This is a genomic window from Janthinobacterium svalbardense, from assembly GCF_002327145.1.
Taxonomy (GTDB): Bacteria; Pseudomonadota; Gammaproteobacteria; order Burkholderiales; family Burkholderiaceae_D; genus Janthinobacterium; species Janthinobacterium tructae.
The window spans coordinates 344012-459354 of record NZ_CP023422.1; the positions used below are offsets into that span (position 1 = coordinate 344012).

Annotated in this window: 99 protein-coding genes, 1 tRNA gene and 1 pseudogene (2 of these 101 running past the window's edge); 62 read left to right on the forward strand and 39 right to left on the reverse strand. The window is 60.1% G+C overall.

Annotated features, from left to right (window positions below):
* Positions 1-650, forward strand: the 3' portion of a protein-coding gene (locus CNX70_RS01440; RefSeq protein ID WP_096232887.1) for a LysR family transcriptional regulator. 250 nt of this gene lie to the left of the window's left edge; only the last 650 of its 900 coding nucleotides appear in the window; its start codon lies off the left edge, out of view; its stop codon occupies positions 648-650.
* A 72-nt stretch (positions 651-722) separates the two neighbouring features.
* Here the strand turns inward: CNX70_RS01440 and CNX70_RS01445 are convergent, their stop codons facing one another.
* A complete protein-coding gene (locus CNX70_RS01445; protein WP_208624480.1) occupies positions 723-1865 on the reverse strand; it encodes a serine hydrolase domain-containing protein in 1143 nt (380 codons plus the stop codon).
* Between the two features lie 520 nt (positions 1866-2385).
* Positions 2386-3207, reverse strand: coding sequence for a hypothetical protein (locus CNX70_RS01450; protein ID WP_157750874.1), 822 nt, complete (start codon positions 3205-3207; stop codon positions 2386-2388).
* 187 nt (positions 3208-3394) lie between these two features.
* Between CNX70_RS01450 and CNX70_RS01455 the strand changes: the two genes are divergently transcribed.
* A protein-coding gene (locus tag CNX70_RS01455; RefSeq protein WP_244198854.1) for an IS3 family transposase occupies positions 3395-4647 on the forward strand; the annotation gives its coding sequence in 2 pieces (ribosomal slippage) (positions 3395-3674 and positions 3674-4647; 1254 coding nt in all).
* Between the two features lie 39 nt (positions 4648-4686).
* A pseudogene (locus CNX70_RS01460) lies at positions 4687-4926 on the forward strand (IS4 family transposase); the annotation flags it as partial.
* Here CNX70_RS01460 and CNX70_RS01465 read toward each other — a convergent pair.
* Positions 4891-5112 carry a helix-turn-helix domain-containing protein gene (locus CNX70_RS01465; RefSeq protein ID WP_279629340.1) on the reverse strand — a complete coding sequence of 74 codons (222 nt, stop codon included), beginning with the start codon at positions 5110-5112 and terminating at the stop codon, positions 4891-4893. The pseudogene CNX70_RS01460 and the gene CNX70_RS01465 overlap by 36 nt on opposite strands.
* 417 nt (positions 5113-5529) lie before the next feature.
* On the opposite strand from CNX70_RS01465, the gene CNX70_RS01470 reads away from it, so the two are divergent.
* The 3 genes from CNX70_RS01470 (at position 5530) to istB (ending at position 8562) form a co-directional block, all read left to right on the forward strand.
* Positions 5530-6021: a helix-turn-helix domain-containing protein gene (locus tag CNX70_RS01470; RefSeq protein WP_096232893.1), complete on the forward strand. Its 492-nt coding sequence runs from the start codon at positions 5530-5532 to the stop codon at positions 6019-6021.
* 215 nt (positions 6022-6236) lie between these two features.
* Positions 6237-7754 (forward strand): IS21 family transposase, encoded by a 1518-nt coding sequence (gene istA, locus CNX70_RS01475; RefSeq protein ID WP_096238225.1) that lies wholly within the window; start codon positions 6237-6239, stop codon positions 7752-7754.
* Positions 7747-8562, forward strand: coding sequence for an IS21-like element helper ATPase IstB (istB, locus tag CNX70_RS01480; protein ID WP_096232895.1), 816 nt, complete (start codon positions 7747-7749; stop codon positions 8560-8562). Before istA ends, istB begins: the two co-directional genes overlap by 8 nt.
* Before the next feature lie 277 nt (positions 8563-8839).
* Here istB and CNX70_RS01485 read toward each other — a convergent pair whose 3' ends face one another.
* Complete coding sequence (locus CNX70_RS01485) at positions 8840-10414, reverse strand: TnsD family Tn7-like transposition protein (RefSeq protein ID WP_157750876.1); 1575 nt, start codon at positions 10412-10414, stop codon at positions 8840-8842.
* Between the two features lie 101 nt (positions 10415-10515).
* On the opposite strand from CNX70_RS01485, the gene CNX70_RS01490 reads away from it, so the two are divergent.
* Positions 10516-11768, forward strand: a protein-coding gene (locus CNX70_RS01490) for an IS3 family transposase (protein ID WP_244198854.1) whose coding sequence is annotated in 2 segments (ribosomal slippage) — positions 10516-10795 and positions 10795-11768 — 1254 coding nt in all. Because the reading frame shifts where the segments join, the coding sequence is not laid out codon by codon here.
* 639 nt (positions 11769-12407) lie between these two features.
* Here the strand turns inward: CNX70_RS01490 and CNX70_RS01495 are convergent.
* The 5 genes from CNX70_RS01495 to CNX70_RS01515 form a co-directional block, all read right to left on the reverse strand.
* Positions 12408-13697, reverse strand: coding sequence for an McrC family protein (locus CNX70_RS01495; protein ID WP_096232899.1), 1290 nt, complete (start codon positions 13695-13697; stop codon positions 12408-12410).
* Entirely contained in the window at positions 13690-15612 is a 1923-nt protein-coding gene (locus CNX70_RS28670) for an McrB family protein (RefSeq protein ID WP_208624481.1), read from the reverse strand. Before CNX70_RS28670 ends, CNX70_RS01495 begins: the two co-directional genes overlap by 8 nt.
* An 883-nt stretch (positions 15613-16495) precedes the next feature.
* Positions 16496-19144 carry a DEAD/DEAH box helicase gene (locus tag CNX70_RS01505; RefSeq protein ID WP_096232901.1) on the reverse strand — a complete coding sequence of 883 codons (2649 nt, stop codon included), beginning with the start codon at positions 19142-19144 and terminating at the stop codon, positions 16496-16498.
* An 8-nt stretch (positions 19145-19152) separates the two neighbouring features.
* On the reverse strand, positions 19153-20883 hold the full coding sequence (locus CNX70_RS01510) for a site-specific DNA-methyltransferase (protein ID WP_096232903.1): 1731 nt from the start codon (positions 20881-20883) through the stop codon (positions 19153-19155).
* 42 nt (positions 20884-20925) lie between these two features.
* Positions 20926-21141, reverse strand: a complete 216-nt coding sequence (locus tag CNX70_RS01515) for a DUF6471 domain-containing protein (RefSeq protein WP_096232905.1) — start codon at positions 21139-21141, stop codon at positions 20926-20928.
* A gap of 618 nt (positions 21142-21759) precedes the next feature.
* Between CNX70_RS01515 and CNX70_RS01520 the strand changes: the two genes are divergently transcribed.
* Positions 21760-23640, forward strand: a complete 1881-nt coding sequence (locus CNX70_RS01520; protein WP_096238227.1) for an ATP-dependent nuclease — start codon at positions 21760-21762, stop codon at positions 23638-23640.
* A gap of 428 nt (positions 23641-24068) precedes the next feature.
* Here CNX70_RS01520 and glmS read toward each other — a convergent pair whose 3' ends face one another.
* A complete protein-coding gene (gene glmS, locus CNX70_RS01525) occupies positions 24069-25898 on the reverse strand; it encodes a glutamine--fructose-6-phosphate transaminase (isomerizing) (protein WP_096232907.1) in 1830 nt (609 codons plus the stop codon).
* 161 nt (positions 25899-26059) lie between these two features.
* Here glmS and CNX70_RS01530 point away from each other — a divergent pair, with 161 nt between their 5' ends.
* Complete coding sequence (locus tag CNX70_RS01530) at positions 26060-26533, forward strand: Lrp/AsnC family transcriptional regulator (RefSeq protein WP_071080034.1); 474 nt, start codon at positions 26060-26062, stop codon at positions 26531-26533.
* A gap of 650 nt (positions 26534-27183) precedes the next feature.
* Here CNX70_RS01530 and glmU read toward each other — a convergent pair.
* Positions 27184-28560 carry a bifunctional UDP-N-acetylglucosamine diphosphorylase/glucosamine-1-phosphate N-acetyltransferase GlmU gene (glmU, locus tag CNX70_RS01535; RefSeq protein WP_096232909.1) on the reverse strand — a complete coding sequence of 459 codons (1377 nt, stop codon included), beginning with the start codon at positions 28558-28560 and terminating at the stop codon, positions 27184-27186.
* A 25-nt stretch (positions 28561-28585) separates the two neighbouring features.
* On the opposite strand from glmU, the gene CNX70_RS01540 reads away from it, so the two are divergent.
* The 5 genes from CNX70_RS01540 (at position 28586) to CNX70_RS01560 (ending at position 31944) form a co-directional block, all read left to right on the forward strand.
* Positions 28586-29491 carry a DUF6279 family lipoprotein gene (locus tag CNX70_RS01540; protein ID WP_244199000.1) on the forward strand — a complete coding sequence of 302 codons (906 nt, stop codon included), beginning with the start codon at positions 28586-28588 and terminating at the stop codon, positions 29489-29491.
* A 197-nt stretch (positions 29492-29688) separates the two neighbouring features.
* Positions 29689-30348: a 16S rRNA (guanine(966)-N(2))-methyltransferase RsmD gene (gene rsmD, locus CNX70_RS01545; RefSeq protein ID WP_208624482.1), complete on the forward strand. Its 660-nt coding sequence runs from the start codon at positions 29689-29691 to the stop codon at positions 30346-30348.
* A gap of 112 nt (positions 30349-30460) precedes the next feature.
* Positions 30461-30958 carry a pantetheine-phosphate adenylyltransferase gene (gene coaD, locus CNX70_RS01550; RefSeq protein ID WP_034752633.1) on the forward strand — a complete coding sequence of 166 codons (498 nt, stop codon included), beginning with the start codon at positions 30461-30463 and terminating at the stop codon, positions 30956-30958.
* Positions 30959-30972: 14 nt separating this feature from the next.
* A complete protein-coding gene (locus CNX70_RS01555) occupies positions 30973-31236 on the forward strand; it encodes a YfhL family 4Fe-4S dicluster ferredoxin (protein WP_070303217.1) in 264 nt (87 codons plus the stop codon).
* Between the two features lie 111 nt (positions 31237-31347).
* The gene (locus CNX70_RS01560) at positions 31348-31944 is read left to right on the forward strand and encodes a chalcone isomerase family protein (protein WP_096232913.1); all 597 of its coding nucleotides are present in this window, start codon (positions 31348-31350) and stop codon (positions 31942-31944) included.
* Between the two features lie 74 nt (positions 31945-32018).
* On the opposite strand, the gene CNX70_RS01565 is transcribed toward CNX70_RS01560, so the two are convergent.
* Positions 32019-32324, reverse strand: coding sequence for a hypothetical protein (locus CNX70_RS01565; RefSeq protein ID WP_070218913.1), 306 nt, complete (start codon positions 32322-32324; stop codon positions 32019-32021).
* Between the two features lie 192 nt (positions 32325-32516).
* Between CNX70_RS01565 and CNX70_RS01570 the strand changes: the two genes are divergently transcribed.
* On the forward strand, positions 32517-33497 hold the full coding sequence (locus CNX70_RS01570; RefSeq protein WP_034752642.1) for a LysR family transcriptional regulator: 981 nt from the start codon (positions 32517-32519) through the stop codon (positions 33495-33497).
* Positions 33498-33648: 151 nt separating this feature from the next.
* On the opposite strand, the gene CNX70_RS01575 is transcribed toward CNX70_RS01570, so the two are convergent.
* Positions 33649-35208, reverse strand: coding sequence for a methyl-accepting chemotaxis protein (locus CNX70_RS01575; protein WP_096232915.1), 1560 nt, complete (start codon positions 35206-35208; stop codon positions 33649-33651).
* Between the two features lie 203 nt (positions 35209-35411).
* Positions 35412-35867, reverse strand: a complete 456-nt coding sequence (locus tag CNX70_RS01580; RefSeq protein ID WP_010393827.1) for an Lrp/AsnC ligand binding domain-containing protein — start codon at positions 35865-35867, stop codon at positions 35412-35414.
* 207 nt (positions 35868-36074) lie between these two features.
* Between CNX70_RS01580 and putA the strand changes: the two genes are divergently transcribed.
* Entirely contained in the window at positions 36075-39728 is a 3654-nt protein-coding gene (putA, locus tag CNX70_RS01585; protein ID WP_096232917.1) for a trifunctional transcriptional regulator/proline dehydrogenase/L-glutamate gamma-semialdehyde dehydrogenase, read from the forward strand.
* A 76-nt stretch (positions 39729-39804) separates the two neighbouring features.
* Here the strand turns inward: putA and CNX70_RS01590 are convergent, their stop codons facing one another.
* A complete protein-coding gene (locus CNX70_RS01590; RefSeq protein ID WP_167389596.1) occupies positions 39805-40563 on the reverse strand; it encodes a 5'-methylthioadenosine/adenosylhomocysteine nucleosidase in 759 nt (252 codons plus the stop codon).
* A 1459-nt stretch (positions 40564-42022) separates the two neighbouring features.
* On the opposite strand from CNX70_RS01590, the gene CNX70_RS01595 reads away from it, so the two are divergent.
* The 7 genes from CNX70_RS01595 (at position 42023) to CNX70_RS01625 (ending at position 50766) form a co-directional block, all read left to right on the forward strand.
* On the forward strand, positions 42023-43648 hold the full coding sequence (locus tag CNX70_RS01595; protein ID WP_096232921.1) for a GMC family oxidoreductase: 1626 nt from the start codon (positions 42023-42025) through the stop codon (positions 43646-43648).
* Positions 43649-43781: 133 nt separating this feature from the next.
* The gene (locus tag CNX70_RS01600) at positions 43782-44552 is read left to right on the forward strand and encodes an ABC transporter ATP-binding protein (protein WP_096232923.1); all 771 of its coding nucleotides are present in this window, start codon (positions 43782-43784) and stop codon (positions 44550-44552) included.
* Complete coding sequence (locus CNX70_RS01605; protein ID WP_071080021.1) at positions 44552-45274, forward strand: ABC transporter ATP-binding protein; 723 nt, start codon at positions 44552-44554, stop codon at positions 45272-45274. The genes CNX70_RS01600 and CNX70_RS01605 overlap by 1 nt, the downstream gene beginning before the upstream one ends.
* Before the next feature lie 70 nt (positions 45275-45344).
* A complete protein-coding gene (locus CNX70_RS01610) occupies positions 45345-46562 on the forward strand; it encodes an ABC transporter substrate-binding protein (protein ID WP_096232925.1) in 1218 nt (405 codons plus the stop codon).
* 161 nt (positions 46563-46723) lie between these two features.
* A complete protein-coding gene (locus CNX70_RS01615) occupies positions 46724-47608 on the forward strand; it encodes a branched-chain amino acid ABC transporter permease (protein ID WP_096232927.1) in 885 nt (294 codons plus the stop codon).
* A 31-nt stretch (positions 47609-47639) separates the two neighbouring features.
* A complete protein-coding gene (locus CNX70_RS01620) occupies positions 47640-48620 on the forward strand; it encodes a branched-chain amino acid ABC transporter permease (protein WP_096232930.1) in 981 nt (326 codons plus the stop codon).
* 82 nt (positions 48621-48702) lie between these two features.
* Positions 48703-50766, forward strand: coding sequence for a 3-hydroxybutyrate oligomer hydrolase family protein (locus CNX70_RS01625; RefSeq protein ID WP_425269245.1), 2064 nt, complete (start codon positions 48703-48705; stop codon positions 50764-50766).
* Between the two features lie 3 nt (positions 50767-50769).
* On the opposite strand, the gene CNX70_RS01630 is transcribed toward CNX70_RS01625, so the two are convergent.
* Together CNX70_RS01630 and CNX70_RS01635 are read right to left on the reverse strand one after the other, a co-directional pair.
* Positions 50770-51927, reverse strand: coding sequence for an iron-containing alcohol dehydrogenase (locus tag CNX70_RS01630; protein WP_096232935.1), 1158 nt, complete (start codon positions 51925-51927; stop codon positions 50770-50772).
* A 138-nt stretch (positions 51928-52065) separates the two neighbouring features.
* Positions 52066-52386, reverse strand: a complete 321-nt coding sequence (locus CNX70_RS01635) for a DMT family transporter (protein WP_096232937.1) — start codon at positions 52384-52386, stop codon at positions 52066-52068.
* Positions 52387-52704: 318 nt separating this feature from the next.
* On the opposite strand from CNX70_RS01635, the gene mnmG reads away from it, so the two are divergent.
* The 13 genes from mnmG to CNX70_RS01700 all read left to right on the forward strand — a co-directional run bounded on the left by mnmG (position 52705) and on the right by CNX70_RS01700 (position 64556).
* On the forward strand, positions 52705-54654 hold the full coding sequence (gene mnmG / locus CNX70_RS01640; protein ID WP_096232939.1) for a tRNA uridine-5-carboxymethylaminomethyl(34) synthesis enzyme MnmG: 1950 nt from the start codon (positions 52705-52707) through the stop codon (positions 54652-54654).
* Positions 54651-55295 carry a 16S rRNA (guanine(527)-N(7))-methyltransferase RsmG gene (gene rsmG, locus CNX70_RS01645; protein WP_096232941.1) on the forward strand — a complete coding sequence of 215 codons (645 nt, stop codon included), beginning with the start codon at positions 54651-54653 and terminating at the stop codon, positions 55293-55295. Before mnmG ends, rsmG begins: the two co-directional genes overlap by 4 nt.
* A gap of 168 nt (positions 55296-55463) precedes the next feature.
* Positions 55464-56234, forward strand: coding sequence for a ParA family protein (locus CNX70_RS01650; RefSeq protein ID WP_096232943.1), 771 nt, complete (start codon positions 55464-55466; stop codon positions 56232-56234).
* Between the two features lie 65 nt (positions 56235-56299).
* Positions 56300-57184 (forward strand): ParB/RepB/Spo0J family partition protein, encoded by an 885-nt coding sequence (locus tag CNX70_RS01655; RefSeq protein WP_096232946.1) that lies wholly within the window; start codon positions 56300-56302, stop codon positions 57182-57184.
* Positions 57185-57453: 269 nt separating this feature from the next.
* Positions 57454-57822 carry an ATP synthase subunit I gene (locus tag CNX70_RS01660; protein WP_096232948.1) on the forward strand — a complete coding sequence of 123 codons (369 nt, stop codon included), beginning with the start codon at positions 57454-57456 and terminating at the stop codon, positions 57820-57822.
* A 51-nt stretch (positions 57823-57873) separates the two neighbouring features.
* Positions 57874-58683 (forward strand): F0F1 ATP synthase subunit A, encoded by an 810-nt coding sequence (atpB, locus tag CNX70_RS01665; protein ID WP_096232950.1) that lies wholly within the window; start codon positions 57874-57876, stop codon positions 58681-58683.
* 59 nt (positions 58684-58742) lie between these two features.
* Positions 58743-59024, forward strand: coding sequence for a F0F1 ATP synthase subunit C (gene atpE, locus CNX70_RS01670; RefSeq protein WP_010393790.1), 282 nt, complete (start codon positions 58743-58745; stop codon positions 59022-59024).
* Positions 59025-59067: 43 nt separating this feature from the next.
* Positions 59068-59538, forward strand: a complete 471-nt coding sequence (locus tag CNX70_RS01675) for a F0F1 ATP synthase subunit B (protein WP_096232952.1) — start codon at positions 59068-59070, stop codon at positions 59536-59538.
* Between the two features lie 2 nt (positions 59539-59540).
* A complete protein-coding gene (locus tag CNX70_RS01680; protein WP_096232954.1) occupies positions 59541-60086 on the forward strand; it encodes a F0F1 ATP synthase subunit delta in 546 nt (181 codons plus the stop codon).
* A gap of 78 nt (positions 60087-60164) precedes the next feature.
* Positions 60165-61706: a F0F1 ATP synthase subunit alpha gene (gene atpA, locus CNX70_RS01685; protein WP_096232956.1), complete on the forward strand. Its 1542-nt coding sequence runs from the start codon at positions 60165-60167 to the stop codon at positions 61704-61706.
* 62 nt (positions 61707-61768) lie between these two features.
* Entirely contained in the window at positions 61769-62644 is an 876-nt protein-coding gene (gene atpG / locus CNX70_RS01690; protein WP_070218929.1) for a F0F1 ATP synthase subunit gamma, read from the forward strand.
* Between the two features lie 29 nt (positions 62645-62673).
* Positions 62674-64074 carry a F0F1 ATP synthase subunit beta gene (gene atpD, locus CNX70_RS01695; RefSeq protein WP_071080005.1) on the forward strand — a complete coding sequence of 467 codons (1401 nt, stop codon included), beginning with the start codon at positions 62674-62676 and terminating at the stop codon, positions 64072-64074.
* Positions 64075-64136: 62 nt separating this feature from the next.
* Positions 64137-64556 carry a F0F1 ATP synthase subunit epsilon gene (locus tag CNX70_RS01700; RefSeq protein ID WP_096232958.1) on the forward strand — a complete coding sequence of 140 codons (420 nt, stop codon included), beginning with the start codon at positions 64137-64139 and terminating at the stop codon, positions 64554-64556.
* A 60-nt stretch (positions 64557-64616) separates the two neighbouring features.
* On the opposite strand, the gene rsgA is transcribed toward CNX70_RS01700, so the two are convergent.
* The 7 genes from rsgA to CNX70_RS01730 form a co-directional block, all read right to left on the reverse strand.
* A complete protein-coding gene (rsgA, locus tag CNX70_RS01705) occupies positions 64617-65681 on the reverse strand; it encodes a ribosome small subunit-dependent GTPase A (protein ID WP_096232960.1) in 1065 nt (354 codons plus the stop codon).
* A gap of 265 nt (positions 65682-65946) precedes the next feature.
* The gene (locus CNX70_RS01710; protein WP_096232962.1) at positions 65947-66501 is read right to left on the reverse strand and encodes a hypothetical protein; all 555 of its coding nucleotides are present in this window, start codon (positions 66499-66501) and stop codon (positions 65947-65949) included.
* Positions 66502-66570: 69 nt separating this feature from the next.
* Complete coding sequence (gene speD / locus CNX70_RS01715; RefSeq protein WP_096232964.1) at positions 66571-66936, reverse strand: adenosylmethionine decarboxylase; 366 nt, start codon at positions 66934-66936, stop codon at positions 66571-66573.
* A gap of 2 nt (positions 66937-66938) precedes the next feature.
* Positions 66939-67109 carry a hypothetical protein gene (locus CNX70_RS28480; protein ID WP_157814714.1) on the reverse strand — a complete coding sequence of 57 codons (171 nt, stop codon included), beginning with the start codon at positions 67107-67109 and terminating at the stop codon, positions 66939-66941.
* A complete protein-coding gene (locus CNX70_RS01720; RefSeq protein WP_096232966.1) occupies positions 67106-68569 on the reverse strand; it encodes a DUF4178 domain-containing protein in 1464 nt (487 codons plus the stop codon). The genes CNX70_RS28480 and CNX70_RS01720 overlap by 4 nt, the downstream gene beginning before the upstream one ends.
* A 20-nt stretch (positions 68570-68589) precedes the next feature.
* Positions 68590-69627 (reverse strand): SPFH domain-containing protein, encoded by a 1038-nt coding sequence (locus CNX70_RS01725; RefSeq protein WP_096232968.1) that lies wholly within the window; start codon positions 69625-69627, stop codon positions 68590-68592.
* 31 nt (positions 69628-69658) lie between these two features.
* Positions 69659-70045: a DUF350 domain-containing protein gene (locus CNX70_RS01730; RefSeq protein WP_096232970.1), complete on the reverse strand. Its 387-nt coding sequence runs from the start codon at positions 70043-70045 to the stop codon at positions 69659-69661.
* 59 nt (positions 70046-70104) lie between these two features.
* Here CNX70_RS01730 and CNX70_RS01735 point away from each other — a divergent pair, with 59 nt between their 5' ends.
* On the forward strand, positions 70105-71616 hold the full coding sequence (locus tag CNX70_RS01735) for a polyamine aminopropyltransferase (protein WP_096232972.1): 1512 nt from the start codon (positions 70105-70107) through the stop codon (positions 71614-71616).
* On the forward strand, positions 71616-73235 hold the full coding sequence (locus tag CNX70_RS01740; RefSeq protein WP_096232974.1) for an FAD-dependent oxidoreductase: 1620 nt from the start codon (positions 71616-71618) through the stop codon (positions 73233-73235). Before CNX70_RS01735 ends, CNX70_RS01740 begins: the two co-directional genes overlap by 1 nt.
* Positions 73236-73303: 68 nt before the next feature.
* Here CNX70_RS01740 and mmsB read toward each other — a convergent pair whose 3' ends face one another.
* The 3 genes from mmsB to chvE form a co-directional block, all read right to left on the reverse strand.
* Positions 73304-74521: a multiple monosaccharide ABC transporter permease gene (mmsB, locus tag CNX70_RS01745; RefSeq protein WP_096232976.1), complete on the reverse strand. Its 1218-nt coding sequence runs from the start codon at positions 74519-74521 to the stop codon at positions 73304-73306.
* Positions 74511-76052 carry a multiple monosaccharide ABC transporter ATP-binding protein gene (gene mmsA / locus CNX70_RS01750; protein ID WP_096232978.1) on the reverse strand — a complete coding sequence of 514 codons (1542 nt, stop codon included), beginning with the start codon at positions 76050-76052 and terminating at the stop codon, positions 74511-74513. Before mmsA ends, mmsB begins: the two co-directional genes overlap by 11 nt.
* Before the next feature lie 87 nt (positions 76053-76139).
* A complete protein-coding gene (gene chvE, locus CNX70_RS01755; RefSeq protein WP_226939565.1) occupies positions 76140-77162 on the reverse strand; it encodes a multiple monosaccharide ABC transporter substrate-binding protein in 1023 nt (340 codons plus the stop codon).
* 431 nt (positions 77163-77593) lie between these two features.
* Here chvE and CNX70_RS01760 point away from each other — a divergent pair, with 431 nt between their 5' ends.
* The 15 genes from CNX70_RS01760 to gabD all read left to right on the forward strand — a co-directional run bounded on the left by CNX70_RS01760 (position 77594) and on the right by gabD (position 94497).
* Entirely contained in the window at positions 77594-78754 is a 1161-nt protein-coding gene (locus tag CNX70_RS01760; RefSeq protein WP_096232980.1) for a fumarylacetoacetate hydrolase family protein, read from the forward strand.
* A 27-nt stretch (positions 78755-78781) separates the two neighbouring features.
* The gene (gene xylB / locus CNX70_RS01765; RefSeq protein WP_096232982.1) at positions 78782-79549 is read left to right on the forward strand and encodes a D-xylose 1-dehydrogenase; all 768 of its coding nucleotides are present in this window, start codon (positions 78782-78784) and stop codon (positions 79547-79549) included.
* Positions 79546-81333: an IlvD/Edd family dehydratase gene (locus CNX70_RS01770; RefSeq protein ID WP_096232984.1), complete on the forward strand. Its 1788-nt coding sequence runs from the start codon at positions 79546-79548 to the stop codon at positions 81331-81333. Before xylB ends, CNX70_RS01770 begins: the two co-directional genes overlap by 4 nt.
* Before the next feature lie 89 nt (positions 81334-81422).
* A complete protein-coding gene (xylF, locus tag CNX70_RS01775) occupies positions 81423-82397 on the forward strand; it encodes a D-xylose ABC transporter substrate-binding protein (protein ID WP_096238229.1) in 975 nt (324 codons plus the stop codon).
* Positions 82398-82532: 135 nt separating this feature from the next.
* Positions 82533-84104: a D-xylose ABC transporter ATP-binding protein gene (gene xylG / locus CNX70_RS01780; RefSeq protein WP_096232986.1), complete on the forward strand. Its 1572-nt coding sequence runs from the start codon at positions 82533-82535 to the stop codon at positions 84102-84104.
* Positions 84101-85243 (forward strand): sugar ABC transporter permease, encoded by a 1143-nt coding sequence (locus CNX70_RS01785; RefSeq protein ID WP_096232988.1) that lies wholly within the window; start codon positions 84101-84103, stop codon positions 85241-85243. The genes xylG and CNX70_RS01785 overlap by 4 nt, the downstream gene beginning before the upstream one ends.
* 32 nt (positions 85244-85275) lie before the next feature.
* Complete coding sequence (locus tag CNX70_RS01790; protein ID WP_096232990.1) at positions 85276-86457, forward strand: XylR family transcriptional regulator; 1182 nt, start codon at positions 85276-85278, stop codon at positions 86455-86457.
* On the forward strand, positions 86454-87224 hold the full coding sequence (locus tag CNX70_RS01795; RefSeq protein ID WP_096232992.1) for an aldose epimerase family protein: 771 nt from the start codon (positions 86454-86456) through the stop codon (positions 87222-87224). The genes CNX70_RS01790 and CNX70_RS01795 overlap by 4 nt, the downstream gene beginning before the upstream one ends.
* Positions 87225-87308: 84 nt before the next feature.
* Positions 87309-88322 (forward strand): 2-dehydro-3-deoxygalactonokinase, encoded by a 1014-nt coding sequence (locus CNX70_RS01800; protein WP_096232994.1) that lies wholly within the window; start codon positions 87309-87311, stop codon positions 88320-88322.
* Positions 88319-90049 carry an L-arabinonate dehydratase gene (araD, locus tag CNX70_RS01805; protein ID WP_096232996.1) on the forward strand — a complete coding sequence of 577 codons (1731 nt, stop codon included), beginning with the start codon at positions 88319-88321 and terminating at the stop codon, positions 90047-90049. Before CNX70_RS01800 ends, araD begins: the two co-directional genes overlap by 4 nt.
* A 14-nt stretch (positions 90050-90063) precedes the next feature.
* Positions 90064-90957 carry an SMP-30/gluconolactonase/LRE family protein gene (locus CNX70_RS01810; RefSeq protein ID WP_096232998.1) on the forward strand — a complete coding sequence of 298 codons (894 nt, stop codon included), beginning with the start codon at positions 90064-90066 and terminating at the stop codon, positions 90955-90957.
* Between the two features lie 13 nt (positions 90958-90970).
* Positions 90971-91624: a bifunctional 2-keto-4-hydroxyglutarate aldolase/2-keto-3-deoxy-6-phosphogluconate aldolase gene (locus CNX70_RS01815; protein ID WP_096233000.1), complete on the forward strand. Its 654-nt coding sequence runs from the start codon at positions 90971-90973 to the stop codon at positions 91622-91624.
* Positions 91625-91688: 64 nt separating this feature from the next.
* Entirely contained in the window at positions 91689-92111 is a 423-nt protein-coding gene (locus CNX70_RS01820) for a CoA-binding protein (RefSeq protein ID WP_096233002.1), read from the forward strand.
* Positions 92108-92950, forward strand: coding sequence for a PPK2 family polyphosphate kinase (locus CNX70_RS01825; protein ID WP_096233004.1), 843 nt, complete (start codon positions 92108-92110; stop codon positions 92948-92950). The genes CNX70_RS01820 and CNX70_RS01825 overlap by 4 nt, the downstream gene beginning before the upstream one ends.
* 92 nt (positions 92951-93042) lie before the next feature.
* Complete coding sequence (gene gabD / locus CNX70_RS01830; protein WP_096233006.1) at positions 93043-94497, forward strand: NADP-dependent succinate-semialdehyde dehydrogenase; 1455 nt, start codon at positions 93043-93045, stop codon at positions 94495-94497.
* 163 nt (positions 94498-94660) lie between these two features.
* Here the strand turns inward: gabD and CNX70_RS01835 are convergent, their stop codons facing one another.
* Positions 94661-95800: an extracellular catalytic domain type 2 short-chain-length polyhydroxyalkanoate depolymerase gene (locus CNX70_RS01835; RefSeq protein ID WP_096233008.1), complete on the reverse strand. Its 1140-nt coding sequence runs from the start codon at positions 95798-95800 to the stop codon at positions 94661-94663.
* 175 nt (positions 95801-95975) lie between these two features.
* On the opposite strand from CNX70_RS01835, the gene CNX70_RS01840 reads away from it, so the two are divergent.
* A complete protein-coding gene (locus CNX70_RS01840; protein ID WP_035828486.1) occupies positions 95976-96569 on the forward strand; it encodes a glutathione peroxidase in 594 nt (197 codons plus the stop codon).
* A 114-nt stretch (positions 96570-96683) separates the two neighbouring features.
* Positions 96684-97043, forward strand: coding sequence for a DUF1428 domain-containing protein (locus CNX70_RS01845; protein WP_096233010.1), 360 nt, complete (start codon positions 96684-96686; stop codon positions 97041-97043).
* Here CNX70_RS01845 and pabB read toward each other — a convergent pair.
* From pabB to CNX70_RS01860, 3 genes are all read right to left on the reverse strand, one after another.
* On the reverse strand, positions 97040-98878 hold the full coding sequence (pabB, locus tag CNX70_RS01850; RefSeq protein ID WP_096233012.1) for an aminodeoxychorismate synthase component I: 1839 nt from the start codon (positions 98876-98878) through the stop codon (positions 97040-97042). The two genes, CNX70_RS01845 and pabB, sit on opposite strands and share 4 nt — an antisense overlap.
* A 21-nt stretch (positions 98879-98899) precedes the next feature.
* Positions 98900-99475 carry a nucleoid occlusion factor SlmA gene (slmA, locus tag CNX70_RS01855; RefSeq protein ID WP_096233014.1) on the reverse strand — a complete coding sequence of 192 codons (576 nt, stop codon included), beginning with the start codon at positions 99473-99475 and terminating at the stop codon, positions 98900-98902.
* A 102-nt stretch (positions 99476-99577) separates the two neighbouring features.
* On the reverse strand, positions 99578-100312 hold the full coding sequence (locus CNX70_RS01860; protein ID WP_096233016.1) for a pyrimidine 5'-nucleotidase: 735 nt from the start codon (positions 100310-100312) through the stop codon (positions 99578-99580).
* Between the two features lie 90 nt (positions 100313-100402).
* On the opposite strand from CNX70_RS01860, the gene CNX70_RS01865 reads away from it, so the two are divergent.
* Positions 100403-101272, forward strand: coding sequence for a TraB/GumN family protein (locus CNX70_RS01865; protein WP_244199001.1), 870 nt, complete (start codon positions 100403-100405; stop codon positions 101270-101272).
* A 144-nt stretch (positions 101273-101416) separates the two neighbouring features.
* On the opposite strand, the gene CNX70_RS01870 is transcribed toward CNX70_RS01865, so the two are convergent.
* Both CNX70_RS01870 and argB read right to left on the reverse strand, forming a co-directional pair.
* Positions 101417-101491, reverse strand: a tRNA-Thr gene (locus tag CNX70_RS01870).
* Between the two features lie 40 nt (positions 101492-101531).
* On the reverse strand, positions 101532-102425 hold the full coding sequence (gene argB / locus CNX70_RS01875; RefSeq protein WP_010393729.1) for an acetylglutamate kinase: 894 nt from the start codon (positions 102423-102425) through the stop codon (positions 101532-101534).
* A gap of 231 nt (positions 102426-102656) precedes the next feature.
* On the opposite strand from argB, the gene CNX70_RS01880 reads away from it, so the two are divergent.
* From CNX70_RS01880 to CNX70_RS01890, 3 genes are all read left to right on the forward strand, one after another.
* Positions 102657-102854, forward strand: coding sequence for a cysteine-rich CWC family protein (locus CNX70_RS01880; protein WP_071079972.1), 198 nt, complete (start codon positions 102657-102659; stop codon positions 102852-102854).
* Positions 102855-102949: 95 nt separating this feature from the next.
* Complete coding sequence (locus CNX70_RS01885) at positions 102950-105988, forward strand: response regulator (RefSeq protein ID WP_096233020.1); 3039 nt, start codon at positions 102950-102952, stop codon at positions 105986-105988.
* Between the two features lie 31 nt (positions 105989-106019).
* Complete coding sequence (locus CNX70_RS01890; RefSeq protein ID WP_096233022.1) at positions 106020-107171, forward strand: response regulator; 1152 nt, start codon at positions 106020-106022, stop codon at positions 107169-107171.
* On the opposite strand, the gene CNX70_RS01895 is transcribed toward CNX70_RS01890, so the two are convergent.
* Together CNX70_RS01895 and CNX70_RS01900 are read right to left on the reverse strand one after the other, a co-directional pair.
* The gene (locus CNX70_RS01895) at positions 107164-108441 is read right to left on the reverse strand and encodes an extracellular catalytic domain type 1 short-chain-length polyhydroxyalkanoate depolymerase (protein WP_244199002.1); all 1278 of its coding nucleotides are present in this window, start codon (positions 108439-108441) and stop codon (positions 107164-107166) included. The two genes, CNX70_RS01890 and CNX70_RS01895, sit on opposite strands and share 8 nt — an antisense overlap.
* A 54-nt stretch (positions 108442-108495) precedes the next feature.
* Positions 108496-108909, reverse strand: coding sequence for a ribbon-helix-helix domain-containing protein (locus CNX70_RS01900; RefSeq protein WP_034783786.1), 414 nt, complete (start codon positions 108907-108909; stop codon positions 108496-108498).
* 278 nt (positions 108910-109187) lie between these two features.
* Here CNX70_RS01900 and CNX70_RS01905 point away from each other — a divergent pair, with 278 nt between their 5' ends.
* The 3 genes from CNX70_RS01905 to CNX70_RS01915 all read left to right on the forward strand — a co-directional run bounded on the left by CNX70_RS01905 (position 109188) and on the right by CNX70_RS01915 (position 111406).
* Positions 109188-109421: a DUF1289 domain-containing protein gene (locus tag CNX70_RS01905; RefSeq protein WP_244199003.1), complete on the forward strand. Its 234-nt coding sequence runs from the start codon at positions 109188-109190 to the stop codon at positions 109419-109421.
* A gap of 8 nt (positions 109422-109429) precedes the next feature.
* On the forward strand, positions 109430-110353 hold the full coding sequence (locus CNX70_RS01910; protein ID WP_096233026.1) for an MBL fold metallo-hydrolase: 924 nt from the start codon (positions 109430-109432) through the stop codon (positions 110351-110353).
* 99 nt (positions 110354-110452) lie between these two features.
* Positions 110453-111406: an NAD(P)H-dependent flavin oxidoreductase gene (locus CNX70_RS01915; RefSeq protein WP_071079968.1), complete on the forward strand. Its 954-nt coding sequence runs from the start codon at positions 110453-110455 to the stop codon at positions 111404-111406.
* 52 nt (positions 111407-111458) lie between these two features.
* Here CNX70_RS01915 and CNX70_RS01920 read toward each other — a convergent pair whose 3' ends face one another.
* From CNX70_RS01920 to CNX70_RS01935, 4 genes are all read right to left on the reverse strand, one after another.
* Entirely contained in the window at positions 111459-112040 is a 582-nt protein-coding gene (locus CNX70_RS01920; protein ID WP_035823544.1) for a hypoxanthine-guanine phosphoribosyltransferase, read from the reverse strand.
* A gap of 63 nt (positions 112041-112103) precedes the next feature.
* Positions 112104-113360 carry a phenylacetate--CoA ligase family protein gene (locus CNX70_RS01925; RefSeq protein WP_096233028.1) on the reverse strand — a complete coding sequence of 419 codons (1257 nt, stop codon included), beginning with the start codon at positions 113358-113360 and terminating at the stop codon, positions 112104-112106.
* 90 nt (positions 113361-113450) lie between these two features.
* Positions 113451-114287, reverse strand: coding sequence for an ABC transporter ATP-binding protein (locus tag CNX70_RS01930; protein WP_096233030.1), 837 nt, complete (start codon positions 114285-114287; stop codon positions 113451-113453).
* Between the two features lie 126 nt (positions 114288-114413).
* Positions 114414-115343, reverse strand: partial view of an ABC transporter substrate-binding protein gene (locus CNX70_RS01935; RefSeq protein ID WP_096233032.1) — the 3' portion only. Its footprint extends 390 nt past the window's final position; 930 of the gene's 1320 nt are visible here — the last part of the coding sequence; its start codon lies off the right edge, out of view; the stop codon is at positions 114414-114416.

The following is a 115343-nucleotide window of genomic DNA, read 5'->3' on the forward strand; positions in this document are numbered from 1 at the left end:
GGCAATTCGCGCAGGGCGAGCGCGGTGCGCTGCGCATCGGCATGGAATGCCACCCTTGCTACCAGTGGCTGCTCAAAGTGGTGTCGCCCTATCTGGCCGCCTGGCCCGATGTGGATGTGGACGTCAAGCAGAAGTTCCAGTTCGGCGGAATCGGTGCGCTGTTCGGCTACGAGATCGACCTGCTGGTCACGCCCGACCCGCTGTACAAGCCGGGGCTGACATTCGAACCTGTGTTCGACTACGAGCAGGTGCTGGTCGTGGCCAAGGGCCATGCCCTCGCTTCAGCGGCGTATGTGAAGCCACAGCAACTGACCCAGGAAGTGCTCATCAGCTACCCCGTCGACATCGAGCGCCTGGACATCTACAACCAGTTCCTCTTGCCGGCCGGTGTCACGCCCAAACGCCACAAAGCCATTGAAACGACCGATATCATGCTGCAGATGGTGGCCAGCGGCCGCGGCGTGGCCGCCCTGCCGCGCTGGCTGGTCGAAGAATACGCAGCCAAGATGGACGTGGTGCCGGTGCGCCTGGGCGCGCGCGGCATCGCCAAGCAGATCTTCCTGGGAGCACGCGAGACGGACACCGCCATCGACTACATGCGCGCCTTCATCGAGCTGGCACGCCAGCCGGCCATTGCGCAAGAAAGCTAAGACAAGCCCCTTGGCACGCCTATTCGCTGGAAGCCAGTGCGAAGCACATACCTGCACAGAGCGCCGAGGATCTTACTTCGCGCTTTCCATGGATTCCACCGTGTCGAAGATATGCGCCAGCGCGCTTTCCATGGCGCCGGCGGTACCGTTGCCGCTCTGGTTGGTGATGATGAAGACCCCTAGCTGATATTTGGGAACGACGTAGGCGTAGCTTTGCGCACGTGGCACGCCGCCATGGTGTACATAGTGCGTGCCCAGCTGGCGATTGCTGCCGATGTTCCAGAAATAACCGATGCTGAAGTCGTCCTGAAAGCGCGCCAAAGGCTGGTGCGATTCGACGACCGCGGGATGGGCGCTCAGTTGCAGGCGCAGGTATTTCGCCATATCCGGCATGGTCGACTTCAGGTTGCCCGCCGCCCCCCAAGGCAGTTGTGGCATCGGTGTGGTCATGACGGGATTGTCGCTGTGGTAGCCGGGCGCCAGCCGGCCGGTATCCCTGGCGGTGATTCTCAGCCTGGTATCTTGCATGCCGGCTTCACGCGCAAGGAATTGCGTGAGCTGGACGTCATAGGGCATGCCGTAGATTTTTTCGAGCGTGTGCGCAATGAGTTCGCTACCGGCGCTGGAGTACGCGTAGTCCTGACCAAGCGGACCCTTGATGCTGACGGTGTGCAAGTCCTGCCAGAATTGCTGTTGTCCGTAGCCGGCGTAGGCGGCATTGAGCTTTGCCGGCGTGGCGTGTGCCGTGAAATCCTGCAAGACGGTGTTCACCTGCAATGGCAGCATGCCCGGCATATTGCTGGTGTGCGTGACCAAATGGCGCAAGCGAATGGGCTGCCCCTGCGACTGCAGGTTCGGGTAGGCATCCGCCAGGTACTTTTGTATGGGATCGTCGAGCGCCGCCTTCCCATCCAGCACAGCGTTCGCCAGCAGCAGGCCAGCAAAAGTTTTGCTGACCGAGCCGATTTCATACAGCGTTGTATCGTTCGGCGGATTGGCTTTGCCGGTCTCCAGCTCGCCTTGATGCAGAATGAATTCCTTGCCGCGATACACGACAGCAATCGAGGTCGCATGCAGCAATTTTGACTGCAGCAGGGTGGTCGCGGTCTCGCGCATGGCCGCAGGAATGTCCTGCGCAGGTGCCGTGGCTGCGGGCTTGCAAGCGGCCAGCACGAGTGTCATGCCAGTCATGATTGCGGCGAGTTTGATCATCATGCGCACCATCCAGGGGGGAGGGGCATTCTCGCACAATGGGTTCAGCGGTGACAGAAAAAAGTCACTCGTATGGTTTTTCCAGATAGTGAACGGCGGTGCTGGATAAAAGAAAACACCACCCGGAAGTGGCGTTTTCTTTGTATTCTTGGTGGCCCTGAACTGAGACAACAAAGTCCGTCAGATAGTGAGATCCTAAGTCTATGATTTTTTGACACTTTTTCCTGACTACGCAACTATGTAAAGTCCGTCGGATATTCCGAAAAACTAGTCTACCCAGATTTAATGCGGCGAAAGTCCGTAGGAATATCGCAGGCATCGGCAAAAAAACGACAGTAACGAGCGCTGGCAGGTTGCCTTCTACTGCAGCGATGGCTATCACCAAGCTGCTTGGATGAAAATTCTTTCCCACCACTAAATATAGCTTTAGACATCGCCCCCTCCTTTCCCGATATCGCGCCCATCTCTTCTCATCAAACCACTGATGAGACGAGATGGCAAGTTTGGCTTAAAGGCAGATATCTTATCTCAGTTGATCCGAGTGGTGGATAGGCAGTTTCCCCGCTTCAAGTGCCCGCGCTAGTATACCTACGAACCGTGGCATTTTCTCCAGTTTGGCTGTTATGGTATGCACTACCGAGTTGAGGTCACGCTCCTCAAGACGGAGTGTTCCCAAGCCTATCGCAAGTAAAAATTCGGTCAAGGCCTCCCCGTCTTCAAACTCTGCCTTATCTATCATTTTCAAAATGTGGTCCGTCATGTTCGCGCTGTTTGCAACGTCATTGGATGACGCATAGTTCAATTCGCCGTTTCTCGCGGCACGCAGCAGTGCTGCCTGGATAACTCCGTCGTTAAATCGTAAAAAATTTGTTGGAGACAGCACTTTACGCTCGTACTGACTAGATCGTAGATTCTCAGCAGCAGTAGTCTCTCGCAAGTTATTTAATAGGGCGGAAATTACTACAAATACATCTACCTGATCTAATGCTTTCTGTCCATCCTCGGTTGGAAGCAATACAAAATTGGAACGAATCGCCAGCGCCTTACCTGCGGAATCCGGCCAAAAAAGAGCATCCGTTAGACCTTCCGCAGTGGCGGAATTTAATTGCTTGCGGCGTGCGGCTAGATTGTCGGGCACATCTTCACCAATGCTTTCCAACCAATCAATCAAAACCTTAATGCAGCTTAACTCCTTATCCCAAGAATTCTCTGCGCGATCATCCGGTAGGTAAAGCTCATACATTCTGTGAAGGGAGTAGGTTCCGGCCCCTCGATCTCCAAAAGTCAGATTCGTGACTATTCCTTTTGCTTGCCCAACCGATTTTGCTCGAATAAATGGGAACAAGTAGACCGCTGTCCCTCCGGGAATTTTCGAACGTAAGTCCCGGTTGATACCCATAAGTTCAACGGGGTCGTCGACGCAAGGGCTTAGGACGATAGCGCACCCGTTTACTACGGCAGCACTAGCCTATAGTGGATCCCGAATCTGAGACGATGGTTTAAGCTGTGGTCCGCGAAAGGGATGACAGCAAATGAGTGAAGGAAAAAAACGTCGGGTACACACGGCTGAGTTCAAGGCCAAGGTCGGTCTGGAGGCCGTTCGCGGTGTCAAGACGGTGACGGAGATCGCGCAAGAGTTCGGCGTGCATCCGGTGCTGGTGGGACAGTGGAAAAAGGAAATCCTGGAGAACGCGGGGGTGCTGTTCGACACCAAGCGCGGCCCCAAGCCGATCGATGAAAGCAGCCCCGAGGATAAGCTGTACGGTGAGATCGGTCGGCTGAAGATGGAAGTGGATTGGCTTAAAAAAAAGCTGGGGCCGTGAGCCGGGAGGAGCGCTTGGGCTGGATCGAAACCGGGCACGAGAAGCTGCCCGTGACGCGCCAATGCGAGCTGGCAAGCGTGCCGCGCGCGACGGTGTACCGGCAGATCGACGCTGCATCCAGGCAGGCATGTGAAGACGAGAGCGACCTGCAGCTGCGCACGCTGATCGACGAGGAATACACCAGCCGGCCTTTTTATGGCAGCAGGCGGATGGTTGTGTCCTTGCGTGTGGCCGGCTACGTGGTCAACCGCAAGCGCGTGCAGCGCCTGATGCGCGGCATGGGCTTGGCGGGTATGGCGCCGGGGCCTAACACGAGCCGTGCGCATCCTCTGCACAAGGTTTATCCGTACCTGTTGCGCGGCGTGCCGGTGACGCGGCCGAACCAGGTGTGGTCGACAGATATCACTTACATTCGATTGGCGCGGGGCTTCGCGTATCTGGTGGCAATCATCGACTGGTACAGCCGCAAGGTGCTGTCTTGGCGCATCAGCAACAGCATGGACGCGTCGTTCTGCGTGGACTGCCTGGACGATGCCGTGCGCCGCCATGGAAGGCCTGAGGTGTTCAACAGCGATCAAGGTTCGCAGTTCACCAGCACGGCTTTCACCGATGTGCTCAAGCGCGAAGGCGTCGCCATCAGCATGGACGGGCGTGGACGAGCGCTGGACAACATCTTCGTCGAGCGGCTGTGGCGCAACGTGAAGTACGAGGATGTGTACCTGAAGGGGTACGCCAATATGGCGGAATTGATGGTGGGCCTGGCGCAGTATTTCGCGTTCTATAACGCCGAGCGACCGCACCAGTCGCTCAGCTACCAGACGCCCGACCAAGTCTACCGCGACGGCGTCGGCGGCGGTGCGCTGATCGTCGACCGGTTCGGTGACGACGATAAAAAGTCACAGGAAAAGAGCAATACGGGTCAGCGCCGGGCAGCTGAAGCAGTGGAAACGGGCACAGCTTAAATTAGTCGGCAAAGTGTCTTGACTGATGGATCCACTTTACTGTTCTTCGACCCCGATGAGATTCAAGCGGCCTACCTGCTGCGCAAAAAAACACCGCCAGACAAACCCCGCCTGAATGACGTTCTGCGCCAGGTCGCCTGTATCGGCGGGTTCCTGGCTCGCAAGAGCGATGGCGAGCCCGGCGTTAAGACGATCTGGCTTGGATTGAAGGATGTTCACGTGGCGGTGGAAACGATACGCACGCTACGTGAAATTGGGGCGCTCAAAAGTTGTGTATAACGAGGTGACTTGAAGTGCAGAAGCCAGTTTAAAAATGACGCGAACCGTAGGCTGATTGATTCCACGCTCGATCAAGCTCACAAAATTTCGCTCAATGTCTGCAGCGAATGCAAGTTGCTCTTGCGACATCCCCGCTTCTTTTCTGAGCACACGCAGTACCTGACCATAAGCGATCGCTGGATCCAAGCAATTCTCCCAATATATTGGTAAGAATCTTCCGTGTTGGAGACCGTGAAGTCTTCACAATATATTGGTAATTTAAAACTATGAAGTCGAGGTTCTTTTTGTCAAATAGACGTATAGAGAGCTGCAGCGAGCAGGTAAGCGTGAAGCCTGCACCGGCTGTAGGGCGGATGTCGCTACCGGCGTAATTTGGCTCCGCCATGGGCCGGCAAGTATCACAGAGCTCCAGGTCAACCGACTCGACTACCTCCATCCCTGAAACTGCGCCGCGCAGCTCGCCCCAGCTTAAAAAATACGCCGCTTCCCAGGGGGATGATGCCATCATTGAGCGATTCGGCGCCGGGCTCAAGACGGCATGTCCTTTATGGCTATGTTGCAAACAGATATAAAATATTTTGTACATTCACAGAACGGTAGCTCATGCATATCTACGAAGTCGGCAAAGTAGTCCGCGCCCGTCGCCTGGCACTCGGTTTGACGCAGCAACGCTTAGCGAAGTTGGCTGGTCTGTCGCGCCAGACGGTGCAGCAGCTGGAAGCTGGAACCATTAGTGACTTGAGTTTCGGGCGCGTGGTTAAGCTGCTCGGGGTACTCGGACTCAGTTTTTCCCCGCCATCGATCGAAGCCAGGGAGAAAAAGCGCGGCTTGTGGATGGCGGCAAAGAACGCTAGTGTCAGTTACAGGGGCGAACTGCATAGCGACCAGTTACAGCATGCTTTGGCTACCGGCCAAGTACCGGCTAACCACAAATCCCATTTACTACACTTCCTAGACGAAACGCCCCTGCAGGTGGTTGTGATGGCGGTCGAGGAAACCGCTCATCTGGAAGCCGTCCCACCTGCACGCATTTGGGCATGCGTCGCCCAGTTGGCCAGTCAACTCGGAAGTGTGCGTAGCGATCTCTGGCTGTAGCCGTAGCTGCGGCGGCTCGTGTTCTAAAACGGGCATGCTCGTACTTGGTAAGCATGGTTGAAAACACGAAGACTCGATCTATATGCGATTTCTGACGGCTGTTGGCGCCGACCGAAAACTGACCCACCTATAGCTGTTGTGCCGACCCAAAATTGACCCAGGTGTTCTACTGCTCCTGCCTAATTATTAGGCGGGAGATATACAAGGTGATCAACATGGAAATGTTAGGCAAAGTTCGACGTATGCATCTGCGCGACAAGCTGTCGCTGCATGAAATTTCAAAACGCACGGGACTGTCCCGCAATACGCTGCGCAAGTGGCTCCGACAGCCGGAAGAGAACGTGGTTTCCCCGCCGAGCTACCGGCGCGGCGCGGTAACGACCAAGCTCGCGCCGTTTCATACCAGACTGGAATTGGCCCTCAAGGCCGACGCGCTGCGCATCAAGCAGAACCGCCGATCCAGCAAGGCCTTGTTCCTTCACATTAAAGCCGAGGGCTACAGCGGCAGCTATAGCCGCGTCACCGATTTCACCCGTGAGTGGCGCGGCCGCGAAGGCAACGCGCCGCGCGCTTTCGTGCCGCTCAGCTTCGAGCAGGGCGAGGCCTTCCAGTTCGACTGGAGCGAGGAAGGTCTGGTGGTCGGCGGCATCTACCGTCGCATGCAGGTGTCGCACATGAAGCTGTGCGCCAGCCGCGCGTTCTGGCTGGTGGCTTACCCGAGCCAGGGCCACGAGATGCTGTTCGATGCCCACTCCCGTTCATTCGCGGCGCTCGGTGGCGTGCCGCGCCGGGGTATCTACGACAACATGAAGACGGCGGTCGACAAGGTGAACAAGGGCAAAGGGCGGATCGTCAATGCCCGCCTCTCCGTCATGTGTGCCCATTATTTGTTCGACGCCGACTTCTGCAACGTCGCCTCGGGTTGGGAAAAAGGCGTGGTCGAGAAAAACGTGCAGGACAGCCGGCGCCGCATCTGGATCGAGGCGCAGACCTTGCGTTTCGCTTCCTTCGTCGAACTCAATGTCTGGCTGGCCGGGCGCTGCCGCGCGCTGTGGCACGAGGTGCGGCACCCCGAGCACCCGGCGTTGAGCGTGGCCGAGATGCTGGAACAGGAGCAGTCGCAGCTGATGCCGATGCCCACGCCGTTCGACGGCTACGTGGAGAAACCGTCGCGGGTATCGTCCACTTGCCTGGTGACGGTGAGCCGCAACCGCTACTCGGTGCCGTGCGAGTTCGCCGGGCAGATGGTCAGCGCGCGGCTGTATCCGGGCAAAGTGTGCGTCGTCGCCGGCGACGCCATCGTGGCCAGCCATGAGCGCGTGGCCGAGCGCGGCCAGGTGCTTTACGACTGGCAGCACTACATCCCGCTGGTGCAGCGCAAACCGGGGGCGCTGCGCAACGGCGCGCCGTTCGCCGACTTGCCGGTGCCATTGCTGCGACTCAAACAGGGCCTGCTGCGCCACGCCGGTGGCGACAAGGTGATGGCGCAAGTGCTGGCCGCCGTGCCCACGGCGGGGCTGGCGGCGGTACTGGTGGCTGTGGAACTGGTGGTGGAGTCGGGGGTGCTGAGCGCCGAGCACGTCGAAAATGTGCTGGCGCGGCTCAATGCCGGCCCGGTGCCGGCGACGGTCGAGACCAGTTTGCAATTGAAGGACGCGCCGGTCGCCAACACGGGCCGCTACGACAGCTTGCGCACCACCGGCGGCGATCTGGTGGAGGTCGATCATGCGTGATATCGGTGCCGAACTGAAAGAACTGCGCCTGCACGGCATGGTCAGCGCCTGGGACGAATTGAAGGAACAAGACGAGAGCGCGGTGGCGGCGTCACAGTGGCTGATCGCACACCTGCCGCAAGCCGAACATACCGACCGGGCCATGCGTTCGGTCAGTCACCAGATGTTTGCCGCCAAGTTCCCCTTGCATCGCGATCTGGCCGGCTTCGACTTCGCATCAAGCAAGGTCGATCAGCCGCTGGTGCGCCAGCTTGCCACGCTGACGTTTACCGACACGGCGCAAAACGTCGTGCTGATCGGCGGCCCGGGCACCGGCAAGACCCATCTGGCCACCGCGATGGCCGTGTCGGGCATCGCGACCAAAGGCAAACGGGTGCGCTTTTACTCCACCGTCGACCTGGTCAATGTGCTCGAGCGCGAAAAGCGCGACGGCAAGGCGGGCCGACTGGCGCTGTCGCTGCTGCGGATCGACCTGGTGGTGCTGGATGAACTCGGGTATTTGCCGTTCAGCCAGGCCGGCGGCGCCTTGCTGTTTCACTTGCTGTCGAAATTGTACGAGCACACCAGCGTCATCATTATCACCAACTTGAGCTTCGCCGAATGGTCGAACGTGTTCGGCGACGCTAAGATGACCACGGCCTTGCTGGACCGGCTGACCCACCATTGCCATATCGTGGAGACCGGAAACGAGTCGTACCGCTTCCAGCACAGCAGCATGGCGGCCAAGGGGCGGATCAAGGCGCGGGAGCAGAAGCGCAAAGCGGACAAGGCCGATCCGAACGTCGCTGGAGAGGATGCAAGTGAGTAAAAACGGAAAATGAACTAAATCGTTTATATCATTAAATAAAGTGCTAAAGCGGAAGTGGAATTCGTTCCGGGCTTCGCCCTCCACGAATTCCATTTCCATATTTGGTACACTTATCCACAGCTGCAACTCAAGAATGCAGCACCCCGCCCTGGGTCAAATTTGGATCGGCGCGGTGGGTCAATTTTAGGTCGGCGCCAACAGACGGCATCATCAAGATCTACAACTTGGCCACAGAAGCCCACCCACGTGGGTCAATCCGGCGTCAGAGCGAACAATCTCAGAAATCCAAGGGTCTTTGGCTACCTTTCAGATCCCGCCGGTCTAAAGCTCGCTCTATAGCCCAAACAGTCAGCGGCAAACGACTCAGAGACGATAGCTTCGCCTTCAATTCCGGTATCTCCTGATAGAGGTGCCAGAGCATTAATTTTTTTGTCCCCAGCGACAAAGATAATGCCAACGCGACTCGCTCGACCGCAGCGCTCAAATCCACGTCTCGCATGTCCCATCGCACTGATGTAGAGTCTTTGGAGGTCCGAGTCACATACGCTGGCGACTGTGCCACAAGCCACGTCCGGTCATTCCGATAGAGCCAAGCGTAGGTAGCAGGATGCATACGCCGTAGGAGCTTGATGCCGAGGTGCGCGTGCGAGCTCGTCAGCCCTTCCCACAAGGCGCGGGCATCATTCAAGGCATGCTGAAAACGTACTTCCTTCCATGCCGAGTGGAGGCCAATCTCAGTACGAAGCACGTGCGTGACGGTTTCGACGGATATCGAAAATTCTATTGCTACGGCGGCCTTATCGGCGCCTTCACGTAACCGCGCTATCAAGGATTCGCGAATCTCGTGTTTGAGCTTTTTCGGCCGACGTGAAACCTGGATACCCATTTGTGCTGCCCATGCCATCGCGGTCGCAGTATCGATACCGAGCTCAGCAGCGGCAGCACGGACGGAACTGCCATGGTCCTGGATAAGTGCGGCCAAATCTTCCTTTTTGTCGCCATGTAGAGGAGCCAGGTGCGGCTCAAATTCGTCATGTTTTCCTTGGGAAGCATGAACCTGCCACTTCGATACGACCTGAGCGTAGCGCTCAAGGAAACGCTCACAATCTCCAACTAACCAATCAATCATCACGATGTGGCGCAGGGGATGTGTTCCAGTTCTCGGGGTTCTTAAATGACGCGACAGCTGATGATAGGCCTCATCAACTGTCGCTGGCAGCGCAGCAAACTCTGGTAATTGACGTAATGGCCGGACATGAGCCTCAAACTGACTGGCAATCTCTCGAAGTCGAAACCCGCCCCTGGCGGTCACCAAATTTCTCCCGTCGAGTTCTGCTCGATAGAGTCTATGCAACTGTGCCACATCGAGGCGACCCAACGTTTCGTCTCGAATCAGATCCACCGTTAGCTTGGATATTCGAAACAAAGTGCCGGTCGGTGCGATATCAGCGCCCAGCTCGCTACCAAAAGTCCGAAAATGGGCTACATCTGGCAGATGCCAAAGAAACCGCTCAACACCATTAGCCTTCAGATTTGACTCATTAAGAAGACGCCCATGTACAGGGCATACCCATACACCTGGATATTGATGTTCCAGATGCCAGTAGGCCCAACCAACTGCGTGTCGGTCGATCTCCATGCAGTCGACGCAAGCCTTGAGTGGGTGATTCGCACGAAATCGGCTAGTCAAAATTCCCATCTGAAATTTCAAGTTCGCCACTGATACGCCGCGTAGCACGACGACCGCTCGGCCCTCATCGCTCTGATCAATAAATTTGCGATAGTAGCGCAGCAAAGTTCGATCAGAACAGACATACCCAGCGGTGCCAAATTGCCCATTGGTACGAGCCACGAACTGATCGATACAACTCGGCAGATCATGCTGCGCACTATAGTGGATCCCGAATCTGAGACGATGGTTTAAGCTGTGGTCCGCGAAAGGGATGACAGCAAATGAGTGAAGGAAAAAAACGTCGGGTACACACGGCTGAGTTCAAGGCCAAGGTCGGTCTGGAGGCCGTTCGCGGTGTCAAGACGGTGACGGAGATCGCGCAAGAGTTCGGCGTGCATCCGGTGCTGGTGGGACAGTGGAAAAAGGAAATCCTGGAGAACGCGGGGGTGCTGTTCGACACCAAGCGCGGCCCCAAGCCGATCGATGAAAGCAGCCCCGAGGATAAGCTGTACGGTGAGATCGGTCGGCTGAAGATGGAAGTGGATTGGCTTAAAAAAAAGCTGGGGCCGTGAGCCGGGAGGAGCGCTTGGGCTGGATCGAAACCGGGCACGAGAAGCTGCCCGTGACGCGCCAATGCGAGCTGGCAAGCGTGCCGCGCGCGACGGTGTACCGGCAGATCGACGCTGCATCCAGGCAGGCATGTGAAGACGAGAGCGACCTGCAGCTGCGCACGCTGATCGACGAGGAATACACCAGCCGGCCTTTTTATGGCAGCAGGCGGATGGTTGTGTCCTTGCGTGTGGCCGGCTACGTGGTCAACCGCAAGCGCGTGCAGCGCCTGATGCGCGGCATGGGCTTGGCGGGTATGGCGCCGGGGCCTAACACGAGCCGTGCGCATCCTCTGCACAAGGTTTATCCGTACCTGTTGCGCGGCGTGCCGGTGACGCGGCCGAACCAGGTGTGGTCGACAGATATCACTTACATTCGATTGGCGCGGGGCTTCGCGTATCTGGTGGCAATCATCGACTGGTACAGCCGCAAGGTGCTGTCTTGGCGCATCAGCAACAGCATGGACGCGTCGTTCTGCGTGGACTGCCTGGACGATGCCGTGCGCCGCCATGGAAGGCCTGAGGTGTTCAACAGCGATCAAGGTTCGCAGTTCACCAGCACGGCTTTCACCGATGTGCTCAAGCGCGAAGGCGTCGCCATCAGCATGGACGGGCGTGGACGAGCGCTGGACAACATCTTCGTCGAGCGGCTGTGGCGCAACGTGAAGTACGAGGATGTGTACCTGAAGGGGTACGCCAATATGGCGGAATTGATGGTGGGCCTGGCGCAGTATTTCGCGTTCTATAACGCCGAGCGACCGCACCAGTCGCTCAGCTACCAGACGCCCGACCAAGTCTACCGCGACGGCGTCGGCGGCGGTGCGCTGATCGTCGACCGGTTCGGTGACGACGATAAAAAGTCACAGGAAAAGAGCAATACGGGTCAGCGCCGGGCAGCTGAAGCAGTGGAAACGGGCACAGCTTAAATTAGTCGGCAAAGTGTCTTGACTGATGGATCCACTTTACACCACCCCGTCGGTGACCGAACAACATGGTGTTTGTGTCGCTTCCCAGCCGACGTCCCCAGAAGTAATGATGTCGGCTGCAAAGACTAAATAGTGTCTCGTCGGGAAGCCAGGTTAGCATCCCGGTTCCCTCAAACAGACTGGCGGTGGCGGTCATTGGACTCTTTACGTCTGAGCTTCAAGATAAGAACGTCTATGCAAAAATTCCTGAGCCGTGCTTTGAACTTACGACATCTTACTGGATAAGAATCGTCTATTAGCGCCGTCGGCATTTGGTGCCCCACCTGCGACGATACATCAAGGAGCCCATGAATTTCGGTTTGCCGCGATCTATTTTTTGCCGAGCTCACGCAACTTTACTCGAATGATGGTGAGCGTCCTTCCATCCTTCCGATTAAGACAGAAATACTTCAGTGTGGAGGGAGGTCGGACATGGGTATTCGCAGCAAACACTAAAGTAAAGGCCCCCACCCAGCAACACGGAAGTCCGGAGTTGCATTGATGGCTGGCCAAACGAAGGGCCCACGTGCCAACTGGTTACCTCAATACAGACCTTGGGATCGAACCTGCGACTAAAAGGATCGATCTACCAGATGGCGCCTAGCGCAATGGTTCAAATTGATCGATCATGTCACACGTACCGCTGGCAAGGTCAAACGGGACGACATCGAGCACCAAGCCGCCCCCCAAGTCGAATGTCAGCGGTTTGGTGAATCCACGCCATTTCGGATAAATGAGTACCAGCCTGCCCTTTCCGCCCAAATACTTGTGTCCATATGCGAACAGCTGGTACATATCTGCCTGCTTGATACCGGCCTTGGGATCCTTGTCCCCGCTGCCATACGTGGTGTGCTCGTCAATCAGCTTCCACTTAGCGTCCGCGATACCAATGATTGCTTGAGCGCGGCACAGCATGATGTCTGGCTTGAGCAGAAATGCCCTTGGTTCGTGCGCCAAGTAGCGCGACTGCGCCTGCCCTTGTACTATGATGCGGTGGGGTGCGAGACACCTTCTCAGGGATAGTTCCACGTATTTTTCGAAAAGCTTTTCCATCGGGAACAGAAAGGAGATGCCAGCGTGATTATCTTTGAGCGAATGCGGGCACTCTTGGTTGAGAATCAACCTCAACCAGGGTAGCAATGGTTGATAGTGGACCATATCCCTGCCAGTACGCCAGTTGGCGAAATCCAGACGATAATCGGCAGAGAGCGGAACTAGTTCAAGCCCGTGGCCCAGCTCGCGTGCCAGCCGCTGGTTATGATCCGTCTTGCTGGTCCGGGCGACCTTAGCCAAGGCAGCCTGCAGCAGGCGGTTCTCGGCGCGGTTTTCCGAAAAGATGTCGTATTCGATCTGGAAGAGGTGCTGACGTCCCGGCGGCGCCTGCATTTGCTGAGCGACGCGCAGGCGACCCCGCAGGAAACGCTCTTCGGCTTCGATCCGTTCGTAATCTCGGCGAATGCCGCGGCGCACGACGGTGGCGACGTGCTCCAGGAAAATCGCGACAAGAGCTTCGACCAATGGCCCCTGGCGTAGCTTCAGTTGCGCATCCGTCGTCTCAAGGAAAGGCAGGTCGTTAACTGCGCCGAGCATCTTCCACAGCAAAGCGCGGGTTCCCTCGACGTCCGGCCGCTCGTCCGATGTCTTGGGGAGTATTTCCAGCTGGGTGCCGTCGGGCGAACTGATCACGCCAACAAAATTCTTCACCCGCAGAGCCTTCCTGCCTTCGAAGCGCGCAACATCCATGAAGCGATCTTCGTTGGCGTCCGAAAACGCTAAGCTTTCGAAGAAGTTCCATGCTTCCGCACTGGCGACCCCGCACACATCCGTCGAATTGGCGTTGCGCGCCCCCTGCACCAACAATCCGAATTCACGCAGACACAGCTCAGCCATCGCTATCCACGACCTGGTTATCAACCGGTACTTCGGAGGAGGCGTAGATGCGCTGGTAGGTCTCCGGCAGAATCAGCCTGTCCTCAATGCGTCGCCAGGTAGTCGCCTTTTGCGCAAACCCGAGTTTACCAGGCTGCTGGATTTTGTAGATGCCAGAATTGCCGAGGACTTGATCGATCTTTTCCCAGTCTTCATAGAAATACTCCTCGAGCAGCGGCAGGACATTGTTCCGGAATATGCGAGCCAAGTCCTCAATCCTAGCGTCGCGGGTGAGGCCAATGAAAAAGGAATGTCCAATCGTGTGCTCGCGGTCGTAGAGGTGTTCGATACGCAGGTTGATTACTCCGAGCATGCGCGCAATATCAATGCCGACAACAGTTTTTTGCGCCAATTTTTCCAGATCCGGCATCATCTCGATGAAATCGAAGCGGCGGCGCAGCGCCGTGTCCACCACAGCGAGTGAGCGGTCTGCCGTGTTCATCGTCCCGATCACGTAAAGATTGTCGGGCACGCTAAACCGCTCGTTCGAATATGGCAACAGCACCTCGCCTGTTTCCGGCCCGCCAGCCCGTTTGCTGGCCTCGATCAACGTGATCAACTCGCCGAATATGCGAGACATATTGCCGCGGTTGATTTCATCGATGATCAGGACATACGGTTTATCGTTCGGCGCAAGGACATCGGCGGCCAGTACCCTGCGTTTGATCTGGTCGTATTCCAGCGGTTCATCGATAAGTAGGATCTCGTCGCGTGCACCTTCAAGTTCCGCTTTCACTCCTTCCTTGAATTCCAGCAGACGTTTCAGCACGGCCCAGTACACGGTTGAATTGCTGCCACCGATGACGCTCTTAATAGCATCGACCGCACTTTTCTTTTTGAGTGCCGCCAGGTTCGGATAAACTTCATATAGGGCCTTCAGGCGAGCGCGACTGACGGCGTGCCGCAAAGTTTTCTCCGAGTGCGTTACGTGGAAGGTGCCTCTATCGTTCACGCCCACGATGGCGAGTTGACTGCCCGTGGAGCTTGTCACGCGATACGGCAGCGAAGCCTCCACCTCCGTTATGAATGCATCATGCACGTCATCGAAAACCAGTTCCGGACCTAACGCCGGGCGGGCAGGCTTTTGGTACATGGCTGCGATGGCCATGCGCTTGAAAATGCCGTCCCGGACTTTGTAGCTCAGCTGGCCACCGGCCGATTCTGCGCGAATGCCTTCGATAAAATCTTCATAGCTGAAACTTTGGTGAAAGGTGACAAAAGCGATACGCCCTTCCCGACGCAACGCGTCGAAGCGGAGCTTCTGTGAAGCAAAGTCGCCGGTCGGCTCCAACGTGCCTTCGATGATGCTCAATGCCTCGCGAGTCGTCCGGTAAGTTTTGCCAGTACCTGGGGGGCCGTACAGGATACGATTGAGGGCTTGCGGTGGAACCGCAACCGAGCTCTGCCTAGTCATAGGGCCCTCACTTCCCGGCGCCTGTTCTTCACCCGCATCATCAGCTCCCGCATAGGCAATAGGGCTTTTGCCGCTCCCTTCCAATCGCTTGCGCCCCTCGTCGCTAAATTCGAGTCCGTCCAGCCACGCGCTTACATCGGCATGGTTTGGCACGCTGTCACAATTAATTCCCTGGTACTCTCCAGACGCCGATGCATGCTCATTTAAGAGCAAAGATGCTTGCCCTGTACGTGAGGGCTTCTGTTGAATATAAAACACAGGCCAACCATTCTTGTGTCCGAGTGTTTTGTTACCAATCCGGATATCGATATAGTTGAGGACTTCACCGCCTGTGGTCCAATGATCAGCTTTAGGGAAGCGCCGTTTCAACTCATCAATGATTCCATCAGCCCAATTTCGATTACTCTCATTGAAACGAGAAAAAAGCACGTTTGCGTTCTTGTTGAAATAATTATCAGGCATTAGGCACCAGTGTATAAAACGTTAACATACGCCGCTAACGTCGATCAGACGCAAGAGATTTACTCAAATGAGTTTGTCATTAGCTTTGAGCGCAGACGGCGGCATACAGGCCAGGCCCACACGCGATCCCAAGTCAACGCATAACTTTCTCAGGTAGATGCGTAAAGCACGCTCGCATGCCGGAGCGTCGGCAGCTGCCTGCCATTTGAAGTATATCCCTTACCAGCGGTGTGGTGCCATCATCGTTCAAACGGCCTTCCAGTGCAAGAAGGCGCTGAGTTGCTTCCGATTACCCATATCTTCGGATGCGAGATTGAAGCCCAGCTTCATATCCGCAAGGCGACGCATGCCTCGCCACATGACGATGTTTCCTGGTGGGAAGTCGTTGGAGCGTGCGAGGTAGCCCCCAAGTTGCGCAATTTTTTCGAGATAGCGCGAAAGGGGAAGCTGCTCGCGGGATCTCTTGCTGTCTTTTATTTGTGCTACTTACCCGCCGATACCCCAAAAATAAATGGTAGCAGCTCGCAAAACTAAATAGGGTTTCGCCAGCGGAAGCCAAGAGAGCAGCGCTTTCCCTTCAAACAGATCAGGGGAGTCGTTCATATCTGCATTTATGCCTGTGCGCGCACGACAATGCTAATGAGAGCTCGTGTTAGCGCCGATGTCAGATTAATCCAAAGCGCCGATTGTTTCAGACCCAGCTCTTCCTGACGAGAACAGTACTGGGCCTACGTTTGCGCGTCTCGGTCTGAGTCAACGAATTTCGGATGCATAGATCAATCCAATGTCGGCGCCAACCTCGTTGCCCCTTGGGCAGGTCACTTTGAAGAAGCCATTAACGAAGCTCTGAAGAATGACCTGTGGACAGTCGCGATACTTTAAATTAAAGCTGTCCGAGTTTTTTTAGCGCGTCTGATAATCGTTCTGCTCCGTCAACGGGGTTATTGTCGAAGACCATCATGTACTTGAAAGAGCCACCGGACTTGGATTCCCACAGTTTGCCGAGCCGCAGTTTGAGTTCCGAGTCAGTATTGTCCCGATCATCGCCCTTGGTTTCCAATACAACAATTTTTCCAGATTTCGTCTTTAGGATGAAATCTGGATAGTGGTTCAAGAATCCGTTTATGCGGAAACCTTTGCCTCTGGAGAGGTTTCGGTGCCACCACTGGATGCTGTCCAGGTTCGCGATATCATTGATCACCCGTCCTTCGAAACCGCCCATAGCCGCTTCCGTGCCGTAAAGACTCTTAGGTAAGGCCGGTGCATTAGAAGATGGGGTGATGATGCTAGGGAAACCGAACTGCGGCTGAACCACGATCTTGTCGATGTCGAGCAGATCGTTGAATTGCTTGGTCGCATGAACATTTGCGAGCATAGTGATTTTTTGCTTGATCTTGCGAACATAGGCTACATCGCGTTCCAGGCAATCACGGATCTGTTCGGGCGACATGGTTTCCACGATCCGCTCAACATATTTATTCACCTCAGGATCAGTGATCGGGTACAGGTTGCCGATAAGGTGGGCAAGCCGCGCCGTTACATTCCTGACCTGGCTTTCGCGTGAGCCTGTCAATATTATGCTGTTGAAGCGAGCACGCCCAGCAGCATCAATTTTGAACGGCTTCGGGGCATAGTTATGATCCCCGAGCTGTTCAAGATCGACCCGATACATTTCGGCAGCCACATCCTCGAAGCTGATATTTCCATCGGCCTGCGAAAGCTTGAAATCCTTGAGGAGTTCGTCGCGCTCGAAGAGTTGAAGAGCATTGTCGTCGTCGAACCACCCGCCAGTCTGCACCCGTATGAAGAACTGGGGCAATTTCAGGGCGAGGGCATCATCACGGAATATCTCTTTTAACTTGTGCTTGTTCATCTTGTCCTCAAGCTCTACCGGTACAACCGAATCTGCCGCTGCTTCGGCTTTTTCCTCAAATTCCTTGTTTTGCACGACCGCTTGTGCTTTCACTGCCTCCACGAAAGCCACGCTCTCAGTAATGGGCGCGGATGCGTCGAGTGCAGCGGCAGTAGCCGCTGCCGACCATTCGTGCGACACGGCGCTCATATCAAGCTCATTTTCTGTAACTGTTGGTCCAATTAGCGTCCCGGCCAGGTCGAACATGGCTTGCCCATTAAATGGCTTAGTCTCCTCGGCAGGAGCGGCGGTATCAAAAGTACGATAGTCGTTGTCCGAAAAGCCAGCCCGGTTTAGGGCGCGAACCACGCTCTGGATCGTATCCATAAATCGGCTGCTCGCGGTAAAGACGTAGGATAGATTCAATAGGTCGTGGCCGTGCTGCTGGACATGGGGCATACGGAGTACGCGGCCGAGGATCTGCTCGACATCGACCGCAGACGACTTGTCCGCAAGGGATGCCAGGACGTATGCAAATGGGCAGTCCCATCCTTCTTTCAAAGCGTTGACGGTGATGATGTAGCGCACCGGGCAATACCGACTCATCAGGTCGATGCCTTTCAGCTCGTTGAGATCAGCCGTTTTAATTTTTATCTGTTCGGCGGGAATTTTCAGCTCAACTAGCTTCTCTTTGATTTTTTCGTAGGTGGTGTTGTCGTCGCCAATCCTGGGCTGGGCCTGGAAAAGTACGATAGGGCGGATGTAGCGCCCGCCCTTTTTTTCCTCCGAAATCGCTATCTCTTCAAGCTGACGGCGAAGAATCAAAGCGCTTTCGATCACCTCGCTCCGACTAGTTTGATTAGCAACGATGACGGGTAGCTTTACCATGTGGTAGCGTTTGAGCGCCATCGCGTCCACATAGCTGATGATGTTGCTATTTTTCTTGGGCGTGGCCGTTAGGTCAAGAATGAAGTGAGGATTCAGATTAACCAGCATTTCAACCGACAAGGTCGTTTCCGCGTTGTGGCTCTCGTCCACCACAACCAAGGGCTTGAGGCGGCGGATTACATTGATGAGGGCGGACGCATCGTAATCCGGAAGCAGCCAGTCAGCCTCCTGCTCTTCTGCTCCGGTAAGGAAGGAAGCGAGATATCCGTTGTCCTGGTATATTTTTCGGTCGTCCTTGTTGCGTGCTCTCAAGCTGTCAAAACTCATTACGACGACGGATAGCTGCTCCCGAACGGTGTCAGCAGAGAAACCCGCGCCCATGAGCAGATCTCTCTTTTCGTAGATCGCCACGCGACCCTTGAAAAGCTGATTTAGGCGACTGCGGTACGGGTGTTCCGGATCCGAAAGATTCTTGATGGTCTGCTCAAGAATCGTGAGCGAGGGAACGAGCCAAACGACCAACTGCGGGCGTTCTGGGCTATGCGCAGTGAAGGAGTCAAGAATCGTCTTGAGCGCGTTGACGGCAATGTAGGTCTTGCCCCCGGCAGTCGGCACTTTAGCGCAAACATGCGGCACGCCTGGCACAGTGTTTTTGTACTCGTCCATGCCGGTGACGCCTTTTTCGGCCCAAAAGGCCTTGTAGGCCTTGCCGAGGTGCGGCGTTTGCTCCAGCGTAGAAAGGTATGTGGCGAGATCGTCGATCACACTCTGTTGGTAGGGTTTCAGTTCCATGCAGTGCCTTAGAATCGCGTGATGTCGCGCGGTATTTTCTTGAAGATTATATTGTGCCTAGCCATGAATTCCTTGGAGAGCAGGCAGCGGTCAGCGTAGATAATAGCTGTTCCAGGTTTTGCGCTGCCGAATTTCAAGGTGCCGAGGAAGTCGAGATCGAGGCATGTCGCTTGATTCGGCTCGTAGTGGAAAAGCCATGCAGTATCGCTATTGAGGCCCAACAGATACGGCGAATACGGATTGTCTTGACTCACACGATATTGAAGCGGCACGCCTTCACTATAAGCTACATAACGACGGATCGCATCGACTCCTACCGACTCATTCAGCCTCTCCTGGTCCAGGAATATCGGTTCGCCGATGCTGTAAAAATCAAAGCCGCCGCCTAGAGCTGGGGCTGCGTTCTTTCCTTCGCCGTAGCCGGTGATCGCGCAGCGTACGCGTTCCGCTGTAAGCGTTTCAGCATAGTCGAGCGTTTCGATCAGGATGAACCGGCGAGTGCCTCCGTCCTCAGCATTCAACTTGAGCACCGCATGCGCCGTAGTTCCAGTGCCAGCAAAGGAGTCCAGGATTACTCCGTCTTTCGGAGCCCCCATCTGCAGGCATCTCTTGACGAGATCAATAGACTTCGGGAAATCGAACTTCTTACCCGGCAATATGGCCTTGAACATCCGTTTCCCGGCGTCGCTCGAAAACTCTCCTCCGAGCCAGAACGATTTGGGCTTTGAAGTCCTTTCGAACAACGCGTCTTCTTCGTCCTCGTCATCCTCATTTTCGATATCGTCGTCTCCTATGGAGATTGATGGATCGAGATAGACACGGTGTTCCAAGCCCCAACGCTTGGAGCGTTTTCCGTTCGGACGCTTCGCGTGCAACCATGCCAAATTGGCTTCAATCTTCTCCTTGCCCCAACGCCACCGGCCTTCGGTGCCGTCACTCAGAATAGGCAGTATTTCTACGTCTTCCTGCGAGCTTCGCTCCAGGAAAAATTTGTCCAGCGACTCATTCCAGAACAAGGGAAAGAACATATTTGGGCGGTCAACACGCTTGTCTGGGCCGCCTCTCTTACGGAGATCCCTCAATGCATATTTTTTTTCGTTTTGATCGACGTATTTAAAGGCTGCTCGCTGCGCATCAGACAACGGCAGTCCATATGAAACGAAGTCGCGATTCGCATAGATCAATATGTATTCGTGGCATGCGGCGACGTGCTTCTTGTCATTCCGGCCCTTCAAGTTAGTGATTGCGGCAATGTTCGCGACGAAACTGTTGGAACCGAATATTTCGTCGGCAATCAATCGCATGTGATGAAGCTCGTTGTCATCAATGCTGATGAAAATCACGCCGTCCTTCGCTAGTAGGCGATGCAGAAGCTTCAAGCGCGGATATACCATGCAAAGCCATTTGTCGTGGCGCGACAGATCCTCGCCCTCTTTGCCAACTACCTTCCCGAGCCATTTCTTTATTTTCGGATCGTTGACCGCGTCGTTGTACTCCCAGCTCTCATTCCCCGTATTGTACGGAGGGTCTATGTAGATGCAATCTACTTTGCCCTCGAACTCTGGCAGTAGGCTTTTCAGGGCTTCGAGATTGTCGCCGCGTATGATGCGGTTGTCCGCTGGACTATCCTGGCCTTCGCCCGGCGCGTCGAATCGATACTGCTTGTCCAATACCCGGAACGGTACGTCATGGTGATGATTGACAACTTTATTTTTTCCTACCCACGTCAATGTTGGCATTTCAGTTTTCCATCCTATCCGCTGTTCTTCTCGCCGGACTGTTCACAGCCGGACTTCAGTGATGCCGAGCGCCTTCATGCACTGCATGAAAAACACGAAGCTAAAGGCACCACGGTTGATTTTGTTTACCAAGCCCTTGTAGCCTTCGTCGATTCCGATTTCCTGCAAGCGGCTGATCAACTCTTCATAGCTGACCCCGGCGCGAGCCATTTCGGACTTGAGCAAATTGGTAGCTCGTTCGTTCCATTCTTCATGCATGGCTGGTCTCGAAGGTTCCTTGATTATGGGGAACATTCTACATTCGTATGGATAAATCCACAAATTTGATTAATGATGTTGCACTGGATGATACGAGGTGTAAGGCTGTTTCGCGCGGCGCCCGAAGAAGGAGAGGCAGGCCGACGAGACGGAAAAATATTCTCTATGGAGGAATATTTTTCATATACGAACGCAAAAAAAAACGTTTCGCACCGAAGCAGAAAACCCTGTTATGTACGTAACGCCAATTTCTCTCCCTCCGAGTACAGTGGTAGGCAGCCATGCAATTATTGGACACTCCGGTGAAGTTAATCAGCGTTTCTATTCAATGCATCCTCCAGTTGCCGGTAGTGAGCGAACAATGCTTCGAGCAGTACGAGCACATGCTCAAGGAGTTCTCTTCGGCTATTAGGCCCAAGCCAATTTGCGCTGCGGATTAGTTGGGAATCGTCACCACATCACCCCGCACACTACTTACTGAATCAGTCCAGCCGCAGTCTGATTATTCATCATATACATCAGATTTGCAGACGTGAGAATCCATGTATTTTTCAGATGAGCAAGATGCTATCCTTGGTGGCATCGTCTGGCAAAAGACACAAGGAGCTCGAACCTGAAATGAAAATTCAATCCGTTCGTATCAAGAACTTCCGCACGTTGAAAGACGTGATGATCCCCTTCGATTCTGTCACAACATTCATCGGGCCGAACGGAGCCGGCAAGTCAACTGTACTTCGTGCGCTCGATTGGTACTTTAACGGCAAGCTTGGTTCGTTGACTGAGAAAGACTGTTCGTTCGAGGCAATTGACGAAGATATTGAGGTTCAAGTCACATTCGCTGAGCTCACCGAAAAGGATCGGGCTGAACTTGGCAAGTACGCTCCAGCAGGGGTGACTACCTTCACTGCTTGGAAGCGTCGCGGCCCAGACGGGGCTGAAAGCCTATCTGCGAACTCAAAGAACTACGCGCCGTTCAACACTATCCGCGCTAAGACATCAGCGGCCGACAAAAAAGCCTCTTACAACGACCTGCGAAGCTCAAATTCATCGCTTGGTCTCCCAGTTTGGAGCAATGTCGAGGCTGCCAACCAAGCTATGACGACCTGGGAAGCCGATCACACCGACCAGCTTGTCGAAGCGCCAGAGTCCCTACAAACCAACTTCTTCGGTTTCAACAGCGGTGGCAAGATGAGTGGCCTTTTCGATTTCGTCCTGGTGACTGCCGACCTTCGGGCTAGCGAAGAGTCGATTGACGGGAAGTCGAGCATTATCGGTCGAATCCTTGAGCGTTCAGTCGATCGTGCGGCTGCCGATGAGGAGATCGCGAAGATCGTAGAGGAATCACGTGCTAAGCAACAAGAAGTCTACGACGAGAAGTTCAAGTTACAGCTTGAAGCAATGTCGGCGAAATTAAACGGAGTCGTCGCGTCCTACTCCCCTGGTCGGGCTATCACGGTTTCCCCTACAGAGGTGGAACTCAAGGCCCCTCGAACCACGTTCCAGATAGCCGTACGCGATGGCACAACCGAGACTGCCGTGGAGCGCCAAGGGCATGGCTTTCAGCGCACACTTCTGATCTCGGCGCTCCAGCTCTTGGCGCAGTCAGGTGCAGCATCGGCAGAGGGTATCATTTGCTTGGCGATCGAAGAGCCGGAACTCTATCAGCATCCGATCCAAGCCCATACGTTCGCGAAAGTGCTCCGGTCGCTCGCCGAAGACGCAGGTAAGCGCATCCAAGTGACTTACGCGACTCATAGTCCCTACTTCCTTGAGGCGCGACATTTCAACCAAGTCAGGCGGCTAACTAGGTCCTCGGACGAGACTCCTGTAGTCACTGTCCACAGCGCTACGCTCAATGACGTGAAGGCCAGGCTGAATGGAGTACTGAGCGCCGATACAGTTGAACGTCAGCTCGATGGCATCGTTGCGAATCAGCTTTCCGTGGCGCTTTTCGCGCATCGGGCTTTCCTCGTGGAAGGCACGACAGAGTCGTCAGTGTTCTACGGCATTGGTGATAAAACCTCTCTCGGCTCGCTTGAGGCCGCTGGCGTCTCCGTCGTCCCCGTAGGAGGAAAAACATCGATCCCACTCGCACATGCGATCCTGACGTCGATCGGTATCCCGGTCTATGCACTCTTCGATGCGGATGGCGGGTTTGAAGCCCGTGCGAAGGCAAATGGAAAGGCGCAGAACAAGATTGATGCCGAGAGAGTGGGCCATGTGGCAGCGAATCGAGTGTTATTGAAGTACTTCGACCTCGCTGAAGAGGATTTTCCATCTGCTTTCGTTGGCGACGAGATAGCGATCTTTGAGGATCATCTTGAGGCGTTCCTATCGGCGAACTGGATCGAATGGATCACTGCATGCAATAACGTCGAGGCTGCCGCAGGTATCAGTCTCGCGAAGAATCAACTCGCGTACCGGACAGCAACACTCAAGGCCGAGGGAGCGGTGCCAGAGATGCTTATGCAGATCCTGGTCAAAGTGAAAAGTAAATAGTCAGGCCTGCTGTGGTCAAGTAATTCCGGACACAACGATAGGTTGGTGTGCTGCTATTTTCCATTCATAGGCGGCGGACGACGGATTACCCAACGCTAAATTGAACAGCCAGAAAAAAGCCTCTATACATTGAAGTGTTGGCACCGACGTTAAATTAACCCAGGCACCGAGATTCGTTGACTCCAGTGAATTCGCACAAACGTAGGCTCAGTGCGGCTTTCCTTGGCGAAGCCTGGGTCAAGCGTAATCGGTGCTGTGGGTCTATATGGCGTCGGCGCCAACACCATGATCAGCGACGACCCACGCTAACGTGCTGGCGGTCTTGGCTCACCTACTCAATTTACGACTTTAATGACTCATTTACGACTTTAATGAACCATTTACGACTTTAATGAGCAGGAATAAGCCCGGGGCGGCCCCCGCCCTGCTTACTCCACCGTCACCGACTTCGCCAGATTGCGTGGCTTGTCGACATCCGTGCCGCGCGCCAGCGCCGTGTGATACGCCAGCAGTTGCAGCGCGACCACGTGCAGGATCGGCGACAAATCGCCGTAGTGCTCGGGCAGGCGGATGACGTGCAAGCCTTCGCCGGAGCTGATGCGCGAGTCGACGTCGGCGAAGACGTACAGCTGGCCGCCACGGGCGCGCACTTCCTGCATGTTCGATTTGAGCTTTTCGATCAGCGCGTCGTTCGGCGCGATGGTGACGACCGGCATTTCATTCGTCACCAGGGCCAGCGGGCCGTGTTTCAATTCACCGGCCGGATACGCTTCGGCGTGGATGTAGGAAATTTCCTTCAGTTTTAACGCGCCTTCCAGGGCGATCGGGTAGTGCATGCCACGGCCCAGGAAGAGGGCGTTTTCCTTGCGCGCGAATTCCTCGGACCAGGCGATGATTTGCGGTTCCAGCGCCAGCACGGACGCGATGGCGACGGGCAGGTGGCGCATGGCTTTCAGGTGCGCCGCTTCCTGTTCTTCCGTCAGGCGGCCATTGACTTGCGCCAGGCACAGGGTCAGCAGGAACAGGCCCGCCAGCTGCGTGGTAAACGCTTTGGTGGACGCCACGCCCACTTCCACGCCGGCGCGCGTGATGTAGGCCAAGGCGCATTCGCGCACCATGGCGCTGGTGGCCACGTTGCAGATGGTCAAGGTGTGCAACATGCCCAGGCTGCGCGCATGTTTCAGGGCGGCCAGGGTGTCGGCCGTCTCGCCGCTTTGCGAAATGGTGACCACCAGCGTGTTCGGGTGCGGCACGCTGTCGCGGTAGCGGTATTCGCTGGCCACTTCCACGCTGACGGGCACTTTCGCAATCGCTTCGATCCAATATTTCGCCGTCATGCCCGCATACGAGCTGGTGCCGCAGGCGAGGATCAGCACGCGGTCGATCTGCTTGAAGATGGCATAGGCCTTGTCGCCGAACAGTTCCGGCATGATGGCCGTCACGCCTTCGAGCGTGTCGCCGATGGCGCGCGGCTGTTCAAAGATTTCCTTCTGCATGTAGTGGCGATACGGACCCAGCTCGGCCGCGCCTGTGTGCGCATGCACGGTTTTCACTTCGCGCTCGACAGGCTTGCCATCGACGTCGACGATCCAGCAGCGCGACAATTGCAGGTCGACCACGTCGCCTTCTTCCAGGTAGATGATCTGGTCCGTCGTTCCGGCCAGCGCCATGGCGTCGGAAGCGACAAAGTTTTCACCATTGCCCAGGCCGACGATCAGGGGCGAGCCCTGGCGCGCGGCCACTACGCGGTGCGGCTCGTCGCGGCAGAAGACGGCAATCGCATACGCGCCATCGAGGCGTTTCACGGCCTGCTGCACGGTCTCGAACAGGTCGCCGTTGTACATGTGCTCGACCAGGTGGGCGATCACTTCCGTATCCGTCTGGCTCTGGAAGACGTAGCCGAGGGCCATCAGTTCGGCGCGCAGCTCATCGTGGTTTTCGATGATGCCGTTATGCACCAGCGCCACGCGGGCGTTCTCTTCCGTTGGGGAAAAATGCGGGTGGGCATTGAAGTTGACAGGGGCGCCATGCGTGGCCCAGCGCGTGTGGGCGATGCCCGTAAAACCGCTCAAGCCCTCTTCGGCGATCTGCTTTTCCAGCTCGGCCACGCGCGAGGTGGAGCGCGAACGCTGCAAACGGCCATCGGCGTGCAGGGCGATACCGCAGGAATCGTAGCCACGGTATTCCAGGCGCTTCAAGCCTTCGAGCAGGATGGGAGTGATATTACGTTGCGCTACCGCGCCGACGATGCCGCACATGGAAACCTCTGTCTAAAAATTCATCAATGCACGCATGCTAATGCAGAGCGTATGAAATATGCTTTCTAAATACGTGTATTTTTGACTGAATATTTCATGGCTATTTTGCGGTGAAATATTATTTCATTTAAACTGTATTTATTCTCTAATTCATCAAAATCATGAGCGAACACAACATTACTCTCGACGAGATTGATCGTCGCATCCTGAACGCCTTGCAAATTGATGCATCGCAAACCAACAGTGAACTGGCGCAAGCGGTGCACGTCTCGGCGCCCACCTGTTTGCGGCGCGTCAAACATTTACGGGAAAGCGGCGTCATCGAGCGGCAAGTGGCCATCGTCGCGCCGCAGCTGGTGGGCGCGCGCCTGACGGCCATCGTGGAAATCACGCTCGACGTACAGGCGGCGGAACGCATGGCGGAATTCGAGCAAGTCGTGGCGGACGAGCCCGCCGTGCTGCAATGCTACCGCGTCTCGCCCGGACCCGACTTCGTGCTGATGGTGCAGGTGGCCGACATGCCCGCGTATCACGCGCTGGCGCACCGCCTGTTTGCCGCGCATGCGAATGTGCGCAACGTGAAAAGCTACTTTTCCACGTTTCGCAGCAAATTCGAGACGCGTATCGCGGTGTGAAGCAGACAGGCAGAGAAGTTATCCCCTCTTATCCCCACCTTTTCTCCTGCTTACACACAAGTTTATCCACAGCATAAAAGTCACCGATTTTCACGCCCGCCACATCCGGCCTCACATGAAGCCTCGCAACAAATGTACATCGGTTTGCATGTAAAACTTATACCGCCTTATCCAGCGCTTGCCCACGTCTTAATCACAGGCTTTTGCACAGCTTTATCAACAAGCAGGCTCGAAAAATACTCATTAAATAGACTTTAGATACAATGACTTATAAGTTATTCATGGCTTATCCGCCAATCATGCACAAGTTTATCCACAATCCAGACAGGCAAAAATCCGAAGCGCTTTTGGCTTCTGTACAGACTGGCCTGCACGCTGGAGCAGCAAGCTGAACCGGATAACTTATCCCGTCTTTTCCACAGGTTTTTTACTGTTTATACGCAGCTTATACCGGGCTTATCCATCACTTGTCCGCATGCTTGTTCACATGCTTATCCACACTCGCCAATGCACACAAAATACCGGATACGAAGAATGACGTAACTTATCCCCGGTTACCAGCCAACGCTCCACAGGATTATCCACAGGCGTAAAAAAACGCCGCCAGCCCGGACCGGCTGACGGCGTCATGTGTAACGAAGGCGTTGCGCTTATTTCTTGATTTTCACGGGGCGCGTCCAGCCGTCGATGGTCACTTGCCGCGCGCGCGAGACCGTCAGCTTGCCGGCCGGCGCATCTTTCGACAAGGTCGTGCCGGCGCCCAGGGTGGCGCCCTTGCCGACGGTGACGGGCGCGATCAGTTGGCTGTCGCTGCCGATAAAAGCGTCGTCTTCAATCACCGTGCGGAACTTGTTCACGCCATCGTAGTTGCAGGTAATCGTGCCGGCGCCGATGTTGACCTTCGAGCCGATGGTGGCGTCGCCGATGTAGGCCAGGTGGTTGGCCTTGCTGTGCGCGGCGATCTGGCTGTTTTTCACTTCGACGAAGTTACCGATATGCACGTCTTCCGCCAACACCGTGCCCGGGCGCAGGCGCGCGTAGGGGCCGATGATGGAGGCGGCGCCAACGACGGCGTCCTCGATATGGCAGAACGGCTTGATGTGCGCGCCAGCGGCCAGCGTGGCATTGATGATGACGTTGTTGGCGCCCACGCGCACGCCGTCGCCCAGTTCGACTCTGCCTTCGAACACGCAGCCGACGTCGATGGTGACATCGCGGCCGCAAATGAGTTCGCCGCGCACGTCGATGCGGGCCGGGTCCAGCAGGGTCACGCCCCGTTCCAGCAGCGCTTGCGCGATATTGTTCTGGTGGATGCGTTCCAGCTGCGCCAATTGCACCTTGCTATTGACGCCCGCCACTTCCCACACGGCAGCCGGGTGGGCCGAGGTGACGGCCACGCCATCGGCGACGGCTTGCGCGACGATATCGGTCAGATAGTATTCCCCCTGCGCATTGTCATTCGACAAGGCCGACAACCATTGTTTGAGCTGCACGGTGGGCGCGACCATGATGCCGCTGTTGATTTCGCGGATGGCACGCTCTTCTGGCGTGGCATCCTTTTCCTCGACGATGCGCACGATGGCGCCGTTGTCGCGCACGATGCGGCCCAGGCCAAACGGATCGTCCTGTTCCACGGTCAAGATGGCCAGTTTATCGTTGCCGGCCGCCTGCACCAGTTGCTGCAGAGAAGCGGCGCTGGTCAGCGGCACGTCGCCGTACAGGATCAGGGTCGGCACGCTGTCATCGAGCAAGGACACGGCTTGCTGCACCGCATGGCCGGTGCCCAGCTGCTGCGTTTGCTCGGCGGCGTCGATCGTCAGGGCATGGCTGGTCTTGTAGCCGTCGAGCAACTTCAGCACGGCGGCGCCCCCATGCCCGTAAATCACGCATAATCGGGACGGCGCCAGGCCGCGCGCCGTGTCGATGACGTGCGACAACAGCGGCTTGCCCGCCAACGGGTGCAATACCTTGGGCAGTGCCGACTGCATGCGTTTGCCCATACCGGCAGCGAGAATGACAACGTTCATAGACCGTCTTTTATAAGTTAAGAATATGAAAAAGTTTAACACGCAGGCCTCGTCTTCCATGCCCTTTGGGCGTTTTACTTATGCCGTGCTGGCCCTCCTGCTCGTCGTCATGGCCGGCTGCAGCGGCTTGCGCCTGGCCTACAACAATGGCGATACCGTGCTGTACTGGTGGCTGAACGCGTATGTCGACCTGGACCGCGACCAGAAGGGCTGGGTGCGCGATGACATTGACAAGCTGTTCGACTGGCACCGCAAGACGCAATTGAAGGATTACGTGGACATCCTGCGCACGGGCCAGAAACAGTTGCAAGGCAATATCACGCAGGCGGACCTGATGGCCGACTACGGCGAGGTCAAGCAGCGCACCCAGGCGCTGCTGCTGAAGGCGGCGCCCGAACTGGCCGACCTGGCGCGCTCGCTCAAGCCCGAGCAAATCGCGCAGATGGAAAAGAAGTTCAAGTCGAACAATGACGATTACCGCAAGAAATATCTAAGCGGCGACCAGGAGAATCGCCAGAAACTGCGCTACAAGAAAGCCATGGAGCAATTCGAACTGTGGTTCGGCAGCTTCAGCAGCGAGCAGGAAGCGATCATCCGCAAGGCGTCCGACGCGCGTCCGCTGAACAATGAGATCTGGCTCGACGAACGCATGCGGCGCCAGCAGAACGTATTGAACCTGGTCAAGAAAGTCCACCAGGAAAGACTCGGCAAGGAAGCGGCCGCGACCTTGATCACGACGTTGATCAAGGACAGTTTCGAGCGCCTGGAACATTCCGAACGCAAGGCCTTCTTCGATGCCTACGAAAGCAGCACGGCGCAGATGGTCTTGACGGTGATCAAGATTGCCACGCCAGCGCAAAAAGCCCACGCCGTCAAGCGCATGCAGGGCTGGATCGACGACTTCAATTCCCTGGCCACACAAGCCAAATAGACAGGCAGCGCCAGCAGGGGAGGTGGGGCCATATGCTATAGTGGCCGCCACCAAATTGAAGAAATGGAACGCCTAACAAAACCGTAGCGAGCGGCAGTGAGTTGTGGCTAAGAAGCGCAGCTGTGCGAATGCACAGTGAGCATCGCAGGCCGCAAATCGCGACGCGCAGTAGGTTTTGTTGGGTGTTCTAAATGCCCATGCAAAAGAAAACTAAAAAACCCGCCAAAGTCCCCGTCCACCACGCGCCGCCACCGAACCAGGTGCGTATCATCGGCGGCCAGTGGAAGCGTTCCGTGCTGCCTGTTTTGCAGGCACTGGGCCTGCGCCCGACACCGGACCGCGTGCGTGAAACCGTATTCAACTGGATCAATCACTTGCGCGACGGCGACTGGTCCAACGCCCAGGTGCTGGACCTGTTCGCCGGCAGCGGCGCACTGGGCTTCGAGGCGGCCAGCCGCGGCGCCGCGTCCGTCACCATGGTCGACACACACACGCCCGTGATCCGCCAGCTGGAAGAAAACAAGGCGAAATTGCGCGCCGAGAATGTGCAACTGCTGCGCGGCGACGCGTTGCTGACGGCACAAGGCCTGGCATCGCGCGGCCAGCGTTTCGACCTGATCTTCCTCGACCCGCCGTACCAGCAGGATTTCCTGGCGAAAGTGCTGCCCTTGTGCGCCAACCTGCTCAAGGAAGGCGGCATGGTCTACGCGGAATCGGGCTTGCCGCTGGTCTTCGACGAGAGCAGCGAACTGGACAAACCCGAGTGGATGGCGCCGTGGGAAGTCATCCGTGCCGACAAGGCGGGCACCGTGTATTATCATTTGCTAACTTACAACAAAGTGACGGTAACTGCCTGAATCTGCCTATAAATGCGGCAAAAAGGCTCCCTGGCCCGAGGCGCAGCACCAAGGTGGTCACCAATTTCAGGCATAATGCGCGTCTATATTGGTGCATCATCAGGGAGCCGCAATGGTTGTAGCCGTTTATCCAGGAACATTCGATCCGCTCACGCGCGGTCATGAAGATTTGGTGCGCCGCGCATCGGGTCTGTTTGACAAGCTGATCGTCGGTGTGGCCGACAGCAAGAACAAGCAACCGTTTTTCTCACTCGACGAACGCCTGGAAATCGCCAACGAAGTCCTCGGTCACTATCCGAATGTGCAAGTGGAAAGCTTTTCCGGCCTGCTCAAGGATTTCGTGCGCAAGCATGAAGCGAGAGTCATCGTGCGCGGCTTGCGCGCCGTTTCCGACTTCGAATACGAATTCCAGATGGCGGGCATGAACCGCTACCTGCTGCCCGATGTCGAAACCATGTTCCTGACACCGTCCGACCAGTACCAGTTCATTTCGGGCACCATCGTGCGCGAAATCGCGGCACTGGGCGGCGACGTCTCCAAGTTTGTCTTCCCCTCGGTGAACCGCTGGCTGCAAAACAAGATTGCCGCCAACGCTGCATCATCGCAATAAGTAAGAGTGAAATCATGGCATTACTGATCACCGACGAATGCATCAATTGCGATATTTGCGAGCCCGAGTGCCCGAATGACGCGATCTACATGGGCGCGGAAATCTATGAAATCGATCCCAACAAGTGCACCGAATGCGTGGGTCACTTTGACGAGCCGCAATGCCAGCAAGTGTGCCCCGTCAGTTGCATCCCCTTCAATCCCGCCTGGCGCGAAAGCCCGGAACAACTGATGGCCAAGTACGAACGCCTGCAGGCGGAGCTGCCTGCCAAGCCCTAAGCTTTTCTCCCCGCCATTTCTGTGCCACTTCTGCGTGGCGCCAGCTTCTGCCAACTGTTCTACACTGTGTGCTGACTTATCCACAGCCCATGGTTTCCACGGAGGTAGAAGATGCAAATAAGCACATCCCGTTTGGGCCGCTCCCTGGCTTCTGCCTGCCTGTGCGCTGCCCTGGCACAAGCAGCGTTCGCCGTCGAGGTCGGCGGCGTCAAACTGGACGAGACCGTGCAGCTGGCCAGCCGCGAATTGAAACTCAACGGCGCTGGCGTGCGCTACAAGGTCATCTTCAAGGTCTACACGATTGCGCTGTACCTGCCGGAAAAGAAAACCCAGCTGGCCGACATCCTGGCCCTGCCCGGGCCGCGCCGTCTGGAAATCGTCATGTTGCGCGACATCACTTCCGACGAGCTGGGTCACGCCTTCATGCAGGGCTTGAAGCGCAGCTCCGAGCAGGCCGACCGCACGCGCCTGCTGAGCCAGACGATGCAGTTCGGCGCCATGTTCGCCATGGTGCCCGGCCTGAAAAAAGGCGACATCCTGACGGTGGACTGGCTGCCGGAAGAGGGAACGTTGTGCAAGCTGAACGGCAAGCAGGTGGGCGACACGGTGCCGGACCTGGCCTTTTACAATGCGCTGCTGAAGATCTGGATCGGCGCCCATCCGGCCGACAGCTTGCTGCGCGCCCATTTGCTGGGCGATATGGCCTAAAGCGGCCTGAAGCAAAACGCGGGCGTAAAAAAAGCCGGCGCAGGCCGGCTTGTCATGCTGCAACAGTTGATCGCTCAGGCGCGCGTCGACAGGGCGCGCAATTCAGCAGCATTGCTGGGCGACACGCCATCCATCTTGCCCAGGGTGCGTTGCAAGGCTTGCGCTTCACGCATCTGCTGGCGTGCCAGGCGCTCTTCACGGCTCAGCTTGGGACGCACCACCAGCACCATGGCGCGGGCGATGCCCACCAGCAAAGGCTTGAACAGCAGGGCGAACGCGCCCACGGCGACGATCACCAGCACGAGTTGCAGGGCGTTCAGCAGGGAAATTTCCAGCACGGGTGCGGATACTGCGTACAGGGCGGAGGCGAAGGTAGACATACTGTTCCAGTGCATTATAGAATTTGCCAGTACTATAGTGCAGTGCAACATATAAATCTAATTCCATTTCTTGATACCAATTATATGAATCGTGAATGGAAAACGGTAATATTTTTTGACGAGTGAAAATATTCGCGCGCGGCGCGGTTTACACTCTCAAGTAATCAATTCAACTTTTATCTTGGGCTTTCCATGAGTTTTCTGACGCTGGATCTGAACTTGCTGCGTGTTTTCGACGCCGTCATGACGGAACAAAACCTGACGCGCGCAGCCGGCCACCTGGCGATGACGCAGCCGGCGGTATCGAACGCCATCAAACGCCTGCGCGAGAGCCTCGGTGACGAATTGCTGATCCGCACGGCATATGGCGTCAAACCCACGCCGCGCGCCGAAGCGCTGTGGCCATCCGTGCGCTCGGCCCTGGCCAGCCTGGAAGCGGCCGTCACGCCGGAAACCTTCGACGTGTCGAAGACCCACGCCACTTTCCGCATGGCCATGGCCGATGCGACGGCCGCCTTCTGGCTGCCCTCGCTGATGCGCTCGATCGAACGGGAAGCACCGGGCGTCAACGTGCGCATGATGCCGCTGACCACGCGCGAACCGCGCCCGATGCTGCTGCGCGGCGATATCGACCTGGCCGTGGGCTTCTTTCCCGGCGTGGCGGCGCAATTGTCGAGCGAAACGGGTTCGCCCATCCGACACGAGCGCCTGTATTCCGGCAAGTATGTGTGCGTGATGCGGCGCGGCCATCCGCTGGCTGACAAGGAATTGACCTTGGATAACTATTGCGCGGCGAACCATTTATTGGTGAGCTTTTCCGGCCGCGCGCATGGCTTGATCGACGAAGCCCTGTCGCAGATCCACCGCGAACGGCGCATCTTGCTGACGGTCAACCAGTTCTTCACGGCCGGCAGAGTGGTCGCCAATTCCGACCTGATCACCGTCTTGCCGCGCCATTTGATTGCCTCGACGGGCATGACGGAGTCCTTGCTGTACAAGGATTTGCCATTGACCCTGCCGGCCGTCCACCTGGACATGCTGTGGCACGAGCGCGATGCCCGCAGCCCCGCCCACAAGTGGTTACGCAACCACTTGGAAAGCATGAACACGCCCACTTTACGGACGGCTACGGCGGCCGGCGGCGGCGTGGCACCCAAGCCGCATATTGAGTGAAAAAATTAGCGGCACGAACGTCTGAGAAAATCGTAGCGAGCGGAAGTAAGGCTCGGCGCCCCCGTTGGCCCGAGAAGCGGAACTGTGCTCTAGCACAGTGAGCATCGCAGGCCGCAAATTACGACGCGCAGTAGATTTAATCAGATGTTCATCATGCGTGGTTACTGGAGCGATAACCAATCCTGAAACCGCCCCAGTGCTTGCCATCGACGTGGATGGGCACGGATAAATCGTGCATGACTTCGCCCGTGTCGCGCTTATACGTTTGCAACAGGAAAGGCTTGGTATTGCTGCCGCAGCGCTTGCCCGTGCGGTCGCTGAAGATGCGCTTGGTGCGGTTATTCACCATATCGGTGGCGTAATCGCCCGTCAGCGGCTGGGAAAACTTCTTGTTGTGCGTTGGAAAATATCCATTGTTGTCGACGGCGCCCGCATACGCCAGATGGGGTAATGCCGCCAGCACGCCTTCCTGCAACTCCGGCAGCACCTTGTCCGTAAACGCGTCGAACTTCGTGTTGTGCTTGGGCGGATTGGTGTTCGGGATGGGCCGGTAGTGGCGATCGAACAGGGCTTCGCGCGTGATGCGCCCCGACGCGATGGCTTGCTCGAACAGTTTGCCCACCTCGCGCGCGGCGCGCTGGGCCGCTGCACGGATCTCGTCGTGCGGCGTGGCCACGCTCGATTCGCCCAAAGCGCCGGCGATCGCCTCGGCCCGCTCTGCCAACGCCATGGCCGACTGCGTGGCACGCGGCAATTCGACATTCGTCGACAGCATGCTGTCGCGGATTTGCAGGATGGCGTCGGCGATCAGCTGCGTCGTCTCGACGTGTTCGCGCGAGGCGCGGGCGATTTGCCCGATCTCGTCCTCGGACTCGCCCGATGACTGCTCGATATGGCTGAGCGAGGCATGCACGCTTTCCACATTGCGCGCCGCTTCCGTCACGCCCGCCGCCAGCGAACTCATGCCACGCGCAGCTTTTTCCGACTGTTCATTTATTTCGCGCACCATCACGCTGATTTCATCGGAGGCTTCCTTGGTGCGCTGCGCCAATTGCCGCACTTCACCGGCCACCACGGCAAAACCGCGCCCGTGTTCGCCAGCACGCGCCGCCTCGATGGCGGCGTTCAGCGCCAGCAAGTTGGTGCGCGCGGAAATATCGGAAATGGCTTCCGTAAAGCCCGTGATGCGTTTGGATTTGTCCTGCAAGCTCAGCATGGTGCTGGAGGCGCCTTGCGCTTCCTCGCGGGCCTTATTGATGCGGCCCAGCCCCTGATCCACTTCGGCGCGCGCCGCCACGCTTTCCACGCGCACGCCGGCGGCCACCTTGGCGGCCCGTTCCGCATTGGCGGCGATCTTTTCCGTCATCACGGCATTTTGTGCGGAACTGTCGGCGATGTCGCTGGCCGTGCGCACATCGAGTTCCACCTTCTGTTTGACGGAATCGACAAAATACGAGGTTTCCGCCGCGCCGATCATGATGGCGTCGATGGCGTTGCCCACCGTGTCGGCGAACTGGTGCAAGCCCGGCTCGCCGCGCGGGCGGCCGGCGAACGCCAGCAGCGCCGCGCCGATGGCGGCAGCCACGCAGGCTATCAGATACGGATGGTCGCCGCCCGACAGCAGCAGCAGATAGGCCAGGCAACAGGCTACGGCCATGGCCAGGATCGTGAATGCAAAGAAACGCACCAGCTGATGCTGCAACTGCTTCATTTGTCCCCCGCTGCGCGAACCCGTCACGTCCCGCGAAAGGGACGTGCTGTAACCGTATGCGGGTGGGCACGATTGCCCACCTTGCACCCTGAACATGACGTCTGCGCGGCGTTTCAGGCGGCTACTGGATAGCAGTGTGTAGTTCTACCCTACAACATTTGTTCCGATAGCTCAATCAGAAAAGTGGGGCGGCTACACCAAGGTCACTTAATTGGCAATTTGGTGGTGTTTTTGACCTCTTCCATGACGGCATAAGTGTGGGTTTCCCGCACACCTTTCTGCAACAGCGTCTTGCCCAGGAATTCGCGGTAGGCGGCCATGTCCTTGACGCGCGCCTTGACCAGGTAATCGAAACCGCCAGCGACCATATGACATTCCAGTACCTCTGGGATGATTTGTACGCTATGCTTGAAGGCGTCGAACACTTCCGGTGTCGTGCGATCGAGCACCACTTCAATGAACACCAGCAGCGAGACGTCGAGCAGTTGCGGGTTCAACTGGGCCGTATAGCCCATGATGTAACCGGATTCGTGCAATTTGCGCACGCGCTCCAGGCAGGCGGCCGGCGACAGGTTCACGCGCGCGGCCAGCTCCACATTGCTGATGCGTCCATCGCTCTGCAATTCCATCAAGATTTTCTTACTGATCTTGTCCAGCATTACCATCACCCCCAAATTAATATTATTTGGTTAAATTGTCGCATCAAAAACTATCTATTGCTAGCCCCCTGTATTACCAGAATTAATCCATAAGAATCCCCTTTACAATCGAATCATCTTAACGTCCGACTTTCTGTATTTTTTTGCACCAAAAAAGAGCAAGAATTACGTCAGTTTTCGTCCCCTTTTTCCTTGTAAAGAGCACTTATGCACCCTGCAGGCCCCTCGGCTTTTACCCCGATTCCTTTTGCTGCGTTCCAGGCAGAAATCCTGCCCGAAGCGACACCCCAACGCGCTGCCATCACCACCGCCTATAGGCGCGATGAGGTTTCCGCCGTGCAGTGGCTGTTGCAACAAGTGCGCCCCAGCAGTACCGAAACGACGGCCGAGGGACAAGCGCTGGCACACCGCCTGGTCTCGAACGTGCGCCACAAACGCACACGCGCCTCCGGCGTAGATGCACTGATGCACGAGTTCTCGCTGTCGTCGGAAGAGGGTGTTGCATTGATGTGTCTGGCTGAAGCGCTGTTGCGTATACCCGACAGTCAGACGGCCGATCGCCTGATCGCCGACAAAATCAGCAAAGGCGACTGGAAGAAGCACCTGGGCGAATCGCCGTCGCTGTTCGTCAACGCCGCCACCTGGGGCTTGCTGATCACGGGCAAACTGGTCAGTACCAGCAGCGAATCGGGCCTCGGCTCGGCCATGACCAAGCTCATCGCCAAAGGCGGCGAACCGCTGATCCGCAAAGGCGTCGACCTGGCCATGCGCATGCTGGGCAACCAGTTCGTGACAGGCCAGACCATCGAGGAAGCATTGAAGAACAGCCGCGAGAATGAAACGCGCGGCTACCGCTACTCGTACGACATGCTGGGCGAAGCGGCACTGACGCAGCAAGACGCGGCCAACTACTACGCCTCGTACGAAACGGCGATCCACGCCATCGGCAAGGCCTCGAACGGCCGCGGCATCCGCAACGGCCCCGGCATTTCCGTGAAACTGTCGGCCCTGCACGCGCGCTACAGCCGCGCCCAGCGCGCCCGCGTCATGGAAGAATTGCTGCCGAAGGTCAAAGCGCTGCTGTTGTTGGCCAAACAGTACAACATCGGCTTCAACATCGATGCGGAAGAAACGGACCGCCTGGAACTGTCGCTCGACCTGATGGAAGCGCTTGCCTTTGATACAGATTTGGCCGGTTTCGACGGCATCGGCTACGTGGTGCAGGCGTATCAAAAACGCTGCCCCTTCGCCATCGATTTCCTGGTCGACCTGGCGCACCGCAGCGGCCGCAAATTCATGGTGCGCCTGGTCAAGGGCGCGTATTGGGATGCGGAAGTCAAACGCGCGCAAGTCGATGGCCAGGAAGGCTATCCCGTCTACACGCGCAAGGTCTACACGGACGTCTCTTACCTCGTGTGCGCGCAAAAACTGCTGGCCGCCAGCAGCCTGATCTATCCACAATTTGCCACGCACAACGCGCAAACCCTGGCGACCATCTATACCTGGGCGAAGCGCGACGGCATTAGCGACTACGAATTCCAGTGCCTGCACGGCATGGGCGAGACCCTGTACGACCAGGTCGTCGGCCCCGACAATCTCGACAAACCGTGCCGCATCTACGCGCCCGTCGGCTCGCATGAAACCCTGCTGGCCTACCTGGTGCGCCGCCTGCTGGAAAACGGCGCCAATTCGTCGTTCGTCAACCAGATCGTCGACGAAAGCGTGGCCATCGATAGCCTGATCCGCGATCCCCTGGAACAGGCGCGCCTGCAGGGCGGCTTGCCGCACCCGTCGATTCCGTTGCCGCTGGACATGTTTGGCAGCGAACGCAGGAACTCGGCCGGCCTGGACCTGTCGAATGAAGACACCTTGCGCACCCTGGCCACCGGCCTGGCACAGCAGCAGACCTGGCAGGCAGCGCCGCTGATCGATGGCGCCGTCAGCCTGAATGGCCCCACGCACATGCTGCACAATCCGGCCCAGCACGACGATGTCGTGGGCAAGGTCATGGAAGCCGGTCCGGCCGACGTGGAAACGGCGCTGGCCAGCGCCAGCGCGTATGCCATCGACTGGCAAACCACCGAGCCGTCGCTGCGCGCGCAAGCGTTGCAACGCGCGGCCGACCTGTTCGAGGAACACCATATCGAGCTGATGGCCCTGGCCGTGCGCGAAGCGGGCAAGTCCTTGCCGAACGCGATCGCGGAAATCCGCGAAGCCGTCGACTTCCTGCGCTACTACGCGGCGCAGGTGGAACACGCGCCGGCAACCCTGGCGCTCGGTCCCGTCACCTGCATCAGCCCGTGGAATTTTCCATTGGCCATCTTCACGGGCCAGCTGGCCGCCGCCCTGGCCGCCGGCAATGTGGTACTGGCCAAGCCGGCCGAGCAAACGCCGCTGATCGCCCACCGCGCCGTGCAACTGCTGCATGCGGCGGGCGTGCCGCGCGGTGCGCTGCAGTTTTTGCCCGGCAGCGGCGAGATCGTCGGCGCCGGCCTGTGCAATGACGCGCGCGTGAAAGGCGTGATTTTCACGGGCTCGACGGAAGTGGCGCAATTGATCAACCGCAACCTGGCCGCGCGTGCCGTGGCCGAAGGCATCGACATTCCCCTGATCGCCGAAACGGGTGGCCAGAATGCCCTGATCGTCGATTCGTCCGCCTTGCCGGAGCAAGTGGTGCAAGACGTGATGTCGTCCGCTTTCGATAGCGCCGGCCAGCGCTGCTCGGCCTTGCGCGTGCTGTTCCTGCAAGCGGAAATTGCCGACAAGACCATTCACATGCTGAAAGGCGCCATGCAGGAGTTGCGCGTTGGCAATCCTGACCGTCTGGCCACCGATATCGGTCCCGTCATCGATGCGGAAGCGCAAAGCAATCTGCTGGCACACATCAACAAGATGAAAACCGTGGCCATCGACCATTATTCGCTTGATTTACCGACCGTCAAAGGCACGTTCGTTGCCCCGACCGTACTGGAAATCAAGTCACTGGCGCAATTGACGCAGGAAGTCTTCGGCCCCGTGCTGCACGTGATCCGCTACAAGCGGGCCGAACTGCCGCAACTGGTGCAATCGATCAACGACAGCGGTTACGGCTTGACCCTGGGCATCCATACGCGCATCGATGAAACCATCGATTTCATCACCAGGCGCGCGCACGTGGGCAATATTTATGTGAACCGCAACATCGTCGGCGCCGTCGTCGGCGTGCAGCCGTTCGGCGGCGAAGGCAAATCGGGGACCGGTCCGAAGGCAGGCGGCCCCTTGTACCTGAAACGCCTGCAGCGCAATGCGCCTGCCGGTGCACAGCACCAGCGCCAGGCGCCGCCAGCGCTCGATGCGCTGACCGTGTGGGCCAAGATGCATGGTCACGACAAGGTCGAGCAACTGGCGCAGGAATACGCGCGCACGACCTTGCTGGGCAGCACCACCGTCTTGCCAGGCCCGACCGGCGAGCGCAATACCCTGAGCTTTGCCGCAAGAGGCACAATTCTGTGCGCGGCGGCCACCTCCGGCACGCTGATGAACCAGTTGGCGGCCGTGCTGGCCACCGGTAACCAGGCCCTGGTGCTGGCGCAAGCGCCGGAGTTGATCCCGGGCGACTTGCCGGCGGCGCTGAAGGACCGCATCCAGGTCGTCAGCAGCCTGGAGTCGGTCAAGCATGATTTCCAGATCGCCATGATCGAGCCGAGTCTCGATGGCCAGCTCAAACCGCTGCTGGCGGCCCGGGAAGGGGCCCTGGTGGGCACCATCGCCACCACGCAGGAGGGTGTCATCCCCCTGTGGCGCCTGGTCGCTGAGCGGGCGCTGTGCGTGAATACGACGGCAGCCGGCGGGAATGCCAGTTTAATGATGCTCAGCGTCTAAAATATAAGCAGCTGTTGAATGAAAAAAGGGCGGAACCAGTGGTTCTGCCCTTTTTTCATGCACGCTTGATGAAGAATCAGCCGGCCAGGCGCTGGCACAGCTGTTGAATCACCGTCAACGCGTACGGCGAGGCGACCGTTTGCACGAAACGCATGAAGTCGACGGCGGCCTCTTCGTTGGCGTTGTCGGAAATGGTGCGCATGACCGTAAACGGCATGCCCAGTTCAAAACATACTTGCGCCACGGCGGCGCCTTCCATTTCGACGGCCAGCAGGTCGGGAATATCCGCTTTCAGCTGATTCAGATGCGCGGCGCTGCTGATGAACTGGTCGCCGCTGGCGATCAGGCCCCGGTGGACTTGCGCGTGCTGCAAGCCAAACGCCGCGATATCGGCCGCCTTGAGCACGCTGGAAACATCGTCACGCAGGAAATCTTCCGCGGCAGCTGCCAGTTGCGTGCTCAGTTCCAGGTCCGTGGCAAAGCGCTGCAGTCCCGTCAGCGGCACTTCGAAGCGGGGAAATAAAGGTCGGGCGTCCATATCGTGCTGCAGCAGCGCTTCGGCCACCACGATGTCGCCCACTTTCACGTGTTTATCCCCACTGCCGGCCACGCCGGTGAAGACGATGTGGGTAACTCCATACTTTTCCACAAGGATAGAAGCTGTCATGGCAGCGGCAACCTTGCCCAGACGCGACAGGACGCACACAGCGTCGATATTCCACAAGGTCCCCAGGGTGTAGTCGCGCATGCCGTGTGAACGCCTCTGGGGGCCTTGCATGGCTTCTACCAGCCCCTGCTGTTCTTCGTGCAAGGCACTGATGATGCCTAAACGCATTTTTATGTGTGATTTCATGCTGTTTTTACAGGTTTTTTGAATTGCCAGACGGTTTACAGGGTGAAAACAGCCGTTTCGGCGACTTTTCCACCGTTCGCGTTTGTTTCTGTGTTTTAAATAAAGATGTATACATAAAAATAGTAGTGATAGTAAACGACCATTTTTTTGTGGATAAGTCGGTATACCGTCGAAAAATCATCGACTTAGCGCACAAAAAAGTAGGCGCACAAGCATTGTATCGAGCGAGGACTTGTTTGGGATAAAAATCGGGCTGTGGACAAAGATCGACTTTTCCCACATCTCATCCTGTGGATATGCAGGCACTTATCCACAGCAGCAAGCAAAAATCACGGGTTTTCTTGCTGTAGTGGCATGTTTGACGTGCTTCGTACCCTCAGATCCCTGTTGGGCAATCAAGTTTGAGCGACCACGGACGCTGTTCTTTCGCGAACGTTGGCATCCAGGTGATTCCTGCAAGACGGTTTGGCAGTGGGTCGCGATGTCGCCGTTGGCTTTTTTTTTGGATGCTTTTTGAAAATATCCCCGGTCTTCCGCTTTTTTTGTCGGTTTACAATAGATCTATATATAAAAATAGTAGTAATAGTAAACGCGGTTTTTTCTGTGGATAAGTCGTTTTTTTTCAACAGGATCAAGCGTTTAAGCGCAAAATAAAGCGTGCATAATCGCTGTATCACGCGAGGAGCAAAATTGTATAAAATGCGGGCCTGCGCAAAAGTTCGTGGTTACGCACAAGTCATCCTGTGGATATTAAGTGACTTATCCACAATCGCTTCAAATTCCCCCTCTTTTCGATATCGAACCGCTTGCTGGCACTGTGCCTGCTCAAGCCGGTTGACGTTTCCATTTTGCAAAACGGTTTGGCAGTGCAGTGCGCGTGATGCCGGCCGTGCCGGTTTTCGTTGCTCAGTTGTTGGCTGGATTTTTTTTGTCAGCCAAAGCAGCTCGTCGGCTTTTTTGAGGACTGGTTTGTGAACCTTTTCGAAGGCGAAGCACAGGCAAAGCGCGCGTTGTCGGGTTTACCTTAACAAGTTCGTATACAAGAATAGTAATAGTAGTTAACGGTGGCATCTTCTGTGGATAAGTCCCGATTTATCCTTGTAAACAATCGCTTGGCGTGCGTATAAGCGTTGAGTAAGGGTTGTATCTGCCTGGGATGGTTTCTGGACAAAAAAACGCTGCCGAAAAAATTTTTCGTTTACGCACATATCGTCCCTGTGGATATCCATACGGTTATCCACAGCTTGCAGCCCCTGTTTTTCCCGGCTTTTTAGCTTGTCGCGAGGCTTGCCACGAATAATGTCGCCCTGGCCCGGCACTGGTGGTAATCTCAATCTGGCTCAACAGCCATGCATGCATGAAGAAAGACAGACTCTGGTAACGGGACGCGGCGGGGAGACACGCCGCGCGACAGCTTGATGGCATACCGAAAGGAGCTTCATTGGAATCAGCAGGCGAATACGACTACATCATCGTGGGCGGCGGCACGGCAGGTTGCGTGCTGGCCAATCGGCTCACACGCGACAAGGATGCCAACGTTTTGCTCGTGGAAGCGGGCGGCAAGGACGATTACGTGTGGATACACATCCCCGTCGGCTATCTGCATTGCATCGGCAATCCCCGCACGGACTGGCTGTATTCCACGCAGGCGGACGCGGGCCTGGGCGGGCGCAGCCTGATGTATCCGCGCGGAAAAGTGCTCGGGGGCAGCTCTTCCATCAACGGCATGATCTACATGCGCGGCCAGGCCGGCGATTACGATCACTGGGCCGACCTGACGGACGACGCTTCCTGGCGCTGGGACAACGTCTTGCCGCTATTTAAGCAAAGCGAAGATTACTACGGTGGCGCGTCGGAAAACCATGGCGCAGGCGGCGAGTGGCGCGTGGAAAAACAGCGGCTGTCGTGGGATATTTTGAATGCTTTCCGCGATGCGGCGCAGCAAGTTGGCATCCCGAAAACCAGCGATTTCAACGGTGGGGATAATAGCGGCAGCGCGTATTTCGACGTCAACCAGCGCCGCGGCATCCGCTGGAATACCTCCAAAGCGTTTTTGAAACCGGCGTCGCGGCGCCCGAATCTGACCATCATGACGGGTTGCCACGTGGAACGTCTATTGATTGAGACTTCGGAGTCGGGACCCCGTTGCACGGGCATCGTGTTTACGGGCGGCGGCACGCAGTGGCAGGCGACGGCCAAACGGGAAACCTTGCTGACGGCGGGCGCCATCGGTTCTCCCCAATTGCTGCAACTGTCCGGCATCGGCCCGGCCGCCTTGCTGCTGCAGCATGGCATCGTTCCCGTGCTCGATGCGCCTGGCGTGGGTGGCAATTTGCAAGATCATTTGCAGCTGCGCATGGTCTTTAAAGTGCAGGGCGTCAAAACTTTGAACGTGATGGCCAGCAATATTGTCAGCAAGATGCAGATCGGCTTGCAATATGCGCTATTTCAGAGCGGGCCCATGTCGATGGCACCGTCGCAGCTGGGCGCGTTTGCCAAGTCCGACCCGCAGCAAGCCACGCCGAACCTGCAATATCACGTGCAACCGCTTTCCCTGGACAAATTCGGCGAGCCGCTGCACGCGTTTCCCGCGTTTACGGCCAGTGTCTGCAATCTGCGCCCCACCTCGCGCGGCCATGTGCACATCGCTTCGGCCGACAGCTATGCGGCGCCGAAGATCGTGCCCAATTACCTGAGTACCGAGCCGGACCGCGCCGTGGCGGCCGACGCCTTGCGCCTGACGCGCGCCATCGCCGCCGCGCCGGCCCTGAAAAAATTTGCGCCGCAGGAATACAAGCCCGGCGTGCAATTCCAGAGCGAGGAAGAGCTGGCGCAGGCGGCCAGCCAGATCGGCACCACCATCTTTCACCCCGTGGGCACCTGCCGCATGGGCGTGACAGGCGATGCGTCGAGCGTGGTCGACAGCCAGCTGCGCGTGCTCGGCGTGGCCGGCTTGCGGGTGGTCGATGCCTCCATCATGCCGTACATTACTTCTGGTAACACGAACTCGCCCACCGTGATGATTGCGGAAAAAGCGGCGCAAATGATACATGCGGCCTGGAAATGAGCGCGTCAAAGCGCAGGTTTGCGCCATTCGGGCTGGCGAAAAATCCCCGTAGTTATACTGTATTGTGCGTTAAATTTAAGTTGTGTATTATAAAAATGACTAAGTAGTACAAAAAGTACAACTAGGAGACACGATGTCAAACATAATCTTGGAAACAAGAAATTTGACCAAGGAATTCAAGGGTTTCACCGCAGTGAGCGAGGTGAACCTGAAGGTAGAGCGGGGCCATATCCACGCCTTGATCGGTCCTAACGGCGCCGGCAAGACCACGTGTTTCAACTTGCTCACCAAATTCCTGGTCCCCACCGGTGGACAGATCCTGTTCAATGGGAAAGATATTACGGCTGCCAAACCGGCGCAGATCGCCCGTATGGGCGTGATCCGTTCCTTCCAGATTTCCGCCGTCTTCCCGCATCTCTCCGTGCTGCAAAATGTGCGTATCGGCTTGCAGCGCCAACTCGGTACCTCGTTCCACTTCTGGCAGAGTGAGCGTTCCTTGAACCAGCTCAACGACCGCGCCATGGCCTTGCTGGCCGAAGTCGACCTGACGGAGTTTGCCGACACCATCACGGTCGACATGCCGTACGGTCGCAAGCGGGCGCTGGAAATTGCCACCACCCTGGCGATGGAACCGGAAATGATGCTGCTCGACGAACCGACCCAGGGCATGGGCCACGAAGATGTGCACCGCGTCACCGAACTGATCAAGAAAGTCTCGGTCGGCCGCACCATTTTGATGGTGGAACACAATATGAGCGTGGTCTCTGGCATCTGCGACAAGATTTCCGTCCTGCAGCGCGGCGCCATGCTGGCCGAAGGCAGTTACGCGGAAGTGTCGCGTAATCCGCAAGTGATGGAAGCGTACATGGGCACCACCCACGCCGAACTGGAAGGGGCACATTGATGACCGCTAGTAACAAGGCACCCGCGCTGGAAATTGCACAACTGCACACCTGGTATGGCGAATCGCACATCCTGCACGATGTGAACCTGAAAGTGGAGCAGGGCGAAGTGGTGACTTTGCTGGGCCGTAATGGCGCCGGCCGCACGACCACCTTGCGCGCCATCATGGGGCTGACGGGCGCACGCACGGGTTCCATCAAAGTCAATGGCGTCGAAGCGATAGGTTTGGCCACGCACAAAATCGCCCACCTGGGCATCGGCTATTGTCCTGAAGAGCGCGGCATTTTTTCCTCGCTGTCGACGGAGGAAAATCTGATGCTGCCGCCGACCCTGGCCAGCGGCGAGAAGGGCATGTCGGTCGAGGAAATCTACGCCATGTTCCCGAATTTGCAGGAACGCCGCCACAGCCAGGGCACGCGATTGTCGGGCGGGGAACAGCAGATGCTGGCCGTGGCGCGCATCCTGCGCACGGGCGCGCGCCTGCTGCTGCTCGATGAAATTTCCGAAGGCCTGGCGCCCGTCATCGTCCAAGGGCTGGCGCGCATGATCACCACCCTGAAAGCGAAGGGTTACACCATCGTCATGGTGGAACAGAATTTCCGGTTTGCCGCACCGCTGGCGGACCGGTTTTATGTGATGGAGCACGGTCAGATCGTCGAGACTTTTGCTGCATCCGAACTGGAAGCCAAGATGCCGGTATTGACCGAGCTGCTTGGCGTGTAATGCCCATGTAGTTCTGTATCGTCGTCGAGCAATCGTTTAAATAGCAAACAATAATCCCAACGGAGACACTATGAAACGTAACGCTATCGCCATTGCCACCGCCACTCTGTGCACCTTGTCTGCACTGGGCTTGTCCAGCGCCGCGCACGCCCAGGTATCGGGCGACACCATCAAGATCGGTTTTATTTCCGACATGTCCGGCGTGTACTCCGACGTCGACGGCCTCGGTGGCGCGGAAGCCATCAAGATGGCGATCGCCGATGCCGGCGTGGTACTGGCCGGCAAAAAGGTGGAATTTATTTCCGCCGACCATCAAAACAAGGCCGACATCGCCGCCTCGAAGGCGCGCGAATGGTTCGACCAGCAAGGTGTCGACATGCTGATCGGCGGCACCAATTCCGGCGCCAGCCTGGCCATGGCCAAGGTGGCGGCGGAAAAGAAGAAAGTTTTTATTGCCATCGGCGCCGGCTCCTCGCGCCTGACGAATGAAGAGTGCACGCCCTACACCGTGCATTACGCTTATGACACGGTGGCGTTGGCGCGCGGGACGGGCGGCACCATCGTCAAGCAGGGCGGCAAGAACTGGTACTTCATGACGGCCGACTATGCGTTTGGCCATTCGCTGGAAAAAGACACAGCCGAGGTTGTCAAGGCGGCCGGCGGCAAGGTGCTGGGCAGCGTCAAGCATCCGCTGGGCGCCTCGGATTTCTCTTCCTTCCTGCTGCAGGCGCAAGCGTCCAAGCCGCAAATCCTGGGTCTGGCCAATGCGGGCGGCGACGCCATCAACAGCATCAAGGCAGCCAACGAGTTCGGCCTGACGAAATCGATGAAACTGGCCGGCCTGCTGATCTTCATCAATGACATCCATTCGCTGGGCCTGAACCTGACGCAGGGCATGTACCTGACCGATGGCTGGTACTGGGACTTGAATGCGGACACGCGCGCCTGGTCGAAACGCTATTTCGCCAAGATGAAGAAAGAGCCGTCGATGCTGCAGGCAGCCGACTATTCGGCCGCGGCGACCTACCTGAAAGCCGTCAAGGCGCTGGGGACGGATGACACCGAAAAAGTCATGGCGTATCTGAAGAAGACCAAGATCAACGACATGTTCACGCAGAATGGCGAAGTGCGTCCCGATGGCCGCATGGTGCACGATATGTATTTGATGGAGGTGAAGAAACCGTCCGAGTCGAAATACCCATGGGATTACTACAAGGTGGTCGCTACCGTGCCCGGTGCGCAAGCGTATGTGACCAAGGCTGAATCAAAGTGTTCGTTGTGGAAGTAAGGCTGTAGCAACATCCATGGAGTGCCCGCCGCTGCGCGGGCGCTCTGTCCTGCACGCGCTTCGCTCGCAGGGTTCGCCTTGCGCCGCTGCAGCCGTTTGCGGTGGCGCGTTTCCCTTGATACCACACCGCTACCCGGCGGTGCTTTTTATACTGTGATGCCATGGAAATTTTCGGCGTTCCAATACAAGCGATGATGAGCCAGCTGCTGCTGGGTCTCGTCAACGGCTCGTTCTATGCCATGTTGTCCCTCGGTCTGGCCGTCATTTTCGGCTTGCTCAACGTTATTAATTTCTCGCACGGCGCCATGTACATGATGGGCGCCTTCCTGGCCTGGATGGGCCTCAGTTATTTCGACATCAATTACTGGGCCATGCTGGTCATCGCCCCGATCCTTGTCGGCCTGGTCGGCATCCTGATCGAAAAGACCATGTTGCGCTGGCTGTATAAACTCGACCACCTGTATGGCTTGCTGCTGACCTTTGGCATTACCCTGATCATGGAAGGCGTGTTTCGCTCCTTCTATGGCGTCTCGGGCCAGCCGTATGCCGTGCCTGAAGCGCTGTCCGGCGCGACGGACCTGGGCTTCATGATCTTGCCGAACTACCGCGCCTGGGTGGTGATCGCCTCGCTCTCCGTCTGCCTGGCGACCTGGTTCGTCATCGAAAAAACTAAGCTGGGCGCCTACCTGCGGGCCGGCACGGAAAACCCGAAACTGGTGGAAGCGTTCGGCATCAACGTGCCGCTGATGGTGACCTTGACGTTTGGCTTCGGCGTGGCGCTGGCCGGTTTCGCCGGCGTGCTGGCGGCGCCGATCATCCAGGTCTCGCCGCTGATGGGCTCGAACCTCATCATCGTCGTGTTTGCCGTGGTGGTGATCGGTGGCATGGGTTCCATCATGGGCTCCATCCTGACGGGCCTGGGCCTGGGCGTGATCGAGGGCCTGACCCGCGTGTTCTACCCGGAAGGCTCAGCCACCGTGGTCTTCGTGGTGATGGTCATCGTGCTGCTGCTGCGTCCCGCCGGCCTGTTCGGCAAAGAAAAGTAATTCTCATCAGTCATGTATTGGAGCTACCACGATGAATAAGAATGTAGGCTACGCCATTGCCTTGCTGCTGGCATTGGCGGCCCCGTTTTACGGCTATCCCGTCTTCCTGATGAAGTTGCTGTGCTTTGCCCTGTTTGCCTGCGCGTTCAATTTGCTGATCGGCTACACGGGCTTGCTGTCGTTTGGTCATGCGGCCTTCTTTGGCGGCGCCGGCTATGTCACCGGCTACGCGCTGCGCACCTGGGGCTGGCCAACGGAACTGGGCTTGCTGGCTGGCGTCGCTACGGGCGCCTTGCTGGGCCTGGTGATCGGCGGCCTGGCGATCCGCCGCCAGGGCATTTACTTTACGATGATCACCCTGGCGCTGGCGCAGATGGTGTACTTCCTCGCCTTGCGCCTGCCGTTCACGGGCGGCGAGGATGGCTTGCAGGGTGTTCCACGTGGAACCTTGCTGGGCATGATAGATCTGGGCAATGACACCGTACTGTATTACTTCGTGCTGGCCATCTTCATCGCCGGCTTCGCCCTGATCGTGCGCACCATCCACTCGCCGTTCGGGCAAGTGCTCAAGGCGATCAAGGAAAACGAACCGCGCGCCATCTCGCTGGGTTACGACGTCAACAAGTACAAGCTGATGGCTATCGTGCTGTCCGCTTCGCTGGCGGCACTGGCCGGCGCCACCAAGACCCTGGTGCTGGGCTTTGAAACCCTCACCGATGTGTACTGGGGCATGTCGGGCCTGGTCGTGCTGATGACCTTGGTGGGCGGCATGGGCACCATGGCCGGTCCCATCCTCGGCGCTGTATTGATCATCGCGCTGGAAAACAAGCTGGGCGATGTTGGCACCTATCTGGCCACGCACACGGGCATCGAGTGGTTCGGCACTCTGGGCGAATCGGTAGGCATGGTCACGGGCGTGATTTTCGTCATCTGCGTGCTGCTGTTCCGGCGCGGCATCGTCGGCGAAGCCATCGCGCGCTTCGGTGGCAGGTCAGCCAAAGCCGCTGTCTGATTTTCAAGCAACGCCGGACGATTCGTCCGGCGTTTTTCATTGTGCGTCCACTGTTACTTCAACGGAGAGTCCCACCATGCAAATGACGATCACGCGCGCGGGCACGACTGGCATGCGCCTGTGCACCCTGCTGGCGTTGGCAGCCTGCGGCAGCAACCATGCACCGGAAGAACTGAACCAGATGCCCGGTTACCTGGGCAGCATCACGCGCGCCGACTACGACGGCAAGACGAACGATCTGCTGACTGCCGGCCTGGGCAAGACGGGGCTGGCGGGCGCCGCACCCGTGTATGCGAATCCTGAACAGCCGACGCCGCTCGAACTGCGCCGCAATGCGATCTACGCCAACTACCGCGCCGTGCTCGACATTGCCGCCAACAGCGGCTACGGCACCCTGTACGGACCGAATGTCGATGCCGGCGGTAATGTCGGCACGGGCGAGGGCCTGGTGGCGGGCAGCGAATACATCGCCTATGCCGACGATGGCACGGGCAAGAAGAATGTCACCTTGATGGTGCAGGTGCCGGCCAGCTTCGACCCGGACCGCGCCTGCATCGTCACGGGCACATCGAGCGGCTCGCGCGGCATCTACGGCGCCATCGGCAGTTCCGGCGAATGGGGCTTGAAGAAGGGCTGCGCCGTGGCATATGCAGACAAGGGTTCCGGCACGGGCCTGTATGTGTTTGACGACGACAGCGTCAACCTGCAGAACGGCGTGCGCGCGGGCAGGGTGGCTGCCGGCAAGAGCGCGCTCTTCGCGCCCGACTTGAGCGATGCCGACCGGCTGGCTTGGGCTAGTGCCAATCCGAACCGTATCGCCTTCAAGCACGCGCACTCGCAGCAGAACCCCGAGAAGGACTGGGGCAAGGTGACACTGCAGGCGGTCGAGATGGCGTATTACGTTTTGAACGAGCGCTATGGCGTGCTGGCCCGCGATGGCAGTGCGCGCATCGTGCGGCTCACGCCGAAGAACACCATCACGATTGCCTCCAGTATTTCCAACGGCGCAGGCTCGGCCCTGCTGGCGGCGGAACAGGATACGCAAGGCTTGATCAGCGGCGTGGCGGCCAGCGAGCCGCAGGTGCAACCGCAGCCGTCCACGGCCTACAGCGTGCGCCAGGGTGGCGTGGTAGTGAACGCACCGGGGCGCGCGCTGTTCGACTACGCGACCTATGCGGCCCTGTACCAGCCGTGCATCGCGTCCGTGGCCGGCAATGCGGGACGCTGTACGGCGCTGGTAGCCAAGGGCTTGTTGAACGGCGCCGACCTGGCGGCGCAGCAGGCGGACGCGAAGCAGCGCCTGCGCGCGTATGGCTGGCTAGTTGATTCCGATCCGCTGCAGGCCGCGCACGCGGGCACGAATATCCTGGTGGCTGTCACGTACGCGTATGCCTATGGGAAATTCTCCGTGACGGACAAGGTGTGCGGTTTCACGTTTGCACAGACCGATGGCAGCGGCAATCCGACCCCGTTTACTTCGGCGCAAAAGGCGGCCAGCTTTGCCGCGCAAAACGGCATCCTCGGCAGTGTCGTGTACGAGAACAGCGTGGGTGGCGCCAAGGGCTACACGGCCGGTGTGTCACCCTCGACCAGTCTGGCGGACCAGTCGCTCGATGGCTTCCTGTGCCTGCGCAGCCTGGCGACGGGGCGCGACGCCGTCAGCGGCGCCAACCTGGAAGGCACTTTGGCAGGGCAGAGCGCGCGCGTGCGGGCAGGCGTGGCCGAGGTAGCGGCCAGCGGCAAACTGAACGGCAAGCCGGCCATCATCGTGCACGGCCGCAGCGATACCCTGATTCCCGTCAATCACGCTTCGCGCGCCTATCTTGGCCTGAACGCCGCCGTGGAAGGGAGCAAGAGTCAGCTGCGCTATATCGAGGTGACTCATGCCAACCACTTCGATTCCTTCAGCAGCGCCTTGCCGACCCTGATCGTGCCGCTACACGTGTACCTGAACCGGGTGCTCGATGCCATGTATGCGCATCTGTCTGCCAAGCAAGCCTTGCCGCCCTCGCAGGTGGTGCGTACGGTGACGCGCGCCGATACGTCAACCTTGATCACAAATATCAACGTGCCGGCGATAGTGTCGACGCCAGCGGCAGGCAATGCGATCAGTGTGACGGGGACGGTGGTGGATGTGCCCGACTGAGTCTCATAGCGCGGCCGCATAGATGGCGCGGGCATCCGCGCGGGTGACGACGCGCGGATTGTTGCCCAGCAAGCGCGTCTGCAGCATGGCATCGTCGGCCAGGCGGTCCAGGTCGCTGGCCGCGATGCCCACCTCGCGCAGGGTGCGCGCGATACCGGTGGCGCGCGCCAGCGCCTGCATGGCGTCGATCAGGGCCACGGCCCGCGCTTCCTCGCTGCCCACGATGCCGGGCTGCAAGACGGCCGCCAGTTGCGCATACAGCGGTGCCGCGTGAGACAGATTGAAACGTAACACGTGCGGCAGCACCAGCGCATTCGACAGGCCATGTGGCACGTGGAACAAACCACCGATGGGATAAGCGAGCGCGTGCACGGCTGCCACCGGTGCATTGGCAAACGCTTGGCCGGCCAGCATGGCGCCCAGCAGCATGGCCTGGCGCGCCGGCAGGTTGCTGCCATCGCGGCAGGCCGTGAGCAGGTTGCTGGAGAGCAGCGACAGCGCCTGGGTGGCCAGCATGTCGGACAAGGGATTTTTCAGCAGGCGGCTGGTGTACGCTTCGATCGCATGCACCATGGCGTCGATGCCGGTGGCGGCCGTCATGGCGGGCGGCAAGCCCACGGTCAGGCTGGCGTCGAGGATGGCCAGGTCCGCATACAGTTGCGGCGCGACCACACCCATCTTGCTGGTGGCGCCCGTGGTGACGATGGCGATGTGCGTCACTTCCGAACCCGTGCCGGCCGTGGTGGGCAATTGCACCAGGGGCAGGCGCTGGCCGTGCACATTGCCGATGCCATACAGTTGCGCCAGTTCCTGGTGGCCGGGCACCAGCACGGCAATCAGCTTGGCCACATCCAGCGAGCTGCCGCCACCGAGGCCAATAATCAGTTCCACGTGAAACATCTGCGCCTGGGCCACGCCGGCCAGCACGATCGCTTCGGGGGGATCGGCTTGTACCTCGGCAAAGACGTGGACCTCGATCCCCGCCGCCTGCAAGCTGTGCAGGGGAACATCGGCCAGGCCTGTACGCAGAAAACCCGCGTCGGTGACGAGCAGGGCGCGGCGCACGGTCGGGAAGTGCTGGGCGATGTGCGCGCCCAGTTGGGCGGCGGCGCCTGGTTTAACGATCAGATGGGGCACGGTACGGAACTGGAAGGCGGACATGCAGACTCCTGACAGTGAGGACAGAAGCCCAGCTTACTCCGCTTTCCCGCCGTGCGCATGTTTCACGTGGAACCAGAAGCGGGGCTTATTCCCACTCCAGCGCACCGCGTTTCCATTTGAGGAGCATGGGGATGCCTCTCAGTGGCTGGAAGACAGTTTCATCAGCACGATGCCGCAGACGATGAGAACGGCGGCGCACACGCGCATGGTGCTGACTTGCTCACCGAGGAAAACGATGCCGACGATGAAGGCGCCGACGGCGCCGATGCCGGTCCAGATGGTGTAGGCCGTGCCCAGGGGCAGGGTGCGCATGGCAATTGACAGCAAGCCGAAGCTGGCGATCATCATGACGATGGTCATGACGGTAGGGGTGAGTCGGGTGAAACCCTCGGAGAGTTTCATCGAGTATGCCCATACGACTTCCAATATGCCGGCAATGAGTAACAGTATCCAGGCCATGGCGGCTCCTTATACAGAGCGGGCCGTCCCGGTGTGTGCCCATGATGGGGGAGGCCGTCCTCCTGGATGATCGTCGCTATGGGCACTGGCGTGACCACGGTGTTGCGGACGATGCGGCAATTGTAGCAAACATTCACGAGCACCGCAGCCCCAGCGCAGGCCAGTGACGTGTTCCACGTGAAACAGAAATCACCGCCTCCTTGTCACTGCTGAGTAAAAATTAAGCAAAAATTGGCCCGAGGAAGGTTGCACTCGCAAAAAGACTCTATAATCGGAGCTCTCTTCCCGCATTTTTACTTGCACTGTTACCTATTTATCATGTTATTTCCTACAGAATTCGACGTCATCGTTGTCGGTGGTGGTCACGCCGGTACCGAGGCGGCCCTCGCTTCCGCCCGTATGGGGCAGAAGACGCTATTGCTCACGCATAATATTGAGACACTGGGCCAGATGTCGTGCAACCCCTCCATCGGTGGCATCGGCAAGGGCCACCTGGTCAAGGAGGTCGATGCCATGGGCGGCGCGATGGCGATTGCCACCGACGAGTCCGGCATCCAGTTCCGCATCCTGAACTCCTCGAAAGGCCCGGCAGTGCGCGCCACGCGCGCCCAGGCCGACCGTATTTTATACAAGGCCGCCATCCGTACGCGCCTGGAAAACCAGCCGAATTTGTGGCTGTTCCAGCAAGCGGTCGATGACCTGATCGTCGAAGGCGACCGGGTCATCGGTGCCGTGACGCAGATCGGCCTAAAGTTCCTGTCGCGCGCCGTGGTGCTGACGGCCGGCACTTTCCTCGACGGCAAGATCCACGTGGGCTTGAATAACTACTCGGCCGGCCGCGCCGGCGACCCGCCCGCCATTTCGCTGTCCGCCCGCTTGAAGGAATTGAAGCTGCCGCAAGGCCGCTTGAAAACGGGCACGCCGCCGCGCATCGATGGCCGCACGATTGACTTTTCCGTGATGCAAGAACAGCCGGGCGACCTCGATCCCGTGCCCGTTTTTTCCGTCATGGGCAACACGGCCATGCACCCGCGCCAGGTACCGTGCTGGGTCACGCACACGAATAGCCAGACGCACGACATCATCCGCGCCGGCCTCGACCGCAGCCCCATGTACACGGGCGTCATCGAGGGCGTGGGCCCCCGCTATTGCCCGTCGATCGAAGACAAGATTCACCGTTTCGCGGGCAAGGAATCGCACCAGATCTTCCTCGAGCCGGAAGGCTTGACGACGCATGAGTTCTATCCAAATGGTATCTCCACCAGCCTGCCGTTCGACGTGCAGATCGCCCTGGTGCAATCGATGAAGGGCATGGAAAACGCGCACATCCTGCGCCCCGGTTACGCCATCGAATACGACTATTTCGACCCGCGCGGCTTGAAAGCCTCGCTGGAAACCAAGGCCGTGGCGGGTCTGTTCTTCGCCGGCCAGATCAACGGCACCACGGGCTACGAAGAAGCGGCTGCGCAAGGCATGCTGGCGGGCCTGAATGCGGCCCTGCTGACGCAGGACAAGGAAGCCTGGGTACCGGGCCGCTCCGAGGCGTATCTGGGCGTGCTGGTCGACGACCTGATCACCCAGGGCGTGCAGGAACCGTACCGCATGTTCACCAGCCGCGCCGAGTACCGTTTGAGCCTGCGCGAAGACAATGCCGACATGCGCCTGACGGAAATCGGCCGCACCCTCGGCTGCGTAGGCGACGCCCAATGGCAAGCCTTCGAAACCAAGCGCGAAGCGGTGGCGCTGGAACTGCAGCGCCTGCGTTCCACGTGGGTCAATCCGCGCATCCTGGCGGCCGCCGAATCGGAACGCATCGTCGGCCAGGCCATCGAGCGCGAGTATTCGCTGGCGGACTTGCTGTGCCGCCCGAACGTCGCCTACGACACGCTGATGAGCATGACGGGCATCGAAGGCCAGGCCCTGGCCGGCCCCGGCGTGGAAGACCCCTCCGTGCGCGAGCAGGTGGAAATCCAGCTCAAATATGCGGGCTACATCGAGCGCCAGAGCAAGGAAATCGAGCGTCACGAACACTATGAAAACCTGGCCTTGCCGGCCGGTTTTAATTACCTCGATATCGGCGCGCTGTCGGTCGAAGTGCGGCAAAAACTCGACAAGCAGCGCCCGGAAACTCTGGGCCAGGCCTCGCGCATTTCCGGCGTGACGCCAGCGGCGATTTCGCTGCTGCTGGTGCATTTGAAAAAGCGCGGCTTCGGTGCAGGGCAGGCCGAAATGCAGACCACCACTTTAAAGGACGAGGTTGTTGAATGAAGCAGTTTGACCGGGCCGCACTGGCCCCCATTTTGAATGAAGGCATCGCCGCGCTGGGGCTGGACCTGAGCGCGGATCAGACGGAAAAACTGCTCGATTACCTGGCCTTGCTGGCCAAATGGAACAGCGTGTACAACCTGACGTCGGTGCGCGATCCGATGCAGATGCTGACCTTGCACGTGCTCGATTCGCTGGCGGCCGTGCCCGCGTTCGCGGAGGCCAAAAACGTGCTCGACGTGGGCGCCGGTGGCGGCTTGCCGGGCATGGTCTTGGCCATCGCGCGGCCCGACGTGAAGGTGTCGATGATCGACACGGTGCACAAGAAGACGGCCTTTCTGACGCAAGTGAAGGCGGAACTGGGGCTAGCCAACGTCACCGTGTACACCAAGCGCGTGGAACAGCTGGAAGTGCCGCAGAAATTTGACGTGATCACCTCGCGCGCCTTTGCCGACCTGTCCGACTTCGTCAACTGGTCGCACCATGTGCTGGCCGAGGGCGGGCAATTCATCGCCTTGAAAGGGGTGGCACCGCCAGACGAGCGCGAGAGACTACCAGCAGACTGGCAAGTGACGCAATTACAGGCAATCCAGGTACCAGGGCTAAATGCAGAGCGTCATCTGGTCTTTATAGCAAGAATGTGAAGGCCGAAAAATTAAACGGTATAAATCATATAAACAGTTTATACGGTATAAATGATATAAACCATATAAACGATTTATATCGTATAAATGAAATAAATAATATAAATCGTTTCGGCCGGATGCCGAGGCGCACGATGAAGTTTGCATCTCTTTACAACTAGAAGATACATGGCCAAAATTTTTTGTGTAGCAAATCAAAAGGGTGGTGTTGGTAAAACCACAACAAGCGTCAACCTTTCCGCCGGCCTGGCCAAGTTGAACCAGCGCGTGCTGCTGGTCGACCTCGACCCGCAAGGCAATGCGACCATGGGCGCCGGCATCAACAAGGCCGGCCTGAAGGCGTCCACCTATGAAGTCATGCTGGGCGAGTCCGATGTCAAGACGGCACGCCAGCGTTCGGAAGCGGGGCGCTTCGATGTCCTGCCGTCGAACCGCGAACTGGCGGGCGCCGAAGTGGAGATGGTCGAACTGGACAACCGCGAACGCCGCCTGAAGGATGCGCTGGCCGAAGTCGACAGCGAATACGACTTCATCCTGGTTGATTGCCCACCGGCATTATCGATGCTGACCTTGAACGGCCTGTGCGCCGCGCATGGCGTGATCATCCCGATGCAGTGCGAGTACTACGCGCTGGAAGGCTTGTCCGACCTGGTCAACACCATCAAGAAGGTGCATGCCAACCTGAACCCGGACTTGAAGATCATTGGTCTCTTGCGCGTGATGTTCGATCCGCGCATGACATTATCACAACAAGTGTCGGCCCAGCTGGAACAGCATTTCGGCGACAAGGTCTTCAAGACCATCATCCCGCGCAATGTGCGCCTGGCCGAAGCGCCGTCATACGGCTTGCCCGGCGTGACCTTCGACCCCAGCTCGAAAGGTGCCCAGGCGTATATCGCCTTCGGCGCCGAGATGGTCGAGCGCATCAAACATATGTAAACAAAGGGCGAGCGACTCGCAAGGAATGATGTGAGCGCTTACTCTGAAAACACGATTAGGACAGCATGGCTACGAAAAAATTAAAAGGACTGGGTCGCGGACTCGATGCCCTCCTGGGTGGTGGCGGCGACTTCACCAGCCCGGACACGCATCAACCCTCCAGCTTGCCCGTGTCGCAAATGCAAGCCGGCAAATACCAGCCGCGCACGCGCATGGACGAGGGGGCCCTGAATGAACTGGCCGCCTCGATCAAGGCGCAAGGACTGATGCAGCCTATCCTGGTGCGCCCGATCGGGCAAGATACCCTGAGCGGACTTGTCAAATATGAAATCATCGCCGGTGAACGCCGTTTCCGCGCCTCGCAACTGGCCGGACTGACGGAAGTGCCGGTGCTGGTGCGCGATGTGGACGACCTGGCCGCCGCGGCCATGGCGCTGATCGAGAACATCCAGCGCGAAGACTTGAATCCCCTGGAAGAGGCGCAGGGCATTCACCGCCTGATCGCCGACTTCAATTTCACGCATGAGCAAGCGGCCACTGCGCTGGGACGTTCGCGCAGCGCCGTGTCGAATCTGCTGCGCCTGATGAACCTGGCCAGTCCCGTGCAGACCATGCTGATGGCCGGCGATATCGACATGGGTCATGCGCGCGCTTTGCTGGCCGTCGATGCGGCCAGCCAGATCAACCTGGCCAACCAGGTCGTGGCCAAGCGCCTGTCGGTGCGCGAAACGGAAAAGCTCGTCACCCGCACGGTCGAAGAAGCGGCCAACCCCGTTGAGCCACGGCAAAAGGAAAAGTCCGGCGACATCGCGCGCCTGGAAGAAGAGTTGTCCGATGCGCTGGCCACGCCCGTGGTGTTCAAAATGGGCAACAAAGGCCGTGGCCAATTAGTGATCGATTTTGCCGATCTTGACGTGCTCGATGGTTTGTTGACCCGCTTGCGTGGTTAAATAGCAAGCTGCAGCGACATGGGGAGTGCGGCGTGGCCAATCCGGCCATGCTTTCCAGATGCACCACGTGATTCCTTGATAACACGGCTGGAAGCGGCCAGACAAGCGACTTTGCCATATAGTGGTGCAAATGGCGGCGAATAGTCGGTAAAGCGTCAGTTTCACGCCGCAATCGCCCTGCTGCGGTGCAGCAACGTTTGACTCTATAGATCAAAGCCAACTATAATCCCGTGTCTTTGCGTGTGTAGATTTTTTTGGGAACCTGGCAATTGAGTGATTCACAACAGAGTATTGCCAAGCCCGTCTACAAAGTAGTTGCCTTGCAGCTAGCAATCGTGATCAGCTTTGCCACAGTCACCCTGTTTTTCGGTGGTAGTGTGAGAGGCTGGTCCGCCGCATGCGGCGGTGCGATCGCCGTCGCCGGCAGTCTGGCGTATGCCTTGCTGGTGGTTCGCGGTAGTAGCGACGCCAAAAAGGCTTTTCGCGCGCACTTGCGTGCGGAAATGGTGAAAATATTTATTACAGCGGTGCTGTTTATATTGGCACTGGTGTTGTTTCAGTCGGCCGCCTGGTTATGGCTGATCTTGGGTTTCGCGGTGGCAACCTTAGCATACTGGTTTTCATTGCTCGCTGTTTAATCATTGGTTTTGGGGCCTGTTGTGCTCTGAAACGACAAATCTAAATTCATTATGACCACAGAACACGCTATTGAAGCGGGCCATGCTGCCCCGGCCAACGCCACAGAATACATCAGCCACCACTTGACCCACTTGAAAAGCGCCGATGGCGCCTTCAATCTGGACACCTTCTGGGTGTCTGCCATCATGGGCTTTGTTTTCCTTGCCGTTTTCTACATGGCTTCGCGCCGCGCGACGGCCGGTGTTCCTGGCAAACTGCAAAACTTCGTCGAAATGATCATGGAAATGGTCAATGAGACTATTAATGGGGCCTTCCACGCAAAAAGCAAGATCATCGCGCCGCTGGCCATCACGATTTTCGTGTGGGTCTGGTTGTTGAACGCCATGGACTTCCTCCCGGTTGACCTGCTGCCGACAGTGTTGAGCTGGTTTGGCGTGCACAAGCTGCGCGTGGTGCCGACCGCCGACGTGAACCATACTTTTGGCATGTCGTTGTCGGTCGTTGTGTGCATTATCGCGTTTTCCATCAAGGCCAAGGGCCTGGGTGGCTGGATCAAGGAATTGTTTACCGCGCCTTTCCATGCAAGTGGCATCATCGGCACGATCTTGTTGGCACCAGTTAATTTCTTGCTGCAAATGGTTGAGTTGGTTGCAAAACTGATCTCCCTGTCGCTGCGACTGTTCGGCAATATGTATGCCGGCGAGCTGATTTTCATCTTGATCGCGTTGTTGCCTTGGTGGGCACAGTGGGCGTTGGGTGGTCCATGGGCAATTTTCCATATCTTGATTGTAACTTTGCAAGCTTTTGTGTTTATGGCGTTGACGGTTGTGTATCTGAGCCTTGCGGTTGAGAAACATTAATCAGCAACTTTATATTTTGTTTTTTTAGTATCTTTCGTTTTTAAATTTAGGAGAATTTTATGCAAGCTCTGATCGCACAAGTACAAAGCATGACCGTTCTGGCAGCAGCAATCATCATCGGCCTGGCCGCAATCGGCACCGCTCTGGGCTTCGCTATTCTGGGTGGCAAATTCCTGGAAGCTTCGGCACGTCAACCAGAACTGATGCCACAACTGCAAACCAAACTGTTCGTTATCGCTGGTCTGCTGGATGCTATCTCGATGATCGGCGTTGGTATCGCTCTGCTGTACACGTTCGCTAACCCGTTCCTGGCTCCATTGATGGCTGCTGTTGCTCAGTAATTCGCTCCAATCCTAGGAGAAACTTTTAGTCAGGAGCAAAGGTATGGACATCAATATGTCGCTCATCGGCCAGATGATCACCTTCGCGGTGTTGGTCTGGGTCTCGATGAAGTTCGTATTTCCAGCGCTGAACACAGCGCTGGATGAGCGTGCCAAACGAATCGCGGATGGATTGGCTGCGGCCGATCAAGGTCAGGCTTCGATGGCTGTCGCTGAAAAGCGTGCGCAAGAGGCATTGAACAGTGCACGTGAAGAAGCGTCGCAACGCGTTGCGGACGCTGAAAAGCGCGCGCAGCTGGTTGCTGAAGAGATCAAGCAAAATGCACAAGCTGAAGCGGCGCGTATCATTGCGCAAGCCCAGTCGGACGCGGAACAGCAACTGTCGAAAGCACGCGAACAATTGCGCGCTCAGGTGGCTGACCTGGCTGTCAAGGGTGCCGAGCAGATCTTGAAGCGTGAAGTCAACGCTACGGCTCACGCCGAAATGTTGCAGCGTCTTGCTGTCGAGCTGTAATCATGGCAGAACTCGCAACCGTCGCCCGTCCCTACGCGGAAGCTTTGTTCCGCGTAGCCCAAGCTGGTAAGGAGTCAAGCAACCTCGCGGCGTGGTCCGAACTGGTGTCCGAACTGGCACAGATCGGTAGCCACCCCGAGGTGCAGGCGTACGCGCGCAATCCGAAAGTTTCGGAAAGCGACGTCGCCGCCACCATCCTGTCGTTGTTGAAATCGCCGCTCAATGAAGAAGTCAAAAACTTCGTCACGTTGTTGATCGAAAATGGCCGCATCAGCCTGCTGCCGGAAATCGGCGCGCAATTCCATGCCTTGAAAAATGGTCTGGAAGGTGCGGCTGACGCCGAGATCACGAGCGCTTTCGATCTGAGCGAAGGCCAAACGGCCGAGCTGGTCGCAACGCTGGAAAAGAAATTCAGTCGTAAGCTCAACCCTGCCATCACAGTGGATCCATCGCTGCTCGGCGGCGTGCGCGTGGTTGTTGGCGACCAAGTGCTCGATACCTCGGTGCGCGCCAAGTTGCAGCAACTGCACGCTGCATTGGTGTCGTAAGACACGCGCTTCGGCAGGCCAGCTTAGACAGACCCTTACCCCTCGCGCAAGCTGAGAGAAACACTTTTAGGAGTTAGTATGCAACTCAACCCATCTGAAATCAGCGAGTTGATCAAGAGCCGGATCCAAGGTCTTGACGGCGGCGCTGAAGTGCGTAATCAAGGCACGGTTATTTCCGTTGCCGACGGTATCTGCCGCATCCACGGTTTGTCGGACGTGATGCAAGGCGAGATGCTGGAATTCCCAGGCAACACGTTTGGCCTGGCAATGAATCTGGAACGCGACTCCGTCGGTTCCGTGATTCTGGGTGCCTACGAGCACATCTCCGAAGGCGACACGGTGAAATGCACCGGCCGCATTCTGGAAGTGCCAATTGGTCCTGAGCTGCTCGGCCGCGTTGTCAACGCGCTGGGTCAGCCCATCGACGGCAAAGGCGCCATCGACACGAAACTGACGGCCGCGATTGAAAAAATCGCTCCGGGCGTGATCGCCCGTGAGTCCGTTTCGCAACCAATGCAAACCGGCCTGAAGTCGATCGATGCGATGGTTCCAGTTGGCCGCGGCCAGCGTGAACTGATCATCGGCGACCGTCAAACCGGCAAGTCGGCTGTGGCGATTGATGCGATCATCAATCAAAAAGGCCAGGGCATGAAATGTATCTACGTCGCGATTGGCCAAAAAGCCTCGTCGATCAAGAACATCGTGCGCTCGCTGGAACAGCACGGCGCGATGGAATACACCATCGTTGTCGCCGCTTCCGCTTCGGAATCGGCCGCCATGCAATACATCTCGCCGTACTCCGGTTGCGCCATGGGCGAATACTTCCGTGACCGCGGTGAAGATGCACTGATCGTCTACGATGATCTGTCCAAACAAGCTGTTGCATACCGTCAAATCTCGCTGCTGCTGCGCCGTCCACCAGGTCGCGAAGCCTACCCAGGCGACGTGTTCTACCTGCACAGCCGCCTGCTGGAACGCGCAGCACGCGTGAATGCCGCCTACGTCGAGAAGTTCACCGACGGCGCCGTCAAAGGCAAGACCGGTTCCCTGACGGCACTGCCGATCATTGAAACGCAAGCTGGCGACGTGTCCGCATTCGTTCCAACCAACGTGATTTCGATTACCGACGGTCAGATCTTCCTGGAAACCTCGCTGTTCAACGCCGGTATCCGTCCTGCAATTAACGCCGGTATTTCCGTATCGCGCGTCGGTGGCGCTGCCCAGACCAAGGTCATCAAAAACCTGTCCGGCGGTATCCGTACCGACTTGGCGCAGTACCGTGAACTGGCCGCGTTTGCGCAGTTCGCATCCGACCTGGACGAGTCGACCCGCAAGCAGCTGGACCGTGGTGCCCGCGTGACGGAATTGCTCAAGCAAGCCCAGTACTCGCCACTGTCGATCTCGCTGATGGCCGTATCGCTGTTCTCCGTGAACAAAGGCTTCATGGACGACGTGCCAGTCAAGCAAGTGCTGTCGTTCGAAGCTGGTGTCCACGCTTACATGAAGACCAAGCAAGCTGCTCTGCTGGCCAAGATCGAAGAAACCAAGCAACTCGACAAAGACAGCGAAGCAACTCTGTCGGCGGCCATTGCTGATTTCAAGAAATCCGGCGCATATTAAGCGGCCAGGCGGCGCCCACCTCGAGTGAGGCGCCGCCCTACGCGCAGAAGGAGTAAGGACTCATGGCATCAAGCAAAGAGATACGTGGCAAGATCAAAAGCGTAGAGAATACGAAGAAGATCACCAAGGCGATGGAAATGGTCGCCGCATCGAAAATGCGCAAAGCGCAAGATCGCATGCGTGCCGCCCGTCCCTACAGTGACAAGATTCGCAATATCGCCGCCAATCTGGCGAATGCCAATCCGGAATACACGCACCCGTTCCTGGCAGTTGCCCAGGGTACGCAAGCGAAGGCAGTCGGTTTCATCGTTGTCACGACCGACAAGGGTCTGTGCGGCGGCATGAACACCAACATCCTGCGCCAGGTGACGAGCAAGTCGCGCGAGCTGGAAGCAGCTGGCAACCGGATTGAAGCAGTTGCCATCGGTAACAAGGGTTTGGGTTTTTTGAATCGCATCGGCGTCAAGATCGTCGCTTCTGCCATTCAAACTGGTGATACGCCCCACCTGGACAAATTGATCGGACCTGTCAAGGTCATGCTCGAAGAGTTCCAGGCAGGCAAGCTCGACGCAGTGTACCTGTGCTACACCAAATTCATCAACACGATGAAGCAGGAACCAGTGGTCGAACAGTTGCTGCCCCTGACGGCTGACAAGATGGTCGCCGACAAGAGCGCACACTCGTGGGATTACATCTACGAGCCGGATGCGCAAAGCATCATCGACGAATTGCTGGAGCGCTATGTAGAAGCGCTGGTGTACCAGGCAGTCGCGGAGAATCTGGCGTCCGAGCAATCGGCACGGATGGTCGCGATGAAAGCTGCAAGCGACAACGCGGGTAGTGTGATCGGCGAACTGAAGCTGATCTACAACAAGACCCGCCAAGCTGCGATTACCAAAGAACTCTCCGAAATCGTCGCCGGTGCGGCTGCGGTTTAAACGAATTTAACTATATTGAAGGAACGAACATGGCTGATGGCAAAATCGTTCAGTGTATCGGCGCTGTGGTGGACGTTGAATTTCCCCGCAACGCGATGCCTAAGGTATTTGATGCCTTGAAGATGGCAGGCTCGGAACTGACCCTGGAAGTACAACAGCAGTTGGGCGACGGCATTGTCCGTACCATTGCACTCGGCACGTCCGATGGCTTGCGTCGCGGCATGATGATCCAGAATACCGGCAAACCTATCATGGTGCCAGTCGGTAAAGCAACCCTGGGTCGCATCATGGACGTGCTGGGCAACCCGATCGACGAATGCGGCCCAGTGTCGCACGAGCAAGTCGCGTCGATCCACCGCACCGCTCCTGCATACGACGAACTGTCGCCATCGCAAGAACTGCTGGAAACCGGCATCAAGGTGATCGACCTGGTTTGCCCGTTTGCAAAAGGCGGTAAAGTTGGTCTGTTCGGCGGCGCTGGCGTAGGCAAGACCGTCAACATGATGGAATTGATTAACAACATCGCCAAAGCGCACAGCGGCGTGTCCGTGTTCGCCGGTGTGGGTGAGCGTACGCGTGAAGGTAACGACTTCTACCACGAGATGGCTGACGCGAAAGTGGTCGATCTGGAAAATCCAGAGAACTCCAAAGTGGCGATGGTCTACGGTCAGATGAATGAACCGCCAGGTAACCGTCTGCGCGTCGCGCTGACCGGCCTGACGATCGCTGAATCGTTCCGTGATGAAGGCAAGGACGTTCTGTTCTTCGTCGACAACATCTACCGCTTTACGCTGGCCGGTACCGAAGTCTCGGCACTGCTGGGCCGTATGCCATCGGCTGTGGGTTACCAACCGACCCTGGCTGAAGAAATGGGCCGTCTGCAAGAGCGTATCACGTCGACCAAGACCGGTTCGATCACTTCGATCCAGGCCGTCTACGTTCCTGCCGATGATTACACCGATCCGTCGCCTGCTACCACGTTTGCTCACTTGGATTCGACCGTTGCGCTGTCGCGTGACATCGCTTCCCTGGGTATCTACCCAGCCGTGGACCCACTCGATTCGACCTCGCGTCAGCTCGATCCGTTGATCGTTGGTCAAGAGCACTATGACACCGCGCGTGCCGTGCAAACGACCCTGCAACGCTATAAGGAATTGCGCGACATTATCGCGATTCTGGGTATGGACGAGCTGGCACCGGAAGACAAACTGCTGGTCGCCCGTGCACGTAAGATGCAGCGTTTCCTGTCGCAGCCTTTCCACGTCGCTGAAGTCTTTACCGGCGCGCCTGGTAAATACGTTTCGCTCAAAGACACGATCAAGGGCTTCAAAATGATCGCTTCGGGCGAACTCGATCACCTGCCGGAACAAGCGTTCTACATGGTCGGCACGATCGAAGAAGCAATCGAAAAAGCCAAGAAACTTAACTAAGTTAAGTCTGGGCCTAACCCCGCCCTTTACACGGCGGGGTTCTTCAACCCGATAGGACACACATGGCACACACAATTCACGTTGACGTGGTTTCCGCTGAAGAACTGATTTTTTCAGGCGAAGCAGAATTCGTCGCGTTGCCGGGTGAACAGGGCGAGCTGGGTATCTACCCACGCCACACGCCTTTGATTACCCGCATCCGTCCGGGCGCGGTCCGCATCAAGGTAGTCGGTCAGGCTGAAGAAGTATTCGTCTTCGTTGCCGGCGGTCTGCTGGAAGTGCAACCGGACACCGTGACCGTCCTGGCCGATACCGCGATCCGCGGTCACGACCTCGATGAAGCGAAAGCGCTGGAAGCGAAGAAGTTGGCGGAAGAAAATATCCACAACAAGGATTCGGGCATCGACTACGCGCAAGCGCAAGCCGAGCTGGCCAGCGCGATTGCGCAGCTGGCAGCGATCCAGAAGCTGCGCAAGCATTAATTTGCTCGCACGCAGTAAAAAAAAAGGCAGCCTGCAGGCTGCCTTTTTTTTATGCAGAAATCAGCGGCGCTTGTCCTTGCCCCTTTCCAGTCCCGCCTTCAATATCGTCTTCCACTTGGCGCGCGCGGCAATGCGTTCGAGCGGCGTTGCCTCGCCACGGCGCGCGTCGCGCAGCAGCTTGTGATAATTGCGCAGGCGGTCCGCATCGACGGCGCCGCGCACAGCGCAACCGGGTTCGCTGGCATGCTGGCAATCGCGGAACTGGCACGTCGCTGCCAGCGCCGCGATGTCGTCAAACGTGGCGGCCAGGGTCTGCGCATCGGCATCGGCCTGCCAGCTGCGCAAGCCCGGCGTGTCGATGATGCAGGCGCCGTCCGCGCACAGGTGCAGCGAGCGGGCCGTCGTCGTATGCCGGCCACGGCCGTCGCCATGGCGCACGCCGTTGGTTGCCTGCCCGGCCATACACAGGGTGTTGGTCAGGCTGGACTTGCCGGCGCCCGATGAACCGAGCAGCACCAGGGTCTGGCCGGCACCCAGCCAGGGTTCCAGGATGGCCACGTCATACGCGTGGCGCGTGTCGACGGCAAACAGCGGCACGTGCTGCGGCAGGCGCTGTTTCAGCTGCGCCAGTTTGCCGGCGACGTCGTCGGCCATGTCGGCCTTGCTCAGCACCACCACAGGCGTCACTTGCGCCGCCAGCACGATGGCCAGATAGCGCTCGAGGCGGCGCGGATTAAAATCCCCGTCCAATCCCATCACCAGCAGGGCCGTATCGACATTGCTGGCGAGCAGTTGGCGGCGGCCGTCATTGCCGCGCCGGGCGATCTGCGTGACTGGGGATAAGTGCGCCGTTATCCACAGCGAGCCGTGTGCATCGTGTTCGGCGGCGACCCAGTCGCCGACCGTGAGGACGTCGCCCTGCGCCTGCAGCTGGTGCAGCAGGCGCGGCAGGATCTGTGCCGGGTGTTCCAGGATGCCGTCGTGCACAAGGATGCTGTCGCGATGCACGGCGCTCACGCGCAGCAGTTGCGCGGCGGGGGAAGATAAGTCGAGTTGGGTGGCTGCGCTGGCGATGGCCTGCTGCAGCCCGATAAGGCGTAGTTGCGCAAAATCGAATGCGATCATGGTAGCGTGATTCCAGATTCTGTCGTCCGCGTGCGGACGTGAAGCCTGCGCGTGCAGGCACCGCCAGTCGCGATGACTGGCACGAAAGAAGGGGAACGTCGGCTACGCGATCACGCGTATGAAGAAGAGCGGGCTAAGGGTCTTGGCCGGGAAAAACAGTGATCAGGCAGCCGACAGCACGGCAGTATCCGAATGGCGCATATTGTCTACTCCTGAGGTGTGAGGGAAAACGCCAGTGTGCCAGTGGCGTGCGCCGGCGTCAACCTCAGCTGCACATGCCGTATGCCTGGCGCTCGGGGAAATAGCGGTACGTAAACGTGCGCACCGGATAGCGCTTGCCGGCGACGAGCATGTCGGGCATCGACAGATCGAAGCGCTGCGGCAGCTGGCGCGGCAGTTGCAAGCGCAAGCGCCACTGGGTTTCGGCGCTCGAACCCACGGCGGAAAACATGATGGGCAGTGTGTCGATGACGTCGACCATCTCCGCCTTGCGGCTCACGCCGCGCTGGTAAATGGTGAGTATCTTGGCTTCGGCGAACGGTGCTTGTTTCGGTTCTTCCAGCAGGAAGGACAGGCGCGTAAAACTGGCTTGCGTACCGACGGGCAAGGTAAAAATCAGCGCCAGTTCCGTGCCGCCTTCCTTCAAGGTGACGGGCGGCGTGGCATACACGCTGATACCGCGCGGTAGCGCGAAACGCGAACCTTCCGTCCACGTCTTGCACTCGGGCGTGGTGGCCTGGTACAGGCTCGGCGCCGTGTAGTCGTCGCAGGCGGAAACCAGCAGTAGCAGGGGCAGGGCGAGGAGGGCGGAACGGCGCATGGAAGTCACGGTTGGAGGATCAGCCGACAGTGTAAGCGATCCCCACGCGATCCACCAGCGACGCCAGGCCTACCTTGGCGGGGCGCGCCGCACGGACTGCAGCTGGCAGTGCGCCGCCTGCAGCGCGTCCTTGATGGCGCCCAATGCCAGCTGCGGCTGCGCCGCGCCGCACATGAAGATGTCGACGGCGGCAAAGCTGCATTCCGGCCAGGTGTGGATGGAAATGTGCGACTCGGCCAGCAGCACCACGCCGGTGACGCCCTGGCCTGCGCCAAAGCTGTGGAAATGGCTGTGCAGCACCTGCGCGCCGGCCGTAGTGGCCGCTGCGCGCAGCAGGCGTTCGAGCGCGGCGCAGTCGCGCAGGCGTTCCGGTGCGATGCCCGACAAGTCGGCCAGCAGATGGATGCCCAGGGGCAGATGCGGTGTGGCTGTCATGCTTATTTGTGGCTGCCGCCGCTGGAGCCGCCACCATAGCTGCCGCCGCCGCTGCCCGTGCGCGAACTCCAGCTGCTGCCGCTGCTGCTGCCTGCTACCTTGAACATGCGCACCCAATTGGCGGCCGTGACAGAAAACGTCACCATCAGGGCATAGATCACATATTTACTCATGGGGGATTCTTTGCATTCTTGTCGAGGAAAACGGCGGGCAGGAACAGCGCCAGGCAGCCCAGCAAACTCCACATCAAGGTGCTGGAGAACGAGACAAACATGGGGATCGCATTCAAGACCAGCACGATGACGATGAAGACCTTGGCGATGCCACGGTGGCTCAGTTGAATATTCTGCACCTTGGCACCGCCATGGAAGGCGGCGCCGAACCAGGCGGCCATCTGGTCATAGGCGACGGGTACGGAGCGCGACCAGGTCATTTCCTCGCCGGTGAGCTCCGCCGCCAGCTTGGTCTGTCCCTGTTCGAATTCAAACACGCGCGTGCTGTCGCCGACGGCCACCTTCCAGTTGAAGGCGCCCGCCGCGTACACCACCTGCGAGCCGTAGTCGTACAGTTTGCGATACGTGGCGCCATCGAGCGTGCAGGTAGCGGCGTCCAGCGAGGCCCAGTTGGGCCAGTTCGGCAGCACGTTTGAGCGCGACCAGCCGTCGTCCGTCTCCACCAGCCAGAAGAAGCCGGCGCGCGCGTTGTACAGCAGGTATTCGTTCCACTCGCTGCCTTCATCGTCGGCGCGGCGCATCATGCCGATGACCGTGAAGTCGGCATTGCTGATCTTCGCGCTGGCGCCCAGCTCCAGCGTGATGTCGGCATTGTCGTGCACCTGCTTGCCGATGGCCAGCACCTGCGCTTCCGGGCCGCTGGCGTCGAGCTGTGCGTGGCAGGCGGGGCACACCAGCTGCGCCGCCGCGCCAGGGACGTACTTGATGCCGCTGCCGCAGGAGGGGCAGTCGAGCGCATCGAGTTTGCCACGGTACTTGCCGGCGCTCCTGGCGATGGCGTCGTCGTCGCGCAGCAGCTGGCACTTCAAACTGTCCAGGGTGACGGCGACACCCTGGTAGACGACCGGTCGCGGGCCATCCGTGTAATCGAGCGTGACAAAGCTCGCGTAGTTGCGCAAGTCCGCCACCTGGATGCGCCAGCCGGCGCCCACCTTGAACGGCAATTCGCCCTGGCCGGCGATGCATTCGGCATTGCGGATCTCGGCCGCCGTGTACGGCTCGCCGCAAATCGTATAGCGCTTGCCCGGCGCCAGCTCGCCAAAGACGGGCAGGGCGTCTTGCGTGCTGCGCTCACGCGTCAGCGTGTACAGGCCGGACGAGTCGCCCAGCCATGCCGTGCTGGCGTCGTCGAACAGCAGATACCACTCGTTCCACGTGCCGGCGCTGTAGCGCTGCTGGATGCGGCCGACGACGGTGAAGTGCAGGCCGTCGTGCACGCCGGCCGTGCCGATCTGGATCGGCGTATAGTCTTCCAGGACGGCCGACATCTTGCCCACGTCCCTGACGGAGTCGGCGTCCTTGAGGATGGTGCTGTGGCAGTACTCGCACACGGCGAGCACGGAAGCATGCGAGCGGAAGCGGACTTCCGCGCCGCAGCTGGGACAGGAAACAGTTTGCATGCAGTCGTATTTCGCTCTAATCAGCCGATCAGTTTTTTCAGCAGTTCCGCTTTCGCGCCGTCGTAGTCAGCCGCCGAAATCAGTCCCTTGTCGAGCAGGCCCTTGAGCTTTTCCAGACGCGCTTCGATCGGTTCCTCGGCGGGGGCGGGTGGTGCCGCAGGTGCGGCCGGAGCCGGCTGCTGCAGCGCCCCGCCCATGCTTTGCGCCATCACCTGGCCGATCGACAGCCCGGCGCCCAGGCCCGCGCCGATGCCGGCCATGCCGCCTTCGTTCTGCGCCGCCAGCGGGATCGCGTTGGCCACCTGGAATTTGGTGTAGCCGCTCATCTTGTCGGCGCCCAGCCCGCCCTTCATGCCGGCGGAAATGCGCTCGTCGAGCGCAGCCTGCAATTCCTCGGGCAGGCTGATGCTGGCCACGTTGAATTCATCGAGGCCCACGCCATAGCGGGCAAACGCCTGCGCCAGGCCATCCTTGACCTCTTGCGCCATCAGCGCCTGGTTGGCCGCCATGTCGAGGAAGGGAACATTCGCGCCGCCCAGCGAGCTGGCCATGCTCGACATCAGAATGCCGCGCAATTGATCTTCCACCTCGTCGCGCGTATACACTTCGCGCGTGCCGCTGATCTCGGTGAAGAAGGTGCGGGCGTCGGCGATGCGGTACGAATACATGCCGAAGGCGCGCACGCGGATCATGTCGAAATCCTTGTCGCGGATGGTGATCGGCTGCGGCGTGCCCCACTTGCGGCCCGTCTGCACGCGGGTGCTGAAGTAATACACGTCCGACTTGAAGGGCGAGTCGAACAGCTTGTCCCAGTTTTTCAGGTTGGTCAGCAACGGTAACGTCTGCGTCGTCAGCTTGTGCGTGCCGGGACCGAAGACATCGGCGATCTTGCCTTCGTTGACGAAGACGGCGACCTGCGATTCGCGCACATTCAGGATGGCGCCGTTCTGGATCTCGAAATCCTGCATGGGAAAGCGCCAGGCCAGTACGCCTTCCGTTTCTTCGTTCCACTGCAGTACGTCGATAAACTGCTTCTTGATAAAGCTGCCGAGGCTCATGATGGATATCCTTGAATAAGATAAAACGGTGTCAGGAAATGCAGGCGGCGTTGATGGCGCCGATCGACAGGGAAATGGCGCCCAGCAGGCCGCCGAAGGCGCTGTTGTTTGATTCGATCTGGTCCTTCGACATGCGCAGCAGGCGCGTGGTGACCACATAGGCGAGCAATTGCACCACCATGGCGCCGAAGGCCCAGGCGAAGAATTGCTGGTAGTCGGCCGTGTGCATCAGGGACGAGGCGATGGTGGCGGAAAAGCCCAGCAGCGCGCCGCCCAGCGACAGGGCCGCCGCCTGGTTGCCCTGGCGAATCAGCAGCACTTCCTTATACGGCGTGACGCGCGTGTAGATGATAAAAAATACAATCAACAGCCCGGCGGCCAGTAAAAGATGGATCAGATAGTTTAGGATGGCGGGCACGGCTTTCCTCGCAATGAGTATTTGATAACGTCAACGCATATTAGAACAAAAAAAGTCCCATGAACAAAAAAATTCTGATCTTGTCCGTCTTCGTGGTCGCCTCCTGCGGCCTCGCGTATGAACTGATCGCTGGTGCCATGTCCAGCTACCTGCTCGGCGACTCCATCCTGCAGTTTTCCACCATCATCGGCTGCTACCTGTTCGCGATGGGTGTAGGTGCTCACTTTTCCAAGTATGTAAAGGACGACGACGTGCTCTCGCGCTTCGTTGACATCGAACTGGCCGTGGGCTTGATCGGTGGCCTGTCTGCCGCCATCCTGTTCATGACCTTTTCGTGGATGGCGGCGCCATTTCGCACCTTATTGTATGTGATGGTGTTCCTGATCGGCGCACTGGTCGGCATGGAAGTGCCGCTGGTGATGCGCGCGCTGAACACGCGGCAAACCGAATTTTCCGAATTGGTCAGCCGCGTGCTCACCTTCGATTACCTGGGTGCGCTGGCTGTCTCCCTGCTGTTTCCGCTGGTGCTGTCGCCGTACCTGGGCCTGGTGCGCACGGGCTTTTTGTTCGGCATGCTGAATGTGGCCGTCGGCCTGTGGAGCATTTACGTGTTTCGCGCCGAACTGAAAAACCTCACGGGGCGCTTCCTGCGCGCCTGCGCCGTGCTGCTGCTGCTGGTGACCGGCTTTGCCATGTCGGACCGCATGGTGGAGTGGGGCGAACACGGCCTGTTCGGCGACCAGATCGTGTATTCCACCACCACGCCTTACCAGCGCCTGGTGATCACGCGCTGGAAGGACGATACGCGGCTGTACATCAACGGCAACCTGCAGTTTTCCTCGCGCGACGAGTACCGCTACCACGAAGCGCTGGTGCACCCCGTGCTGGAAGCCTTGCCATGGGCGCGCCGCGTGCTGGTGCTGGGCGGCGGCGATGGCCTGGCGCTGCGCGAAATCCTGCGTTATCCACAGATCGAACACGTCACCGTGGTCGACCTCGACCCCGCCATGACGGCCGCGTTTACCACGCGCCCGGAACTGGCAAAGCTGAATAATAATTCGTTCTCCGACAAGCGCGTCACCGTCGTCAATGCCGACGCCGCCGTCTGGCTGCGCAACAATGGCGATATGTTCGACGCGGCCATCGTCGACTTTCCCGATCCATCCAGCTTCGCGCTCGGCAAGCTGTATTCGGTGCCGTTCTACGACCTGGTAAAAAAGCACCTGGCGGCCAAGGGCTTGATGGTGGTGCAATCGACGTCGCCCTTCTTTGCCCCGCACGCCTACTGGACCATCAATTCGACCCTGCGCGAAGTGGGCATGCGTACCTGGCCGTACCACGCCTATGTACCCTCGTTCGGCGAATGGGGTTTTATCCTGGCTTCACCTCAGCTTGACTACACACCGCCGACAACATACCGCCTGCCGATGCGCTACCTGAATGCGGACACCACACGTGAGATGTTCATTTTCCCGCCCGACATGCAGCCGCTGCCGATGGCGCCGAATCGCCTCAACACCCAGTCGCTCGTGCATGAATTCGAGCAGGACTGGAACCGGGTGATCCGCTGATGCAGCGCCGCTCCTTCATGCTGTGGGCCGCTGGCGGCACGGCGGCCTCCGCCGCCGGCATCGGCAGCATCGCCGCCTACCTGCACTGGCAGGAGATCACGCCCAAGGTGTTGTATCCGGGCCGCAGCGAAGGCCACTTTCTTCGTGACCGCAAGGCGCTCCCGCCGCCATCGCGCACCTTGAGCACCGACGTGACCATCCTCGGCTCGGGCATTGCGGGCCTGACGGCCGCCTGGCGCCTGAACAAGCTGGGGCACCAGGATTTCCTCATGGTCGACGGGCCCCAGCCCTACGGCAACGCGGCCGGCGGGCAGTTCGGCGAGCTGGCCTATCCGACCGGTGGCCATTACCTGCCATTGCCGTCGCCCGAATCGACCCATGTGCGCGAGATCCTGTTCGACCTGGGGATCATCCAGCGCGACCCGCAGGCGGAAAAGCCGACTTACGACGAACGCTATATCCTGCACGCGCCCGAGGAGCGATTGCTGTTCAACGGCCAGTGGCAGGATGGCTTCATTCCCACCGAAGGCGTGCCGCCTGCGGAACTGGCGCAGCATGCGCGCTTCTTTGCGCAGGTGGCGCAGTTGCGCCAGGCGCGCGGCAATGACGGCAAACGCGTGTTTGTCTTTCCCACCGTGGAGTCGTCGCAAGACCCGGCCTGGCAGGCACTCGACGCCATCACCTTGAAGCAGTGGATGGAGCGCGAAGGCTATACCTCGCCCACCCTGCACTGGTATCTGAATTACTGCTGCCGCGACGACTATGGCACGCGCTACGATCAGGTGTCGGCCTGGGCCGGCCTGCATTACTACTGCAGCCGCTGGGGGCAGGCGGCAAATGCGGGCAATGGCGCCTGGCTGACCTGGCCCGGCGGCATGCAGCCAGTCGCCACGGCCATGGAGCAGGCCTCGGGTGTCAAACGTCATGCGGGCACGGTGGTTTCCGTGCAGACGACGGACAAGGGCGTGGAAGCGCTGTGCCTGGAACTGGTCGACGGCCAGCCACGCACCTACCTGGTCAAGGCACGCAAGGCCATCTGCGCCATGCCCTTGTATGTGGCGGCGCGTGTGGTGCCGGACATTGCCAGCTACGGCTTTGACGCGAAGCTGCACACGCCCGCCTATGCGCCATGGATGGTGGCGAATTTTTTACTGAAACGCTTTCCCGACGAACTGCCGCATGCACCCCTGTGCTGGGACAACGTGGTGTACCAGGAACCAGGCCTCGGCTATGTCGTCTCCACGCACCAGGATATCCGCGTGCGCCCGCCCGAGAAAACCGTCTTCAGCGCCTACGTGGCCCTGTCCGACCGCACGCCGCAGCAAGCGCGCAAATGGTTAGATGTGGCCAGCCCCGAAGAATTGCTGGCGCTGGCCAGCGTCGACCTGAAAACGGCGTATGGACGCGATTTTGCCAGCTGCGTCGAGCGCGTCGACATCACCGTGCGCGGTCACGCGATGGCCGCACCGTTACCGGGATTTCGCAGCAATGCGGGGCTCAAAGCCTTGCGCGAGCACGACGGCGCCATCCTGTTCGCGCATGCCGATCTGTCGGGCTTTTCCGTGTTCGAAGAGGCGGCGTGGTGGGGTGACAGGGCCGCGCGCCTGGCGATCACATAAATGAAAAAGGCCGGCGCAAGCGCCGGCCAGAGCCCCCTAAGGCTCGAACCTGTGCTTCCTTGTTCTTCTCATTTATTTTTATTAATGACGTCGATGAACACGGCCGCCAGCAGCACCAGGCCCTTGATCACCTGCTGGTAGTCGATGCCGATGCCCATGATGGACATCCCGTTGTTCATTACGCCCATGATGAAGGCGCCGATCACGGCTCCCATCACCTTGCCGACGCCGCCCGAGGCCGAGGCGCCGCCGATGAAGCAGGCGGCGATCACGTCGAGCTCGAATCCCGTGCCGGCTTTTGGCGTGGCCGTGTTCAGGCGCGCCGCGAAGATCAGGCCGGCCAGCGCTGCCAGCATGCCCATGTTGACGAAGGTGTAGAAGCTGACCCGTTCCGTCTTGATGCCGGAAAGGCGCGCCGCCTTTTCGTTGCCGCCCACGGCATACACGCGGCGGCCCAGTACGGTGCGGTTGGTAATGAAGGTGTAGGCGACGATCAGCAGCGACATCACGGCCAGCACGTTCGGGAAACCGCGGTACGACGCCAGCAGGTAGCTGAAGTACACCATCACGGCGGCAAACACGCCGTTTTTCAGCAGGAAGAAGGCGCGTGGCTCGTTTTCCATGCCGTGTTTCAGTTGCTTGGCGCGGCTGCGCAGCGAGGTGATGATCAGCGCCGCAGCGGCGAGCACGCCCAGCAGCAGCGACAAGCCGCGCAGATTCTCTCCGCCGAACGGGTCGGGCAGGAAGCCCGAGCTGAGCATCTGGAAGCCTTCCGGGAAAGGGCCGACCGACTGGCCTGCCAGCAGCGCCAGGGTCAGGCCCTTGAACACCAGCATGCCGGCCAGGGTGACGATAAACGACGGGATCTTGAAGAAGGCGACGAAATAGCCTTGCGCGCCGCCGATGACGGCGCCGGCGATCAGGCAGATGATGCTGGCGGCGACAAAGTTCATCTCGTAGTTGACGATCAGGACGGCCGCCAGCGCGCCGACGAAGCCGACCACGGAGCCGACGGACAAATCGATATGGCCGGCCACGATCACCATCAGCATGCCCAGCGCCATGATGACGATGTAGCTGTTTTGCAGCACCAGGTTGGTCAGGTTCAGCGGCTGCATCAGGGTGCCATCGGTCATGTACTGGAAAAAGCCCATGATGACGATCAGGGAGAGCAGCATGCCGTAGTCGCGCATGTTGTTCTTCAAAAAGCCGGCATAGCTTTTCGCTTGCGGCGCGGCCGCTGGCGCTGCTGCTGCCGGCGCGCCTGCTGTCAGTTTATTGTCCATTGTTTTCTCCGTGTGTAACGATCGCGCGCATGATGCGTTCCTGCGATGCTTCTGCCGCGCTCAGTTCTGCCGCGAAGCGGCCTTCGTTCATGACATAGATCCGGTCGCACATACCCAGCAGTTCCGGCATTTCCGAGGAAATCATGATGATGCATTTGCCTTCGGCGGCCAGCTCGCTGATGATGCTGTAGATTTCGTACTTGGCGCCCACGTCGATGCCGCGGCTCGGTTCATCGAGGATCAGGATGTCGGGGCGCGAAAACAGCCACTTCGCCAGCACCACTTTCTGCTGGTTGCCGCCGGACAGATTGACCACCTTCTGCGCCACGCTCGAGCAACGGGTCTTGAGCTTGCGGCGGAACTCCTCGGCCACGCCGAATTCACGCTGCTCGTCGATCACCATGTGCGTTGAAATCGCATCCAGGTTGGCCAGGCTGGTGTTTTTCTGGATGTCTTCCTCGAGGATCAGGCCCAGGCCCTTGCGGTCTTCCGTGACATACGCGAGGCCGTGGGCGATCGCCTTGCCGATGGTGCTGACGTCGATTTCCTGGCCATTCTTGAGCACCGTGCCGCTGATGCGCTGGCCGTAGGCGCGTCCGAAAATGCTCATCGCCAGTTCCGTGCGCCCGGAGCCCATCAAACCGGCGATGCCGATGATCTCGCCCTTTTTGGCGTGCATATTGATGCCCTTGATGACGGGGCGGTCGGCATGCTCGGGATGGAAGACGCGCCAGTCGCGCACTTCGAAAATGGTCTCGCCTATCGTCGGCGTGCGCGGCGGATAGCGGTCGGCCATCTCGCGCCCGACCATTTTTTCGATGATGCGGTCTTCGCTGACGGGCTCGATGCGGCAGTCGAAACTGTCGACCGTGTTCCCGTCGCGCAGCACCGTGATGGCATCGGCGACCCGCGAGATTTCATTGAGCTTGTGCGAGATCAGGATCGAGGCGATGCCCTGGGCTTTCAGGCCCAGCAGCAGGTCGAGCAGGGCCGCGCTGTCGCTTTCGTTCAGGCTGGCCGTCGGCTCGTCGAGGATCAGCAGCTTGACGTCCTTGCACAGCGCCTTGGCGATTTCGATCAGCTGCTGCTTGCCCACGCCCAGGTTGGTGATCAGGGTGTCCGGGGACTCTTTCAGGCCGACTTTGTGCAGCAGTTCGCGCGTCTTCGTTTGCGCGTATTCCCAGTCGATGACGCCCATATGGGCCGGTTCGTTGCCGAGGAAGATATTCTCGGCGATCGACAACTGGGGCACCAGCGCCAGTTCCTGGTGGATGATGATGATGCCGATTTCTTCGCTGTCCTTGATGCCGCGAAAGTGCCGCGTCTGGCCCAGGTAGTCGATGTCGCCCGTATAGCTGCCATGGCCGTAGACGCCGCTCAGCACTTTCATCAGGGTCGATTTGCCGGCGCCGTTTTCGCCGACGATGGCGTGGATCTCGCCGCTGCGTACCCGCAGGTTGACATTGTCGAGCGCCACGACGCCCGGGAATGTTTTGCGTATCCCGCGCATTTCCAGGATAGTGTTCGTCATATAACCTCTCTGGCACAAGCTGCGCCAGTCTAATCTTCACATTCTGTGTAGCGACAGGCCCGGCGTGGCCGGGCCTGCATTGCCGACTTACTTGACTTGCGCTTCCGTGTAGTAGCCGCTGCCGGTGACGAGCACCTGTTTCCAGTTCGCCTTGTCGACGGTGACCGGTTTCAGCAGGTAGGACGGCACGACTTTTACGCCGTTGTTATAGGTCTTGGTGTCGTTGACGGTCGGTACCTTGCCCGACATCATGGCGTCGACCATGTTCGCCGTCACCTTGGCCAGTTCGCGCGTGTCCTTGAACACGGTCGATGCCTGTTCGCCGCGGATGATCGATTTCACCGACGGGATTTCCGCATCCTGGCCCGTCACGACGGGGAAGGGCTGTTTCGGCGTACCGTAGCCGACGCCCTTGAGCGACGACAGGATGCCGATGCTCAAGCCGTCATATGGCGACAGCACCGCATCGACCCTGGCATTGCCGTAGTAGGCGCTGAGCAGGTTGTCCATGCGCGCTTGCGCCACGGCGCCATCCCAGCGCAGGGTGGCGACCTTTTCCATGCCCATCTGCTTCGAGCGCACCACCAGCTTGCCGCTGTCGATGTAGGGTTTCAGGACCGACAGCGCGCCGTTGTAGAAGAAGTGCGCATTGTTGTCGTCGGCCGAGCCGCCGAACAGCTCAATATTGAACGGGCCCTTGCCTTCCTTGAGTTTCAGCGCCGATTCGATATAGCCCGCTTGCAGCACGCCGACCTGGAAGTTGTCGAAGGTGGCGTAGTAATCGATGTTTTTCGTGCCGCGGATCAGACGGTCATACGAGATGACCTTGATGCCCTTGTCGGCCGCCTTTTGCAGTACGTTCGACAAGGTGGTGCCGTCGATGGCGGCAATCACCAGCACCTTGGCGCCTTTGGTGATCATGTTTTCCACCTGCGCCAGCTGGTTCGGGATATCGTCGTCGGCAAACTGCAAGTCCGTCTTGTAGCCGCGCTCCTTGAATACCTTCACCATGTTGTCGCCATCGGCGATCCAGCGCATGGACGACTTGGTCGGCATCGAGATACCGATCGCGCCCTTGTCGGCGGCACTAGCCACAGGCATTACGGCCATGCCGGAGATGGCCAGCGCCAGGCTCGCGGTCAGCATTTTCATTGTTGTTTTCATTTCAGGTCTCCACCGTCTTCGATAGTTGAATGTGCCAGGGCCGTCGTCCCAGTGGGCGGGCTCCGTGCGGATGGCCGATTGCAGGCCACGGCTGATACTAGTTTGTCCATCCATCCCTCACCAATCACTTTTTTCGCATTGCTGATATCCAAAACGGTATCAATGCACCAATTGATGCAATGCGCCATGGCGCCCCTTCCCGCCGTGTGGACAGGGCAGAAAAGGGAGCTCGGCGGCGGCTTTTTTTGGTGCGCTGCAATACCAATAATCATCATCCAATTTGGTGATTTTCGTAATTGCGGCGATACAGGGCGGCGCGCAGAATCGGTCCGGACTTGAAGACCAGCCATCCCGTCACGACCTTTTGAAAGCTTGCCATGCAGCCGATTTCCCCCGCCTCCCTGTTGCCCGCCGACCTGGCGCAGGCCCTTCTTATCGGCCGCATCTGGCGTGACGGACCCTGCGTCGTCGCCGTGCGCGGCGGCGAGGTGGTCGACATCACGCAGACGGTGGCGACGGTGGCCGAGCTGTTCGAACGCAGCGATGCGCTCGATATCGCCCGCCATGCGCCCGGTATTGCGCTCGGCCCCGTGCAGGCGCTGCTGGCGCAGGCGCTGGCCGCGCCGGCCGGCGAGCCGCTGCTGCTGGCGCCGTGCGACCTGCAGGCCGTCAAGGCCTGCGGCGTGACCTTCGCCGTCAGCCTGCTGGAACGGGTGATCGAAGAACAGGCGGGCGGCGATGCGGCACGCGCCGCGAGCTTGCGCGCCGCGCTGCAAACGACCCTGGGCAGCGATTTGTCGGCCCTGAAACCGGGTTCGGAGGCGGCGCAGCGCCTGAAACAGCAGCTGCAGCAGCGCGGCGCCTGGTCGCAATACATGGAAGTGGGTATCGGCCCCGATGCGGAAGTGTTTACCAAGGCGCAGCCGATGTCGTCGGTGGGCTGCGGCGCGCAGGTGGGCTTGCTGCCATCGTCAGCCTGGAACAACCCGGAGCCGGAGATCGTCCTGGCCGTCAACAGCCGCGGCGAGGTGCTGGGGGCGACCCTGGGCAACGACGTCAACCTGCGCGATATCGAAGGGCGCAGCGCCCTGTTGCTGGGCAAGGCCAAGGACAACAACGGCTCCTGCGCCATCGGCCCCTTCATCCGCCTGTTTGACGAACACTTCACGCTCGAGACCGTGCGCCAGGCCGAAGTGTCGCTGCTGATCGAAGGCGCGGACGACGGCTTTGTGCTCGAAGGCGCCAGCTTCATGCGCGAGATCAGCCGCGACCCGCTCGACCTGGTGCGCCAGACGGCGGGCCAGTACCACCAGTATCCGGACGGCTTCATGCTGTTCCTGGGCACCATGTTCTCGCCCGTGAAGGACCGCGGCGCGCAGGGCGGCGGTTTTACCCATCACCTGGGCGACCGCGTGACGATTGCCAGCCCGTCGCTGGGCGCGCTGGTCAACGACGTGCAGCGCTGCGATGCGATCCCTCCCTGGACGTTCGGCGTGCGCGCGCTGTATCAGAACCTGGCCAAACGCGGTTTGCTTTGATCCGATTTTTTTAAAAAGAGAGACACCATGCAGCATGCAATCTATCCTAGCCTGGCCGGCAAGCGCGTCGTCATCACGGGCGGTGGCACCGGCATCGGTGTGGCCATCGTCGAGGCGTTCGCGCGCCAGGGCGCCCACGTCACCTTTCTCGACATTGCCCACGAAGCGTCGCGCGCGCTGCAGGAAAAGCTGGCACACCTGCCGCAGCCGCCCGTTTTCCGCTATTGCGACCTGACGGACCTGGGGGCCCTGGCCGCCACCTTCGCCGAGATCAAAAACGCCAGCGGTGGTACCGATATCCTTGTCAACAACGCAGCCAATGACGACCGCCACCAGTTGCAGGACGTCACGCCCGCCTACTGGGACGAGCGCATCGCCGTCAACCTGCGGCATCAGTATTTCTGCGCCCAGGCAGTGGCGCCGGCCATGCGCGCCAAGGGCAGCGGCGTGATCCTCAACCTGGGATCGATTTCCTGGCACCTGGCGCAAGCGAACCTGTCGATCTACATGACGGCGAAAGCCGGCATCGAGGGTCTCACGCGTGGCCTGGCGCGCGACCTGGGCGTCGACGGCATCCGCGTCAACTGCATCATTCCCGGCGCCGTGCGCACGCCGCGCCAGGAGCGGCTGTGGCATACGCCGGAAGCGGAAGCATTGATCCTGCAGGGCCAATGCCTGCAGACGCGCGTGGAGCCGGAAGACGTGGCGGCGCTGGCGCTGTTCCTCGCGTCGGACAATGCGGCCAAGTGCACCGGACGCGAATACTATGTCGACGCCGGCTGGTACGGCGCATGAACATTCCAGCCCAACGCCCGTCGCGGCGCTTCCGCTCGCAGGACTGGTTCGACAATCCCGAGCACATCGACATGACGGCGCTGTACCTGGAGCGCTTCATGAACTACGGCATCACTGCCGAGGAACTGCGTTCAGGGCGGCCCATCATCGGCATTGCGCAAAGCGGCAGCGATATCAGTCCCTGCAACCGCATCCACCTGGACCTGGCCCAGCGCGTGCGCGACGGCATCCGCGATGCGGGCGGCATCCCGATGGAATTCCCGCTGCACCCGATCTTCGAGAACTGCCGCCGTCCCACGGCCGCGCTGGACCGCAACCTGGCGTATCTGGGCCTGGTGGAAATCCTGCATGGCTACCCGATCGACGCCGTGGTGCTGACCACGGGCTGCGACAAGACCACGCCGGCACAGCTGATGGCCGCCGCCACGGTGGACATTCCCGCCATCGTGCTGTCGGGCGGTCCCATGCTCGATGGCTGGATGGACGGCGAGCTGGTGGGTTCCGGCGCCGCCATCTGGAAGGGCCGCCGCCAGCTATCCGCCGGCTTGATCGACAACGACAAATTCCTGCAGATCGCCGCCGCCTCGGCACCGTCGGCCGGCCACTGCAACACCATGGGCACGGCATCGACCATGAATGCGCTGGCCGAGGTGCTGGGCATGTCGCTGACGGGCTGTTCGGCCATCCCCGCGCCATACCGCGAGCGGGGCCAGATCGCCTATGCCACGGGGCGCCGCATCGTCGAACTGGCGCATGACGACGTGCGCCCGTCGAGCATCCTCACGCGCGAGGCGTTCCTGGACGCCATCATCGTCAACGCGGCCATCGGCGGCTCCACCAACGCCCAGCCGCATTTGATGGCCATGGCGCGCCATGCGGGCGTGGAGTTGTATTCGAGCGACTGGATGGCGCACGGCTACGACGTGCCGCTGCTGTTGAACATGCAGCCGGCCGGGAAATACCTGGGCGAGCGCTTCCACCGCGCCGGCGGCGTGCCGGCCGTGATGTGGGAGCTGCAGCAGGCGGGCTTGCTGCACGCGGACCGGTTGACGGTCACGGGCCAGAGCATGGCGCTAAACCTGGCGGGGCGTGAAAGCGCGGATCGCGAGATGATCCGCCCGTTTGCCGCGCCGCTGAAGGAAAAGGCCGGTTTCATGGCCTTGCAGGGCAACCTGTTCGACTTCGCCATCATGAAGACCAGCGTGATCTCGCCCGCTTTCCGCGAGCGCTACCTGTCGCGTCCCGGCAGCGAAGGCGTGTTCGACGCGCGCGCCATCGTCTTTGACGGGTCAAATGACTACCACGCGCGCATCAACGATCCGGCTTTGGCGATTGACGACAGCTGCATGCTGGTCATGCGCGGCGCCGGCCCCGTGGGCTGGCCCGGTTCGGCCGAAGTGGTCAACATGCAGCCGCCCGACGCGCTGCTCAAGGCCGGCATCTTGAACCTGCCGACCCTGGGCGACGGGCGCCAGTCGGGCACCTCGGACAGCCCTTCGATCCTGAATGCGTCGCCGGAAAGCGCCGTGGGCGGCGGCCTGGCGCTGCTGCGCACGGGCGACATCATCCGCGTGGACTTGACCGCGGGCCGCTGCGACATGCTGGTCGACGCCTCTGAGCTGGCGCGCCGCGCCACAGAGCTGCCGCCGCCCGTCAACGACAGCGCCACGCCATGGCAGGAGCTCTACCGCGCTAGCGTGGGCCAGCTCGAAACGGGCGCCTGCATGGAGCTGGCGCTGAAATACCGCGCCGTGGGACAAACCCTGCCACGCCACAATCATTGATTTTTAAAGCAGCACCCGTAGTGAAAAAAACGTTGTTAATAAAATCCATAAGGAGACACACAATGAACAAGATCATCAGTGCAGCCATCATGACCGCCATGCTGGCATTGAGCAGCAGCGCCGCCCTGGCCGACGCGAAAAATCCGAAGATCGGCTTTTCCATCGACGATTTGCGCGTGGAACGCTGGACGCGTGACCGCGATTTCTTCATCGCCGCCGCCGAGAAGCAGGGCGCCAAGGTCTTCGTGCAGTCGGCCGACGCCAGCGAGCAGCGCCAGATTTCGCAAATCGAAAACCTGATCTCGCGCGGCGTGGACGTGCTGGTGATCGTGCCGTTCAACGCCACAGTCCTCAACAACACCGTCAAGGAAGCGAAAAAGGCCGGCATCAAGGTGCTGTCGTATGACCGCCTGATCCTGAATGCCGATATCGACGCATATATCTCGTTTGACAACGAGAAAGTGGGCGAGATGCAGGCCGAAGGCGTGACCAAGCTGCAGCCGAAGGGCAATTACTACCTGCTGGGCGGCTCGCCGACCGACAACAATGCCAAGATGCTGCGCGAAGGCCAGATGAAGGTACTCAAACCGTTCATCGACAAGGGCGACATCAAGATCGTCGGCCAGCAGTGGGTGAAGGACTGGAGCGCCACCGAAGCGCTGTCCATCGTGGAAAACGCGTTGACGGCCAACGGCAACAAGATCGACGCCATCGTCGCCTCGAACGACGGCACGGCCGGCGGCGCCATCCAGGCCCTGGCCGCGCAAAAACTCGCCGGCAAGGTGCCCGTCTCGGGCCAGGATGCCGACCTGGCGGCGGTGAAACGCGTGATCGCCGGCACGCAGTCGATGACCGTCTACAAGCCGTTGAAAACCATCGCTACGGAAGCGGCCAAGCTGGCCATCCAGCTGGCGCGCAATGAAAAGCCTGCCTACAACTCCAGCTATGACAACGGCCTGAAAAAAGTCAGCACGGTGCTGCTGAAACCAACACCGCTGACCAAGGCGAATGTGAACATTCTCGTCGACGACGGCTTCTATACCAAGGCGCAGCTGGGAAACTGATAACCCACGTCATTTTTTGCCCCAACGGCAGAATCTGGGGTCGGACCCTGAGGGTCCGACCCCGGCCTTTCGTCGTTGGGGTTGGAATACCAGCTACAACCAGTGTAGTTTTTGTAATCCGCAACGAGAGTGAGCATGCTTGACTATCTGCTTGAAATGAAGGGCATCGTCAAACAGTTTGGCGACGTCCGCGCGCTTGACGGCATCGACCTGCAGGTGCGGGCCGGCGAGTGCATCGGCTTGTGCGGCGAGAATGGCGCCGGCAAGTCGACCCTGATGAAGGTGCTGTCCGGCGTGTACCCGCACGGCACCTGGGATGGCGAGATCCTGTGGGAGGGCCAGCCCCTGCGCGCGCAATCGATCCGCGACACGGAAGACGCGGGCATCATCATCATCCACCAGGAACTGATGCTGGTGCCGCAGTTGTCCGTGGCCGAGAATATCTTCATGGGCCGCGAGCTCACCCTGCCGGGCGGGCGCATGCATTACGCCGCCATGTACAAGCGCGCCGACGAGCTGCTGCGCGAATTGAAAATTCCCGAACTGAACGTGGCGCTGCCGGTCATGAACTATGGCGGCGGCCACCAGCAACTGGTGGAAATCGCCAAGGCGCTCAACAAAAATGCGCGCTTGCTGATTCTCGACGAGCCGTCATCGTCGCTGACGGCGTCGGAAATCGCCGTGCTGCTCGATATCCTGCGCGCCCTGAAAGCCAAGGGCGTCACCTGCATCTACATTTCGCACAAGCTCGATGAAGTGGCGGCCATCTGCGACACCATCGTCGTCATCCGCGACGGCAAGCATATCGCCACCACGCCGATGGCGCAGATGAACGTCGAGCGCATCATCGCGCAGATGGTGGGCCGCGAAATGAGCCAGCTGTACCCGCAACGCGCGCGGCCGGCACCTATCGGCGAAGTGCTGTTCGAGGCGCGCCACGTCACCTGCATCGATGCCGACAACCCGCAGCGCAAGCGGGTCGACGATGTGTCATTCACCCTGCGCAAAGGCGAGATCCTCGGCATCGCCGGCCTGGTGGGGGCGGGGCGCACGGAGCTCGTCTCGGCTCTGTTCGGCGCCTACCAGGGGCCGTGCCAGGCCGAGGTGTGGCTCGATGGCCGCCGCATCGACACTGCGTCTCCACAAAAGGCCATCGCCATGGGCCTGGCCATGGTGCCGGAAGACCGCAAGCACCACGGCATCGTGCCGGACCTGGACGTGGGGCAGAACATCACCCTGGCCGTGCTGGAGCAATTCGCGCGCGCCACGCGCATCGATGGCGAGGCGGAACTGGCGGCCGTGCGCGGCGAGATCGCCCAGCTGGAACTCAAAACAGCCAGTGCGTCGCTGCCCATCACGAGCCTGTCGGGCGGCAACCAGCAAAAGGCCGTGCTGGCCAAAATGCTGCTGACGCGCCCGCGCGTGCTGATCCTCGACGAGCCCACGCGCGGCGTCGATGTGGGCGCCAAATATGAAATCTACAAATTGATGCTGGCGCTGGCCGACCGGGGCGTGGCCATCATCATGGTCTCGTCTGAACTGGCCGAAGTGCTGGGCGTGTCCGACCGCGTACTGGTGATGGGCGAAGGCCGGTTGCGCGGCGACTTTATCAACGATGGCCTGAGCCAGGAAACCGTGCTGGCGGCGGCGCTGGACCAGCGTCCGGCGCCCGCCACCAACACCGCAAACAAGGAACCCGCAGCATGAAACCGCACAGTATCAAACAGCTGTTCACCCAATACAAGATGCTGGCCCTCTTGATCGCCGTGGCGCTGATCTGGGCCTTCTTTTCGTGGAAGACGCAGGGCAGTTTCCTCACGCCGCGCAACCTGTCGAACCTGCTGCGCCAGATGTCCGTCACCGGCATCCTCGCCTGCGGCATGGTGCTGGTGATTATCGCCGGCGAGATCGACCTGTCGATCGGTTCCATGCTGGGACTGTTGGGCGGCATCGCCGCCGTGCTGGACGTGACGCAGCACTGGCCGCTGGCGCTGAACCTGGCGGCCGTACTCGGCTGCGGCCTGGTGATCGGCCTCTTGAACGGCTACCTGACGGCGTACCGGGGCATCCCGTCCTTCATCGTCGGCCTGGGCGGCATGCTCGCGTATCGCGGCGTCCTGCTGGGCATCACGGGCGGCATCACGATCGCACCCGTCTCCGAGCCGATGGTCTACCTGGGGCAGGGTTACTTGCCCGCGGCGCCCGGCATCGTGCTGGGCGTCGGCCTGTTCCTGCTGGCCGCCTTTTTGACCTGGCGCGCGCGCGCCAGCCGCGCGCAGCATGGCTTGCCGCAGACGGCGCCCTGGGCCGACGGCTTGCGCCTGGCCGTCATCGGCGCGGTGCTGTATGCCTTCGTGCAAACCCTGAACGGCTATGAAGGCATCCCGCTGCCCGTGCTGTTGCTGCTGGCCTTGCTGGGGTTGTTCAGCTATATCACCAGTCAGACCGTGTTCGGCCGCCGCATCTACGCCGTCGGCAGCAATATGGAGGCGACGCGTTTGTCCGGCATCAACGTGAAAGCCGTCAAGTTGTGGATCTTCGGCATCATGGGCCTGATGTGCGCGCTGGCTGGCCTGATCAACACGGGCCGCCTGGCGGCAGGGTCCCCATCGGCCGGCACCTTCAGCGAACTCGATGCGATTGCCGCCTGCTTCATCGGCGGCACCTCGATGCGCGGCGGCTCGGGCACCGTGTACGGCGCCCTGATCGGCGCGCTGGTCATGGCCAGCCTGGATAACGGCATGTCCATGCTGGACGTGGACACCTACTGGCAGATGATCGTGAAAGGCAGTATCCTCACCCTCGCCGTGTGGGTCGATGTCAGCACGCGAGCAGGGCGTCGTTAGCCGTGAAACGATCTGGCACGCGAGGAGACACCATGAAGATGCCGACCGCGCACCGGATCGCGCTGCTGTTTAACGGCAATAAAATCTACGACCGCGACATCATCGCGGGCATCGCAGCCTATCTGAACACCACGCGCGTGTCGTGGGACCTGTTCCTGGAAGAGGATTTTCGCTGCCGCCTGCCCGGCATCGAGCGCTGGCAGGGCGACGGCATCATCGCCGATTTCGACGATCCCGCCGTCTGCGCGGCGCTGGCGCACAGCCGCCTGCCCGTGGTGGCCGTGGGCGGATCGTATGCGCGCGCCGAGGATTACCCGGCCGGCATCCCGTACGTGGCGACCGATAATTTCAAGATCGTCAAGCTGGCCTATGAGCACCTGGTGGAAGCGGGCTTGACGCGCTTTGCCTGTTTCAGCCTGCCCGAGGCCGATGTCAACCGCTGGGCGCAGGAGCGCGAAACGGCGTTTTGCGCCTTGATGCAGCGCGACCATATGCGCGCCGACGTGTACCGGGGCGTCGCCACCAGCGCGCCCGCGTGGGACGAAGCGGTGGAGCAGCAGATCGCCTGGCTCAACAGCCTGGAAAAACCCGTCGGCATCATCGCCGTGAGCGACGCGCGCGCGCGCCAGCTGCTGCAAGCCTGCATGCATGCGGGCATCGCCGTGCCGGAGCAAGTCGCGCTGATCGGCATCGACAACGACCCGCTGGCGCGCATGCTCACGCGCATTCCATTGAGTTCCGTGATCCAGGGCACGGAGGAAATGGGCCGCACGGCGGCGCATTTGCTGCACCAGATGTTGAATGGTGCGCGCCTGTCCGGCACGCGCATCCTGGTGCCGCCGGCCGGCCTGAATGTGCTCGCGTCCACGCGCCACCAGCCCTTCCAGCATCCGCAGGTGATGCAGGCGCGCCACTTCATTCGCCAGTACGCGTGCCAGGGCATCAAGACGGAGCAGGTGGCCGATTACGTGGGCGTGTCGCGCTCCTCGCTCGAAGCGCACTTTCGCCAGGAACTGGGGCGCAGCGTGCACGATGAAATCCTGCATTTCAAGCTCGATGCGGCCAAGACCCTGCTGGCGCGCGGGCCGGGGCAGGTGGCCGAGGTGGCCGTGCGTTGCGGCTTTACCACGGTGCAGTACATGCACGCCGTCTTCAAGCGCGAACTCGGTTGCACGCCGCGCGAATTCCAGCAGCGCAGCCAGCCCCCGCCATGACGATTTTTACCTTGCACAATGCGCGCGGCATGCGCGTGGCCATCGACGCGCACGATGCCAGCGTGCGGGCCTGGTGGGCACCCGACCGCTATGGCCGCCTGGCCGATGTGCTGGGCGCGGCGCCCCCTGCGGCGCGTGCGCCCACGGGCTGGCAGTGCGCGCCGCCGGACGACGGCCACCTGCTGCTGCACCTGACACAAGACGGCCTGACGGTGCGCCTGGCCTACCGGCTCGACGACGATGGCAGCCTGCACCTCGACTGCGCCGCCACGGCCGATGCGGTTTCCCGTTTTGCGCTTGCCGCGCCGCGCTTCAATCTGCAGGGTCATCATGCCGCCGTGGGCGACCATGTGCTGCGCCTGGCCGCCGATCACTACTCGCTTGGCGGCTGCGCGGACGGCTCTCCGCTCGATGTGGCGGGCAGCGCCTTGGACTTTCGCCAGCCGGCGCCGCTCGCATCGCGCCTGGCCTGGCCGGCGCTGGCGCATCTAACTGGGTTCCGGCATGACTTTTACTGGACGGGCTGCGGCCAGCTGCGCGAAGCAGCACGGGTTGCCGACCCCGCGTCGGGTCGGGTCTTGCGTTTTTCCAGTAGCCAGGACAGCTGCCATCTGTCTTCCGATGGACGCTGTTTTTCCCTGCTGGCGCGGGGCGTGCAATTGCAGCCGGGACAGGTGATGCGCTTCACGCTCGCCTACCGTTTGGGCGTGCAGGATCTCGACGCGTTTGACATATCCGAACCGGTATCAATGATGTCAAATAAGTGATTGGTCAGATATGCGGGGCAGTTCTACCATGGGGTAGTTTTTCCCTCATCTATTTTTGTCCTGACCGACGCTGCGAACCTGCCCATGAACATACTCACCATCGATGCCGGCACCACCAATACGCGTACCTTGCTGTGGCGCGCAGGCGCTGTCGTCGCCCAGGCGCAGCTGGAAACGGGCGTGCGCAATACCGCCATCGATGGCCATAACGGCGCGCTGAAACAGGCGCTGCGCGACACCATCGCCAGCGTGCTGGCCAGCGCCGGCATCGCGCCGTGCGAGGTGGACCTGGCGCTGGCCTCGGGCATGATCAGCTCGCCCATGGGCGTGCAGGAAGTGCCACATTTGCCGGCGCCCGCCGGCCTGGCCCAGCTGGCGCAAGGCATGCAGACGGTGGACTTGCCCGACGTGCTGGCGCAGCCCCTGTGGCTGATCCCGGGCGTGCGCAACCAGCATGGCGCCGTCGGCCTGCATAACGTCGAGGCGATGGACATGATGCGCGGCGAAGAGACGGAAGTCGTCGCGCTGCTCGAGCGCTTGCAGTTGCGCGGCGCGGCGACCCTGATCATGCCCGGTTCGCATACCAAATTGATCAGCGTGGACGAGCAGCGCCGCATCCTCGGCTGCAGCACCACCATCGCGGGCGAGTTGCTGCAGGCGATCACGCAGCACACCCTGATCAAGCAATCGGTCGATGGCGGTTTTGCCCAGACCCTGGTGCCGAAAATGCTGCTGGCCGGCGCGGCCGCGGCGCAAAAAACGGGGCTGGCGCGCGCCTGCTTCAGCGTGCGCACGCTGGGCCAGTTCAGCGCCGTCGAATGCAATGAACGGGCCAATTTCCTGATGGGGGCTGTCCTCAGCGGCGACCTGCTGGCGCTGCGCAACAGCACCGCCATCCAGATGCGGCCCGATACGCCGCTCGTCATTACCGGCAAACCCATGCTGCGCCAGGCGCTCGGCTTGCTGATCGAAGAACACGGATTTTTTTATGGCAAGCGCATCATCGTCGACGACCAGCAGCAGGCAAATCTGGCCGGTCACGGTGCGCTGCTGATCGCCGCCGCGCGCGGCTTGATTTCCCCGCAGGAGACGGTATGAGTGACAACAAGAACAAGCGTCCCTTGCGTTCGCAGTCGTGGTTTGGCGGCGACGACAAGGACAGTTTTATTCACCGCAGCTGGATGAAGAACCAAGGTTATCCCGGCGACGCTTTCGATGGCCGTCCCGTCATCGGCATCTGCAATACCTGGTCCGAACTGACGCCCTGCAATGGCCATTTCCGCGACCTGGCCGAGATGGTCAAGCGCGGCGTGCTCGAAGCGGGCGGTTTTCCCGTCGAATTTCCCGTGATGTCGCTGGGCGAGACGAATCTGCGCCCGACAGCCATGCTGTTTCGTAACCTGGCCAGCATGGATGTGGAAGAATCGATCCGCGCCAACCCGATCGACGGCGTGGTGCTGCTGACGGGCTGCGACAAGACCACCCCGGCCCTGCTGATGGGCGCGGCCAGCGTGGACTTGCCCACCATCGTGCTGTCGGGCGGCCCCATGTTGAACGGCAACTATCGAGGCAAACCGATCGGCTCGGGCACGGACGTGTGGAAGTTTTCCGAAGACGTGCGCGCCGGACGCATGACCTCAAACGAATTCAAGCAGGCCGAAGCGTGCATGTCGCGCTCCGCCGGCCACTGCATGACCATGGGCACGGCATCCACCATGGCCAGCATGGTCGAGGCGCTGGGCGTGACCCTGCCCGGCAACGCGGCCATTCCCGCCGTCGATGCGCGCCGCAAGCTGCAGGCGCAGCTGACTGGCCGGCGCATCGTCGACATGGTGCATGAAGACCTGAAACTGTCGCAGATCCTCACGCGCGACGCGTTTGAAAACGCCATCATGGTCAACGGCGCCATCGGCGGCTCGACGAATGCCGTGATCCATCTGCTGGCCATTGCCGGGCGCATCGGCGTGGACATGCGCCTGGCCGACTGGGACCGCCTGGGCCGCGACATTCCCTGCCTGCTCAACCTGATGCCGTCGGGCCAGTACCTGATGGAGGATTTTTACTATGCGGGCGGCCTGCCCGTGATCATTCGCGACTTGCTGGGCACATTGCATGGCGAGGCGCTCACCGTCACGGGCGCCAGCATGGCCGTCAACGTGGCCGAGGCGGAAAATTTCAATCCCGAGGTGATCACGCCGCTGGCGCAGCCATTCAAGGACGAGGGCGGCATCGCTGTCCTGCACGGCAACCTGGCCCCGCGCGGCGCCGTCATCAAGCCTTCGGCCGCTTCGCCGGAGCTGATGCAGCACCGTGGCCGCGCCGTCGTCTTCAACAGCATCGAGCACTATAAAAAGCGCGTCGACGATCCCGCGCTCGATATCGATGCCAGCTGCGTGATGGTGCTGCAAAATTGCGGCCCGCAGGGCTATCCGGGCATGGCGGAAGTGGGCAATATGGGGCTGCCAAAAAAACTGCTGGAGCAGGGCGTGCGCGACATGGTGCGCATCTCGGACGCGCGCATGAGCGGCACGGCCTACGGCACGGTGGTGCTGCACGTGGCGCCGGAAGCGGCCGTGGGCGGGCCGCTGGCGCTGGTGCGCGATGGTGACATGATTGAACTCGACGTGGCGGGACGCCGTTTGCACCTGGATGTCGACGAGGCCGAACTGGCGCGCCGGCGCGCAGAGTGGCGCGCTCCCGAGCCGGCCATGAAGGGCGGCTACCAGTCCATGTACATCAAGCACGTGACGCAGGCCGATGAAGGCGCGGACCTGGACTTCCTCGTCGGTTGCCGTGGCTCGGCCGTACCACGCGAATCTCACTGAAAGAAGGAACAGACATGGGGACACGGGCCCAATTACTGGTCGATGCGCAGAATTTCCTGGGCGAAGGCGTGCGCTGGTGCGAACGCAGCGGCCGCGTTTTCTGGACGAATATCGAAGGCTGCCAGCTGCATGCGCTGGTGCTGGCCACGGGCGAACGCCAGAGCTGGGCCATGCCCGAGCGCCTGGCGTGTTTCGCGCTGACGCACAGCGACGAGGTGCTGCTGCTGGGACTGGCCTCGCGCCTGGCGTGGTTTGACGCGCGCAGCGGGGCCGTCACGCCCTTGCACACGGTGGAGGGGGACTTGCCCATGACGCGCCTGAACGATGGCCGCTGCGACCGCCAGGGACGCTTTGTCTTCGGCACGCTCGATGAACGCCCCTGCCGTGATGCGATCGCCAGCTTTTACCGCCTCAACCTGGACTTGAGCCTGGAGCGCTTGCCGCTGCCGCCCATCGCCATCTCGAACAGCATCTGCTTCAGCGTCGATGGCACGGCCATGTATTTTTGCGATTCGATGAAGAAGGCGATCTACCGCTGGGACGATTACCTGGGGGGCGACGCCAGCCGGGTGCGCGTGTTTGCCGTGCTCGATCCCGGCCCCGGCGCGGCCGACGGCGCGACCATCGATGCGCACGACCACTTGTGGAGCGCGCAATGGGGCGCGGGACGCGTATTGCGCTTCGCGCCGGACGGCAGCGTCGAGCGCGCGATCACCTTGCCCGTCTCGCAACCCAGCTGCGTGAGCCTGGGCGGCCCGCACTACGACGAATTGTTCGTCACCACCGCTCAGGAGAGTTTGACGCCGGCCCAGCTGGCGGGCGAACCGCTGGCCGGGGGATTGTTTCATGCGCGCCAAGTGGACGTGCGCGGTTTGCCGGAAGTGCGCTTTGGCGCCCTGCCGGCCTGACAGGAGAAGGCATATGCAAAAACATACGATTTTCGAAGGTATCCTGGAACGGGGCATGGTCGGCATCGTGCGCGCCGGCTCGCCCGATGCGGCCGTGCAGATTGCCGAGGCATGCATCGCCGGCGGCATCACGGCGCTGGAAGTGGCGTTCACCACGCCCGATACCCTGGGCGTGCTGCGTACCCTGCGCGAACGCCATGGTCATGAGGTGCTGCTGGGCGCGGGCACGGTGCTCGATACGGAGACGGCGCGCGCCGCCATCCTGGCCGGCGCGCAGTTCATCATCTCGCCCGGCGTGAACGTGGAAACCATCACGCTGTGCCAGCGCTACCAGGTGCTGGCCATGCCGGGTGCGATGACGCCGACGGAAATCGTCACGGCCCTGCAGGCGGGCGCCGACATCGTCAAGGTCTTCCCCGCCGAAATGTTCGGCCCCGCCTACATCAAGGCCCTGCGTGCACCGTTGCCGCAAGCGCCGTTGATGCCGACGGGCGGCGTGACGGTGGAAAACCTGCATGCATGGTTTGCCAGCGGCGCCGTGGCCGTGGGTATCGGCGGCAGCCTGAGTGGCCCGGGCGCCACGGGAGATTACGCTGCCGTGACGGCGCGTGCGCAAGCTTTCGTGGCGCAGATGGCGCTCATACGCACGGCTAAGTCTTCTGGCTAGCTCCCGGCGGGATGGGAATCTGCTACGCTAGGCGGGCAATGTCGCACGCCCAACTACAGAAACCATGTCCAACATCGCCCGCATCCTGCAAGACAGCCGCATCATCGCCATCGTCGGCATGTCCGACAAGCCCGAACGCGCCAGCCACGAAGTGGCCGATTACCTGCTGCAGCATGGCTACCGCGTGTTGCCCGTCAATCCGGCCCTCGCCGGTAAGGAAGTGCTGGGCCAGCGCGCCTATGCCAACCTGATGGAGGCTGCGGCGGCTGTGGCGCCGGCGCGCATCGACATCGTCGATTGCTTCCGCAAGTCCGAGGATATCCTGCCCATCGCCGAAGAAGCCATCGCCGTCAAGGCAGGCTGTTTGTGGCTGCAGCTCGATATCATCAACGAGCAGGCGGCGCAACTGGCACGGGCGGCTGGCCTGGACGTGGTGATGGACCACTGCACAAAAATTGAGCACCGCAAGCTGGCGGTGGCGGCATGAAGGCGCGCACGCAATTTCGCGCCGGCCAGGGCTTCGAGCTGAACGAGGAATTCGCCGGCAAGCGCTTGCTGGGCGCCGCCACCAAGGCGGCCAACAAGAAGCTGACGCCAGCCCAGTGCAAGGCCCTGGACCGCGAGGAAACCGTGGCGCTGACGGCGCAGATCGCCGAGTGCCAGAGCATGCTGTATGCGCAGCACAAGAAAAAAGTGCTGCTGGTGCTGCAGGGCATGGATACCTCGGGCAAGGACGGCACGGTCAAGGCCATCTTCAGCAACATCAATCCGATGGGCATCCGCGCCGTGGCGTTCAAGGGCCCCACCGATATCGAACTGGCGCACGATTACCTGTGGCGCGTGCACCAGCACGTGCCCGTCAAGGGCGAGATCGCCATCTTCAACCGCAGCCATTACGAAGATGTGCTGATCACGCGGGTGCAGGACATGATCGACAAGGCCGAGTGTCAGCGCCGCTACGCGCAGATCCGCGATTTCGAGCGCATGCTGAGCGAAACGGGCACCGTCATCCTGAAAGTCTTCCTGCATATTTCGAAGGATGAGCAACGGGGACGGCTGCAGGAGCGGCTTGACGATCCCGACCGCCAGTGGAAGTTCGACCCCAACGATATCGCCCAGCGCAAGAAGTGGGGTGGCTATCAGCGCGCCTATGAAACGGCGATCCGCGAGACCGATGCCGATCACGCGCCGTGGTACGTGGTGCCATCGAACTCCAAGACGCAGCGCAACCTGGTGGTCGCCTCGCTGCTGCTGGAAACGCTGCAGGGCATGAAGCTGGAATACCCGGCGCCGGACCCGAAACTGTCGTCTTTCAAGGTCGAGTAGAGGCGAGGGCAGTTCAGCGCTGCGCCTGCGGAATCGGCCGCGCTGTGGCATAGTATCCCTCGTCGATAATTCAAACCAGACCGGAGATCCATATGCTGCAGTTGAAAGATCCTACCTTGTTGCGTCACCAGGCTTACGTGAATGGAGCCTGGGTGGATGCCGATGGTGGCCAGACGATTAATGTGAGCAATCCCGCCACCGGCGAGCATATCGGCACGGTGCCCCTGATGGGCGCAGCCGAGACGCGCCGCGCCATCGAGGCGGCCAATGCCGCCTGGCCTGCCTGGCGCAAGAAGACGGCCAAGGAACGCGCGGCCGTGCTGCGCCGCTGGCATGACCTGATCCTGGAAAACGCCGACGACCTGGCGCTGATCATGACCACCGAGCAGGGCAAGCCCCTGCCGGAAGCGAAGGGCGAAGTGCAGTTCGGTGCCTCGTTCATCGAGTGGTTTGCCGAAGAAGGCAAGCGCGTCGCTGGCGACACCCTGCAATCGCCGTGGCCGGACCGCCGCCTGGTCATCACCAAGGAACCGATCGGCGTGTGCGCCGCCATCACGCCGTGGAACTTCCCCGCCGCCATGATCACGCGCAAAGTCGGCCCGGCCCTGGCCGCCGGCTGCCCGATGGTCCTGAAGCCTGCCGAAGCCACCCCGTTTTCCGCGCTGGCGCTGGCCGTGCTGGCCGAGCGCGCGGGCGTGCCTGCGGGCGTGTTCAGCATCGTTACGGGTGCGCCGAAAGACATCGGCGGCGAAATGACCTCGAACCCCATCGTGCGCAAGCTGACGTTTACGGGCTCGACCCAGGTGGGCCGCTTGCTGGCCGAGCAATGCGCGCCAACGATCAAGAAACTCTCGCTGGAACTGGGCGGCAATGCGCCCTTCATCGTCTTCGACGACGCCGACTTGGATGCGGCCGTGGAAGGCGCCATCGCCTCGAAATACCGCAACGCGGGCCAGACCTGCGTCTGCGCCAACCGCCTGTACGTGCAGGACAGCGTGTATGACGCGTTTGCCGAAAAACTGGTGGCCGCCGTGGCCAAGCTGAAGGTGGGCAATGGCATCGAGGCGGGCGTGACGCAAGGCCCGCTGATCGACGCCAAGGCTGTGGCCAAGGTGGAAGAGCACGTGGCCGATGCATTGGCCAAGGGCGGCCGCCTGCTGGCCGGCGGCAAGCGCCATGCGCTGGGCAATGGCTTCTTCGAGCCGACCATCATCGCCGACGTGACGAACGACATGCGCGTGGCCACCGAAGAAACCTTCGGCCCGCTGGCGCCGCTGTTCCGCTTCAAGACCGACGATGAAGTCATCGCCCTGGCCAACAACACGGAATTCGGCCTGGCCGCCTACTTCTATTCGCGCGACATCGGCCGCATCTGGCGCGTGGCAGAAGGCCTGGAAACGGGCATGGTTGGCGTCAACACGGGCCTGATCTCGAACGAGATCGCGCCCTTCGGCGGCGTCAAGCAATCGGGCCTGGGCCGTGAAGGGTCGACCTACGGTATCGAGGACTACCTTGTCATCAAATACATCTGCATGGGCGGTATCTAAGGCCGCTTAACGTGAGCCGCGGCGCGATCTAGGATGCTTGATTAAATCTACTGCGCGGCGCGCTTTCCGGCCTGCGATGCTCGCTGTACTAAAGTACAGCTGCGCTTCTTAGCCAGAAATCGTTGCCGCTCGCTACGATTTTCTCAAGCATCCGTGACGTCTGTTATCGACGGCTGTTGCGAGCCGATCCTAACCTGTCCAGCATGCCCTTGACCGCTTGCATCTGCGTGCCGCTCTTGCGGTAAAAATCCGGGTCGATCGGGTTGATGCTGGTGTAGCCCCAGAAATCCCAGCAGCCTTTCGGGTTGTACGGGTAGACGGGGCTCGGTTCGGCCTGCGGATACAGCACAATGATCTTGTTGGCGTCCGCCACCTGGTTGTAGCCGGTGCTGGTATAGAAGCGGTCGCCGATCGCCTGCGTCGTTTGCAGGCAGCCGTGGAACACCACGTGCACGCGGCAGCTCTCGCTGTCGCAGGCTTTCGGGATGTAGGCGTAGCCCGTATTGTTCATGCTGGAGTACGCGTTCTGGATGAAGCTGCGCTGGTTGAAGGCGATCAGCTTGCCCGTCAGGGTGGTCGACGACGGTTGCAGGTCCGGGTACAGGTGCTGCAGGATGTCGCGCGCCTGCACGAAGTCGCAGTCATTGATGAAGGGCGAGTCCGTCACGGCGCACGGCTTGTCCTGATTGTTGTCTGTGATGATGGCATGGCCCGCACCGACCGTATCGACGAAGCGGATCTGCGCCGCCGGCGTGCCTGCCAGTTGATAGAATTTTCCCACCTGTTCCACCACCGGCCGCGTCACGGTCTGGTCTTTCGTTCCGCTGAACAGATACACGCGCTGGCGTTTCAGGTTGGCCGTGTCGTCGATGAGACGGGCGCGTGCAAAATCGTTCGCTGCGCGCAGCAATTCGCTCGCCACGGGCGGCGCCACCTGTGCGCTGCCCGGATTCATGCATGTGGTCAGGGCATTCGTCAGGTAGGGAATGTAGGGAAAGCGGCCCGGCTGGCCCGAACAGAAATATGGACCGCCGGCGATGATGCCGGCGCCGGCCACCGTGGCCGAGTAGGCGACGGCAAATTGCGCCGCCATGAAGCCGCCCGAGGACAGACCCGATACGGTGGTCTGGCTCAGGTCGGCCTGGTAGGCGGGCAGGGCGGCGGCATCCTTGCTCGCGGCGGGCTTGACGGCTTTGGCCGCCGTGGCGGCGTGCGCGCTTGCTGGCGCCAGGACGAGCAGGCTGGCGGCCAGCAGGGTGGTGGTTAGTGTGGTCAGGTGCGCGGTCAGGTGCGGGAAGGGCATGGTGGCTCCACAAGGCAAGGGCAGGAAGGCCGAGCATAGGTAAAAAAACTGTGCGTTGGGCAAGTACTGCACGGTCGTTGATGTCGCTCAAGCTATCGCTGTTGTTGTGGCCCTCATGCGCGTGGGCGGCGTTTGGCATAGAATGGTTTTTTTCCGTTCAACCATGGTGCCCTTCATGTCCAAGACCCTTGCCCAGCTGTTTGCGCTGACCACCCTTGCCGCCGGCGCCAGCCTGGCCATGCCGGCCCATGCCGCCGACACCGCGCCAGCTGCCGCCGCGCCAGCGGCCTGTCCCGCCATCCTCAAGCAGACCTTCAACCGTTTGCAGGATGAGGCACCGCAAAACCTGTGCCAGTACGCGGGCAAGGTCGTGCTGGTGGTCAATACGGCCAGTTATTGTGGTTTTACCAACCAGTATGAAGGGCTCGAAGCGCTGTACGCCAAGTACGGCAGCAAGGGCCTGGTGGTGCTGGGTTTCCCGTCGAACGATTTCGGCAAGCAGGAGCCGGGCAACAGCAAGGAAATCGCCGATTTCTGCTACAACACCTATGGCGTGAAGTTCCCCATGTTTTCGAAGTCCGTCGTCTCCGGCCCCGCGCCCAACCCGCTGTACGTGGACCTGATCAAGCAGACGGGCAAGACGCCGGCCTGGAATTTCCATAAATACCTGATCGACCGCCACGGTAAAGTGGTGGAAAGCTTCCCCAGCAAGGTGACGCCGGACGACAAGAAACTCGTTGGCGCGGTGGAAAAAGCGCTGGCGCTGTAAGTTGCCGACACACAAGCAGGCTTGATCGCCTGCTTTTTTTAATGCCGCGCTTGTCGTATTGCCATCGTTGTCCTAAGCTGGTTGTTCGCGTTTGTCACAACAGAGGAGAACATCATGGCGTATGTCGATGGATTTGTGGTGCCCGTACCGAAAGCCAAGCTCGATGCTTACCTGGCCATGTCGCGTAGTTGCGGCGCCGTCTGGCGCGAATATGGCGCGCTGGAATTTCGCGAATGCGTGGGCGACGATGTCAAGCCGGGCAAGCTGACCTCGTTCCCGCAGGCGGTGGACTTGCAGGATGGCGAAGTGGTGGTGTTTTCCTGGATTGTGTATGAGTCGCGCGCCAAGCGCGATGAAATCAACGACAAGGTCATGAAAGACCCGCGCCTGGCCGAGATGATGGATCCGGCCAAGCTGCCGTTCGATGGCAAGCGGATGATATACGGCGGCTATGAAATGCGGATAGATGCTTAAAGGATAAGCTTGGCTGCCAACGCCCCGCGCAGCGCATTGCACACGACGATGGCTTCCGCTTGCGCCAGCATGGGACGCGTGATGACGGTTTCCCGCGCATCCCAGACGGGGTCGGCCAGCATGGCGGCGCGCTGCACGCCGGGCAGCAAGCCGCAGGACAGCGGTGGCGTGTGCCAGCGGCCATCGAGCCGGACGAAGACGTTGCTGCGTCCACCCTCTGTCAGCTCACCCCGCTCGTTAAAGAACAGCATGTCGAAGCCGCCTTGCGCCTCGGCCGCGCGCCAGGCCGCGTCGTAGCGCGCACGCACGCTGCTCTTGTGGCGCAGGAACAGGTCGTCGGCAGTCGTGGCGTCGGGCGCGAGCAGGATGTTGACTGTCTCCGGCAAGGCGCTGAGGGCACCGCTTTGCACTGTGAACTGGCCATCCTGGCGCAGCGCCAGGCGCAGGCGGAAGGGGATATCGTCGGCGCGCGCCGCGCAGGCCGCTAGCAGTGCGGCGCGGGCAGCGTCCGCATCCCAGGCAAAATTAAAATAGGTGCAGGAGGCGGCCAGGCGCGCCAGGTGGCGCTCCTGCTGGCGGCAGCCGTCGGCGCGGCTGGCGTGCAGGGTTTCGAACAGTTCGAAGTCGTTCGTGAGGCCCGTGAGGAAGCGGGCCTTGAGCTGGCATTCCGCAAATTCCTCGTGCGGGTCGCTGTCGAGCACGATGCCGGCGCCCACGCCCATTTCGCCGCGCCGCAGGCCGCCAGGGCCAGCCGCTTGCAGGGCCAAGGTGCGGATCGGTACGGACATGCAGAAGTCGCCCACGGCGTGAGCGGCGCCAGCGTTTGGTGGATCGAACCAGCCGATGGCGCCCGTATAGATGCCGCGTGGTGCGGGTTCCAGTTCGGCGATGATTTCCATGGTGCGCCGTTTCGGCGCGCCCGTGATCGAGCCGCACGGATACAAGGCCTGGAAGATATCAAACAGGCTGGCATCTTCGCGCAAGCGCGCCTGCACGGTGGAGGTCATTTGCAGCACGCTGCTGTAGCGCGTCACCTGGAACAGGGCCGGTACCTTGACCGAGCCCGTGACGGCGATGCGGCCGATGTCGTTGCGCAGCAGGTCGACGATCATCAGGTTTTCCGCGCGGTTTTTCGGATCATGGGCCAGGGCGGCGGCGCGGCGCACGTTTTCTTCCATTTGCTCAGGTGGGGCAGCCGGCGCCGTGCCTTTCATGGGACGCGCCATCAATTCGCCTTGCGCATGGCGCACGAATAGTTCCGGTGACAGCGACAGCAGGGCGCGGCCATCGGGCAGCATCACCAGCGCGCCATACGGCACGGGCTGGCGCGCGCGCAGCCGCGCATACAGGGCCAGGGGCGAACCGAAGGCGTCGAAGCGCAAACGATACGTGTAGTTGACCTGGTAGGTGTCGCCGGCCACGATGTAGTCGTGGATGCGCTGCAGCGCTTGCGTAAATTGCGCCTGGTCGACATTCGCGTGGATAGCGGCCACGCCGGCCGGCGCATCGTTTGCGGGGACGCGCTCGGCCAGCCACTGCTGCACCTCTTCCTGCGACAGCTGCGTGCAATGCTCAAAGACGAGCACTTGCGCCAGCGGCGGCGCATCGATGCCTGCCGGGTGCGGCGGCATGGCCAGCAAGTGCGCGCCCAGCTCGTAGCTGCATACGCTGACGGCGTACTGGCCGCGTTTTAAGGCCGCTTGCAGCCCTTCGAGCAGGGCTGGCCAGCCGTCACCCTCGGTGCACTGCAAGACCGCCGCCAGGCCCGTGTACAGGCGTGAACCGGCGCCGGGTGTGCTGGCGTCGTCGAGCAGGGCGAAACAGTCGGTGTGCATGGGGACAGCTGCGGCGATGACTTACCCCAGCAGCATGGCGATTTGCAGCGCCGCTTCCTGGGAAGGATTGATCTTGAAGCCGCTCTTGGCGTAGCGGTGCCAGCGTCCGATGACGAAGCTGACGAGCAGGGTGGCGCGCGCCGCCACTTCGCTTTCCTTGCCATGGCCTTCGGCGGCGGCCACGCGCAAGGCCTGCTTGAGCGCCAGTTCCACGCGGTCGTAGAACTGGTTCATGCGCACTTGCAGGCGCTCGTCCTCATTTACCAGCGCATCGCCGATCAGCACGCGCGTCATGCCCGGATTGCTGATGGCGAAATTGAGCAGCATGCCGACGATGTCGCGCGTCTGCGTCATGCCGTCGCTGTGCTTTTCCGCGATCTGGTTGATCAGGCCGAAAACGCTCGACTCGATGAATTCGATCAGTCCTTCGAACATTTGCGCCTTGCTGGCGAAATGGCGGTACAGGGCCGCTTCCGACACGGCCAGTCTGGCCGCCAGTGCGGCAGTGGTGATCTTTTCGCCTTTCGGCTGCTCCAGCATTGCGGCGAGGGCCTGAAGAATTTGTAGCCTGCGTTGGCCCGGCGGTGTGCTTGCCATATTTTCTCTTGTCGTTAAAAAAAATGCTGCCTTGATGGGGCGTTCCGTCACCGCCGCTAGCGGTGCGGCTTCCGGCGTCAACCGGAAGCCCAGGAGTCCCCTTCAGCGCAGACGGTGAAGGCGGCGTGCCAAATGCCGGACAGATTTTACTTTGACATCGACGTAAGCGGGGCGATTTAACGCTCTGGGCAGCTTTGCCACGCCGATCGGATCGGCCATTTTCAGGTATTGCGTGACCCAGGCCGTGCGCAAGCCCAGTCTTTTTGCGCCCTTCAGGTTGGCCAGGGTGTCTTCCACCAGGATGCAGCGGCCAGGGCGGATCTGGTGCTTGCGCATCAGTTTGCGCAGCATCAGGGTCGATGGCTTGGGCCGCAGCTGGCGGTGCACGTGCATCGCCTCGATGGCGATATGCTGCGTAAAGTGCCGCTGCAGGCCCAGATGGCGCATCACGTCGCTTGAGTAGCGCAGCGGCGCGTTGGTGAGTAAAATTTTACGGCCAGGCAGGCGTTTGAGTAAAGCCCCCAGCCCCCGCTCAGCGCGTATCATGGCGCGCAAATCGTCGAACGCGTGCGTCTCGTGGAGGAAGTGCGCTGCCTGCACCTGATGGTGCTTGACCATGCCCAGCAAGGTGGCGCCATAGCGGCGCCAGTAGGCCGCGCGCGCCGCATTGACGATGGCGTCGTCGGCCGGCGTGACACCATCGCCCAGCACGCGGGCAATATACGTGTTCATATTGGCCGTGATGGTGGGGAAGATGGCGTGCGAGGCATTGTGCAGCGTGTTGTCGAGGTCAAACAGCCAAACCGGCGACGAGCGGATAAGATGGGACACAGGCACAGGAGTCTTTGCTAGCGAGAGAAGATGAAAAATTCAACAATCAGGAAAACCATGCGACGCCAGATTATAGTGATGTTTTGCGGATTATTCTTGCTGCCGTTGCCGGCGGCCTTCGCCGAAGTGCCGCCCGTGGCGCAAAACCGGGGCGCCCTGTTCAGGGTGCAGGACGCCGGCCACACCCTGTATTTGTTCGGCACCATTCACGTCGGCGCCCCTGATTTTTATCCGCTCGAGCCGACGGTGACGCAGGCATTGGAAGGCGCAGGGGCGCTGGCGCTGGAGATCGATCCGGGCGCCGATCCGCGCGCCGCCCTGGGCGCCGTGCTGAAATACGGCATGGAGGCACCGGGCAGCCAAGTACCGGCCGACTGCCGCCAGACCCTGGCGCCGCGTCTGGCGCCGTTGTTGCAAAAATACGGTATAGCGCCCGAAGCGGTGGCGCCGATGAAACCGTGGATGCTGGCCAGCATGCTGGCCATCGGCGAGTTTTCCACACTCGGCTACCGCTCCGACCTGGCGGTCGACAATTATCTGTCGCAGCAGGCCAAGGCGCGCAAGATCCCCGTGCTGGAACTCGAATCGATGGAGGGCCAGCTGGCGCTGTTTGGCGCCATGTCGCCGGTCGACCAGTGCCGCTTCCTGGAAGACGGCGTGGCCTCGATCGAGGACCAGGAACAAAGCCAGGAAGCGCGCGAGATCGCCAACGCCTGGCGCACGGCCGACGCCGCCGCCTTCGACAAGCTGGCCGCCAAAGCCGCAACAGACCCGTCGTTTTCCGCGCAGTTCGTGCAAAAGGTGTTGTTAGATGGCCGCAACCCGGCCCTGGCCGATGGCATCGCGCAACTGCTGGCGCGCGAAAAGCACAGCCTGGCCGCCATCGGCGTGCTGCATCTGGTCGGAACGAAAAGCGTGCCGGATTTGTTGCGTCAGAAGGGTTTAAAGGTCGAGCGGGTATATTGAAACGCGGAGTAGATGCGGGCTAGAAGACAGCAGAGCAGATGGAAAAATGTTCAGGGCAAGGCGTCCTGACGAAGACAGTACGAATGTACGGCGAGGAAGGACAACGCCGCCATGGACAGTTTTTCAGCTGCGGGGAAAGGATACTGGTGCCCTTGACGTGGATCGAACACGTGGCCTCTCCCTTACCAAGGGAGTGCTCTACCACTGAGCTACAAGGGCATAAAAAATCGGCGCTGGGTGAATTGCGCCGAATTATTTTTTAGTGCGAACGGATCATAGTACCAAAAGCTTGCTCGGTCAACACTTCCAGCAATAATGAGTGTTCGATGCGGCCATCGATGATGTGCACCGTGTTCACGCCGGACTTGGCGGCGTCGAGCGCGGACGAGATCTTCGGCAGCATGCCGCCCGAGATGGTGCCATCGGCGAACATCTCGTCGATTTCGCGCGCGGACAGGTCGGTCACCAGGTTGCCCTGCTTGTCCTGGACGCCAGCGATGTTGGTCATCATGATCAGCTTTTCTGCTTTCAGGATTTCCGCGATCTTGCCGGCTACCACGTCGGCGTTGATGTTGTAAGCCTGGCCATCCTGGCCGAAACCGATCGGCGAAATGATGGGAATGAAGGCATCGTCCTGCAGCGCCTTGACGACGGCCGGGTTGATCGCATCGATCTCGCCGACAAAGCCGATGTCGAGGAATTCGCCCGGATGTTCGCGGTCCGGCATCTGCATCTTGCGCGCGCGGATCAAGCCGCCATCTTTGCCCGTCAGGCCGACAGCCTGACCGCCGTAATGGTTGATCAGCATGACGATATCCTGCTGCACTTCGCCGCCCAGCACCCACTCCACCACTTCCATGGTTTCTTCATCGGTGATACGCATGCCTTGCACGAAGGTGCCTTGCTTGCCGATTTTTTTCAGCGCGTTGTCGATCTGCGGTCCGCCGCCGTGCACTACGACCGGGTTCATGCCGACCAGCTTGAGCAGGATGACGTCGCGCGCGAAGCCGTGCTTCAGGCGTTCATCCGTCATGGCATTGCCACCGTACTTGATGACGATGGTTTTGCCATGGAAATTGCGAATGTAGGGAAGGGCCTCGGCCAGAATCTGCGCCTTGATTTGTGGCGACACCGCCGTCAAGTCGTCATTCATGTCCAGGTTCAAGTTAGCTAGTTGATTCATGGCGAGTCCGGAAAATAGATTGGAGAGATTTTACAGGGAAGAAGAAAATCTTGGCGGCATTATAGGGCGATCTTGTTGTATTTTCCCTGATGATCCTATAGTCTGGTCCGATATGTCCCCCAGCCAGCCTTTTTACTGCCAGTTACATCTGCGTCGCACCCCGGTGCAGCACGACACACACTTGCCAATTCAGACACAGCCATGAGCGTATGCACCCGCTGCGGCGCCACCTTCCAGTGCGGCCAGACTGACCCGCAGGCCAGCGGACCATGCTGGTGTATGGCCCTGCCGCCGGCCGTTCCCGTGCCCGGCAGCGCCGCCGTGGGCTGCTGGTGCCCCGCCTGCCTGCAAGAGCGCATCGCCGCCGTGACGCCTCCGGCAGCTACGCCGGCCAAATAAACGCCTCGGCGCACTTTTTCCTTTGCAATAAACCTTGCATTCCGTAGGGGAATACGTTCAGACTTCAATTTTTAAGAATTTCTTATAGGAAAGTTATGCGCTTCAGGGATATCCGCATCGGCGTGCGCATTAATGCCGGTTATGCCATTTTGATCGTGCTGATGCTGGTCGTCATCGTCCTGGCGGGTAGCCGCATCTATGCCATCCGCGCCGAGACCGACGATATCCTGCAGCGCGACTGGGTCGCTGCCAAGGCCACCAGCAAGATCCATGGGCTGGCGCGCGAGGCGGCTACGCGCATTCCCAGCCTGCCGAACCAGCACGAATTGGCACGGCGCCAGGCGAATCAGGCGCACCTGGAAGCGATCAAGCAAGGCATCGATGAACAGGTGCGCATCCTCGATGGTCTCGATGCGCGGCCGGAAGAACGGCGCCTGCTGGAACAGATGCACCTGGCACGCGCCGACTACTATGTTTCGCTCAAGACGATGTTCGAACTGGTCGAGCGCGGCGAGGATGCTGCCGCAGAGCTGGCCATGCAAACGCAGACCTTGCCGGTGCTGGAAAAAGTGCTGTTGTACGTGGGCCAGCTCGATGACTTGCAACAGCAACTGATACGCGACAGCGCGGCCAGGATACGCAACGATATCGATACGTCGCTGATCCTGATGGGCGGTATCGGGCTGGCAGCGCTGTTGATCGGCCTGGCCTTTGCCTGGTCGGCGCGTTCGATCACGCGTCCGCTGGGCGAGGCTGTGGCGATCGCTACGCGCGTGGCCAAAGGCGACTTCAGTTCCGTCATCGAAGTGACGTCGCGCGATGAGACGGGCGAATTGCTGCAGGCGCTGAAAAACATGAGTACCAACCTGGCCGTCGAGCAGGATTTGCGGCATGCCGTCGAAGTGGCCGAGGATGCGACCAAGATGAAGTCGGACTTCCTGGCCAATATGTCCCATGAAATTCGCACGCCGATGAACGGCATTATCGGCATGACCCACCTGGCGCTGCAGACGGAACTCACGTCGACCCAGCGCAACTACCTGGAAAAGGTGGAATCGGCTTCGAAGAACCTGCTGGCCATTATTGACGACATCCTCGATTTCTCGAAGATCGAGGCGGGCAAGATGGCCTTTGAAAAAGTCGATTTTTTCCTCGAGGACGTGCTGGCGCAGATCGCCGACCTGTCCGTGATGCGGGCCCAGGACAAGGGGCTCGAACTGCTGTTCGACATCGCCCCCGACGTGCCGAACGCATTGCAGGGCGATCCGCTGCGCCTGGGCCAGGTGCTGATCAACCTGACCAACAATGCCATCAAATTCACGGACAAGGGCGAGATCGTCGTCAGCATCCGCCTGCAGCAGCTGGAAGAGCACGCGGCGGTGCTGCGTGTCGATGTGCGCGACACGGGCATCGGCCTGACGCCGCCCCAGCGCAGCAAATTGTTTCAGGCATTTACCCAGGCCGACACGTCCACCACGCGCCACCATGGCGGCACCGGCCTGGGGCTGACCATCAGCAAGCGCCTGGTGGAAATGATGGAAGGCGAGATTGACCTGGTCAGCGAAGCGGGTGTGGGCAGCACCTTTTTCTTCACGGCCCGCTTCGGCCTGGCCGCCGTGCCGCGCGACAGCCTGCCAGTGCCGCCGCAGTTCCAGGGCCTGCGCGTGCTGGTGGTCGATGATAACCCCAGCGCGCGTGAAATATTCGTCAGCATGCTGACGGCGCTCGGTTTCGATGCGCGTGCCGTGTTTGGCGGCGTGCTGGCCATCGGCGCCGTGGCGCAGGCGCGCACCGAGGGGCGCCCGTACGGGCTGGTGCTGATGGACTGGAAAATGCCGGGCATGAACGGCCTCGATACGCTGGCCGGCATCCGTGCCGATGCCGCCGGCATCGATGCGGCACCGGCCTGTATCATGGTCACGGCCTTCCATCGCGAAGCGCTGCTGGAGGCGGCGCGCCAGCGGGAATTGCCGCTCGATGGCGTATTGAACAAGCCGGTCAGCGCCTCGACCCTGCTCGACCAGATATCGTTCGTGTTTGGCGGCGTGACAGGGCAGAGTCGCAAGACGCAGCGCCAGAGCAGCTACCGCGACGACGAACGCGCCCTGCGCGGCGCCTGGCTGCTGCTGGTGGAGGATAATGAGGTGAACCAGGAAGTGGCGCAGCATATTCTCAACGACGCCGGCATTCGTGTCGACATCGCGAGCAATGGCGCCATCGCGCTGGCGAAGATCGAGGAAAACGCCTATGACGGCGTGCTGATGGATTGCCAGATGCCGGTGATGGATGGCTACCAGGCCACCCGCAAGCTGCGCCAGGATCCCCGTTATTCGGATTTGCCCGTGATCGCCATGACGGCCAATGCCATGGTTGGCGACAAGGAAAAATGCCTGGACGCCGGCATGAACGATTTCATCGCCAAGCCGATCGACGTGGCGCAGCTGTTCGGTACCCTGGCGCGCTGGATCGCGCCGGCTGCGCCGCAGGAAATGACGGTGGTGGTGGCGCAGCCGGAAGCGGAGCTGCCCGTGATCGCCGGCCTGAAAATGGCGGAGGCCATGCGGCGCGTGGGCGGCAATGCCACTTTGATGCGAAAATTGCTGGATCGTTTTGTGGAAACCCAGTTCGATGCCATGCAGCGCGTCGTCGCCGCCATCGAGAACAATCAGCTCGAGACGGCAATCCGGGAAGCGCATACCCTGAAGGGCCTGGCCGGCAATATCGGCGCCGGTGGCCTGGCCGACAGTGCGGCGCGGGTCGAGCATTTGCTCAGCCTGGGATCGCATGACGGCTTGCCGCAGGCGCTGGCGGCCTGCACCTTGGCGCTCGACGAACTGGTGCCGAAGATCGTGCTGGCCATGCAGTCGCGCAGCAATGTGCCCGAGCCGGGCAACGTCGTAGTGGCGCCGGTGGACCGGGCACACCTGGAGGCGGGCTTGCGCGAACTGTCGCAACTGCTGCAGCAGGACGATGCGCAGGCCGTCAAGCATCTCGATTGCATCGGTCCCGTGCTGGTCGCGGCCGGACAGGGGGAACATGCGCGCCAGCTGAAGCGCATGCTGGGACAATACGATTTCGAAGGTGCGCTGGCGCAGCTGGGCGAGGTGGCCGATGCGCTGGAGCTGACACTGTGACAAGGATAACTATGCAGAGCGAAGGACGGGCATGAGAGCGTCAGCAAGCAAGCCAACCATCCTGGTCGTCGACGACACGCCAGACAATATCGACCTGTTGCGCGCAGTGCTGGAAGACGATTACCGGACCAAGATCGCCGTCAATGGCGAGCGCGCCCTGAAAATCGCCGCCGGCGGCGACCAGCCCGATCTGATCCTGCTCGACATCATGATGCCGGGCATGAGTGGCTACGACGTGTGCCGCGCGCTAAAGGCCGATCCCGCCACGGCCGGCATACCCGTGATTTTTGTGACCGCCATGAGCGAAGTGGCCGACGAGCAGCTGGGCCTGGCCCTGGGCGCCGTCGACTACATCACCAAGCCGATTTCGGCGCCCATCGTGCTGGCCCGTATCAAGACGCAGCTGGCGATGAAGCAGATGCAGGATTTCTTGCGCGACCAGAATCATTACCTGGAAACGGAAGTGGAGCGCCGGGTGCAGGAAGTGGCGGCGCTGCAGGACGTCACAATACACGCCATGGCGTCGCTGGCCGAGACGCGCGACAGCGAGACGGGCAACCATATCCGCCGCACCTCGCACTACCTGAAGGCATTGGCCGAGAAAGTGCGCGGACTGCCGCGTTTCCGCGATTTTTTGACGGACAAGAATATCGAACTGCTGTTCAAAACGGCACCGCTGCACGATATCGGCAAGGTGGGTATCCCCGACCATATTTTGCTCAAGCCGGGGCGTTTCGAGCCGCACGAAATGGCCATCATGAAGACGCACACCACCCTGGGGCGCGACGCCATCCTGGCGGCCGAACACGAACTGGGCATCGAAGTCGATTTCCTCAAGTACGCGAAAGAGATCGCCTACAGCCACCATGAAAAATGGGATGGCAGCGGTTACCCGCTAGGGCTGGCAGGCGAAGACATCCCGATTTCGGCGCGCCTGATGGCGCTGGCCGACGTGTATGACGCCCTGATCAGCCGGCGCATCTACAAGCAGGGCATGGACCACGCGCAGGCCGTGCAGATCATCGTCGAAGGGCGCGGTTCGCACTTTGACGCCGAGATCGTCGACGCCTTCCTGCAGATCCAGGATCAGTTCATCGCCATTTCCAACCGCTATGCCGATGGCGTGTGCGAGATCGCCGACAAGCAGCGGCAGATCGCGCCATACACCGAAAATATCAGCTGACGGTCTTGAAGAAGCGCAGCATCTCGCGGCTGGCGTCCGGTCCTTTTCCGTCCGTGTAACTGCCATGATTGCTGCCGCCGGACCAGGCGTGGCCTGCGCCGTGGATGACCCAGTGTTCGCCCAGCGGCGAGCCATCGGCCTGGCTGTGCGTGGTGCGCGTGTAGCGGTGGCCATTCGGCACGCTGCCATCGATGGAGTCGGCCTTGGCCGCCTTGCCGCCCGCCTGGCTGCGCACGCCCTGGGCGATCAGTTCATCGCCATTGCGCGGGTTGACGGTGGTGTCGCGGTCGCCATGGAAAACGATGATGGGCACGCCACCCGCCGGCGCCTTGCGCTGGGCATTGGGCATGGCGCCGCCCTTCATGGCGGCCAGCGCCGACGGCAAGTCCTGCGCCGAGGCGAAGGGTAGGCCCGAATGCACGCCGACGGCGGCAAACAGGTCGGGGTACAAGGTGCCGACAATGACGGCCATGGCGCCGCCCGCCGACAGGCCGGCGACGAACACTTCGCGTTCATTCACCGGGTAGTCGTCGATGACTTGCCGCGCGATGCCGGCGATCAGCGACGGTTCGCCCTGGTCGCGCTGCTGGTCGATGGCATTGAACCAGTTCCAGCAGCGCGAACTGTTGGCACCCTGCGTCTGCGCCGGATAGACGACAAAACATTCCTTTTCTTCGGCCAGCGCATTCATCTGCGTGCCGGCCGCGAAATCGTCGGGATTTTGCGTGCAGCCGTGCAGCATCACGATCAGCGGCATGGCCTGGCCGTGGTAGCTGCTGGGGATATACAGCTTATAGGAGCGCGTGCCCGCATGGTTGCGGTATACGCCGTCGATGAACTGTGCCCCAGCGGGGATCTGCGCCGGCGTGGCGGCCGGCGCGTTGAAACCTGGCGGATGAAAATTCGGCAGCTCGAAGCTGGGCATGTCGAAGCTGTGCTGGCCCAGGCCGGCGGGCACGCCCAGGCGCGCCATGAAATCCTGCGCGAATTCCTGCGCCGCCTGCGCGGGCGTGGGCGGCACCGATGCCGCTTCCGGCGCGGCATCAGCTTGCGGCGCCTCGGCCCGGGCCTGCGCCGGTGGTGGCGCTGGTGGTGGATTGATGTCACGCATCGGCTGCGGTGGCGGCGCTTGCGTGGTTGCTGCCTGCGGCGCCAGGCCGGCGGCAGACAGCGCCTGCTGGATCGCTTCGGTGGCGGCGGCGGGACCGCTGCCCATCAGATTACGGGTCGCTGCGCGCATCTGCGCCAACATGTTGAGAGGTAGTTTCATGACCATCCTTAACGGTGCCGCGTATCGGCCGGGTCATCGCCGCAAACCAATACGCTAGTGAATTCGCCCTGCGAGCGCGGTCTTGACGACGGTGCTGGCGTGCAGGGCACCTAATACGAAAATCGACTCGATGGTGGCCAGTGCCAGTTCCACGGAGACGTCGCTGGCGATGCTGGCCAGTCCCAGCACCTGGATCTGCAGGCGCTGGCCAGCTGCCTGGATCGCTTCCAGGTCGGCGCGCGAATAATGCTGCATGCCCAATACCAGGCTTTTACGGGCGACGGTTTGTTTCACCACGTCGGCGTGGATACCCAGCTGGTTGCGGATGGCCGTACGGATCAGATCCGTGCGGTTGGAATAAAATCCCTCCTGAACCAGCAAATCGATCTGCCCCAGGTCGATCAAACCGAGGTTGATCGTGATTTTCTCGGATTCCCCAATTTTGGGCTTGCTGTCTTGCTTGGCCATATCTCTCCAAAAACTCCACGTGGCATCCAATTGCCATCTGTATGGATGGTAGTATAGTTATGAAATATCTCAAGTCAAGCAGGATTTACTCTGATAATGTTGTAGGACGGGCACCCACAGAGTGAGAATGGCTGCAAAATAAAATTGCCAGAAGATGCATTTTTGCTCATGCTTTTGCTTAAAAATATATTCACAGAAACATTGCATGGCGAGGCCATCGCCTCGCCGACACGGTTTCGCGGCATAATGCAAGCCTCCACGTTTACCGATGCCGCTCCATGATGGTCGCTACCCCACCTCCGCCAGCCGTTCCACTTCCGTTGCCGTCGCCGGTGCCATCGCCCTGCGTCAGCCTGTGCAAGATGAACCGCAACAGCGGCTTGTGCGAAGGCTGCTTGCGCACGCTCGACGAGATCATCGCCTGGAGCCGTGCCGACGACGATTTCAAGCGCGCCGTGTGGGCCGAATTGCCAGGACGCGAATCTTTGCTCGATTTCGAATCCGACTACTGAGGAAATCCATGCCGCGATCGCCAGCGCTGTTCCCCGATGCCATGCAGGTGTTCGAACGCGGCTGGCTGTCGTCGAATAACATCCTGTTCCAGGGCCGGGACGACACGGCCCTGATCGACAGCGGCTATGTCACGCATGCGCCGCAAACCCTGGCCTTGCTGCACCATAGCTTGCAAGGGCGCCCGCTGGACCGCTTGTTCAACACCCATCTGCACTCCGACCATTGTGGCGGCAACGCGCTGCTGCAAGCCGAATACGGCTGCCAGACGGCCATTCCCGTGTCGGAAGCGGACAAGGTGCGTGCGTGGGATGTCGATGCCCTGAGTTTCCAGGCCACGGGCCAGCAATGCCCGCGCTTCGGCTTTGACGCCACCGTCTCGCCCGGCGACACGTTGACCTTGGCCGACATGCGCTGGCAGGCGCTGGGCGCACCGGGCCACGACCCGCACTCCCTGATTTTTTACTGCGCCGACGAGGGCATCCTGATTTCCGCCGACGCCCTGTGGGGAAACGGCTTTGGCGTGATCTTCCCCGAACTCGACGGCGGCTCCGGCTTTCTGGAAGCGCGCGCCACCCTGGACCTGATCGCCAGCCTGGACGTGCGCGTCGTCATTCCCGGCCACGGGCGGCCGTTCCAGGACGCTGCCGGTGCCCTGCAGCGCGCGTATTCGCGCCTCGATTACCTGTCGTCGGACCCCGTGCGCAATGCGCAGAATGCGGTGAAAGTGCTGCTGAAATTTTTGCTGCTGGAACGCCAGCGCATCGCCCTCGCCGCAATCCCGGCCCTGCTGCGCGGCATGCCCATCTTCGAAGAGGCCAACCGGCGCTTCCTGCGCCAGGAGGCGGCCGCGCTGGCCGAGTGGGCCGTGTCGCAGCTGGTCAGAGCCACAGCGGCACGGGTCGAGGGTGAGTACTTGCTTAACGAAGGCTGAAGCACGCGCGCAACAAATTCAGCACGATCGTACTTTTTCTGCACTATAATCAACGCTCAGTGTGTCTTTCATCCCGATCAACTTTCCAGCGAGTCCGCCATGGCATTGCCTGTTGCGTTGCAAAACCTCTCCTTACCCGTTATCGCCTCGCCGATGTTCATCGCCAGCGGCCCGGCCCTCGTTGCGGCGCAGTGCAAGGCCGGCATCGTCGGTTCCTTTCCGGCGCTGAACGCGCGTCCCGCCGAATTGCTCGACACCTGGCTCACGGATTTGCAGGCCGAACTGGCCGCCTTCCAGGCCGCCAATCCCGATAAAAAAGTGGGACCGATCGCCGTCAACCAGATCGTGCACCAGTCGAACGACCGCCTGGCGCATGATGTGGAAGTGTGCGTGAAACACCGGATTCCCATCATCATTTCCTCGCTGCGCGCGCCGCCCAAGGAAATGCTCGACGCCATCCACAGCTATGGCGGCATCGTGCTGCACGATGTGATCTCGATCCGCCACGCGAAAAAGGCGCTGGAGGCGGGTGTCGATGGCCTGATCCTGGTGGCCAGCGGCGCAGGCGGCCATGCGGGCACCCTGTCGCCATTCGCGCTGGTGGGCGAAGTGCGCAAATTCTTTGACGGTCCGCTGGCGCTGTCGGGCTCCATCGCCACGGGCGACGCCGTGCTGGCCGCGCAGGCCATGGGCGCCGACTTTGCCTACATCGGCTCGCGCTGGCTGGCGACCAAGGAATCGAACGTCAGCGACGGCTACCGCGACGCCATCGTCGATTCCAGCGCGGCGGACATCGTCTACACGAACCTGTTTACGGGCGTGCACGGCAATTATCTGAAAAAATCGATCGTTGCGGCCGGACTCGATCCGGAAGCCTTGCCCGAAGCGGACAAGAGCTCGATGAATTTTGGCTCCGGCAGCGCCAAGGCCTGGCGCGACATCTGGGGCGCGGGCCAGGGCGTGGGCTTGATGGATGATGTGCCAAGCGTGGAAGAGATGGTGGCGCGCCTGAAGGCCGAATACGCTGCGGCGCGCGCGCGGCTGAAGCTGTAAAAGCGTGAAGGCTGGGGTCAGACCCGTCGGGTCTGACCCCGGAATTTGGTCATCACTCCTGCTTCAAATCCTCAGGCTTGATGGCCCACAGCCCCGGCAAGTTGCGCCAGTAGCCGTACGCATCCATGCCGAAGCCGACGACGAAGCGGTTCGGGATCACCAGGCCGACGATGTCGGCCTGTACGGGCTTTTTCTTGCCGATGGCTTTGTCGGCAAACACGGCCAGGATGACTTCCGAGGCGCCCATGTCCAGCAAACGCTGCTTGACGTGCGCCAGGGTTTCGCCTTCGTCGAGAATATCGTCGAGCACGATGACGGTGCGGCCCGCCACGTTCGAACGGGGGATGACTTTCCACACCACTTCGCCACCCTTGTCGTCGTCGCCGTAGCGGCTCACATGGATGTAGTCGAATTCGAGCGGGAAGCTCAGTTGCGGCAGCAGGTTGCCCGTAAAGACGACGGCGCCGCCCATCACGCCCAGCACCAGCGGGAACTCTTTCGAGTCCTCGGCATTGAAGCGCGTGTTGAGTACATCGGCCATGCGCGTGATCGACGCCTGCACGGTATCTTGGTCGAACAGCAGTTCCGCGTTCTTGATCAGGTCACGGGCACGGTTGTGATGAAATTCTTGCATGGACTCTTGCATGGCGATGAATGGGGCTGATGGTCAATGCGGGTATTATCCCGCAAATCGGCCTTATTTGTAATCGCGCATGTCATCGATGACCTTGCCATCCTGCGCCAGGCTGCCCACGGCCACCAGCACCACATCGCCGCGCAGCTTGGTCAGTTCGCGGATCGAACCGATGATGGCTTCCACGCCGCTGGCGTCCGCCGGATCGTCGACTTCGCAATGCAAAGCCATCTCGTCGTTGGCCATGCGCCCGGACACGACCAGCCGCGCCTTCTTGATTTGCGGATGGCGGCGCGCGATGTCATGCACCTGCGATGGATGCACGAACATGGCGCGCACCTTGGTGGTCTGGTCCGCACGTCCCATCCAGCCTTTGATGCGCGTATTCGTGCGGCCGCACGGCGAGTCCGGCGCATTGACCAGCACGGCCGACAGATCGCCCGTGGCGAAGCGGATCAGCGGGTAATCGGCATTGAAGACGGTGACGACGACTTCGCCCACTTCGCCCGGCGCGACGGGAATGCCGCTGCCCGGGTGGACGATTTCAAGCAGGACGTTTTCATCGACGACCATGCCCGGATTGAGCTTGCCATTGCTGGCCGTTTCATAGGCGATGCTGCCGATATCGGCCGAGGCATAGGTCTGGAACACGTGCGGCACGCCGTTCTCGGCAAACCAGTTGCGCAGGGATTCGGGCAATGCTTCCGCGCCCATCACGGCCTTGGTGACGCTGCTGATGTCGGCGCCCATTTCGCGCGCCTTCTCGATGATCAGTTTTAAAAATGACGGCGTGCCGATATACGTGTCGGGCTTGAGGTCGACCATCGCCTGCACCTGCATTTCCGTCTGTCCGATACCGGCCGGGATGACGGTGCAGCCGATGCGTGCGGCGCCCCCTTCGACCATGAAGGCGGCCGGCGTGAAGTGATACGAAAAGCAGTTCTGCAGCAAGCCGCCGGCGCGCACGCCAGCCGCATACATGGGCCGCGCGAAGCGCCACCAGTCGGGGCCGCGGCCTTCCGGATCGAAGATGGGACCGGGCGAGACGAACACGCGCGCCAGGGCGTTTTTCGGCGTCGTGTTCAAGCCGCCGAACGGCAGCGCGCTGTGCTGCAATTGTTTCAGGTCGGACTTGCGCGTCACGGGCAGCTGCGCCAGCGCGGCGCGGCTGGTGATGTCGGCCGCGTTGACGCCATCGAGAATGCGGGCCCAGCCCGGCGCCTTTTGCGCGCGCGCGATCAGCTGCGGCAGGCCGGCCATCAATTCGCGTTCGCGCGCTTCGGGGGCGCGTGCTTCCAGACTATCGAGCGTATCGTTCATGTCAGTCATTCTCCATTTGTCAGTGCGTGTTGATCCGCCCGCCCGGCCATCAGTACAGCCGTGCGCATTGCAGCCAAGGGTTTTGATGGATCAAGCCAGCCAGCGCTTGCGGCGGCGGTAGAACTTCATGTCGCGGAAGCTCTTGCGCCCGGCGCTGGAGACGCCCAGATAAAACTCTTTGACGTCTTCGTTGCTGGCCAGGTCCCTGGCAAGTCCTTCCATCACGACGCGGCCGTTTTCCAGGATGTAGCCGAAGTCGGCGTAGCGCAGTGCCACGTTGGTGTTCTGTTCGGCCAGCAGGAACGACACGTTTTCCTTGTGGTTCAGGTCCTTGACGATGCCGAAGATCTCTTCGACGATCTGCGGCGCGATGCCCATCGAGGGTTCGTCCAGTAAAATCATCGACGGCTTGGCCATCAGCGCGCGGCCGATGGCGCACATCTGCTGCTCGCCGCCCGAGGTGTAGCCGGCCTGGCTGCTGCGCCGCGTTTTCAGGCGAGGAAAGTAGTGGTACACCTTTTCCAGCGCATCTTTCAGCTCGCCGCGCGACAGGCTGCGCGTGTAGGCGCCCGTCAGGAGGTTTTCCTCGATGGTGAGGTGGCCGAAACAGTGGCGCCCTTCCATCACTTGCGACAGGCCCCGCTTGACCAGCTCATTCGGCGTCAATTGATCCACGCGCTCGCCCTTGAACTGGACTTCGCCCTTGGTGACGTCGCCGCGTTCGCCGCGCAGCAGGGTCGAGATGGTTTTCAGGGTGGTCGACTTGCCGGCGCCGTTGGCGCCCAATAGCGCCACGATCTTGCCTTGCGGCACTTGCAGCGACACGCCCTTCAGGACCAGGATCACGTGGTCGTAGATGACTTCGATATTGTTCACCGACAGGTAGGGCGGTGGGGTGTCTGGTGTTTGCGTGGCAGTGGGTGTCATGGCTGCTTCGTTTTCATGTGATGTTGGTGCTTGTCGGATTACGCCTTCGGCTAATCCGACCTACGTCGTATCGAGGTAGGTCGGATTAGCGCAACGCGCGTAATCCGACACCACTTTGAGAGCCGCTTACTTCATGCACGCCGGCGTGATCTTCTTCTCTTCGGCGTACTTGCCAGACGATTCCTCGACGAGTTTACGCACCAGGGCCTTGTCGCCGACGATCCATTTCGGCGTGATGGCGATCCACTTCTTGCCATCCCATTGCTGTACCTTCACGGCGCCCGAACCTTCATGGTCGTCGCAGCTGGTCTTCACGGTGGGGAACATGCCCAGCGCGCCGACGGCCTTCTGGCGCGCGTCGTCGACGTTCAGGTTTTCCAGGCCCCAGCGCATCTGCTCGCCCGTGACAGGCTTGCCCTTGCCGAATTTTTCCTGCGCCACGCGGATCGCTTCCACCCACAGGATGCCGGCCGTCACGCCGCGCATGTGGTAGACGGAGCCGACGCGCGACTGGTCGGACAGGTTGCCCTTGCCGGACGCGTAGAGTTTCTTGCGGATGTCGTCCAGCACGGGGTAGTTGCCCGGCGTATTGAACGTCATCGCCGTGTAGCCCTTGGCCGCGTCGCCCGATGGAATCGTGTCTTCCTCGGAGCCGGCCCACCAGACGCCCAGCATTTTGTCGCGCGGGAAGCCGTTGCGCTGCGCCGTCTTGATGGCAACGGAGTTCATCACGCCCCAGCCCCACAGGATCACGTGGTCCGGCTTGGCCTGGCGGATTTGCAGCCATTGCGATTGCTGCTCGCTGCCTGGCGGCGCGACGGGAATTTTCACCAGTTCAAAGCCGTACTGTTTCGACAGCGCTTCGAGCACGGGCAGCGGCTCCTTGCCAAAGGCCGAATCGTGGTACAGGTGGACGATTTTCTTGCCTTTCAGCTTGTCCATGCCGCCATCCTTGTCGCCCAGGTATTTGATCATGGCGGCGGCCTGGCTCCAGTAGCTGGAGATCAGCGGATACACATACGGGAAGACCTTGCCGTTGGCGGCGTCCGAGCGGCC

Coding starts and splice junctions, on each gene's coding strand:
- CNX70_RS01590 (WP_167389596.1), bottom strand. CDS start 40,563: ATGCGTTTAGGCATCATCAGTGCCTTGCACGAAGAACAGCAGGGGCTG.
- CNX70_RS01920 (WP_035823544.1), bottom strand. CDS start 112,040: ATGCAAGAATTTCATCACAACCGTGCCCGTGACCTGATCAAGAACGCG.
- atpG (WP_070218929.1), top strand. CDS start 61,769: ATGGCATCAAGCAAAGAGATACGTGGCAAGATCAAAAGCGTAGAGAAT.
- CNX70_RS01760 (WP_096232980.1), top strand. CDS start 77,594: ATGCAGCCGATTTCCCCCGCCTCCCTGTTGCCCGCCGACCTGGCGCAG.
- CNX70_RS01625 (WP_425269245.1), top strand. CDS start 48,703: ATGACGATCACGCGCGCGGGCACGACTGGCATGCGCCTGTGCACCCTG.
- CNX70_RS01890 (WP_096233022.1), top strand. CDS start 106,020: ATGAGAGCGTCAGCAAGCAAGCCAACCATCCTGGTCGTCGACGACACG.
- CNX70_RS28670 (WP_208624481.1), bottom strand. CDS start 15,612: ATGCCTGATAATTATTTCAACAAGAACGCAAACGTGCTTTTTTCTCGT.
- CNX70_RS01930 (WP_096233030.1), bottom strand. CDS start 114,287: ATGACACCCACTGCCACGCAAACACCAGACACCCCACCGCCCTACCTG.
- CNX70_RS01470 (WP_096232893.1), top strand. CDS start 5,530: ATGCATATCTACGAAGTCGGCAAAGTAGTCCGCGCCCGTCGCCTGGCA.
- CNX70_RS01700 (WP_096232958.1), top strand. CDS start 64,137: ATGGCACACACAATTCACGTTGACGTGGTTTCCGCTGAAGAACTGATT.
- CNX70_RS01880 (WP_071079972.1), top strand. CDS start 102,657: ATGAGCGTATGCACCCGCTGCGGCGCCACCTTCCAGTGCGGCCAGACT.
- CNX70_RS01795 (WP_096232992.1), top strand. CDS start 86,454: ATGACGATTTTTACCTTGCACAATGCGCGCGGCATGCGCGTGGCCATC.
- xylG (WP_096232986.1), top strand. CDS start 82,533: ATGCTTGACTATCTGCTTGAAATGAAGGGCATCGTCAAACAGTTTGGC.
- araD (WP_096232996.1), top strand. CDS start 88,319: ATGAGTGACAACAAGAACAAGCGTCCCTTGCGTTCGCAGTCGTGGTTT.
- CNX70_RS01610 (WP_096232925.1), top strand. CDS start 45,345: ATGAAACGTAACGCTATCGCCATTGCCACCGCCACTCTGTGCACCTTG.
- slmA (WP_096233014.1), bottom strand. CDS start 99,475: ATGGCAAGCACACCGCCGGGCCAACGCAGGCTACAAATTCTTCAGGCC.
- CNX70_RS01840 (WP_035828486.1), top strand. CDS start 95,976: ATGTCCAAGACCCTTGCCCAGCTGTTTGCGCTGACCACCCTTGCCGCC.
- mmsA (WP_096232978.1), bottom strand. CDS start 76,052: ATGACGAACACTATCCTGGAAATGCGCGGGATACGCAAAACATTCCCG.
- CNX70_RS01580 (WP_010393827.1), bottom strand. CDS start 35,867: ATGCTGGACAAGATCAGTAAGAAAATCTTGATGGAATTGCAGAGCGAT.
- speD (WP_096232964.1), bottom strand. CDS start 66,936: ATGACAGCCACACCGCATCTGCCCCTGGGCATCCATCTGCTGGCCGAC.
- CNX70_RS01635 (WP_096232937.1), bottom strand. CDS start 52,386: ATGGCCTGGATACTGTTACTCATTGCCGGCATATTGGAAGTCGTATGG.
- CNX70_RS01570 (WP_034752642.1), top strand. CDS start 32,517: ATGAGTTTTCTGACGCTGGATCTGAACTTGCTGCGTGTTTTCGACGCC.
- CNX70_RS01820 (WP_096233002.1), top strand. CDS start 91,689: ATGTCCAACATCGCCCGCATCCTGCAAGACAGCCGCATCATCGCCATC.
- chvE (WP_226939565.1), bottom strand. CDS start 77,162: ATGGCCGTAATGCCTGTGGCTAGTGCCGCCGACAAGGGCGCGATCGGT.
- CNX70_RS01905 (WP_244199003.1), top strand. CDS start 109,188: ATGATGGTCGCTACCCCACCTCCGCCAGCCGTTCCACTTCCGTTGCCG.
- CNX70_RS01825 (WP_096233004.1), top strand. CDS start 92,108: ATGAAGGCGCGCACGCAATTTCGCGCCGGCCAGGGCTTCGAGCTGAAC.
- CNX70_RS01810 (WP_096232998.1), top strand. CDS start 90,064: ATGGGGACACGGGCCCAATTACTGGTCGATGCGCAGAATTTCCTGGGC.
- atpB (WP_096232950.1), top strand. CDS start 57,874: ATGACCACAGAACACGCTATTGAAGCGGGCCATGCTGCCCCGGCCAAC.
- atpD (WP_071080005.1), top strand. CDS start 62,674: ATGGCTGATGGCAAAATCGTTCAGTGTATCGGCGCTGTGGTGGACGTT.
- CNX70_RS01510 (WP_096232903.1), bottom strand. CDS start 20,883: ATGCCAACATTGACGTGGGTAGGAAAAAATAAAGTTGTCAATCATCAC.
- CNX70_RS01885 (WP_096233020.1), top strand. CDS start 102,950: ATGCGCTTCAGGGATATCCGCATCGGCGTGCGCATTAATGCCGGTTAT.
- mmsB (WP_096232976.1), bottom strand. CDS start 74,521: ATGGACAATAAACTGACAGCAGGCGCGCCGGCAGCAGCAGCGCCAGCG.
- CNX70_RS01925 (WP_096233028.1), bottom strand. CDS start 113,360: ATGAACGATACGCTCGATAGTCTGGAAGCACGCGCCCCCGAAGCGCGC.
- CNX70_RS01725 (WP_096232968.1), bottom strand. CDS start 69,627: ATGAGCCTCGGCAGCTTTATCAAGAAGCAGTTTATCGACGTACTGCAG.
- CNX70_RS01540 (WP_244199000.1), top strand. CDS start 28,586: ATGAAAAAGTTTAACACGCAGGCCTCGTCTTCCATGCCCTTTGGGCGT.
- CNX70_RS01615 (WP_096232927.1), top strand. CDS start 46,724: ATGGAAATTTTCGGCGTTCCAATACAAGCGATGATGAGCCAGCTGCTG.
- CNX70_RS01630 (WP_096232935.1), bottom strand. CDS start 51,927: ATGTCCGCCTTCCAGTTCCGTACCGTGCCCCATCTGATCGTTAAACCA.
- CNX70_RS01560 (WP_096232913.1), top strand. CDS start 31,348: ATGCAAATAAGCACATCCCGTTTGGGCCGCTCCCTGGCTTCTGCCTGC.
- CNX70_RS01900 (WP_034783786.1), bottom strand. CDS start 108,909: ATGGCCAAGCAAGACAGCAAGCCCAAAATTGGGGAATCCGAGAAAATC.
- CNX70_RS01575 (WP_096232915.1), bottom strand. CDS start 35,208: ATGAAGCAGTTGCAGCATCAGCTGGTGCGTTTCTTTGCATTCACGATC.
- CNX70_RS01845 (WP_096233010.1), top strand. CDS start 96,684: ATGGCGTATGTCGATGGATTTGTGGTGCCCGTACCGAAAGCCAAGCTC.
- gabD (WP_096233006.1), top strand. CDS start 93,043: ATGCTGCAGTTGAAAGATCCTACCTTGTTGCGTCACCAGGCTTACGTG.
- CNX70_RS01910 (WP_096233026.1), top strand. CDS start 109,430: ATGCCGCGATCGCCAGCGCTGTTCCCCGATGCCATGCAGGTGTTCGAA.
- mnmG (WP_096232939.1), top strand. CDS start 52,705: ATGTTATTTCCTACAGAATTCGACGTCATCGTTGTCGGTGGTGGTCAC.
- CNX70_RS01565 (WP_070218913.1), bottom strand. CDS start 32,324: ATGTCTACCTTCGCCTCCGCCCTGTACGCAGTATCCGCACCCGTGCTG.
- rsmG (WP_096232941.1), top strand. CDS start 54,651: ATGAAGCAGTTTGACCGGGCCGCACTGGCCCCCATTTTGAATGAAGGC.
- CNX70_RS01785 (WP_096232988.1), top strand. CDS start 84,101: ATGAAACCGCACAGTATCAAACAGCTGTTCACCCAATACAAGATGCTG.
- CNX70_RS01520 (WP_096238227.1), top strand. CDS start 21,760: ATGAAAATTCAATCCGTTCGTATCAAGAACTTCCGCACGTTGAAAGAC.
- CNX70_RS01650 (WP_096232943.1), top strand. CDS start 55,464: ATGGCCAAAATTTTTTGTGTAGCAAATCAAAAGGGTGGTGTTGGTAAA.
- istB (WP_096232895.1), top strand. CDS start 7,747: ATGCGTGATATCGGTGCCGAACTGAAAGAACTGCGCCTGCACGGCATG.
- istA (WP_096238225.1), top strand. CDS start 6,237: ATGGAAATGTTAGGCAAAGTTCGACGTATGCATCTGCGCGACAAGCTG.
- glmU (WP_096232909.1), bottom strand. CDS start 28,560: ATGAACGTTGTCATTCTCGCTGCCGGTATGGGCAAACGCATGCAGTCG.
- CNX70_RS01655 (WP_096232946.1), top strand. CDS start 56,300: ATGGCTACGAAAAAATTAAAAGGACTGGGTCGCGGACTCGATGCCCTC.
- CNX70_RS01740 (WP_096232974.1), top strand. CDS start 71,616: ATGCAGCGCCGCTCCTTCATGCTGTGGGCCGCTGGCGGCACGGCGGCC.
- CNX70_RS01555 (WP_070303217.1), top strand. CDS start 30,973: ATGGCATTACTGATCACCGACGAATGCATCAATTGCGATATTTGCGAG.
- pabB (WP_096233012.1), bottom strand. CDS start 98,878: ATGCACACCGACTGTTTCGCCCTGCTCGACGACGCCAGCACACCCGGC.
- argB (WP_010393729.1), bottom strand. CDS start 102,425: ATGAATGACGACTTGACGGCGGTGTCGCCACAAATCAAGGCGCAGATT.
- rsgA (WP_096232960.1), bottom strand. CDS start 65,681: ATGATCGCATTCGATTTTGCGCAACTACGCCTTATCGGGCTGCAGCAG.
- CNX70_RS28480 (WP_157814714.1), bottom strand. CDS start 67,109: ATGAGTAAATATGTGATCTATGCCCTGATGGTGACGTTTTCTGTCACG.
- CNX70_RS01895 (WP_244199002.1), bottom strand. CDS start 108,441: ATGAAACTACCTCTCAACATGTTGGCGCAGATGCGCGCAGCGACCCGT.
- CNX70_RS01710 (WP_096232962.1), bottom strand. CDS start 66,501: ATGCGCCGTTCCGCCCTCCTCGCCCTGCCCCTGCTACTGCTGGTTTCC.
- coaD (WP_034752633.1), top strand. CDS start 30,461: ATGGTTGTAGCCGTTTATCCAGGAACATTCGATCCGCTCACGCGCGGT.
- CNX70_RS01600 (WP_096232923.1), top strand. CDS start 43,782: ATGTCAAACATAATCTTGGAAACAAGAAATTTGACCAAGGAATTCAAG.
- CNX70_RS01815 (WP_096233000.1), top strand. CDS start 90,971: ATGCAAAAACATACGATTTTCGAAGGTATCCTGGAACGGGGCATGGTC.
- xylF (WP_096238229.1), top strand. CDS start 81,423: ATGACCGCCATGCTGGCATTGAGCAGCAGCGCCGCCCTGGCCGACGCG.
- CNX70_RS01770 (WP_096232984.1), top strand. CDS start 79,546: ATGAACATTCCAGCCCAACGCCCGTCGCGGCGCTTCCGCTCGCAGGAC.
- CNX70_RS01720 (WP_096232966.1), bottom strand. CDS start 68,569: ATGCAAACTGTTTCCTGTCCCAGCTGCGGCGCGGAAGTCCGCTTCCGC.
- glmS (WP_096232907.1), bottom strand. CDS start 25,898: ATGTGCGGCATCGTCGGCGCGGTAGCGCAACGTAATATCACTCCCATC.
- CNX70_RS01835 (WP_096233008.1), bottom strand. CDS start 95,800: ATGCCCTTCCCGCACCTGACCGCGCACCTGACCACACTAACCACCACC.
- atpE (WP_010393790.1), top strand. CDS start 58,743: ATGCAAGCTCTGATCGCACAAGTACAAAGCATGACCGTTCTGGCAGCA.
- CNX70_RS01515 (WP_096232905.1), bottom strand. CDS start 21,141: ATGCATGAAGAATGGAACGAACGAGCTACCAATTTGCTCAAGTCCGAA.
- CNX70_RS01790 (WP_096232990.1), top strand. CDS start 85,276: ATGAAGATGCCGACCGCGCACCGGATCGCGCTGCTGTTTAACGGCAAT.
- CNX70_RS01675 (WP_096232952.1), top strand. CDS start 59,068: ATGGACATCAATATGTCGCTCATCGGCCAGATGATCACCTTCGCGGTG.
- CNX70_RS01915 (WP_071079968.1), top strand. CDS start 110,453: ATGGCATTGCCTGTTGCGTTGCAAAACCTCTCCTTACCCGTTATCGCC.
- CNX70_RS01495 (WP_096232899.1), bottom strand. CDS start 13,697: ATGGCTGAGCTGTGTCTGCGTGAATTCGGATTGTTGGTGCAGGGGGCG.
- CNX70_RS01445 (WP_208624480.1), bottom strand. CDS start 1,865: ATGATGATCAAACTCGCCGCAATCATGACTGGCATGACACTCGTGCTG.
- CNX70_RS01505 (WP_096232901.1), bottom strand. CDS start 19,144: ATGGAACTGAAACCCTACCAACAGAGTGTGATCGACGATCTCGCCACA.
- CNX70_RS01735 (WP_096232972.1), top strand. CDS start 70,105: ATGAACAAAAAAATTCTGATCTTGTCCGTCTTCGTGGTCGCCTCCTGC.
- putA (WP_096232917.1), top strand. CDS start 36,075: ATGCACCCTGCAGGCCCCTCGGCTTTTACCCCGATTCCTTTTGCTGCG.
- rsmD (WP_208624482.1), top strand. CDS start 29,689: ATGCAAAAGAAAACTAAAAAACCCGCCAAAGTCCCCGTCCACCACGCG.
- CNX70_RS01530 (WP_071080034.1), top strand. CDS start 26,060: ATGAGCGAACACAACATTACTCTCGACGAGATTGATCGTCGCATCCTG.
- CNX70_RS01680 (WP_096232954.1), top strand. CDS start 59,541: ATGGCAGAACTCGCAACCGTCGCCCGTCCCTACGCGGAAGCTTTGTTC.
- CNX70_RS01605 (WP_071080021.1), top strand. CDS start 44,552: ATGACCGCTAGTAACAAGGCACCCGCGCTGGAAATTGCACAACTGCAC.
- atpA (WP_096232956.1), top strand. CDS start 60,165: ATGCAACTCAACCCATCTGAAATCAGCGAGTTGATCAAGAGCCGGATC.
- xylB (WP_096232982.1), top strand. CDS start 78,782: ATGCAGCATGCAATCTATCCTAGCCTGGCCGGCAAGCGCGTCGTCATC.
- CNX70_RS01800 (WP_096232994.1), top strand. CDS start 87,309: ATGAACATACTCACCATCGATGCCGGCACCACCAATACGCGTACCTTG.
- CNX70_RS01620 (WP_096232930.1), top strand. CDS start 47,640: ATGAATAAGAATGTAGGCTACGCCATTGCCTTGCTGCTGGCATTGGCG.